This is a genomic window from Pseudomonas sp. X4 (genome assembly GCF_040784925.1).
GTDB classification, from domain to species: Bacteria; Pseudomonadota; Gammaproteobacteria; order Pseudomonadales; family Pseudomonadaceae; genus Aquipseudomonas; species Aquipseudomonas putida_Z.
Genome location: NZ_CP160798.1, coordinates 2,779,414 through 2,894,756 on the forward strand (window position 1 = coordinate 2,779,414; position 115,343 = coordinate 2,894,756).

General features: G+C 64.0%; 94 protein-coding genes and 1 tRNA gene (2 of these 95 only partly in view). 45 read left to right on the forward strand and 50 right to left on the reverse strand.

Annotated elements, in window-relative coordinates; all coding sequences use genetic code 11:
* A protein-coding gene (locus ABX298_RS12270; protein ID WP_075044365.1) for a DUF2780 domain-containing protein crosses the window boundary here: on the forward strand, positions 1-125 show its 3' end. It extends 457 nt beyond the left edge of the window; only the last 125 of its 582 coding nucleotides appear in the window; its start codon lies off the left edge, out of view; its stop codon occupies positions 123-125.
* 191 nt (positions 126-316) lie between these two features.
* Here the strand turns inward: ABX298_RS12270 and ABX298_RS12275 are convergent, their stop codons facing one another.
* Complete coding sequence (locus ABX298_RS12275; RefSeq protein WP_367394438.1) at positions 317-1,666, reverse strand: APC family permease; 1,350 nt, start codon at positions 1,664-1,666, stop codon at positions 317-319.
* A gap of 244 nt (positions 1,667-1,910) precedes the next feature.
* On the reverse strand, positions 1,911-2,798 hold the full coding sequence (locus ABX298_RS12280; RefSeq protein ID WP_367394439.1) for an acyltransferase: 888 nt from the start codon (positions 2,796-2,798) through the stop codon (positions 1,911-1,913).
* A gap of 182 nt (positions 2,799-2,980) precedes the next feature.
* On the opposite strand from ABX298_RS12280, the gene ABX298_RS12285 reads away from it, so the two are divergent.
* The 4 genes from ABX298_RS12285 to creD all read left to right on the forward strand — a co-directional run bounded on the left by ABX298_RS12285 (position 2,981) and on the right by creD (position 7,365).
* Positions 2,981-3,481, forward strand: a complete 501-nt coding sequence (locus tag ABX298_RS12285) for an ATP-dependent zinc protease (protein ID WP_003257529.1) — start codon at positions 2,981-2,983, stop codon at positions 3,479-3,481.
* Positions 3,482-3,721: 240 nt separating this feature from the next.
* Entirely contained in the window at positions 3,722-4,402 is a 681-nt protein-coding gene (gene creB, locus ABX298_RS12290) for a two-component system response regulator CreB (RefSeq protein WP_317409836.1), read from the forward strand.
* Positions 4,402-5,838, forward strand: coding sequence for a two-component system sensor histidine kinase CreC (gene creC, locus ABX298_RS12295; protein ID WP_013970529.1), 1,437 nt, complete (start codon positions 4,402-4,404; stop codon positions 5,836-5,838). Before creB ends, creC begins: the two co-directional genes overlap by 1 nt.
* Positions 5,839-6,036: 198 nt before the next feature.
* On the forward strand, positions 6,037-7,365 hold the full coding sequence (gene creD, locus ABX298_RS12300; RefSeq protein WP_286100877.1) for a cell envelope integrity protein CreD: 1,329 nt from the start codon (positions 6,037-6,039) through the stop codon (positions 7,363-7,365).
* Positions 7,366-7,548: 183 nt separating this feature from the next.
* Here the strand turns inward: creD and ABX298_RS12305 are convergent, their stop codons facing one another.
* The 5 genes from ABX298_RS12305 to aceE form a co-directional block, all read right to left on the reverse strand.
* Positions 7,549-8,172 carry a glutathione S-transferase gene (locus tag ABX298_RS12305; RefSeq protein WP_367394440.1) on the reverse strand — a complete coding sequence of 208 codons (624 nt, stop codon included), beginning with the start codon at positions 8,170-8,172 and terminating at the stop codon, positions 7,549-7,551.
* A gap of 3 nt (positions 8,173-8,175) precedes the next feature.
* Positions 8,176-8,844 carry a peptide-methionine (S)-S-oxide reductase MsrA gene (msrA, locus tag ABX298_RS12310; protein ID WP_085664115.1) on the reverse strand — a complete coding sequence of 223 codons (669 nt, stop codon included), beginning with the start codon at positions 8,842-8,844 and terminating at the stop codon, positions 8,176-8,178.
* A 168-nt stretch (positions 8,845-9,012) separates the two neighbouring features.
* A complete protein-coding gene (locus ABX298_RS12315) occupies positions 9,013-11,703 on the reverse strand; it encodes a putative bifunctional diguanylate cyclase/phosphodiesterase (RefSeq protein ID WP_367394441.1) in 2,691 nt (896 codons plus the stop codon).
* A gap of 340 nt (positions 11,704-12,043) precedes the next feature.
* Positions 12,044-13,687: a dihydrolipoyllysine-residue acetyltransferase gene (gene aceF, locus ABX298_RS12320; RefSeq protein WP_046614466.1), complete on the reverse strand. Its 1,644-nt coding sequence runs from the start codon at positions 13,685-13,687 to the stop codon at positions 12,044-12,046.
* 13 nt (positions 13,688-13,700) lie between these two features.
* Positions 13,701-16,346, reverse strand: coding sequence for a pyruvate dehydrogenase (acetyl-transferring), homodimeric type (gene aceE / locus ABX298_RS12325; protein WP_025337408.1), 2,646 nt, complete (start codon positions 16,344-16,346; stop codon positions 13,701-13,703).
* 383 nt (positions 16,347-16,729) lie between these two features.
* Between aceE and glnE the strand changes: the two genes are divergently transcribed.
* The 8 genes from glnE to ABX298_RS12365 all read left to right on the forward strand — a co-directional run bounded on the left by glnE (position 16,730) and on the right by ABX298_RS12365 (position 26,847).
* Positions 16,730-19,663, forward strand: a complete 2,934-nt coding sequence (gene glnE, locus ABX298_RS12330) for a bifunctional [glutamate--ammonia ligase]-adenylyl-L-tyrosine phosphorylase/[glutamate--ammonia-ligase] adenylyltransferase (protein WP_367394442.1) — start codon at positions 16,730-16,732, stop codon at positions 19,661-19,663.
* A gap of 223 nt (positions 19,664-19,886) precedes the next feature.
* Positions 19,887-20,936: a lipopolysaccharide heptosyltransferase II gene (gene waaF, locus ABX298_RS12335; RefSeq protein ID WP_013970536.1), complete on the forward strand. Its 1,050-nt coding sequence runs from the start codon at positions 19,887-19,889 to the stop codon at positions 20,934-20,936.
* Positions 20,937-21,995 (forward strand): lipopolysaccharide heptosyltransferase I, encoded by a 1,059-nt coding sequence (gene waaC, locus ABX298_RS12340; protein ID WP_286919484.1) that lies wholly within the window; start codon positions 20,937-20,939, stop codon positions 21,993-21,995. It abuts the gene before it with no gap.
* Positions 21,995-23,119, forward strand: coding sequence for a glycosyltransferase family 4 protein (locus ABX298_RS12345; RefSeq protein ID WP_013970538.1), 1,125 nt, complete (start codon positions 21,995-21,997; stop codon positions 23,117-23,119). The genes waaC and ABX298_RS12345 overlap by 1 nt, the downstream gene beginning before the upstream one ends.
* On the forward strand, positions 23,116-23,922 hold the full coding sequence (gene rfaP, locus ABX298_RS12350; protein ID WP_025337411.1) for a lipopolysaccharide core heptose(I) kinase RfaP: 807 nt from the start codon (positions 23,116-23,118) through the stop codon (positions 23,920-23,922). The genes ABX298_RS12345 and rfaP overlap by 4 nt, the downstream gene beginning before the upstream one ends.
* Entirely contained in the window at positions 23,922-24,656 is a 735-nt protein-coding gene (locus ABX298_RS12355) for a lipopolysaccharide kinase InaA family protein (RefSeq protein ID WP_025337412.1), read from the forward strand. Before rfaP ends, ABX298_RS12355 begins: the two co-directional genes overlap by 1 nt.
* Complete coding sequence (locus ABX298_RS12360) at positions 24,653-25,405, forward strand: lipopolysaccharide kinase InaA family protein (RefSeq protein WP_075044375.1); 753 nt, start codon at positions 24,653-24,655, stop codon at positions 25,403-25,405. Before ABX298_RS12355 ends, ABX298_RS12360 begins: the two co-directional genes overlap by 4 nt.
* A complete protein-coding gene (locus tag ABX298_RS12365; RefSeq protein ID WP_013970541.1) occupies positions 25,405-26,847 on the forward strand; it encodes a lipopolysaccharide kinase InaA family protein in 1,443 nt (480 codons plus the stop codon). Before ABX298_RS12360 ends, ABX298_RS12365 begins: the two co-directional genes overlap by 1 nt.
* Here ABX298_RS12365 and ABX298_RS12370 read toward each other — a convergent pair.
* From ABX298_RS12370 to ABX298_RS12405, 8 genes are all read right to left on the reverse strand, one after another.
* Entirely contained in the window at positions 26,808-29,627 is a 2,820-nt protein-coding gene (locus ABX298_RS12370; RefSeq protein WP_367394443.1) for a DUF6543 domain-containing protein, read from the reverse strand. The genes ABX298_RS12365 and ABX298_RS12370 overlap by 40 nt on opposite strands.
* A 66-nt stretch (positions 29,628-29,693) precedes the next feature.
* Positions 29,694-29,879 carry a hypothetical protein gene (locus ABX298_RS12375; protein ID WP_015268683.1) on the reverse strand — a complete coding sequence of 62 codons (186 nt, stop codon included), beginning with the start codon at positions 29,877-29,879 and terminating at the stop codon, positions 29,694-29,696.
* Complete coding sequence (locus ABX298_RS12380) at positions 29,876-30,988, reverse strand: PepSY domain-containing protein (RefSeq protein WP_085618454.1); 1,113 nt, start codon at positions 30,986-30,988, stop codon at positions 29,876-29,878. The genes ABX298_RS12375 and ABX298_RS12380 overlap by 4 nt, the downstream gene beginning before the upstream one ends.
* 141 nt (positions 30,989-31,129) lie before the next feature.
* Complete coding sequence (locus ABX298_RS12385) at positions 31,130-33,565, reverse strand: TonB-dependent siderophore receptor (protein ID WP_367394444.1); 2,436 nt, start codon at positions 33,563-33,565, stop codon at positions 31,130-31,132.
* 219 nt (positions 33,566-33,784) lie between these two features.
* On the reverse strand, positions 33,785-34,741 hold the full coding sequence (locus ABX298_RS12390) for a FecR domain-containing protein (protein WP_025337419.1): 957 nt from the start codon (positions 34,739-34,741) through the stop codon (positions 33,785-33,787).
* Complete coding sequence (locus tag ABX298_RS12395; RefSeq protein ID WP_015268687.1) at positions 34,738-35,256, reverse strand: RNA polymerase sigma factor; 519 nt, start codon at positions 35,254-35,256, stop codon at positions 34,738-34,740. Before ABX298_RS12395 ends, ABX298_RS12390 begins: the two co-directional genes overlap by 4 nt.
* 227 nt (positions 35,257-35,483) lie before the next feature.
* A complete protein-coding gene (locus ABX298_RS12400; RefSeq protein ID WP_075044380.1) occupies positions 35,484-36,194 on the reverse strand; it encodes a PolC-type DNA polymerase III in 711 nt (236 codons plus the stop codon).
* Positions 36,191-38,128, reverse strand: a complete 1,938-nt coding sequence (locus ABX298_RS12405) for a DUF294 nucleotidyltransferase-like domain-containing protein (RefSeq protein ID WP_367394445.1) — start codon at positions 38,126-38,128, stop codon at positions 36,191-36,193. Before ABX298_RS12405 ends, ABX298_RS12400 begins: the two co-directional genes overlap by 4 nt.
* Positions 38,129-38,244: 116 nt before the next feature.
* Here ABX298_RS12405 and ABX298_RS12410 point away from each other — a divergent pair, with 116 nt between their 5' ends.
* Positions 38,245-38,784, forward strand: coding sequence for a response regulator (locus ABX298_RS12410; protein ID WP_084785118.1), 540 nt, complete (start codon positions 38,245-38,247; stop codon positions 38,782-38,784).
* Positions 38,785-38,923: 139 nt separating this feature from the next.
* Here ABX298_RS12410 and ABX298_RS12415 read toward each other — a convergent pair whose 3' ends face one another.
* Complete coding sequence (locus ABX298_RS12415; protein ID WP_051101104.1) at positions 38,924-41,101, reverse strand: malate synthase G; 2,178 nt, start codon at positions 41,099-41,101, stop codon at positions 38,924-38,926.
* 451 nt (positions 41,102-41,552) lie between these two features.
* Between ABX298_RS12415 and ABX298_RS12420 the strand changes: the two genes are divergently transcribed.
* Positions 41,553-42,071, forward strand: a complete 519-nt coding sequence (locus ABX298_RS12420) for a glycine cleavage system protein R (protein ID WP_085591348.1) — start codon at positions 41,553-41,555, stop codon at positions 42,069-42,071.
* Between the two features lie 349 nt (positions 42,072-42,420).
* On the opposite strand, the gene rarD is transcribed toward ABX298_RS12420, so the two are convergent.
* From rarD to ABX298_RS12440, 4 genes are all read right to left on the reverse strand, one after another.
* Positions 42,421-43,308 carry an EamA family transporter RarD gene (gene rarD, locus ABX298_RS12425; RefSeq protein WP_075044385.1) on the reverse strand — a complete coding sequence of 296 codons (888 nt, stop codon included), beginning with the start codon at positions 43,306-43,308 and terminating at the stop codon, positions 42,421-42,423.
* A gap of 64 nt (positions 43,309-43,372) precedes the next feature.
* Complete coding sequence (locus ABX298_RS12430; protein ID WP_075044386.1) at positions 43,373-44,347, reverse strand: serine/threonine protein kinase; 975 nt, start codon at positions 44,345-44,347, stop codon at positions 43,373-43,375.
* Positions 44,348-44,509: 162 nt separating this feature from the next.
* The gene (locus ABX298_RS12435; RefSeq protein WP_367394446.1) at positions 44,510-45,274 is read right to left on the reverse strand and encodes a TOBE domain-containing protein; all 765 of its coding nucleotides are present in this window, start codon (positions 45,272-45,274) and stop codon (positions 44,510-44,512) included.
* Between the two features lie 157 nt (positions 45,275-45,431).
* Positions 45,432-46,163, reverse strand: coding sequence for a ComF family protein (locus tag ABX298_RS12440; RefSeq protein WP_367394447.1), 732 nt, complete (start codon positions 46,161-46,163; stop codon positions 45,432-45,434).
* A gap of 89 nt (positions 46,164-46,252) precedes the next feature.
* On the opposite strand from ABX298_RS12440, the gene bioB reads away from it, so the two are divergent.
* The 9 genes from bioB (at position 46,253) to ABX298_RS12485 (ending at position 56,828) form a co-directional block, all read left to right on the forward strand.
* The gene (gene bioB / locus ABX298_RS12445; RefSeq protein ID WP_013970556.1) at positions 46,253-47,311 is read left to right on the forward strand and encodes a biotin synthase BioB; all 1,059 of its coding nucleotides are present in this window, start codon (positions 46,253-46,255) and stop codon (positions 47,309-47,311) included.
* Position 47,312: 1 nt separating this feature from the next.
* A complete protein-coding gene (gene bioF / locus ABX298_RS12450; protein ID WP_286100897.1) occupies positions 47,313-48,485 on the forward strand; it encodes an 8-amino-7-oxononanoate synthase in 1,173 nt (390 codons plus the stop codon).
* Positions 48,478-49,209 carry an alpha/beta fold hydrolase gene (locus ABX298_RS12455; RefSeq protein ID WP_054573687.1) on the forward strand — a complete coding sequence of 244 codons (732 nt, stop codon included), beginning with the start codon at positions 48,478-48,480 and terminating at the stop codon, positions 49,207-49,209. Before bioF ends, ABX298_RS12455 begins: the two co-directional genes overlap by 8 nt.
* Positions 49,202-50,020, forward strand: coding sequence for a malonyl-ACP O-methyltransferase BioC (bioC, locus tag ABX298_RS12460; RefSeq protein WP_075044392.1), 819 nt, complete (start codon positions 49,202-49,204; stop codon positions 50,018-50,020). Before ABX298_RS12455 ends, bioC begins: the two co-directional genes overlap by 8 nt.
* A gap of 10 nt (positions 50,021-50,030) precedes the next feature.
* A complete protein-coding gene (gene bioD, locus ABX298_RS12465; RefSeq protein ID WP_367394448.1) occupies positions 50,031-50,711 on the forward strand; it encodes a dethiobiotin synthase in 681 nt (226 codons plus the stop codon).
* Positions 50,712-50,941: 230 nt separating this feature from the next.
* Positions 50,942-51,238 (forward strand): hypothetical protein, encoded by a 297-nt coding sequence (locus ABX298_RS12470; protein WP_003258614.1) that lies wholly within the window; start codon positions 50,942-50,944, stop codon positions 51,236-51,238.
* A 283-nt stretch (positions 51,239-51,521) separates the two neighbouring features.
* On the forward strand, positions 51,522-53,327 hold the full coding sequence (locus tag ABX298_RS12475; protein WP_085664092.1) for a phenylacyl-CoA dehydrogenase: 1,806 nt from the start codon (positions 51,522-51,524) through the stop codon (positions 53,325-53,327).
* 315 nt (positions 53,328-53,642) lie between these two features.
* Positions 53,643-54,926 carry a diguanylate cyclase gene (locus ABX298_RS12480; protein WP_025337436.1) on the forward strand — a complete coding sequence of 428 codons (1,284 nt, stop codon included), beginning with the start codon at positions 53,643-53,645 and terminating at the stop codon, positions 54,924-54,926.
* Between the two features lie 123 nt (positions 54,927-55,049).
* Positions 55,050-56,828 (forward strand): acyl-CoA dehydrogenase C-terminal domain-containing protein, encoded by a 1,779-nt coding sequence (locus ABX298_RS12485; protein WP_367394449.1) that lies wholly within the window; start codon positions 55,050-55,052, stop codon positions 56,826-56,828.
* 377 nt (positions 56,829-57,205) lie between these two features.
* Here the strand turns inward: ABX298_RS12485 and ABX298_RS12490 are convergent, their stop codons facing one another.
* On the reverse strand, positions 57,206-58,129 hold the full coding sequence (locus ABX298_RS12490) for a LysR family transcriptional regulator (protein WP_004375209.1): 924 nt from the start codon (positions 58,127-58,129) through the stop codon (positions 57,206-57,208).
* Positions 58,130-58,338: 209 nt separating this feature from the next.
* On the opposite strand from ABX298_RS12490, the gene ABX298_RS12495 reads away from it, so the two are divergent.
* Together ABX298_RS12495 and ABX298_RS12500 are read left to right on the forward strand one after the other, a co-directional pair.
* A complete protein-coding gene (locus ABX298_RS12495) occupies positions 58,339-59,619 on the forward strand; it encodes an aspartate aminotransferase family protein (RefSeq protein WP_075044394.1) in 1,281 nt (426 codons plus the stop codon).
* A gap of 153 nt (positions 59,620-59,772) precedes the next feature.
* The gene (locus tag ABX298_RS12500) at positions 59,773-59,931 is read left to right on the forward strand and encodes a YqaE/Pmp3 family membrane protein (protein WP_009681539.1); all 159 of its coding nucleotides are present in this window, start codon (positions 59,773-59,775) and stop codon (positions 59,929-59,931) included.
* A 123-nt stretch (positions 59,932-60,054) separates the two neighbouring features.
* Here ABX298_RS12500 and ABX298_RS12505 read toward each other — a convergent pair whose 3' ends face one another.
* The 9 genes from ABX298_RS12505 to ABX298_RS12545 all read right to left on the reverse strand — a co-directional run bounded on the left by ABX298_RS12505 (position 60,055) and on the right by ABX298_RS12545 (position 70,328).
* On the reverse strand, positions 60,055-61,878 hold the full coding sequence (locus tag ABX298_RS12505) for a S9 family peptidase (protein WP_075044395.1): 1,824 nt from the start codon (positions 61,876-61,878) through the stop codon (positions 60,055-60,057).
* Positions 61,844-62,965 carry a pyrroloquinoline quinone biosynthesis protein PqqE gene (gene pqqE, locus ABX298_RS12510; RefSeq protein ID WP_162276775.1) on the reverse strand — a complete coding sequence of 374 codons (1,122 nt, stop codon included), beginning with the start codon at positions 62,963-62,965 and terminating at the stop codon, positions 61,844-61,846. The genes ABX298_RS12505 and pqqE overlap by 35 nt, the downstream gene beginning before the upstream one ends.
* Before the next feature lie 10 nt (positions 62,966-62,975).
* Positions 62,976-63,251, reverse strand: coding sequence for a pyrroloquinoline quinone biosynthesis peptide chaperone PqqD (gene pqqD / locus ABX298_RS12515; protein ID WP_004375207.1), 276 nt, complete (start codon positions 63,249-63,251; stop codon positions 62,976-62,978).
* Positions 63,248-64,003: a pyrroloquinoline-quinone synthase PqqC gene (gene pqqC, locus ABX298_RS12520; RefSeq protein ID WP_003255592.1), complete on the reverse strand. Its 756-nt coding sequence runs from the start codon at positions 64,001-64,003 to the stop codon at positions 63,248-63,250. The genes pqqD and pqqC overlap by 4 nt, the downstream gene beginning before the upstream one ends.
* A 153-nt stretch (positions 64,004-64,156) precedes the next feature.
* Complete coding sequence (gene pqqB, locus ABX298_RS12525) at positions 64,157-65,068, reverse strand: pyrroloquinoline quinone biosynthesis protein PqqB (protein WP_075044397.1); 912 nt, start codon at positions 65,066-65,068, stop codon at positions 64,157-64,159.
* Between the two features lie 78 nt (positions 65,069-65,146).
* Entirely contained in the window at positions 65,147-65,218 is a 72-nt protein-coding gene (gene pqqA, locus ABX298_RS12530; RefSeq protein ID WP_003243383.1) for a pyrroloquinoline quinone precursor peptide PqqA, read from the reverse strand.
* 158 nt (positions 65,219-65,376) lie between these two features.
* On the reverse strand, positions 65,377-67,677 hold the full coding sequence (gene pqqF / locus ABX298_RS12535; protein WP_367394450.1) for a pyrroloquinoline quinone biosynthesis protein PqqF: 2,301 nt from the start codon (positions 67,675-67,677) through the stop codon (positions 65,377-65,379).
* A 159-nt stretch (positions 67,678-67,836) separates the two neighbouring features.
* Positions 67,837-68,631, reverse strand: coding sequence for a carbon-nitrogen hydrolase family protein (locus ABX298_RS12540; protein WP_367394451.1), 795 nt, complete (start codon positions 68,629-68,631; stop codon positions 67,837-67,839).
* Positions 68,632-68,645: 14 nt separating this feature from the next.
* Complete coding sequence (locus ABX298_RS12545) at positions 68,646-70,328, reverse strand: NAD(P)/FAD-dependent oxidoreductase (RefSeq protein ID WP_013970572.1); 1,683 nt, start codon at positions 70,326-70,328, stop codon at positions 68,646-68,648.
* A gap of 612 nt (positions 70,329-70,940) precedes the next feature.
* Between ABX298_RS12545 and ABX298_RS12550 the strand changes: the two genes are divergently transcribed.
* Positions 70,941-71,231: a hypothetical protein gene (locus tag ABX298_RS12550; RefSeq protein WP_075044400.1), complete on the forward strand. Its 291-nt coding sequence runs from the start codon at positions 70,941-70,943 to the stop codon at positions 71,229-71,231.
* Positions 71,232-71,244: 13 nt separating this feature from the next.
* Here ABX298_RS12550 and ABX298_RS12555 read toward each other — a convergent pair whose 3' ends face one another.
* Positions 71,245-71,706 (reverse strand): Lrp/AsnC family transcriptional regulator, encoded by a 462-nt coding sequence (locus ABX298_RS12555; RefSeq protein WP_015268712.1) that lies wholly within the window; start codon positions 71,704-71,706, stop codon positions 71,245-71,247.
* Between the two features lie 284 nt (positions 71,707-71,990).
* On the opposite strand from ABX298_RS12555, the gene ABX298_RS12560 reads away from it, so the two are divergent.
* Together ABX298_RS12560 and ABX298_RS12565 are read left to right on the forward strand one after the other, a co-directional pair.
* Positions 71,991-72,233 carry a DUF4160 domain-containing protein gene (locus ABX298_RS12560; RefSeq protein WP_075046929.1) on the forward strand — a complete coding sequence of 81 codons (243 nt, stop codon included), beginning with the start codon at positions 71,991-71,993 and terminating at the stop codon, positions 72,231-72,233.
* Positions 72,230-72,757: a DUF2442 domain-containing protein gene (locus tag ABX298_RS12565; protein ID WP_075044401.1), complete on the forward strand. Its 528-nt coding sequence runs from the start codon at positions 72,230-72,232 to the stop codon at positions 72,755-72,757. The genes ABX298_RS12560 and ABX298_RS12565 overlap by 4 nt, the downstream gene beginning before the upstream one ends.
* 57 nt (positions 72,758-72,814) lie before the next feature.
* Here ABX298_RS12565 and ABX298_RS12570 read toward each other — a convergent pair.
* The 5 genes from ABX298_RS12570 to rpsU form a co-directional block, all read right to left on the reverse strand.
* Positions 72,815-72,891: transfer RNA gene (locus tag ABX298_RS12570), tRNA-Ile, on the reverse strand.
* Positions 72,892-72,907: 16 nt separating this feature from the next.
* The gene (locus tag ABX298_RS12575) at positions 72,908-76,651 is read right to left on the reverse strand and encodes an EAL domain-containing protein (RefSeq protein ID WP_286100910.1); all 3,744 of its coding nucleotides are present in this window, start codon (positions 76,649-76,651) and stop codon (positions 72,908-72,910) included.
* A gap of 209 nt (positions 76,652-76,860) precedes the next feature.
* Positions 76,861-78,711, reverse strand: a complete 1,851-nt coding sequence (gene rpoD, locus ABX298_RS12580) for an RNA polymerase sigma factor RpoD (protein WP_025337450.1) — start codon at positions 78,709-78,711, stop codon at positions 76,861-76,863.
* Positions 78,712-78,778: 67 nt separating this feature from the next.
* Complete coding sequence (dnaG, locus tag ABX298_RS12585) at positions 78,779-80,761, reverse strand: DNA primase (protein ID WP_025337451.1); 1,983 nt, start codon at positions 80,759-80,761, stop codon at positions 78,779-78,781.
* A gap of 303 nt (positions 80,762-81,064) precedes the next feature.
* On the reverse strand, positions 81,065-81,280 hold the full coding sequence (gene rpsU / locus ABX298_RS12590; protein ID WP_003255575.1) for a 30S ribosomal protein S21: 216 nt from the start codon (positions 81,278-81,280) through the stop codon (positions 81,065-81,067).
* Positions 81,281-81,484: 204 nt separating this feature from the next.
* On the opposite strand from rpsU, the gene tsaD reads away from it, so the two are divergent.
* On the forward strand, positions 81,485-82,510 hold the full coding sequence (gene tsaD, locus ABX298_RS12595) for a tRNA (adenosine(37)-N6)-threonylcarbamoyltransferase complex transferase subunit TsaD (protein ID WP_025337452.1): 1,026 nt from the start codon (positions 81,485-81,487) through the stop codon (positions 82,508-82,510).
* A 3-nt stretch (positions 82,511-82,513) separates the two neighbouring features.
* Here tsaD and plsY read toward each other — a convergent pair whose 3' ends face one another.
* Positions 82,514-83,083, reverse strand: coding sequence for a glycerol-3-phosphate 1-O-acyltransferase PlsY (gene plsY, locus ABX298_RS12600; RefSeq protein ID WP_367394452.1), 570 nt, complete (start codon positions 83,081-83,083; stop codon positions 82,514-82,516).
* Positions 83,084-83,157: 74 nt separating this feature from the next.
* On the opposite strand from plsY, the gene folB reads away from it, so the two are divergent.
* Together folB and folK are read left to right on the forward strand one after the other, a co-directional pair.
* A complete protein-coding gene (gene folB, locus ABX298_RS12605; RefSeq protein ID WP_004375185.1) occupies positions 83,158-83,514 on the forward strand; it encodes a dihydroneopterin aldolase in 357 nt (118 codons plus the stop codon).
* Complete coding sequence (gene folK, locus ABX298_RS12610) at positions 83,505-84,014, forward strand: 2-amino-4-hydroxy-6-hydroxymethyldihydropteridine diphosphokinase (RefSeq protein WP_025337453.1); 510 nt, start codon at positions 83,505-83,507, stop codon at positions 84,012-84,014. The genes folB and folK overlap by 10 nt, the downstream gene beginning before the upstream one ends.
* Positions 84,015-84,124: 110 nt before the next feature.
* Here the strand turns inward: folK and ABX298_RS12615 are convergent, their stop codons facing one another.
* The 11 genes from ABX298_RS12615 to ABX298_RS12665 form a co-directional block, all read right to left on the reverse strand.
* Positions 84,125-85,231, reverse strand: coding sequence for a multifunctional CCA addition/repair protein (locus ABX298_RS12615; RefSeq protein ID WP_367394453.1), 1,107 nt, complete (start codon positions 85,229-85,231; stop codon positions 84,125-84,127).
* 55 nt (positions 85,232-85,286) lie between these two features.
* Positions 85,287-86,855: a SpoVR family protein gene (locus tag ABX298_RS12620; protein WP_025337455.1), complete on the reverse strand. Its 1,569-nt coding sequence runs from the start codon at positions 86,853-86,855 to the stop codon at positions 85,287-85,289.
* On the reverse strand, positions 86,852-88,123 hold the full coding sequence (locus tag ABX298_RS12625) for a YeaH/YhbH family protein (protein ID WP_013970586.1): 1,272 nt from the start codon (positions 88,121-88,123) through the stop codon (positions 86,852-86,854). The genes ABX298_RS12620 and ABX298_RS12625 overlap by 4 nt, the downstream gene beginning before the upstream one ends.
* Positions 88,124-88,253: 130 nt before the next feature.
* Complete coding sequence (locus tag ABX298_RS12630) at positions 88,254-90,176, reverse strand: PrkA family serine protein kinase (protein ID WP_015268718.1); 1,923 nt, start codon at positions 90,174-90,176, stop codon at positions 88,254-88,256.
* Between the two features lie 283 nt (positions 90,177-90,459).
* Positions 90,460-90,789 (reverse strand): thiosulfate sulfurtransferase GlpE, encoded by a 330-nt coding sequence (gene glpE / locus ABX298_RS12635; protein ID WP_025337456.1) that lies wholly within the window; start codon positions 90,787-90,789, stop codon positions 90,460-90,462.
* A 14-nt stretch (positions 90,790-90,803) separates the two neighbouring features.
* Complete coding sequence (locus ABX298_RS12640) at positions 90,804-91,670, reverse strand: symmetrical bis(5'-nucleosyl)-tetraphosphatase (RefSeq protein WP_238067186.1); 867 nt, start codon at positions 91,668-91,670, stop codon at positions 90,804-90,806.
* Positions 91,670-92,050, reverse strand: a complete 381-nt coding sequence (gene apaG, locus ABX298_RS12645) for a Co2+/Mg2+ efflux protein ApaG (RefSeq protein WP_012270198.1) — start codon at positions 92,048-92,050, stop codon at positions 91,670-91,672. Before apaG ends, ABX298_RS12640 begins: the two co-directional genes overlap by 1 nt.
* 207 nt (positions 92,051-92,257) lie before the next feature.
* Positions 92,258-93,058, reverse strand: coding sequence for a 16S rRNA (adenine(1518)-N(6)/adenine(1519)-N(6))-dimethyltransferase RsmA (rsmA, locus tag ABX298_RS12650; RefSeq protein WP_075044407.1), 801 nt, complete (start codon positions 93,056-93,058; stop codon positions 92,258-92,260).
* On the reverse strand, positions 93,055-94,044 hold the full coding sequence (gene pdxA / locus ABX298_RS12655) for a 4-hydroxythreonine-4-phosphate dehydrogenase PdxA (protein ID WP_075044408.1): 990 nt from the start codon (positions 94,042-94,044) through the stop codon (positions 93,055-93,057). The genes rsmA and pdxA overlap by 4 nt, the downstream gene beginning before the upstream one ends.
* Positions 94,041-95,360, reverse strand: a complete 1,320-nt coding sequence (locus tag ABX298_RS12660) for a peptidylprolyl isomerase (protein ID WP_015268722.1) — start codon at positions 95,358-95,360, stop codon at positions 94,041-94,043. Before ABX298_RS12660 ends, pdxA begins: the two co-directional genes overlap by 4 nt.
* The gene (locus ABX298_RS12665; protein WP_367394454.1) at positions 95,341-98,148 is read right to left on the reverse strand and encodes an LPS-assembly protein LptD; all 2,808 of its coding nucleotides are present in this window, start codon (positions 98,146-98,148) and stop codon (positions 95,341-95,343) included. The genes ABX298_RS12660 and ABX298_RS12665 overlap by 20 nt, the downstream gene beginning before the upstream one ends.
* Before the next feature lie 130 nt (positions 98,149-98,278).
* On the opposite strand from ABX298_RS12665, the gene ABX298_RS12670 reads away from it, so the two are divergent.
* Genes ABX298_RS12670 through ABX298_RS12680 form a run of 3 tightly spaced genes read left to right on the forward strand, consistent with a single transcriptional unit; the run spans position 98,279 to position 100,735 of the window.
* Complete coding sequence (locus tag ABX298_RS12670) at positions 98,279-99,298, forward strand: aminoglycoside phosphotransferase family protein (RefSeq protein ID WP_286100916.1); 1,020 nt, start codon at positions 98,279-98,281, stop codon at positions 99,296-99,298.
* On the forward strand, positions 99,295-99,966 hold the full coding sequence (gene murU, locus ABX298_RS12675) for an N-acetylmuramate alpha-1-phosphate uridylyltransferase MurU (protein WP_286100917.1): 672 nt from the start codon (positions 99,295-99,297) through the stop codon (positions 99,964-99,966). The genes ABX298_RS12670 and murU overlap by 4 nt, the downstream gene beginning before the upstream one ends.
* A 1-nt stretch (position 99,967) precedes the next feature.
* Positions 99,968-100,735 (forward strand): TerB family tellurite resistance protein, encoded by a 768-nt coding sequence (locus ABX298_RS12680; RefSeq protein WP_025337464.1) that lies wholly within the window; start codon positions 99,968-99,970, stop codon positions 100,733-100,735.
* A gap of 108 nt (positions 100,736-100,843) precedes the next feature.
* Here the strand turns inward: ABX298_RS12680 and ABX298_RS12685 are convergent, their stop codons facing one another.
* A complete protein-coding gene (locus ABX298_RS12685; RefSeq protein ID WP_367394455.1) occupies positions 100,844-101,842 on the reverse strand; it encodes an alpha/beta hydrolase family protein in 999 nt (332 codons plus the stop codon).
* 94 nt (positions 101,843-101,936) lie between these two features.
* Between ABX298_RS12685 and ABX298_RS12690 the strand changes: the two genes are divergently transcribed.
* The 9 genes from ABX298_RS12690 to trpE all read left to right on the forward strand — a co-directional run bounded on the left by ABX298_RS12690 (position 101,937) and on the right by trpE (position 112,939).
* Positions 101,937-104,324, forward strand: a complete 2,388-nt coding sequence (locus ABX298_RS12690) for a transporter substrate-binding domain-containing protein (protein ID WP_286100919.1) — start codon at positions 101,937-101,939, stop codon at positions 104,322-104,324.
* Between the two features lie 7 nt (positions 104,325-104,331).
* Entirely contained in the window at positions 104,332-104,964 is a 633-nt protein-coding gene (locus ABX298_RS12695; RefSeq protein ID WP_170929296.1) for a response regulator transcription factor, read from the forward strand.
* A gap of 296 nt (positions 104,965-105,260) precedes the next feature.
* The gene (locus ABX298_RS12700) at positions 105,261-106,385 is read left to right on the forward strand and encodes an ABC transporter ATP-binding protein (protein WP_012270208.1); all 1,125 of its coding nucleotides are present in this window, start codon (positions 105,261-105,263) and stop codon (positions 106,383-106,385) included.
* A 40-nt stretch (positions 106,386-106,425) separates the two neighbouring features.
* Positions 106,426-107,460, forward strand: coding sequence for an ABC transporter substrate-binding protein (locus tag ABX298_RS12705; protein ID WP_075044415.1), 1,035 nt, complete (start codon positions 106,426-106,428; stop codon positions 107,458-107,460).
* Positions 107,461-107,617: 157 nt separating this feature from the next.
* Complete coding sequence (locus tag ABX298_RS12710; protein ID WP_013970602.1) at positions 107,618-108,865, forward strand: ABC transporter permease; 1,248 nt, start codon at positions 107,618-107,620, stop codon at positions 108,863-108,865.
* A gap of 11 nt (positions 108,866-108,876) precedes the next feature.
* Entirely contained in the window at positions 108,877-109,704 is an 828-nt protein-coding gene (locus ABX298_RS12715; protein ID WP_013970603.1) for an ABC transporter permease, read from the forward strand.
* A gap of 194 nt (positions 109,705-109,898) precedes the next feature.
* Entirely contained in the window at positions 109,899-110,573 is a 675-nt protein-coding gene (rpe, locus tag ABX298_RS12720; protein WP_075044416.1) for a ribulose-phosphate 3-epimerase, read from the forward strand.
* Positions 110,570-111,388, forward strand: coding sequence for a phosphoglycolate phosphatase (locus tag ABX298_RS12725; protein ID WP_075044417.1), 819 nt, complete (start codon positions 110,570-110,572; stop codon positions 111,386-111,388). The genes rpe and ABX298_RS12725 overlap by 4 nt, the downstream gene beginning before the upstream one ends.
* 69 nt (positions 111,389-111,457) lie before the next feature.
* Complete coding sequence (gene trpE / locus ABX298_RS12730) at positions 111,458-112,939, forward strand: anthranilate synthase component I (RefSeq protein ID WP_013970606.1); 1,482 nt, start codon at positions 111,458-111,460, stop codon at positions 112,937-112,939.
* Between the two features lie 131 nt (positions 112,940-113,070).
* Here the strand turns inward: trpE and estP are convergent, their stop codons facing one another.
* The gene (estP, locus tag ABX298_RS12735) at positions 113,071-114,951 is read right to left on the reverse strand and encodes an esterase EstP (protein ID WP_367394456.1); all 1,881 of its coding nucleotides are present in this window, start codon (positions 114,949-114,951) and stop codon (positions 113,071-113,073) included.
* A gap of 368 nt (positions 114,952-115,319) precedes the next feature.
* Between estP and ABX298_RS12740 the strand changes: the two genes are divergently transcribed.
* On the forward strand, positions 115,320-115,343 hold the 5' end (the start) of the coding sequence (locus ABX298_RS12740) for an aminodeoxychorismate/anthranilate synthase component II (protein WP_003259809.1). It continues 570 nt past the right edge of the window; the window shows 24 of its 594 coding nt (coding positions 1-24); it begins with the start codon at positions 115,320-115,322; the stop codon falls past the right edge of the window.

Here is a 115,343-nt window from a genome sequence, read left to right on the forward strand (position 1 = left end):
TGATCGGGCAGTTTGCGCCGTTGCTGCTGCAATACCTGGGGCAGCAGGGGATTGCCGGGTCGCTGTTGCAGAACCTGGGGAGTTTGTGGACCACTCCTGCTCCGTTGACCGGGCCTTCGGTCTGAGGATTTCGCCAGTATCACAGCGTTGAAGGCCGACGCTGTACCTGTTGTGGGAGCGGCCTTGCGTCGCGAAAGGGGCGCGAAGCGGCCCCAGGGTTTCGGCATAACTGCAGAGATTGCTGGGGCCGCTTTGCGGCCCTTTCGCGACGCAAGGCCGCTCCCACAAAAAAGCAGATTTGCGTCGGGTCAGCAGATCAGGTCGCTTCGGTAAAGTCCACCAGCCGCACCGGGCGGCGGAAGCCGGCGGTCAGTACTGCCAGGTACGCAAGACCCAGCGCAAACCAGCACAGGCCAATCACCAAGGTAAGCGCTGACAGGCTGGTCCACAGCCACAAGGTCAACCCCAACCCCACCAGCGGCACCGCGCCATAACACAGCAGCCCTTTGACGCTACGCTGGCTGGCATCGTCCACCAGGTGGGTCTTCACCACCGCCAGGTTCACCGCCGAAAATGCCACCAGCGCACCAAAGCTGATCAGCGACGCAAGGGTCGCCAGGTCGATTACCAACGCCAGCAACGAGAACGCCGAAACCAGCAGAATGGCGAACACTGGCGTGCCAAAGCGCGGTGACAGGTAGCCGAACGTTCGCTGCGGCAGCACCTTGTCACGGCCCATGGTGAACAGAATGCGCGACACCGCCGCCTGCGAGGCCAGCGCCGAGCCCAGGCTGCCAGCCACATAGGCCGCAGTGAAGAAGTTGGCCAGGAACTGCCCGCCCGCCTTGAACATCACCTCGTTGGCCGCCGCATCGGCATTGGCAAAGGTAGTGCCCGGCAGTACCAGTTGGCTGACATAGGCCAGCACGGTGAACAGCACGCCGGCGAACAGGGTGGTGAGGATGATTGCCCGTGGCACATCGCGGCGGGCATCGCGGCATTCTTCGGCCAAGGTCGAGACAGCGTCAAAGCCGAGGAACGACAGGCACAGCACCGCCGCACCAGCCATCAGCGCGCCGAAGCCCGGCTGCGAACCGTCGCCCAGCAGTGGCGAAAGCAGGTCGAGCGGCTGGCCGGTCAGGGACTGGCAGGACAGGGCGACGAACACCACGATGAAGACGATCTGCGCCCCGACGATCAGGTTGCTGGTCTTGGCCACAGAGTGAATGCCGACCACGTTGAGCAGCGTGACCAGGGCGATAGAGGCCAGCGCGATCGACCATGCGGGGATGGCCGGGAAGGCGATGTTGAGGAACAGACCGATCAGCAGGTAGTTGATCATCGGCAGGAACAGGTAGTCGAGCAGCAGCGACCAGCCGGCCAGGAAGCCAACGTTCGGGCCGAAGGCCATGTTGGTGTAGGAGTACGCCGAGCCCGCGACCGGGAAGCGTTTGACCATGAAGCTGTAGGAGGTGGCGGTGAACAGCATGGCCACCAAGGTGACGATATAGGCGCCGGCCGTGCGGCCACCAGTAAGTTCGGTGACGATGCCGTAAGTGGTGAAGATGGTCAGCGGGACCATGTACACCAGGCCGAAGAACACCAGGGCGGGCAGGCCGAGGACACGGCGGAGCTGGACGGGGGTGGAGCTGGGTGTGTTGGCCATCGTTCGATCCAGAGCTTTTTTGTAGTTGTGCTTTGGTCGATTTTTATCCACTTAGGTGGGGTGTGACAAAGAAGTAATCCTAATGCTGATTATTAGCCAGGTTTTTAATCGGATTCTGTAATGCCTGTTCCGGCCTCTTCGCGGGTAAACCCGCTCCCACAGGGGACTCACAGGTCTTGAGTACTGCGCAGTACCTGTGGGAGCGGGTTTACCCGCGAAGAGGCCTGGTCAGGCAATGGAAATCTCAGCCCATCTCCACCCGCAGCTGCTCGATCCGCAAGTCCTTCTCCACCCACAACTGGTTCACCCAGGCCTGCACGGTCTGCCTGAACTCAGCATCATTCTCGTAATCCCCTGCCCACAGCATCGGGTCCAGTTCACGCACACGAATGTCGATAATCACCCGGCTGATGCTGCCATTGAGCAAATCCCAGAAACCCGGCGCCTTGTTGCCGGGGTAGACGATGGTCACGTCCAGCAAGGCATCCAGTTGCTCGCCCAATGCCGCCAGCACGAACGCCACGCCACCAGCCTTGGGCTTGAGCAGGTAGCGATACGGCGATTGCTGCTGCTGACGCTTGGCCTCGGTGAAGCGTGTGCCTTCCAGGTAGTTCACCACGGTCACCGGCTGGCGCTTGAACAGCTCGCAGGCCGCCTTGGTGATCTCCAGGTCCTTGCCCCTCAGCTCGGGATGCTTCTCCAGGAAGGCCTTGCTGTAGCGCTTCATGAACGGGTAATCCAGCCCCCACCAGGCCAGGCCCAGCAGTGGTACCCAGATCAGCTCCTTCTTCAGGAAGAACTTGAAGAACGGTGTACGGCGGTTGAGGCTCTCGATCAGCGCCGGAATATCGACCCAGGTCTGGTGGTTGCTGACGGCCAGGTACGAAGTGTCCTTGCGCAGGTTCTCGACGCCACGGATATCCCACTGGGTAGGAATGCACAGGGCAAAGATGGCCTTGTCGATCTCCGACCAGGTCTCGGCCACCCACATCACCGCCCACGAGGCATAGTCACGCCCACGCCCCGGCAGCACCAGTTTGAGCAGGGCGAAGACCAGCAGCGGGCAGATCAACACCAGGGTGTTGAGCAGCAGCAGGGTGGTAGTGAGGATGCCGGTCAGCAGGCGACGCATAAAGAGACTCTTGTTGTGGGAGATAAACGGTTGGCAATGATAAGCAGGGCAGTGGCCTACGCCAAATTTCCAGTGCCCTGCGGCGAGGACAAATGTTTCACATTATGTTGGTTAGGCTTGTGACAGCGAACCTATCCTGCCAGTGCAGTCTAAGCACTGACCCTCCTCAAGGAAGCTTGCCTGTGAAACCTCTGCTTGCCCTGCTGTCGTTGTTGGCGCTGCCGGTCATGGCCGCCGAGCCCACAATCTATGGCCGTTACGAGAACATAGCCCTGCCCGAACTGGGCGAAACCCTGAAAGCCAAGATGGATACCGGTGCCTTCACCGCGTCGCTGTCGGCCAAGGACATCGAGCTGTTCACCCGTGATGGCGACGAGTGGGTACGCTTCCGCCTGGCCACCAAGGACTCGGACGGCAAGGTGTACGAGCACAAGGTCTCGCGCATCAGCAAGATCAAGGGCCGTGCCGATGAAGAGGAGGAAGGCGATGCGCCGGAAATCTCCAAGCGCCCGGTGGTCGACCTGGAGCTGTGCCTGGGGGACGTGAAGCGCACCGTCGAGGTCAACCTGGTGGACCGCAGCAGCTTCAACTACCCGTTGCTGGTGGGCTCCAAGGCTTTGCGCGAGTTCAAGGCGGCGGTCAACCCGGCCAAGAAGTTCACCGCTGGCAAGCCTGACTGCTGATCGCAAGCCACCTGTGCCGGCCTCTTCGCGGGCACGCCCGCTCCCACAGGGATGGCGCGTGACCTTGTGGGCTGCGCGGTACCTGTGGGAGCTGGCTTGCCTGCGATGGGCCGCATAGCGGCCCCACGATCTCAGCGCTGATGCAGAAATCGCCGGGGCCGCTCTGCGGCCCTTTCGCGACACAAGGCCGCTCCTACACAATAGTGCGTCGCCATAGATATCTGCACAGGCCCGGACGCCATGCCCCACATCCTCATCGTCGAAGACGAAGCCGCCATCGCCGACACCCTGGTCTACGCCCTGCAGGCCGACGGCCATAGCACCGAATGGGTAACCCTGGGCGGCGCCGCCCTCGACCAGCAGCGCCAGCGCCCGGCCGACCTGGTCATCCTCGACATCGGCCTGCCCGATATCAGTGGCTTCGAAACCTGCCGCCAGCTGCGCCGCTTCAGCGAAGTGCCGGTAATGTTCCTCAGCGCCCGCGATGGCGAAATCGACCGGGTGGTAGGCCTGGAAATCGGCGCAGACGACTATGTGGTCAAACCCTTCAGCCCGCGTGAAGTGGCGGCGCGGGTACGGGCGATCCTCAAGCGCATGGGCCCCAGGGTCGAGCCCGCTGTCGAGGCCACGCTGTTCCAGCTCGACACCTTGCGCATGCAGATCACCTACCGCGGCCAGCCACTCCCCCTTACCCGTCACGAATTCCGCCTGCTGCAATGCCTGCTCGAGCAACCGCAGCGGGTATTCAGCCGCGAACAGCTGCTGGACGCCGTGGGCGTGGCCTCTGACGTTGGCTACGAGCGCACCATCGACAGCCATATCAAGAGCCTGCGCGCCAAGCTGCGCCAGGTGGCCAGCGATGCCGAACCGATCCAGACCCACCGTGGCCTCGGCTACAGCTACAGCCCGGACCATGCCTGATGCGCCTGGGCATCCGGATCTTCCTGGTGTACTTCCTGTTCGTCGGGCTGGCGGGCTACTTTCTGCTCAACACGGTGCGCGAACAGATCCGACCGGTGGTGCGCCAGTCCTCGGAAGAAACGCTGGTAGACACCGCCAACCTGCTGGCCGAGATCCTGCACGATGACGTCAAGGCCGGCACCCTGAACCAGAGCCGCTTGCCCGAAGTGCTCAAGGCCTATGGTTCGCGCAGCCCGGGTGCGCAGATCTGGGGCCTGGCCAAGAACCAGGTCAGCCACCGCATCTATGTCACCGATGCCAAGGGCACCGTGCTGCTGGACTCCAGCGGCGAGGACCTGGGCAAGGACTACTCGAAGTGGAATGACGTGTACCTGACCCTGCGTGGCCAGTACGGCGCCCGCTCCACCCGCAGCGACCCCGACGATGAAAGCACTTCGGTGATGCACGTGGGCGCGCCGATCATCGACGATGGCAAGATCATCGGCGTGGTCACCGTGGCCAAGCCCAACAGCTCGCTGCAACCGTACATCGACCGCTCCGAACGGCGCTTGCTTACCCTGGGCCTGGGGCTGATTGGCCTGGGCCTGCTGATCGGTGCCGCGTTGTCGTGGTGGCTGGCGCGCTCGCTGCGCCGGCTGGCCCGCTACGCCCAGGCGGTCAGCGAGGGCGAGCGCGCCGCTCTGCCGCACTACAAGGGTGGCGAACTGGCGCACTTGGCCCAGGCGGTCGAGCGCATGCGCACGCAACTGGAGGGCAAGGCCTATGTCGAGCGGTATGTGCATACCCTGACACACGAGCTGAAAAGCCCGCTGGCGGCCATTCGTGGTGCGTCCGAGCTGTTGCAGGGCGATGATATGCCGGCTGACCAGCGGGCGCGCTTTGCCGGCAACATCGAGCGCGAGAGCGAGCGTTTGCAGCAGATGATCGAACGCCTGCTCAACCTGGCCCGGGTCGAGCAGATGCAGGCGCTGGAGGATGAGCAGCAGGTGGCGCTGGCGGCGTTGGTGGACGAGTTGCTGTTGGCCCATGCGGCGCGTATCGAAGGTGCCGATTTGCAGGTGCGCCAGCGGGTGCCGGCTGGTTTGCGCTTGTTGTGTGACCCATTCCTGATGCGCCAGGCGCTGGCCAACCTGCTCGACAACGCGTTGGACTTCACCCCGGAGGGAGGCGCGCTGTTGTTCGACCTGGAGCGCGATGGCGAGCGGGTGGCGCTGAGTGTGTTCAACCAGGGGCAGGCGATACCGGCCTATGCCATTGGGCGGGTGAGCGAGCGGTTCTACTCGCTGCCGCGGCCGGGGAGTGGGCGCAAGAGCACCGGGTTGGGGCTTAATTTTGTGGCCGAGGTGATGCAGCTGCATGGCGGGGCGTTGGCTGTGGATAACGTCGATGGAGGGGTGCGGGTGAGGTTGTGGCTGCCGGTGCGGCGTATCAGCTGACATTGCCGGGGCTGCTGCGCAGCCCAATCGCCGGCAAGCCAGCTCCCACAGGTTTTCGCAGGCCTCAGGCAATGTGCATAACCTGTGGGAGCTGGCTTGCCGGCGATTGGGCCCTTGAAAAACACACAATCTCCACACCATCTCCCCGAAGCCTCCACGCAAGGCGCAGACACTGCGCCCACTGCCACAGGAGGCCCCATGAACAAGACCCTCGGTTTCAAACTCGGCATGATCGCCGTATTGATCTTGCTGCTGCTCGTCCCGCTACTGCTGATCAGCGGCCTGATCGGTGAACGCCAGGCCCTGCGCGACAATGTGCTCCGCGATATCGCCCAGAGCGCCAGCTTTGACCAGCAACTCAGCGGCCCGCTGCTGGTGGTGCCCTACCGCAAGTACCAGCGCCGCTGGATCGAAAAGGACGGCGAGCGCACCCAGGAAACCAGCACCATTGCCGGCCACCTGTACTTCCTGCCGGAAACCTTCCACGCCGACCTGGGCGTGGACACCGAACTGCGCGCCCGTGGCATCTACCAGGCCCGGCTGTTCCACGCCAAGGGCCGTATCAGTGGCCGCTTCAAGCTCCCGGAACGTTGGGGTATCGAAAAGGACTTCGACGACTACCGCTTCGACAAGCCGTTCCTGGTGGTAGGCATCAGCGATATCCGCGGCATCGAGAACGGCCTGGAGCTGAGCATGGGCGAGCAGAAAGTGCCGTTCGAAGCCGGCACCCGGCTCGACTGGATGCGTGGTGGCGTGCACGCCAGCCTGCCGGGGCTGGACGGCCTGCAGGCGCGTGAATTCAGCTACGGTTTCGATCTTGCACTGCAAGGCACCGGCCAGCTGCACGTGGTGCCGGTGGGCCGCACCAGTGCCGTGGACCTGCGCGCCAACTGGCCGCACCCGAGCTTCGTCGGCAACTACCTGCCCAGTCGTCGCAACATCGACGCCCAGGGCTTCAGTGCCCACTGGCAGACCTCGTTCTTTGCCACCAACCTCGAAGACGCCCTGCGCCAGTGCGCCACCGCCGGGCAGTGTGCGGACTTCAGCGAGCGCAGCTTCGGTGTCAGCTTCGTCGACCCGGTGGACCAGTACCTGAAGAGCGAGCGGGCAATCAAGTACGCCTTGCTGTTCATCGCCCTGACCTTTGCCGGCTTCTTCCTGTTCGAAGTGCTGAAGAACCTCAGCGTGCACCCGGTGCAGTACATCCTGGTGGGGGTGGCGCTGGCGTTCTTCTACCTGCTGTTGCTGTCGTTGTCCGAGCACATCGGCTTTGGTTTGGCGTATGGGCTGTCAGCTTCGGCGTGTGTGCTGCTGATCGGCTTCTACCTGAGCCATGTGTTGCGCAGCCTGGGGCGTGGGGTGGGCTTTGCGGTGGGGTTGGCGGCGTTGTATGCGCTGCTCTACGGGCTGCTGAGTGCCGAGGACTATGCGCTGTTGATGGGCTCGTTGCTGTGCTTCGGCCTGCTGGGGGTATTCATGGTGCTGACCCGGCGGCTGGATTGGGCCCGGGTGGGGAGGGCGGCATGAGGGAGGATAGAGAGATCGGGCGGTGGCTGGCCCTCAGGATCGGGCAGCTGTTTCCTGTGATACCGAAGTGAGGCGGGGCTGCTTTGCAGCCCAATCGCCGGCAAGCCAGCTCCCACAGGTACAGCGCAGGATTCAAGAGCTGTGAGTACCTGTGGGAGCTGGCTTGCCGGCGATAGCGGCCCGTCAGGCTGTCGGTGCTGTTGCCACCATCGACGGCCGCTTGGCCACCTCGGCATACCACGCCGCCAATCCAGGCTGGTGTTCACGCCAGCCAAACTCTGGCTGGCGCAAATCCAGATACCCCAGCGCACAGGCCACGCCGATCGCTGCCAGGTCGAACCCGGACATCAACTCGGGCAAATGCTCCTGCTCCAGATTGGCCAGGCTACGGCGGATCTTGTCGCCCTGTGCCTGCAGCCAACCATTCCAGCGCTTGTCTTCAGGGCGCAGGAAGCTCTCATAGCGGCTCGACACCGCCGCATCCATGATGGCATCGGCCTGCGACACCAGTGTCATGCGCCGCCAGCGCGCCGAGCCTTCGCGCGGCAGCAGCGGCAGGCCGACGTGCTGCAGGTCGAGGTACTCGCAGATCACCCGGCTGTCATGCAGCACGGTGCCGTCTTCCAGGCGCAGGGCCGGGATCTTGCCGATCGGGTTGTCCTGGTTGAGCTGTGGGTCACCGCTGACCGGGCTGATGTTCACCGGCTGCAGCTGCACGCGCTCAAGCTGGCCAGTCTCGTGCAACACCACCATGACCTTGCGCACGAAAGGCGACAACGGCGAGTGGAACAGAGTCATCGTGCTCATGCTTCAGTTACCCTGCAGGCTCGGTGGCAGGCACACGCCGGTACCGCCGATACCGCAGTAGCCGTCCGGGTTCTTGGCCAGATACTGCTGGTGGTAGGCCTCGGCGAAGTACACGGTCGGTGCCTGGTCGATTTCGGTGGTGATCTCGCCGAAGCCGGCCTTGTTCAGTTCGGCCTGGAAGGCGTCGCGGCTGGCCTTGGCCTGTTCCAGCTGTTCAGGGCTGGTGCAGTAGATGGCCGAGCGGTACTGGGTGCCGATGTCGTTGCCCTGGCGCATGCCCTGGGTCGGGTTGTGCAGCTCCCAGAACATTGCCAGCAGCTCGCGGTAGCTGACCTTGTCCTTGTCGAACACCACCAGCACCACTTCGGTGTGGCCGGTCAGTCCCGAGCAGACTTCTTCGTAGGTGGGGTGGGGAGTGAAGCCGCCGGCGTAGCCGACCACTGTGCTGACCACACCTTCACGCTGCCAGAAGCGACGCTCGGCGCCCCAGAAGCAACCCAGGCCGAAGATGGCGAAGTCGATGGCGCCTTCGAAGAAAGGGCCGAGCAGCGGCGTGTCTTTGAACACGTAGTGGAACTCGGGCAGGCTCATTGGCGTTTCGCGGCCAGGCAGGGCCTGTTCCGCGGTTGGCATGACGTTTTTGTTCACCAGGATTTCCGAACGCAGGACCATGGCCGTTCCTCTGTGTTTATTCAGTTGGATAGGTGGTGGGGCCATCGCCGGCAAGCCAGCTCCCACAGGGATATCACAGATTTTGAGATATGAGCGGTCCCTGTGGGAGCTGGCTTGCCGGCGATAGGGCCCGAATGGGCTCTATAGTGCCCGAGGTTTGCGCGGCTGTCAGGCCACCGGGCCACGCGGATAGCGCTTCAGCCGTTCAGCCAGCTCGCGCCCCGGAATCGGCCGGTCGAACAGGTAGCCCTGGCCCACGTCGCAGCGGTGCCGGCGCAGGAACGCCAGCTGCTCCGGCGTCTCGATACCCTCGGCCACCACCTTCAGCTTGAGGTTGTGAGCCATGGCCACCACCGCCGAGGTGATTTCCATGTCGTCCTGGTTGTCCGGGATCTCGTTGATGAAGCTGCGGTCGATCTTGAGGATGTCGATCGGAAACTTCTTCAGGTAGCTCAGCGACGAATAACCGGTGCCGAAATCGTCCATGGCCAGGGTCAGGCCCAGTGCCTTCAGCTCATCCAGCTGGCGGTGGGTGTCTTCGGTGGCCTCCAGCAGCAGGCCTTCGGTCAGCTCCAGCTCCAGCAAGTGCGGGGGCAGGGCCTCTTCCTCGAGGATGGTGCTGATCGACGCCACCAGGTCCGGGTCGGAGAACTGCTTGGGCGACAGGTTGATGGCCACATGCAGGTTGCCCATGCCGGCCTCGCGCAGTTGCTGGCTCATGCGGCACGACTGGCGCACCACCCATTTGCCGATGGGGATGATCAGGCCGGTTTCTTCCGCCACGCTGATGAACTGGTCCGGGCGGATCATGCCGCGTTCGGGGTGGTTCCAGCGCAGCAGTGCTTCCAGCCCCAGCAGGCGGCCGCTGCGCAGGCACAGCTTGGGCTGGTAGAACACCTCCAGCTCGTTCTGGGTCAGGGCGCGACGCAGGTTGTTCTCGACGAACAGCTTGTAGCTGGCTTCGGCATTGAGCACTTCGGTAAACACCTGCACCTGGTGCTTGCCGTTGGCCTTGGCCTTGTGCAGCGCCAGGCCGGCGTTCTTCATCAGGCTGGCCGGGTCGGCGCCATGCAGTGGCGCGCAGGCCAGGCCCACCGAGGCGGTGACGTTGATCAGCTGGTTGTCGACGAACATCGGCTTGTCGAGGGTGCGCAGCAGTTGCTGGGCGACGCCCTGGCCATCTTCCAGGCTGGTGTCATCCAGCAGCACGGCGAACTCGTTACTGGCAAAGCGCGCCAGGATACCGCCGGTGTGCAGGCTGTTGCGCAGGCGCCGGGCCAGGCTGATCAGCAGCTTGTCGCCGGTCTGGTGGCCGAGGCTGTCGTTGATGCGCTTGAAGTTGTCGATGTCCACCAGCAGCAGGCACATCGAGTACTCGCCATCGCGGGCAAAGCGCTCGTCCAGGCTGCGGATGAACGCCGGGCGGTTGCCCAGGTTGGTCAGGTTGTCGGTGTAGGCCAGGCGCTCGATGCGCTGCTGGGCCAGCTTGGTCTGGGTGACGTCTTCGTAGATGCCGATGTAGTGGGTAAGTTCACGGTTGTCGCCGTATACCTTGGAAATCGACAGCTGGCCCCAGTAGGGCTCGAGGTTCTTGCGCCGGCTCTTGAACTCGCCCTGCCAGCTGTTGCCCATGGCCAGGCTCGACGGCGAGTCGAACAGCAGCTCGCTCAGGTTTTCCAGCGCCGGCAGCTCGCCCAGGTGGCGGCCTTGCACTTCCTCGGTGCTGTACTGGGTGATGGCGGTAAAGCTGGGGTTGACGTACTCCACCACACCGTCGCGGTTGACCAGCAGGAAAGCGTTGGCGCTCTGCTCGACCGCACGCTGGAACAGGTGCAGGGCGCTGGCGGCGGTGCGCCGGTTGTGGTTGGTGATGACCTGGGCGAACTGGTCGGCCAGTTCGCCGGCAAAGGCGATTTCGTCCGACTGCCAGGCCCGTGTCTGGCCGGTCTGTTCCAGGCACAGCACGCCGACTACCTGGCCATCGACACGGATGCTGGCATCGAGCATGGCCTTGTTTTCCGGGTACATACTTTGCGCCAGGGCGCGGGTGCGTGGGTCGTGGCCGGCATTGTGGGCGTCGATGGCGCGGCTGGCGTGCAGCGCGTCGAGATAATCGGGGAAGTGGCTGGCATCGATTGCTTCGGGCTGGCGGTGCTCTTGCGCGTCCCGGTACCAGGCGATTATCGGCTCCAGACGCTGGTCTTCCAGGTGCCAGATGCTGGCGCAGTCCACCTTGTAGATCTCGCAGGCGCTCTGGGTAATCAGCTGGGCGGCTTCCCGCAGCGAGTTCCCGGCGCTGTAGCGCTGGCGGGCCAGGCGCAGGATCAGGTCCTGTTGGCCACGTACCCGGTCCAGATGCTCGAGTTGTTCCTGCTGCGCGCGCTGGTTCAGTTGCAGGGCCAGTTGCAGGCGGTTGTTGCGCGATTCCAGGTCGCTGGCACCGGCTTCGCCAGTATCTTCAGCCAGGTCGTCGAGCACGCTCAGGTAACCGCGCAACAGGTGGCGGTTGTGCTGCTTGTAAGCTTCCCCAGCTTCCAGCAGGCGTAGCGATGCAGTTGGCGTGTGCAAGGTGTAGCGCACGCGGTAGTAGCCGCGCTGGGCCAGTTGCAGCTGGATCTCGTCGTGCAGCCGGTAGCGGGCCTCGGGTTCCATCAGGCTGGCATAGGGTGCGTCTACCAGGGCGCACAGGTCGCCGGCGTGCAGGCCGAACTGGCGCTCGCAGGCCGGGTCGAGGTAGAGCATGGTCCAGCTGGCTTCGTTGAGCCTTTCGAAACGCAGCATGCCGAGCCGCGAGGGCACGGGTAACTGCGTGACGACCTCGGCCGCCACACGGCTGGCGGCATCGGGTTGGCTTTTCATCGAAGACTCGCTTGAAGAGGAAACGCGGCCTTGGGGGCGGCAGGTCTGGCAAGGTTGCATCATGTCCCGGGGGCTGGCAAGCAGCCATGCGTGATGCTGTGTACGGGTTATCGGCTGGCGGGTGGGAATCTGTAGTCTGGCTGATAGTTCCGGGGCCGCTTTGCGGCCCATCGCAGGCGATCGCGGTACCTTGTAGGAGCGGCCTTGTGTCGCGATAGGAGGGCAAAGCCCTCCCGGCTTTCTCAAGGCAAAAAAAGCCCCGCCAATCGACGGGGTTGAGGTACGAGCGTGGCAGCTCGAAAAGGGTACTGCCCCTCGCGGGGAGGGGCAGTGGGCTGCCTTACAGCAGCATGGTGCGGATATCGCCCAGCACGTCGCCCAGGCGCTTGGTGAAGCGCGCGGCGGCAGCGCCGTTGATCACACGGTGATCGTAGGACAGCGACAGCGGCAGCATCAGCTTCGGCTGGAATGCCTTGCCATCCCAGACCGGCTGCATGGTCGCCTTGGAGACGCCCAGGATAGCCACTTCCGGCGCGTTGACGATCGGCGTGAAGCCGGTGCCGCCAATGTGGCCGAGGCTGGAGATGGTGAAGCAGGCGCCTTGCATCTCGTCGGCCGACAGCTTCTTGGTGCGGGCTTTTTCGGCCAGCGCAGCCGCTTCGGCAGCCAGTTGCAGCAGGCTCTTCTGGTCGACGTTCTTGATCACAGGGACCAGCAGGCCGTCCGGGGTGTCCACGGCAAAGCCGATGTGCACGTACTTCTTGCGGATGATGGCCTTGCCGCTTGGCGCCAGCGAGCTGTTGAAGTCCGGCAGTTCCTTGAGCAGGAAGGCGCAGGCCTTGAGCAGCAGTGGCAGCACGGTCAGCTTCACGCCAGCCTTCTCGGCCACGGCCTTCTGCGCAACGCGGAAGGCTTCCAGCTCGGTGATGTCGGCGGAGTCGAACTGCGTCACGTGCGGCACGTTCAGCCAGCTGCGGTGCAGGTTGGCAGCACCGACCTGCATCAGGCGGGTCAGGGCAACTTCTTCCACTTCACCGAACTTGCTGAAGTCCACGGCAGGGATCGGCGGGATGCCGGCGCCACCGGTTGCGCCAGCGGCTGCCGGTGCTTCCTTGGCCTTCTGCATCATCGCCTTGACGTAGACCTGCACGTCTTCTTTCAGGATGCGGCCGTGCGGACCGGTCGCGGCAACCGCGCCCAGGTCGACGCCGAATTCACGGGCCAGCTGGCGAACCGCCGGGCCTGCGTGAACCTTGGCGTTGCTGCCGGCAGCCGGTGCGGTAGCAACCGGTGCAGGGGCAGCAGCCGGGGCAGCAGCGGCAGGTGCGGCGGCCGGAGCCGCCTCAGCCTTGGCCGGGGCGGCAGCAGCGGCAGGTGCCGGAGCTGCAGCCGGGGCAGCGCCCGCGACTTTCAGCTTGAAGATCAGGTCGCCAGTGCCGACTTCGTCTTCCAGCTTGCACAGTACTTCTTCGACCACGCCGGCAGCCGGCGAAGGGATTTCCATGGAGGCCTTGTCGGACTCCAGGGTAATCAGCGACTGGTCGGCTTCGACGGTGTCGCCGACCTTGACCAGCACTTCGATGATCTTGGCCTTGCCCGACGAACCGATGTCCGGCACGTGGATGTCCTGCACGCTGGCGGCAGCCGGGGCCGCTGCCGGAGCAGGGGCAGGGGCGGCTTCGGCGGCCGGAGCCGGCGCAGCAGCCTGGGCCGGGGCTGCGGCCGGGGCCTCAGGGGCCGCAGCAGCGGCGCCCTCGGCTTCCAGGACCAGCAGCTCGTCGCCTTCTTTCAGGCGGTCGCCCAGCTTGACCTTCAGTTCCTTGATGACGCCGGCTTTCGGGGCCGGGATCTCCATGGAGGCCTTGTCGGACTCCAGGGTCAGTAGGCTCTGGTCAGCCTCGATACGATCACCGACCTTGACGAACAGCTCGATGATTTCACCTTCACCGCTGCCGATGTCAGGTACGCGAATGAGTTCGCTCACTTAAAAATACTCCTCAGCAGTCCAGTGGGTTGCGCTTGTCCGGGTCGATACCGAACTTGACGATAGCGTCTGCAACAACCTTTGGTTCGATCTCGCCGCGGTCAGCCAGGGCTTCCAGGGCAGCCAGCACCACGAAGTGGCGGTCGACTTCGAAGAAGTGACGCAGCTTCTTGCGGCTGTCGCTGCGACCGTAACCGTCGGTACCCAGGACCTTGAACTCTTTGCTCGGTACCCACTGGCGAATCTGCTCGGCGAACAGCTTCATGTAGTCGGTGGAGGCGATGACCGGGCCCTTGCGACCGTTCAGGCATTGCTCGACGTAGGTCTGCTGTGGCTTCTGGCCAGGCTTCAGGCGGTTGGCGCGTTCCACGGCCAGGCCGTCGCGACGCAGTTCGTTGAAGCTGGTGACGCTCCACACGTCGGCACCGACGTTGAACTCTTCACGCAGGATCTTCGCTGCTTCGCGGACTTCGCGCAGGATGGTGCCGGAGCCCATCAGCTGTACGTGGTGCGCGGCTTCGCGGGTGTCTTCTTCCAGCAGGTACATGCCCTTGATGATGCCTTCCTCGACACCGGCCGGCATGGCTGGCTGCTGGTAGGATTCGTTCATCACGGTGATGTAGTAGAAGATGTCCTGTTGCTCTTCGGTCATCTTCTTCATGCCGTCCTGGATGATCACCGCCAGCTCGTAGCCGTAGGTCGGATCGTAGGTGCGGCAGTTCGGGATGGTGCCCGCCATCATGTGGCTGTGACCGTCTTCGTGCTGCAGGCCTTCACCGTTCAGGGTGGTACGGCCGGCGGTACCGCCGATCAGGAAGCCACGGGTGCGGCTGTCGCCAGCGGCCCAGGCCAGGTCGCCAATACGCTGGAAGCCGAACATCGAGTAGAAGATGTAGAACGGCAGCATCGGCTGGTTGTGGCAGCTGTACGAGGTACCGGCAGCGATGAACGACGACATGGCGCCGGCTTCGTTGATGCCTTCCTCGAGGATCTGGCCCTTCTTGTCTTCGCGGTAGAACATCACCTGGTCTTTATCGACTGGCTCGTAGAGCTGGCCGACCGACGAGTAGATGCCCAGCTGGCGGAACATGCCTTCCATACCGAAGGTACGGGCTTCGTCCGGGATGATCGGGACGATGCGCTGGCCGATTTCCTTGTCCTTGACCAGCTGCGCCAGAATACGCACGAAGGCCATGGTGGTGGAGATTTCGCGGTCGCCCGAGCCGTCCAGGATCGCTTTCAGCGTTTCCAGTGGCGGGGTCGGTACGCTGAAGCTCTTGGCGCGGCGCTGTGGCACGAAACCGCCCAGGGCAGCACGGCGCTCGGCCAGGTACTTGGCTTCGGCAGAACCTTCTTCCGGCTTGAAGAACGGCAGGTTCTCCAGGTCGGCATCCTTGACCGGGATGTCGAAGCGGTCACGGAAGTGACGCAGGCTGTCGACGTCGACCTTCTTGGTGTTGTGCGCGGTGTTCTTGGCTTCGCCGGCACCGGTACCGTAACCCTTGATGGTCTTGGCCAGGATGACGGTAGGCTGGTCCTTGTGGTTGACCGCCTGGTGGTACGCCGCGTAGACCTTGTACGGGTCGTGGCCGCCACGGTTGAGCTTCCAGATCTCTTCGTCGGACAGGTCTTCGACCATGGCCTTGAGCTCTGGGGTGTTGAAGAAGTTCTCACGAACGTACGCGCCGTCTTTGGCTTTGTAGTTCTGGTACTCGCCGTCGATGACTTCGTCCATGCGGCGCTGCAGGGCACCGTTGGTGTCCTTGGCGAACAGTGGGTCCCAGAAACGGCCCCAGACGACCTTGTTGACGTTCCAGCCACCGCCACGGAACACGCCTTCGAGTTCCTGGATGATCTTGCCGTTGCCGCGAACCGGGCCGTCGAGGCGCTGCAGGTTGCAGTTGATGACGAAGATCAGGTTGTCCAGCTTCTCGCGGCCGGCCAGGGCGATTGCACCCAGGGATTCCGGCTCGTCGCACTCGCCGTCGCCCATGAAGCACCAGACCTTCTGCTTGCCGGCCGGGATGAAGCCGCGGGCTTCCAGGTACTTCATGAAGCGTGCCTGGTAGATGGCCTGGATCGGGCCCAGACCCATCGAAACGGTCGGGAACTGCCAGAAGTCAGGCATCAGCCATGGGTGCGGGTACGAAGACAGGCCGTTGCCGTCCACTTCCTGACGGAAGTTGTTCATCTGGTCTTCGTTGATGCGGCCTTCCATGAACGCACGGGCGTAGACGCCTGGCGAAGCGTGGCCCTGGAAGAAGATCAGGTCGCCACCGTGTTCTTCGGTCGGGGCCTGGAAGAAGTAGTTGAAGCCGATGTCGTACAGGGTGGCGCTGGAGGCGAAGCTGGAGATGTGTCCGCCCAGGTCCGAGTCTTTCAGGTTGGTACGCATGACCATGGCCAGGGCGTTCCAACGCACCATCGAGCGAATGCGGCGTTCCATGAACAGGTCGCCAGGCATGCGTGCTTCGTGGGTGACAGGGATGGTGTTGCGGTATGGCGTGGTGATCGCATACGGCAGCTGGGAGCCACTACGGGTGGCCAGCTCGCCCATACGGGTCATCAGGTAATGAGCGCGGTCTTCGCCTTCTTTGTCGAGGACCGACTCCAGGGCATCCAGCCATTCCTGGGTTTCGATTGGATCGAGGTCTTGCATGGCTTGCTCCAGGGCGGAAAGGCAACCAGAATCGATTGCCTGAGATTGCGACTGGCCTTATGGGCAGACGTCGTGAATTCTTGGATTACCGGGGTGTCCTCCGGCGCCGTGTAGTTTTACTACATTTGCTTTCGCATTTCATGCTTTTACACGACACGAGTAGTAGTAAAACTACATTTGTGCGACGTTTCGTCGCATGCTGGCTTGTGAGGAAAAACGTTCATGTTGGTTGGCATCGTGTCGCGAACGGGTAACTCTTGATGTTTGTTGCCAATTTTTCGTTTCTTTCAGCTATTTCCAACTTTTGTACGACAGTCCAACCGTGGTCCGGCTTCCCCTTGGCCGCTTCTTCCCCTCTATTTCACGCCGATCAAGGATAGACCATGCGCCTACCTTTGCCGTCCGATCTGCCCGCTACCCTGCAGCCGCTGGTCGCGCGCAACCAGCAATTCATCAGCGATGCGGTGGCTGCCCACCCGGAACTCGACCTCCAGGCCTGGAGCCCGCTGCACCGGCAACAGTTCGACCAGGTAGCCGCCGCCAGCGACTTCGTGCTCGGCCTGGTCCGGCGCGAGCCGGCCATGCTGTTCGGCCTGCTGGCCAGTGGCGAGCTGGATCGGCGTTACGCCGCGGGTGAACTGCGCGGGCACATCGCTGCAGCCGCCCAGGCGGCGCAGAGCGAGGACGAGCTGGCGCGCAACCTGCGCCGCGAGCGCAACCGCCAACAGCTGCGCATCATCTGGCGCGACATCACCCGCCAGGCCGCGCTGGGCGAAACCTGCCGCGACCTGTCCGACCTGGCCGACGCCGCCATCGACGAAGCCTACCAATGGCTGTACCCGCGCCACTGCCAGCAGTTCGGCACGCCTGTCGGCAACCGCAGCGGCCAGCCGCAGCACATGGTGGTGCTGGGCATGGGCAAGCTGGGCGCGGTGGAGCTGAACCTGTCGTCGGACATCGACCTGATCTTCGCCTTCCCCGAAGGCGGCGAAACCGAAGGGGTGAAGCGCTCGCTGGACAACCAGGAGTTCTTCACCCGCCTGGGCCAGCGCCTGATCAAGGCGCTGGACCCGGTCACCGTCGACGGTTTCGTGTTCCGCGTCGACATGCGTCTGCGCCCTTATGGCTCGGCCGGCGCGCTGGTGCTCAGCTTCAATGCCCTGGAGCAGTACTACCAGGACCAGGGCCGTGACTGGGAACGCTATGCGATGATCAAGGCGCGGGTGGTGGCCGGCGACCAGGCGGCCGGCGCGCAGCTGCAGGAGATGCTGCGGCCGTTCGTGTACCGCCGCTACCTGGACTTTTCCGCGATCGAAGCGCTGCGCACCATGAAGCAGCTGATCCAGCAGGAAGTGCGGCGCAAGGGCATGGCCGACAACATCAAGCTGGGTGCCGGTGGCATTCGCGAGGTGGAATTCATCGCCCAGGCCTTCCAGCTGATCCACGGCGGGCGCGACCTCAGCCTGCAACAGCGGCCGCTGCTGAAAGTGCTGGCCACCCTCGAGGGCCAGGGCTACCTGCCGCCAGCCGTGGTCGTCGAGCTGCGCGAGGGTTATGAGTTCCTGCGCTATACCGAACACGCCATCCAGGCCATCGCCGACCGCCAGACGCAGATGCTGCCGGACAGCGAGACCGATAAGGCGCGGGTGGCCTACATGCTCGGTTATGCCGACTGGCAAAGCTTCCATGACCAGCTGACGCACTGGCGTGGCCGCATTGACTGGCACTTCCGCCAGGTGATCGCCGACCCGGATGATGAAGACGGCGAGGGCGAGCTGGTGGTGGGTGGCGAATGGTCGCCGCTGTGGGAGCAGGCGCAGGATGAAGATGCCGCTGGCCGTCAGCTGCAGGAGGCCGGTTTCCAGCAGCCCGCCGAAGCCCTGCGGCGCCTGGCCGCGCTGCGCTCCAGCCCGCAGCTGCGTTCGATGCAGCGGATTGGCCGTGAGCGCCTGGACGCCTTTATCCCGCGGTTGCTGGCCCAGGCTGTGGAACATGACAACCCCGACCTGGTGCTCGAGCGCGTGCTGCCGCTGGTCGAGGCCGTGGCACGCCGTTCTGCCTACCTGGTGCTGCTCACCGAAAACCCCGGCGCCTTGCGCCGCCTGCTGACCCTGTGCGCCGCCAGCCCGTGGATTGCCGAGCAGATTGCCCGCTACCCGCTGCTGCTCGACGAACTGCTCAATGAAGGCCGCCTGTTCAGCCCGCCATTGGCGCCGGAGCTGGCCAGCGAACTGCGCGAGCGCCTGACGCGCATCCCCGAGGACGACCTGGAACAGCAAATGGAGGCGCTGCGCCACTTCAAGCTGGCCCACAGCCTGCGCGTGGCCGCCTCGGAAATCAGCGGCAACCTGCCGCTGATGAAAGTCAGCGACTACCTGACCTGGCTGGCCGAGGCCATCCTCGACCAGGTGCTGGCCCTGGCCTGGCGCCAGACCGTGGCTCGCCACGGCCAGCCCAAGCGCAGCGACGGCAGCCTGTGCGACCCGGGCTTCATCATCATCGGCTACGGCAAGGTAGGTGGCCTGGAACTGGGCCACGGTTCGGACCTGGACCTGGTATTCATCCATGACGGCGACCCGCAGGCGGAAACCGACGGCGCCAAGCCGATCGACAGTGCGCAGTTCTTCACCCGCCTGGGCCAGCGCATCATTCACCTGCTGACCACCCAGACCAACTCGGGCCAGCTGTATGATGTGGACATGCGCCTGCGCCCCTCGGGGGCCTCGGGCCTGCTGGTGAGTTCGCTGGGAGCGTTCGAGCGCTACCAGCAGAACGAGGCCTGGACCTGGGAGCATCAGGCCCTGGTGCGGGCCCGGGTGCTGGTGGGCTGCAAGCAGGTGGGCACGGCGTTCGAAGGCGTGCGCGCCAAGGTGCTGGGCCAGGCCCGCGACCTGGAAAAACTGCGCAGCGAAGTGAGCGAAATGCGCGCCAAGATGCGCGACAACCTCGGCACCAAGGCCACTGCAGCCGGTACCGCGGCAAACGCCTTCGAGGCCGGTGTGCCGTTCGATATCAAGCAGGATGCCGGCGGTATCGTCGATATCGAATTTATGGTGCAATACGCCGCTTTGGCCTGGTCCCACGACCACCCGGCCATACTCCGATGGACCGATAACATCCGCATTCTGGAAGAGCTGGAGCAGGCGGGTTTGATGCCGGCCAGTGACGCGGTGCTGTTGCGTGAAGTGTACAAGGCGTTCCGCTCGGCCTCGCACCGCCAGGCCCTGCAGAAGCAGGCCGGGGTTATCGATGCGGCGCAGTTTGCCGATGAACGCCGTGAGGTGCGGCGGATCTGGGGTGAATTGGGCCTTACCTGAAGGCCCCGCCAACCCTGTGGGAGCGGGTTCACCCGCGAAGAAGGCCACGCGATGCTTGGCACCGGCTTCGCCGGTGTTCGCGGGTAAACCCGCTCCCACAGGGTCTGCAATCAGCGACGGATATGCCTGAGTGGTACACTGTCCGCCACATAGCCTGAATATAAAGAGGGGAGGCCAGGCTGTACCGCAGCCTGTAGCCTCCCCGAGCGTTTCTGGACTAAGCATGAGAATACTGATCATTGGCCCCAGCTGGGTCGGCGACATGGTGATGGCGCAGACCCTGTTCCAGTGCCTGAAACAGCAGCACCCCGACTGCGTGATCGATGTGCTGGCCCCCGAGTGGAGCCGGCCGATCCTCGAACGCATGCCCGAGGTCCGTCAGGCCCTGAGCTTCCCGCTCGGCCACGGCGCACTGGAACTGGCCACGCGGCGACGCATCGGCAAGTCCCTGGCCGGCCAGTACGACCAGGCCATCCTGCTGCCCAACTCGCTCAAGTCGGCGCTGGTGCCGTTCTTTGCCGGTATCCCCAAGCGCACCGGCTGGCGCGGCGAAATGCGCTTCGGCCTGCTCAACGACGTGCGCAAGCTGGACAAGGCCCGCTACCCGCTGATGATCGAGCGCTTCATGGCCCTGGCCTACGCGCCCGGCGCCGAGCTGCCGCAACCGTACCCGCGCCCCAGCCTGCAGATCGAAGCGCAAAGCCGCGACGCCGCCCTGGCCAAGTTCGGCCTGGAGCTGGACCGCCCGGTGCTGGCGCTGTGCCCCGGTGCCGAGTTCGGCGAGGCCAAGCGCTGGCCGGCCGAGCACTACGCCACCGTGGCCGATGCGATGATCCGCCAGGGCTGGCAGGTGTGGCTGTTCGGCTCGAAGAACGATCACCCGGTCGGTGAGCAGATCCGCGACCGGCTGATCCCGGGCTTGCGTGAAGAATCGTCCAACCTGGCCGGCGAAACCTCGCTGGCCGAGGCCATCGACCTGATGTCCTGCGCCCATGCCGTGGTGTCCAACGACTCGGGCCTGATGCACGTGGCCGCCGCGCTGAACCGCCCGCTGGTGGCGGTGTACGGCTCGACCTCGCCGGGCTTCACCCCGCCGCTGGCCGAGCACGTGGAAGTGGTGCGCACCGGCATCGAGTGCAGCCCGTGCTTCGACCGCACCTGCCGCTTCGGCCACTACAACTGCCTGCGCTTGCTGGAACCGGGCAAAGTCATTGCTGCCCTGCACAGCCTGACCGGGCCGGACCTGATCGATACCGTGGCCGAGGTCGACTAAGTGCGGGTACTGATCATCAAGACTTCGTCGCTGGGTGATGTGATCCACACCTTGCCGGCGCTTACCGATGCCGCCCACGCCATCCCGGGCATCCGCTTCGACTGGGTGGTGGAAGAAGGCTTCGCCGAAATCCCCAGCTGGCACCCGGCGGTCGACCAGGTGATCCCGGTGGCCATTCGCCGCTGGCGCAAGAACGTCTGGCAAACCATCAAGAGCGGCGAGTGGAAGGCGTTCAAGCAACGTGTACGCGAGCGCAAGTACGACCTGGTGATCGACGCCCAGGGCCTGGTCAAATCGGCCTGGCTGACCCGCTACGTGAAGGCGCCGGTGGCTGGCCTGGACCGCTACTCGGCCCGCGAAGGCTGGGCCAGCCGCTTCTATGACCGGCGCCTGTCGGTTGCCACCGGCCAGCACGCGGTGGAGCGGGTGCGCCAGCTGTTCGCCATGGCCCTGGCCTACGACCTGCCGGAAGGCATCGGCAACTATGGCCTCGACCTCGAGCGCCTGCAACTGCCGCCGGCCGCCCCCTATGTGGTGTTCCTGCATGGCACCACCTGGGCGACCAAGCACTGGCCCGAAGCCTACTGGCGCGAACTGGCCGAGCGCATGGGCCGGCGCAAGCTGGAAGTGCGCCTGCCGTGGGGAAACCCGGCCGAGAAGGCGCGGGCCGAGCGCATCGCCCAGGGCTTGAACAACTGCCAGGTGCTCCCCAAATTGAACCTTGCCGGCGTCGCACGCGTGCTGGCGGCGGCAAAAGCCTGCGTGGCGGTCGATACCGGCCTCGGCCACCTGGCGGCGGCACTCGATGTGCCCACCATTTCGCTGTTCGGCCCGACCAACCCGGGCCTGACCGGCGCCTACGGACGGACCCAGATTCACCAGGCCAGTGACTGGCCCTGCGCGCCCTGCCTGCAGAAGAAGTGCACCTACAAACCGAGCGCCGACGACCTGCGCCGGTTCGATCTGAAACGCGAGTGGCCATTGTGCTTCACTCGCCTGAATCCCGAGCATGTGGCGAGCCGCTTGAGCGCGTTGCTGCTGGCTGAGGATGTCCGTTGATGCAACTGGCTTTCGTGCTTTACAAATATTTCCCCTTCGGCGGGCTGCAGCGCGACTTCATGCGCATTGCCCTGGAATGCCAGAAGCGGGGCCACCAGATCCGTGTGTACACGTTGATCTGGGAGGGTGACATTCCGCCGGGCTTCGAAGTGCTGGTGGCGCCGGTGAAGGCGATTTTCAACCACCGCCGCAACGAGAAGCTCAGCGCCTGGATGGCCGCCGACCTGGCCAAGCGCCCGGTCGACCGCCTGATCGGTTTCAACAAGATGCCTGGGCTGGACGTGTACTACGCCGCCGACGGCTGCTTCGAGGACAAGGCGCAGACCCTGCGTGGCGGCCTGTACCGCCGCTGGGGCCGCTACCGGCACTTTGCCGAGTACGAACGTGCGGTGTTCGCCAAGGACGCCCATACCGAAGTGCTAATGATTTCCGAGGTGCAGCAGCCGCTGTTCATCAAGCACTACGGCACCCCGGTGGAGCGTTTCCACCTGCTGCCGCCGGGCATTTCCCAGGACCGCCGCGCGCCGGCCAATGCCGGCGAAATCCGCGCCGAGTTCCGCAAGGAATTCAACCTGGGCGATGACGACCTGCTGCTGGTGCAGATTGGCTCGGGCTTCAAGACCAAGGGCGTTGACCGCAGCCTCAAGGCCCTGGCCGCACTGCCGTCGGCCCTGCGCAAGCGCACCAGGCTGATGGTGATCGGCCAGGATGACCCCAAGGTGTTCCAGCTGCAAAGCGCTACCCTGGGCCTGGGCGAGCAGGTGCAGTTCCTCAAGGGCCGCAGCGACATCCCGCGTTTCCTGCTGGGCGCCGACCTGCTGATCCACCCGGCGTACAACGAAAACACCGGCACGGTGCTGCTCGAGGCGCTGGTGGCCGGCCTGCCGGTGCTGGTCTCCAAGGTGTGCGGCTACGCCCACTACATTGCCGAGGCCGACAGCGGCCTGGTGCTGGACGAGCCATTCGAGCAGGAACAGCTCAATGGCTACCTGCAGCGCATGCTCGAAGACCAACAGGCCCGCGCCAGCTGGTCGCGCAACGGCCTGGCGTTTGCTGAAACCGCCGATCTGTACAGCATGCCGCAGCATGCCGCCGACGTGATCCTGGGGCAGGAGTCCGCATGAAGCTGATACTGGCCGAACCGTTCAAGCGCCTGTGGGCCGGGCGTGATGCCTTCGATGCCGTGGAGGCGCTGCAAGGCGAGGTCTATCGCGAACTGGAAGGGCGCCGCACGCTGCGCACCGAGGTCGCTGGCGAGGGCTTCTTCGTCAAGATCCACCGCGGCATTGGCTGGGGCGAGATCTTCAAGAACCTGCTTACCGCCAAGCTGCCGGTGCTTGGCGCCGGCCAGGAATGGCAGGCCATCCAGCGCCTGCACCAGGTTGGCGTGCCGACCATGACTGCCGTCGCCTATGGCGAGCGTGGCAGCAACCCGGCCGCGCAGCATTCGTTCATCATCACCGAAGAACTGGCGCCGACCATCAGCCTGGAAGACTTCAGCATCGACTGGGTCAGGCAGCCGCCCGAGCCGCGCCTGAAGCGCGCGCTGATCGCCGAAGTGGCGAAGATGACCGGCGGCATGCACCGCGCCGGGGTCAACCACCGCGACTGCTACATCTGCCACTTCCTGCTGCATACCGACCGCCCGGTGACGGCGGACGACTTCAAACTGTCGGTGATCGACCTGCACCGCGCGCAGACCCGGGCGAAAATCAGCCGCCGCTGGCGCGACAAGGACCTGGCCGCGCTGTACTTCTCGGCGCTGGACATCGGCCTGACCCAGCGCGACAAGCTGCGCTTCCTGCGCGGTTACTTCCAGCGCCCGCTGCGGCAGGTCCTGAAGGATGAAGCCGCGCTGCTCGCCTGGCTGGAGCGCAAGGCGCAGAAACTCTACGACCGCAAGCAACGTTATGGGGATGCACTCTGATGGCGGGGTGGACACTGGCGCCGGGCTACGAACACCTGGCGGCGGACTTCGGCAGCCTGGAAGCGGTATTTGCCCTGCAAGGCGAGCGCCTGACCCGCGACCCGATCAGCGAGGTGGTGCGTATCGAGCGTGACGGGGTCAATTACTACGTCAAGCGCTACACCGGGGCCGGCAAGCACATGCGCCGTTACCTGGGCCGGCCGCGGATCAAGGCCGAATGGCAGAACCTCAAGCAGTTCGACAAGTGGGGCATCCCCACTGCCGAAGTGGTGGCCTGGGGCCTGGAGCGCAATGGCCTGGCCTTTGGCCGGGGGGCCATGATCACCCGCGAACTGCCGCGCACCGAAGACCTGTCGGCGCTGGCCGAGCGCAACGATGCACGCTTGGCCGATCGCGCCTGGGTCGGGCATGTCAGCAGCCAGCTGGCGCGCCACACCCGGGTCATGCACCAGCACCACTTCGCCCACAACGACCTGAAATGGCGCAACCTGCTGGTCGACGACCAGGGCACGCTATTCTTCATCGACTGCCCCACCGGCGATTTCTGGCGCGGCTTCATGTGGCGGCACCGGATGATCAAGGACCTGGCGTGCCTGGACAAAGTGGCCAAATACCACCTGTCGGCAACCCAGCGCCTGCGTTTCTACCTGCAATACCGTGGCCGCGACCGGCTGAATGTGCGTGACAAGAAGCGCATTCGCCAGGTGGTGAGCTTTTTCGAGGGAAGGGAATGACCGATTACCTGGCCAGCGCGGACCTCGCGCTGCTCAAACGCCATGGCCTGGACGACTTCGAGGCGCTGTGGGCGCTGCAACTGGATGCCGTGGACGAACCGAACACCGGCCGCGGTGGCTGGAGCAGCGTGTTCCGCCTGGAACTCGAAGGCAAGGGCTACTACCTCAAGCGCCAGAGCGACTACCTGACCCGTACCCTGCACCGGCCATTCGGCGAGCCGACCTTCGCCCGCGAATTCCGCAACATCAGCCGTTACCAGAAGCTGCAGATTCCGGCCTTGCAGGCGGTGTTCTATGGCGAGCGCAAGAAAGGCGGCACGCACCGGGCGATCCTGATGACTCGCGCCCTGGACGAATGGGCCGACCTCGACAGCCTGCTGGCCCGGTGGCCACAACTGAGCGATGCTGAACGCAATGGCGTCCTGCAGGCCTGCGGCCAGCTGGCGCGCACCCTGCACAGCGCCGGCCAGGTGCATGGCTGCTTCTACCCCAAGCACATCTTCCTGCGCCAGCGCCGCGAAGGCTGGGACGCGCAACTGATTGACCTGGAGAAGACCCGCCCCCTGCTGTTCGGCATGCGTGACCGTCTCAAGGACCTGGAGCCGCTGCTGCGTCGTGCCCCGGTCTGGAGCGAGCATGATGTACGTACCTTGCTGGCCAGCTACCTGGCGCAGCCTGCCGATGGCACGCTGGTCGATACCTGGCTGCAACGCCTGACGCAACGCCGTCGTGAAAAAGAGGCCCGCTGATGCGTTTGTCTGAATTGAAAGAGGCCGGGCGCAGCCCCTCGTTGCCCCTGAGCATCACCCTGGCCGATGCTGCCGGCACGGCCGACCTGCAATTGCTCAGCCTGCTGCGCGTGCTGCCGGGCCAGCGCTATGTGGGCGCCGGCGTGTGGCGCGGTACCCCGGTGCTGGCCAAGCTGCTGGTCGGTGGTAACGCTGCACGGCATTTCCAGCGCGAACTGCAAGGCGTGAAGCTGCTGGCCGAGCAGGGCCTGACCACGCCGAAGCTGCTGGCCGACGGCCTCAAGGAAGGCGAGGGCGGCTGGCTGCTGTTCGAATTCCTCGACGGCGCCGAAAGCCTGGCCGATGCCTGGGCGGCAGTGGAGAGCTTGCCGGTACTGGCCGACGAGCAGCACCTGGTGCTGGGCGAGGCGCTCACCGCAGTGGCGCACATGCACGCCCGGGGCCTGTGGCAGGAAGACCTGCACCTGGACAACCTGCTGCGCCACGGCGGCAAGCTGTACCTGATCGACGGCGCCGGCATCAAGGCCGAAACGCCTGGCCAGCAGCTGTCGCGCCCACGTGTGCTGGAAAACCTGGGGGTGTTCTTCGCCCAGCTACCCAAGCGCCTGGAGCCGTTCATCGAAGAACTGCTGGTGCACTACCTGCTGGCCAACGCCGAGCATGCGCTGCCGCTGGAAGCCTTGCAGAAGCAAGTGGACAAGGTGCGCAGCTGGCGCCAGAAGGATTACCTGGAAAAGGCTGGTCGTGAATGCAGCCTGTTCAGTGTCGAGCGCAGCCTTTCGGGCTTGCGGGCAATCCGCCGCGACGAGGTCGAAGCCATGCTGCCGGTACTGGAGCAGGCTGACGCGTTGATCGACCAGGGTCACCTGTACAAGACCGGGGGTGCGGCCAGTGTGGCGCGCATCGAGGTTGGCGGCCGCACGCTGGTGCTCAAGCGCTACAACATCAAGAACACCGCGCACTGGTTCAAGCGCTTCTGGCGCCCGAGCCGAGCCTGGCATTCCTGGATCGAAGGCCATCGCCTGGAATTCCTCGACATTGCCACGCCGCGTCCACTCGCGGTGCTGGAGCAACGGGTGATGGGGCTGCGAAGCCGTGCCTACCTGGTCACCGAGTATATCGATGGCCCGGACCTGGCCGAATGCTTCGCGCCCTACGTGGATAACGGCGATGCGCCCGAGGAGCAGGTGGATGCCCTGGTGCATGTGATGCAGCAGCTGATTCGCGAGCGTATCAGCCACGGCGACTTCAAGGGCCACAACCTGTTCTGGCACAACGGCCAGTGGTCGCTGATCGACCTCGACGCCATGTGCCAGCACGCCACCCAGCTCAGCTTTGCCCCGGCCTACGCCCGTGATCGGGCGCGGCTGCTGCGCAACTGGCCGAGTGGCAGTGCCTTGCATCAGCGGCTGGACCGGCTGCTGCCCAAGCTGGCCGAGTAATCCGCCGGCAGTGCCAGCCAGTCGCTGCTGCGGCCTGGCTGGCGCACGCGAATGCGCCATTGGCCGCCCTGTTGGCGCAATACTGCCCAGGCGTGGACTGCGCCCAGTGCCTTCTCGGGCAGCAGCAGATGGTAATGCCCGGCGAGCAGGTGCCGACGAACCGGCAACTGCTGGTCACCCAGCTGCAGATAGAGTTGGCCCCCGGCGTCGTGCAGGTCGGCTTCCCCTGCCACCGGTTCGCCCTCGAGCGGTGGTTGCAGGCGTATCTCTTCCAACAGCTGGGCTACGTCAGGCAACCCGTCATGCCAAAGCACGATGGAATCGACCACCCAATTGCCATTGCGCAGCCGTTTGATCGGCAGTTGTGCGTAGGCATCCGGCTGCCTGGGGTCGAGCACCCGCCAGCGATAGCCGTCGAAGTGGACGTTGTACAACCGCCCCTGGCTGTCCTTGACGAAGTAACGGTCCGGGCCTGGCACGCTGTTGATCTGTTCGTACACTTCCTCGCCATGGACCCCGTCGATCCGGTAGCGCAGCTTGCTCACGTCCACGGCCGCTTCGTGGGTTTTCGGCAGTGGGCGCGGGGGTTGCGGTGGCAGGCCGCGCATCGCCCTGCGCATGAGGGGCGAGCCAGCGAAACTGGACAACCCGTCGGCGCTGTGGCTCAAAGCGGCCATGGCGTGATGGAAGGTTGCTGCGTAATCCTGTTTTTCCAGGGCTTCGAAGCCGTCCCACAGCGAAATCGACATACGGCCGAAGGCCAGGGCTGACATTGTCGGGGCCGGTAGCACGAGGCTGATCATGTCGAGAACCAGGCGCAGCGTCGACAGCCCGTACTCGCCAAGCAGCTCGCGGTTGCTGCGGCTGTTGGTATCGGCCTCGGCGATCATGGCGTGGACCTGGGCCTTGTAAAGGGCATCGAAGAGGTTGCCGTTGATCATTGGCCTTTGCACATATGGCCCGAGGCGGCCCTTGCGCACCAATTTGTCGAGCCGCTTGCCATCAGCCAGAGGCGCGCGCTGGATCAGGTACTTTCGCAAGGACGGCGTGCTGCGAAGGGTTCTGAGCAGCGCCCGGGTATCGGGGAATTCACGCCATGCGCGCCGGTCGGGTGCGTCCGGCGTATACAGCACCAGCGACGGCTGGTTGTCGCTCTCGGCATTGAGCAGCAGTACCCCTTGCAGCGTGTGCCCGTCGATGATCAGCTGGCGCACCGCGATACGATGCTCGTCTATGGTAGGGCGCCAATTGTTGTCGGGGTGGTCGGTGACGGCTTTGACCCAGCGATAGCCTCGCTCGCGAGTATCGTTCAGAAAGTGCCTGGCATAGCGGGCCTTGGCCGCCTCGGCGCGCATGCGGGCGCGGTTCATGTTGCCGTGGCATTGCATGCGCCAGCGTGCACCTGGAGACTCCAGCAGGTGGGTTCGCAGGTAGCGGATGTAGCCACTGCCGGCGTCAAGCTCGCGCACCAGGCGCTTTACCCCTTCTGCGGATATCGATTCCAGCGTGGAACCGTCTTCGTTGTGTATTCGGGCAGTCAGCCAGTAATCGACGTCGAACCAGCCGATGTTCAGCAGGGCCAGCTCGTCCAGGCGGTAGGTGGTGGTTACCAGTTCGATGGTGCCACCGACATGGCGACGGTTGGCAACGGCCACGTAACCCGAAGGTGCCAGCGGGTTGATCAGCGGGCCGGTGCGGTGTGCAAGCGTGACGGTTATGCAGACTTTTTCGGCAGGCAAGTCGATGGAGAATTCGCGCTGCAGCGCCTTGCCAAGGCGTTCGCGCACCCATGCCAGCAGGTGGTGGCGATTGCCGAACGCCTCCAGGGTCAAAAGGCCGGGTGCAGCAGCCTGGGTGATGGCCCCGGCGAGCTCCTGGATCGTTTGCATGATGTGCGTCAGGCTTTGCGTGGAGCTCTGGCGCAGCCAGGCGGGAAGGTGTTTTTCCAGCAGCAGCGCATAACGGGTGGACAACGCATATTGGCTGCCCATGAGATCGGTCAGTGACTGCTGTTTGGACAGGGTGCTTTTCAGTGCCGGCAGATCCGGGTTCTGGTCAAGCGCCCAGGCGGCGTGCCAGGCGATGGTGAGCCTTTGATGCTGCGCGTCGATCACATCAGTGGTCTGTTGTTCGACCAGGTCGCCGGTAAACCACTCGTAGCGCAGCCGGTCGGCACACCGGACCAGTTGCTGGTCCTGCAGGCGGGGTAGCAGTTGCAGCATTGGCCGGCTTTGCATGGGGTCGTCCAGGCGCTCGCACAGCTCCCTATGCAGTTCGGCCAGGTTGGTGAAGCCTTCAACGCCATGAGAAACGCTGCACAGCAGTGCCTGGCCTGTGGCTGTTGCAGGCTCGGCAACGGCCCCTTCCGGTGCGTCTGCCACCAATACCAGCACGCCGGGTAACGGCAACCGGCCATGGGGGCTTGAACGGTTGAATACCGGCCGATAAACCTGGGCCCGGTGGGTGTCTGGCAGGTGGTTGCGCTGCCAGGGTAGCGGCAGCTCCAGGGAGGTGCGCAGCAGGCTGATGTGGCTGTAGTCCAGGGTCTGGTCGGCGAGGCGCAGTTCCAGTTCGGCCAGAAGTTGCTCATGACGCAGTTCGCGCAGTTGCTGGACGCGGCTGTGGCCTGCTTCGACAGGGTCGTTCCAGAACGCTGCCAGGTCACCAAAAAAACGCTGACGCATGGCGGTCGGTTCCGTTTCGCCCGCCAGTTCGGGTTTGCCTTGCTCAAGGGCGATGAGTTGTTGATCGAGCGCTTCGAGGCGCTGCAAAGGTGTCATGGTATGGCTCCTTGGAAAATGGGAGCCAACCATGTCGTGGCAAAAGAGGGTGCGGGTATTACCCGGTTACTGCCGTGGACGAGGGTAGAAACCTTGCAGGCCGAGAGCCGCCGACACCCCCAGGCCGAGCCAGGCCAGGCTGTCCCAGACCCCGTCCCCCAGCAAGGCGGCAAACAGCCCCACGGCAGTGAGCAGGGCCACGACCATCGGCCAGATGAAGATGCGCCAGGTCGGCTGTGACTTGTGGCTCATGCCCGCGCCTCCCGCTTCGTGCGTTGTTTGCCCCACCACAGGTACAAGCCGCTGCCGAGGACGATGATGGTCAGCACATCGAGTAGCGCCCACAGGATTTGCATTGGCCGGCCGCCGTAGTCGCCGAAGTGCAGTGGTTGCGACAGGCCCATGGCATCCATGTACCAGGGGCGTTCGCCGACGGCGGTCACCGCCAGTGTTCGCGCATCGATCAGCACGGGCGTGAGCAGGTGCGAGGTCAGGTGCGTGGCGCCCTTCATGAACACCGCATAGTGGTGCTCACTGGAAAAGCGTGTGCCGGGGAAGGCGATGAAGTCCGGGCGCATGCCGGGGGCGGCCTGCTCGGCGATGGTCAGCAGGTGGGTGGCCGGGGCGCGTTCGGTGAGCGGTGGGGCATCACGGTACGGGGCAACCATGGCGGCCAGGCTGTCGTTGCGCCAGGCGGCGATGACCAAGTCCGACAGCGCGCTGATGACGCCGGTCACGCCTACCGTCAGTGCCCAGGCCAAGGTGACCACGCCGATCAGGTTGTGCAGGTCGAGCCAGCGCAGGCGACGGGATTTGCCGTGGCGCACCGTGCCGAAGTCCAGGCGGCGCATGAACGGTGCATAGAGTACGGTGCCGGAGATGATCGCCACGACGAACAGCACGCCCATGAAGGCCAGCAGCAGCTTGCCGGGCAGGCCGGCGAACATGTCCACGTGCAGGCGCAGCATGGTCATCATGAAGCCGCCGTTGGCGGCCGGCATGGCCACGGCTTCACCGGTGCGGGCGTCGAGCATGAAGGTGTGCGACGAATTGGGTTCGGTGCCGGCGGTGGCGGCGGTTATGGCCACTACGCCGTTGGCTTCGTCCTCGTCGTAGCCGAAGTACTGCATGACCTCGCCGGGGCGGTGCTGCTCGGCCTTGATCACCAACTGCTGCAGGTCGAGGTGTGGCGTATCGGCCGGCATTTCCCGCAGTTCGGGGGCGTCGCCGAGCAGGTGTTCGAGTTCGTGGTGGAAGATCAGCGGCAGGCCGGTGACTGCCAGCAACAGCAGGAACAGGGTGCAGACCAGGCTGCTCCAGGTGTGGATCACCGACCAGCGGCGGATGGTTGGGCTTTTCATCACGGTACCGATTTTTGCCTGTTGGAAGCTGGGGCTGCTGCGCAGCCCTTTCGCGACACAAGGCCGCTCCTACAGGGGAGCACGTTTTCCTGTAGGAGCGGCCTTGTGTCGCGAAAGGGCCGCAAAGCGGCTCCCGTTCACTCAGAACTTGTAATTGACACTGGCCACCACGTTGCGCTCGTCGCCGTAGTAGCAGTAGTACCCGTCACAGGTAGACAAGTAGTCCTTGTTGAACAGGTTCTTCGCATCCACGGCTACGGTCACTCCCTTGAGGGTGCTGTTCAGGCGGCCCAGGTCGTAGTGCACCGATGCGTCGTAGACGGTGTAGGACCCCACATGGCCCCAATCGGTGTTAGTGGTATTACCGTAGGTATCGCCGACGTAGCGCACGCCAACGCCGACCCCAAACCCATCCAGTGGTCCGCTGTGCCAGGTGTAGTCAGCCCAGGCAGTGGCCTGGTTGCGCGGCACCTGCGCCATGCGCTTGCCTTTCTCGTCACTGGTGCCTTTAATGATCTCGCTGTCGTTGTAGGTGTACGAGCCCACCAGTTTGAGGTTCTCGGTCACATCCGAGGTAGCCTCCAGCTCCAGGCCTTTGACACGCACTTCGCCAACCTGGCGGGTTACACCACCCTCGGTCACCGACATGTTCTCCTGCGTCAGGTCGAACACAGCAGCGGTGAACAGGCTATTGCTGCCTGGAGGCTGGTACTTGATGCCCAGTTCGTATTGCTTGCCTTCGGTCGGTTTGAAGGCATCGGTGCTGTTGACGGTGGAGCCGGTGGCGGCCTGGAACGACTCGGCATAGGAGATGTAAGGCGTCAGGCCGTTATCGAATACATAGCTGAGTGCCGCGTTACCACTGAATTGCTTGTCGCGTTGGGTGTTGGTGGCATCGCCTTTGTTGTGGAAGGTGGTGCCGGTGTGCACCCAGTCCTCACGGCCACCAAGGGTCAGGCGCCAGTTGTCCAGAGCCATCTGATCCTGGATATACAGGCCGGTCTGCTGGGTTTTCTGGTCGTAGTCGTACATGTCGAAGTACTGAACGTTCGAGAAATCCTGACCGTAGATTGGGTTGTGGATATTGCTCGGTGGCACACCAGCCGAGCCCCAGCGCCAGCGTGCATTGCTGTCCGAACGCTGGTGGTCGAGACCCAGCAGCAGGGTATGGGCAACCTGGCCGGTCTGGAAGTCGGCCTGGAAGTTGTTGTCCAGGGCGAACTGGGAGATGTCCTCCTCGACGATACCGGCGGTGCGTTGCACGGTGCCATCGGCGCTGACAGCTTCGTCCGGGCCGTCTGGCCAGATCGAGCCACCGGCGGTAATGCCCTTGAAGTCCAGTTCGTTACGCGCGTAGCGCAGGTTCTGACGGAACTGCCAGGTATCGTTCAGGCGGGTCTCGAACGCATAGCCCAGGTGGTAGTAGGTGCGGTCGTAGGACTCCCAATCCGGGTCGCCCAGGTTCTTGTGGTGCGAAATCTTGCCTGCGGGGCTATCCAGCTTGGTGCCTTGCAGTGGCAGGAACTGGCCGGTGATGCCGGTGTCATCGCGGGTGTACTGGCTGATGAAAGTCAGCTTGGTATCGTCGTTGATGTTCCAGGTCAGGCTGGGCGCGATGTTGTAGCGCTTGTCCGGGATGTGGTCTACCGGCGCACCGCTGTCACGCACGGTGCCGCTCACTCGGTACAGGAACTGGCCTGCATCGTCGAGCTTGCCGGTGCTGTCGAAGTTGATCTGCTTGTGGTTGTTGCTGCCAACCTGGGCTTCGACTTCGTGGCTGCTTTCCAATTGCGGCCGACGGCTGGTCATGTCCAGCAGGCCGCCTGGTGGAGTCTGGCCGTAGACCGAAGAAGCCGGGCCGCGCAGCACGGCGATGCGCTCCAGGTTCCAGGGCTCGATCTTGGGGGTGGCGTAGTTGCCCTTGGGCAATGGCAGGCCATCGAGGAACTGGGTAGGCTCAAAACCACGTACCAGCAACCAGTCGCTGCGCGAGTCGGAGCCATAGCCGCTGCTTTGCACGCCAGCGGTGTAGCGAAGGGCATCGTTCAGGCTGAGCACCGGCCGGTCTTCCATCTGCTGGCGGGTGATCACGCTTACCGAGCGGGGGAGTTCGGCGATGGCGGTGTCGGTCTTGGTGCCAGCTGCTGTCCGGGTCGCGGTGTAACCTTCTACCGGCCCCCAGGCGCTTTCATAGTTGGAAGTCGCATTGATCGCAGTCTCCGGCAACGCCAGTGTCCCTTCCGGCGTAGCCACCAGGCTGTAGCTGCCCACGCTGCTTTGCTGCAGCTGCAGGCCGGTGCCGCGCAGGGCGGCCTGCAGGGCACCAAGGCCATCGTACTGCCCGATCACCGGGGCCGAGGTGCGGCCGCTGACCAGTGCCGGGTCGATGGCCAGGGTGATGCCGGCCTGGCTGGCGATCTGGTTGAGGGTGGTGGCCAGCGGGGCGCTGGGCAGGTCGTAGGCGCGCTGAGCGGATTGCTCGGCGGCGAACAGGGCAGGGCTGGCCAATGGCGCGGCCACGGCGATGGCCAGGGCCATCAGGCTGGGGCGCAGGATACGATCAACAGCACGGGACATGCAGCGGCTCCTCGACGGATAAGTGCTTTCTGCTTCCTTGCCGAGCGAGATTTGAAAAGTGACAGGGCGAATCTGAAAAAAATTGAGAATTATTTGGAATTGGTTTTTGCCTGTACCGGCCCTTTCGCGGGTAAACCCGCTCCCACAGGGATCGCGGGGGCTTTGAGGCTGGTGCAATCCTGTGGGAGCGGGTTTACCCGCGAAGAGGCCGGTACAGGCCTACTTGGGAACGACGGTCACCCACCACGGCGTATGCCGCTCGACCTTCACCGGCAGTGCCGGCACCAGCGACGACAGTGCCAGGTCGGTGTCGGTCAGCGGGAAGCTGCCGGTCACTCGCAGGTCGGCGACTTGGTCGTCCACCCCGAGGTAACCGCTGCGGTACTGGCCGAGCGCGGCCAGCAGGTCAGCCAGGCGCACGTTGTCCACCACCAGCATGCCGCGGGTCCAGGCGTCGGCACCGGCTGGCACCGTGCCGATCCGGCCAAGGCCGTTGGCGTTCATCAGCACCTGCTGGCCTTCGCGCAGCACCTGTTCGTCGCCGCTGTTCAACGGCATGGCGGCGACCGAGGCCTGCAACACCTCCAGGCGCGTGCCGTCGTCCTCGCGGCGTACCAGGAAGCGCGTGCCCAATGGGCGCAGGCGGCCATCGTCGGTGCGCACCAGCAGCGGGCGCGGGTCCTGATGGCCGGTTTCGACCGAAATCTCGCCCTGGTGCAGCACGATCACCCGTTGCTCGCCGGCGTAGTCGATATCCACGGCAGTGTGGCTGTTCAGGCTCAGCAAGGTGCCGTCTTCCAGGCGCAGGGTACGCAGTTCGCCGGTGGCGGTACGCTGGTCGGCCAGCCAGTAGCTCGGTGCCAGCGATGGTGCGCCGACCCAGGCCAGCAGTGAGCCCAAAAGAAACATGCCGGCCAGCCCGCCGCCGACCTTGCCGATGCGTCGGCGCAGGCCGGCGCGCGATTGCAGCAGGGCCTGGCGTGCCGGGCCGGCAGCGGCGCTCACGCGCTGGTCCATGGCGCCGAGCTGGCGCCAGGCGCGGGCGTGCTCCTCGCTGGCGGCATGCCAGCGCATGAATTCGCTGCGCTCGTCGGGTGTGCCGCTGCCGTTGTCGAGGCTGAGTTTCCAGGCAATGGCGGCTTCCAGCACCCGGGACGAAACCGGTGCACTGCTCACGTCGGCTCCCCGTACAGGGCCACGTAGCACTGGCGCATGCCCTGGGCGATGTACTGGCGCACCCGCGACACCGAAACCCCCATGCGCTCGGCGATTTCGGCATGGCTCATACCGTCCAGGCGATTGTGCAGGAATGCTGCGCGGGCCTTGCTCGACAGCTTGCCGAGCAGGCGGTCGATGGCCTTGAGGTCCTCGAGGATCAGGTGCTGCACTTCCGGGGAAGGTTGTTCGGCTTCCGGCATCAGGGCCAGTTCGGCCAGGTAGGCCTGTTCCAGCGCGGCGCGGCGGAAGTGGTCGAACATCAGGCCCTTGGCCACGGCGGCCAGGAACGCGCGGGGTTCGCGGGGCGTATCCAGTTGCGCACGGCCGAGCAGGCGCACGAAGGTGTCCTGGCTCAGGTCTTCGGCACGTTGGCGGCAGGCCATGCTGCGTTGCAGCCAGGCGAGCAGCCAGCCGCGGTGGTCGCGGTACAGCGCACCGACCAGATCGGCGTGTGGGCTCTGTGCAGAAGACAAGCAGCGTCCCCCCGGAACGAATGCATTAACTAACGATAATTATTCGCGATTGTTGCAGAGGGGAGGGGGTGGGTGCAATGGACGCTTATCGGATGGCCATCATGGAAAAGGCAGGTGGCCAATCGCCGGCAAGCCAGCTCCCACAGGAAACGCGTGGATTCTGGAACTTGTGCAGTACCTGTGGGAGCTGGCTTGCCGGCGATTGGCCCTGTCAGGTCAATACAAATCTACAGGCCGTGGTTGTGCACCTTGCGCCTGCGCCACCCGCGCAAGCGCTGCTCCAGCTGCAGCGGGCTGTCCAGCTGCTGGCGCCGGGCCTGGCTGAACAGGATCAGCGCCAGCTCGGCGGTCACCAAGGCATCGGCGCTGGCATGATGGCGCTCTTCGACCTGCAGGCCAAACCGCGCCACCCAGTCATCCAGCCCGGCCTCGCGCAGCACTGTGTCGGGGTTGAGCATCGGTGCCAGTTCGGCAACATCCAGGAAGGGCGAGTGCAAGCGATAGCCCAGGCTTTCCTTCAGCGCACGGGCCAGCATGCGCTGGTCGAACGGCGCGTGGAATGCCAGCACCGGGCTATTGCCAATGAAGTCGAGCAGGTCGAGCAACGCCTCGGCCGGGTCGCAACCGGCAGCCAGGGCACTCGGGCCCAGGCCATGGATCAGCACGCTGGCGTTGGTCTTCTGCAAAGGCCGGTGCAGGGTGCGTTCGAACTGCTGGGCAAAGTCGATGGCGCCATCCTCGATGGCCACGGCGCCAACCGACAGCACCTGGTCACGGTTGGGGTTCAGGCCGCTGGTCTCCAGGTCGAGCACCACCCAGCGCTGCTCGCGCAGGGTACACACCCCCAGGGGCGCGGCCTTGGGCAGCCGGGCCAGGCGCTGGCGCGTGGCATGGTCCAGTTCGGGCGCACTGGGGCGCAGCCAGGCGAACAGGCTCATAGCTGGTACCGCAAGGCCAGGCTGCTTTGCAGGCGCTGGGCCTGGCGCAGGGACTCGCGCAGGATGCGCCGGTCCAGGTGGTTGAGGCTGTCCGGGTCCAGGCGGTTGGAGTAGGGCAGGTTGTCGCGGGTCTGGCGCTGGTGCTGCTGCATGCGGGTTTGCTGGATGAAGTGGTAGGCCTCTTCATACGCTGCGCCGTCCAGTGCCTCGATCACGCCCTTGGCCACCAGCTGGCGCAGGCGTTCCAGGGTATTGCAGGCACCGATGCCGTTGGCCAGGGCCAGCAGCCGGGCACCATCGACGAAGGGCGTCAGGCCCTGGACCTTGAGGTCGAGGGTGGCGGCCTTGTCGTTGCCCTGGCGGGTCAGCACGAACTCGCGCAGGCGGCCCACCGGCGGGCGCTGGCGCAGGGCGTTGTCAGCCATCATGCGCTGGAAGATGCGGTTGTCGGCCACCTGCTCGAGCAGGCCCTGGCGCAGCTGCTCGCAACCTTGCTCGTCGCCCCACACCACGCGCAGGTCGAAATAGATGCTCGAGCCCAGCAGGTTCTCCGGGCTGGCTTCACGGACAAAGCCGGAAAAACGCCGCGCCCACTCACTACGCGACAGGCACAGCTCTGGGTTGCCGGCCATGACGTTGCCCTTGCACAGGGTGAAGCCACACTGGGCCAGGCACTGGTTGATGTATTGCGCCAGCGGCAGCAGGCGTGCGCGGATGGCGTCGGCTTCGGCGCCGTCGGCGGCTTCGAAGAGGATGCCGTTGTCCTGGTCGGTGTGCAGGGTTTGTTCACGTCGCCCTTCGCTGCCAAAGCACAGCCAGCTGAACGGCACGCCCGGGTCACCGCGCTCGGCCAGCGCCAGTTCGATCACCCGGCACACGGTGTGGTCGTTGAGCAGGGTGATGATCTGGGTGATCTGCGTGGAGGACGCGCCATGGGCCAGCATGCGCTCGACCAGCTGGCTGATTTCGCCGCGCAGCGAGACCAGGGTATCCAGGCGTGGCGCATGGCGAATGGTGCGCGCAAGGTGCACCAGGTCGACCCGTTGCAGGGAGAACAGGTCGCGCTCCGAAACCACACCGCACAGGCGTCGGTTTTCCACCAGGCATACGTGGGCGATATGCCGCTCGGTCATGGCCATGGCTGCGTCGAAGGCGCTGGCCTGGGGGCTGAGGTAGAACGGTTGGGCGGTCATGTGCCGCGCGATGGGCGCGCCCAGGTCGGCATCGGCCGCAGCCACCACCTGGCGCAGGTCGCGCAGGGTGAAGATACCGGTGGGGTAGCGCTGCGGGTCGACCACCACGATGCTGCCGACCTGCTGCTCGTGCATCAGCCGCACGGCGTCGCGCAGGGGCGTGTCGGGGCTGCACACCACCGGGTGGCGCATGGCCAGTTCACCCAGTGGCGTGTTCAGCGAATACTGGGTGCCGAGGGTTTCCACCGCGCGCTGGCGTACCTGCTGGTTGACCTGGTCGAGCAGGCTGCTGACCCCGCGCAGGGCAAAATCCCGAAACACTTCCGACATCGAGAACACGCGGATGAACGCGGCCTTGTTCAGCTGCAGGCAGAAGGTGTCCTCACCGGCCAGGTGCTCGGTACGGGTCGCTCGCTCGCCGAGCAGGGCAGCCAGCGGGAAGCATTCGCCGCTGGTGATTTCGAAGGTGGTTTCCACACCAGGCTTGACCAGGTGCTGGCGCTCACCCACCACGCGGCCCTGCTTGACGATGTAGAAGTGCTCGACCGGCCCGTCGGCAGGTTTGACGATGCTTTCGCCGCTGGCATAGAAGCGCAGCTGGCACTGTTCGACCAGGTAGGCCAGGTGGCTGTGTTCCATCTGGTTGAACGGCGGAAAACGCTGCAGGAACTGCAGGGTGCCCTGGATGTTCTGCAGCACTGCTGTCCTGCCCGCCTGGCTGTAGGCGTCCTTTTTGCTCATGAAACTGACCGTATCGCTATGCCGAACTATATATATCTATATATAGGTGCCGGCCATGTTGTTCTCTGCCTCCATGGTCGGCTTGCGGCGGGGTGGTGCCCATTGGACGTAAGTCTATGAGCGCCCCTGTCAAAGACCCGACGAAAGGCCAGCCGGGTTACGCAAGTTCTGCGGTCCTAATGCTGAAGCGGAATTTTTTTGACGAGATGAGCATGCCTGAGCAACACGACATCCTGAGCGACGCCGAGCGCGAGGCATTGGCCGTCGTAAGTGCGCCCGTGGCTGCCAAGCCACTGGTGCTGGTGGTGGATGACAATGCGGTGAACCGTGAGGCGCTGATCCTGTACCTGAAAAGCCGGGGGATCGACTGTGTCGGAGCGGATGGGGCCGAGGAAGCCAGGCTATACCTGCACTACCAGCAACGAATCGGCTTGATGATCACGGATTTGCGCATGCAGCCCGAGGATGGCCTGGACCTGATCCGGCAGATTCGCGAGTCGGAACGGGCGGCGTTGTCGATCATCGTGGTGTCGGGCGACACCGATGTGAAAGAGGCGGTGGACGTGATGCACCTGGGGGTGGTGGATTTTCTGCTGAAGCCGGTCGATCTGGACAGGCTGCTGGAGCTGGTGAAGAAAGAACTGCAGATCGCTTAGCTGAGGAGCCTGTTCCGGCCTCATCGCCGGCAAGCCAGCTCCCACAGGGACCGCACAGCGTTTGAGGCCTGTGCAGTCCCTGTGGGAGCTGGCTTGCCGGCGATTGGGCCGCAAAGCGGCCCCCTGTCGCAGATGTCGCTTACAGCCCGTTACGCGCCTTGAACTCGCGGCGACGGCGGTGCAGTACCGGCTCGGTATAGCCGTTCGGCTGCTTGCCACCTTCCACCACCAGCTCTACCGCAGCCTGGAACGCGACGTTGTCGTCGAAGTTCGGTGCCATCGGGCGATACAGGGCGTCGCCGGCGTTCTGCTGGTCGACCACCACGGCCATGCGCTTGAGGCTTTCCAGCACCTGCTCCTGGCTGACCACGCCATGGCGCAGCCAGTTGGCCAGCAGCTGGGCCGAAATGCGCAGGGTGGCGCGGTCTTCCATCAGGCCGACGTTGTTGATGTCTGGCACCTTCGAGCAACCCACACCCTGGTCGATCCAGCGCACCACGTAGCCGAGGATGCCCTGGGCGTTGTTGTCCAGTTCGTTGCGGATTTCTTCGGCCGACCAGTTGGTGTCGGCGGCCAGCGGGATGGCCAAGATGTCGTCCACCGACGCCGGGGTACGCGAAGCCAGTTCACGCTGACGCGCCTGTACGTCCACCTTGTGGTAGTGCAGGGCATGCAGGGTGGCGGCGGTCGGCGACGGCACCCAGGCGGTGTTGGCACCGGCCAGCGGGTGGGCGATCTTCTGCTCGAGCATGGCCGCCATCAGGTCGGGCATGGCCCACATGCCTTTGCCGATCTGCGCACGGCCTTGCAGGCCGGTGGCCAGGCCGACATCGACGTTGTTGTTCTCGTAGGCACCGATCCACTTCTCGTTCTTCATGGCGCCCTTGCGCACCACGGCGCCGGCTTCCATCGAGGTGTGGATTTCATCGCCGGTGCGGTCGAGGAAGCCGGTGTTGATGAACACCACGCGCTCGGCTGCGGCCTTGATGCACGACTTGAGGTTGACCGTGGTACGGCGCTCCTCGTCCATGATGCCGACCTTGACGGTGTTGCGCTTCATGCCCAGCAGGTCTTCGACCTGGCTGAAGATCTCGGCTGCGAAGGCTACTTCCTCCGGGCCGTGCATCTTCGGCTTGACGATGTACACGCTGCCGCTGCGGGTGTTCTTGCGGCTGGTGTTGCCATTGAGGTTGTGCAGGGCGATCAGGTTGGTGAACAGGCCGTCCTGGATGCCTTCGGGGATTTCGTTGCCTTGGGCGTCGAGGATCGCCGGGTTGGTCATCAGGTGGCCAACGTTGCGCACGAACAGCAGCGAACGGCCGTGCAGGGTCACGCTGCCGCCGTTGGGCGCGGCGTATTCGCGGTCCGGGTTCATGGTGCGGGTGAAGGTCTTGCCACCCTTGCTCACGCTTTCGGCCAGGTCGCCTTTCATCAGGCCCAGCCAGTTGCGGTAGACGATCACCTTGTCGTCGGCGTCGACGGCGGCAACCGAGTCTTCGCAGTCCATGATGGTGGTCAGCGCCGATTCCATCAGGATGTCTTTCACGCCGGCGGCGTCGGTGCTGCCGACCGGGGTGCTGGCATCGACCTGGATTTCGAAGTGCAGGCCGTTGTGCTTGAGCAGCACGGCAGTCGGCGCGGCGGCATCGCCATGGAAGCCGATCAGCTGGGCGTCGTCACGCAGGCCGCTGTTGCTGCCGCCTTTCAGGGCAACTACCAGCTTGCCACCTTCGATGCGGTAGCCGGTGGAGTCGACGTGCGAGCCGGCCGCCAGTGGCGCGGCTTCGTCGAGGAATGCGCGGGCGAAGGCGATGACCTTGTCGCCACGTACCTTGTTGTAGCCTTGGCCTTTCTCGGCGCCGCCTTCATCGCTGATGGCATCGGTGCCATACAGCGCGTCGTACAGCGAACCCCAACGGGCGTTGGCGGCGTTCAGGGCGAAGCGGGCGTTCATCACCGGTACGACCAGCTGCGGGCCGGCCATGTGGGCGATTTCTTCGTCCACGTTCTGGGTGGTGGCCTGGAAATCGTCGGCTTGTGGCAGCAGGTAGCCGATTTCCTGGAGGAATGCTTTGTAGGCTACGGCGTCGTGGGCCTGGCCTTTGCGTGCCTGGTGCCAGGCGTCGATCTTGGCTTGCAGCTCGTCGCGCTTGGCGAGCAGGGCTTTGTTCTTTGGAGCGAGGTCATTGATGATCTTCTCTGCACCCGCCCAGAACTGCTCGGCGACGATGCCGGTCCCTGGGATGGCTTCGTTGTTCACGAAGTCGTACAGGACCTTGGCGACCTGAAGGCCACCGACTTGAACGTATCCAGTCATTGCTTGCCTCACTCTGCTCAGCTATTTCGCTCTTCTGTATTAAGCCTGTAGCGCTTCTCTAAACACGGCACCAGTGCATGCCCCCGAGTAAAGCCCCGAGCGCGGCTGGGTGCGGCCTGCCAGACCGGCTGGCAGACAGTGTGCGTATTTTCACAGGCGCCTTGGCAGACATCCAAACGACGTTTTGTAGTCCGCGCCACGGGATACTACATGAAGCAGTAGGCGGGGCAAAATCAGACTAAAAGCGCCGTTATGCGACCCGTTGGTCGCGTATGGTCACGCTGGGAGTGAGTATGTTCGCAAAAAACAGGTGGATTGTTCCAGATAAATCTTGAAACAGTACACGATTCGTTATGCGGATTGCCCTGCGGCAGGTTGCCGCGCCTTGCCTATACTGAGTCGATCCCCCGATTTTCTGCCGCACGGCGCGGTCCGACACGAGGAAGGGCTTGTGGATCATCTTGTACTGACTGTGATTGCCCCTGACAAGGCCGGCCAGGTCGAGCGCATTGCCCAGTGCATCGCCGACCACAGTGGCAACTGGCTGGAAAGCCGCATGTCGCGCATGGCCGGGCAGTTTGCCGGCATCCTGCGGGTGGCGGTGCCGGCGGAAAACTACGACGAGCTGGTGGCTTCGCTGCAGGGGTTGGTCCGATATGACATTCGCGTGCTGATCGCCGAGAGCGGCATCGAGCCGTCGTGTACCTGGAAGCCGATTGCCATGGAGCTGGTAGGTAATGACCGGCCGGGGATCGTGCGTGATATCACCCGCCTGCTGGCGGACCTGGGGGTGAACCTTGAGCGGTTTACCACTGAGGTGCGGCCGGCGCCCATGAGCAGCGAGCCGCTGTTCCATGCCGATGCCTTGCTGGCATTGCCGTTGACCCTGTCGCTGGAGGATTTGCAGCAGAAGCTGGAGAGCCTGGCGGACGACTTGATGGTGGAGTTGAAGCTGCGGCCGGAGGATTGATCCGAGATTGCCGGGGCCGCGTTGCGGCCTTTTCGCCGGCAAGCCAGCTCCCACCTCGACCGCATTGACCTCAAGCCATGCGCTATCCCTGTGGGAGCTGGCTTGCCGGCGAAAGGGCTGCAAAGCAGCCCCCTGCGGTTATCCCGATATCACGGGGAAGGCCCTGTGGATAACCTGGGGGTTCCCCTCTCCAGCCCAGACGGCGCGCGCCTTACACGGCTTTGATCAAAAAACACCCAAAAATCAGCAGCTTGTGCACAAAGCACGGGGACGAGGGTGTGGATAACCTTTGGAGATGTCTCTGCAGGCCACGAATCACAAGGCCGGCAGAGTTATGGTCATTTTTTGATCAGCTGCGCTTGCGCAAACTGACCCACGCATCGACGCTGTAAATCGCCAAACCTGCCCAGATGAACATGAACGCCATCAAGTTACTCGACGACAAGTGCTCATCGAACAGCAGTACCGCCTGCAGCAGCACCAGGGTCGGCGCCAGGTACTGCAGGAAGCCCAGCGTGGTGTACGGCAAGTGCCGCGCGGCAGCGTTGAAGCACACCAGCGGCACCAGTGTCACCGGCCCCGCAGCCATCAGCCACAACGCTTCGCTGCTGGTGTAGAACGCGCCCTGGGCACTTGTCGCCGCCGGGTGCAGCAACAGCCAGCCAAGGGCCAGCGGTACCAGCATCCAGGTTTCCACCACCAGGCCTGGCAGTGCCGCCACTGGTGCCTGTTTGCGAATCAGCCCATAGAAGCCGAAGCTCAGCGCCAGCACCAGCGATACCCACGGCAGGCTGCCCACCTGCCACACCTGCTGGGCCACACCCACGGCGGCCATGGCCACTGCCAGCCACTGCAGGCGCCGCAGGCGCTCGCCGAGAATCAGCATGCCCAGCAGCACATTGATCAGTGGGTTGATGTAGTAACCAAGGCTGGCCTCGAGCATGCGCCCGTTGTTCACCGACCATACGTAGGTCAGCCAGTTGCCGGCGATCAGCGCCCCGCTCAGGGCCAGGATGCCCAGCCGGCGCGGGTTGTCACGCAGCTCACGCCACCAGCCTGGGTGTTTCCACACCAGTAGCAGCAACGAGCCGAACAAAGCCGACCAGAGCACCCGGTGGACAATGATCTCCACCGCTGGGACGCTCTGGATTGCCTTGAAGTAGAGGGGGAACAGCCCCCAGATGATGTAGGCGCTGAGGCCCAGTAGGTACCCGCGACGCGGGTTTGCGGCGTGCATGCAGAATCCTTGCTTAGGTAGCTAAATAAAGCGACGCCTATTGTAGACAGAGGCGGGCGTGCTTCTAGAACAATTTCAGCGGCGCTTCATCCAGTGCGGCCATTTGCTCGCGCAGGGCGAGAATCTGGTCTCCCCAGTAGCGTGGCTGGCCGAACCAGGGGAAGCTCGGCGGGAATGCCGGGTCGTCCCAGCGCCGCGCCAGCCAGGCGCTGTAGTGCAGCTGGCGCAGGGCGCGCAGGGGTTCGATCAGGGCCAGCTCGCGCGGGTCGAAGTCGTGGAACTCGTTGTAGCCGTCGATCAGTTCGGCCAGTTGCCCCAGGCGTTCCTCGCGGCTGCCGGCCAGCATCATCCACAAGTCCTGCACCGCCGGGCCCATGCGGCAGTCGTCGAGGTCGACCACGTGGTACACCTCGTCGCGGTGCATAAGGTTGCCGGGGTGCAGGTCACCATGCAGGCGGATGAGCTGGTGCGGCGTGCGGGCATAGATGTCCTCCACCCGCTTGAGCAGGTCGCGGGCCACCGATTCGAACGCTGGCAGCAGTTCGCGGGGGACGAAGTCGCCTTCCAGCAGAGTATTCAGCGAGGCATGACCGAAGTTGTCCACAGCCAGCGCCTCACGGTGCTCGAACGGTTTGCTGGCGCCCACGGCGTGCAGGCGGCCGAGCAACTGGCCGAGGCGGTAGAGCTGGTCGAGGTTGCCCGGCTCCGGCGCATGGCCGCCGCGGCGGGGGAACAGGGTGAAGCGGAAGCCCTGGTGTTCGAACAGGGTGCGGCCGTCGTGCTGCAGCGGGGCGACCACCGGCACTTCGCAGTCGGCCAGTTCGGCGGTGAAGCTGTGCTCTTCGAGGATGGCCGCGTCGCTCCAGCGGCCTGGGCGGTAGAACTTGGCGATCAGCGGTTGCGCGCCCTCGATGCCCACCTGGTAGACGCGGTTTTCGTAGCTGTTCAGCGCCAGCACCCGGGCATCGCTGAGAAAGCCCAGGCTTTCCACGGCGTCCAGGACCAGGTCGGGGGTGAGGGTGTCGAAGGGGTGGGACATGGTGGCTCCGGGGGTAGGCGGCGTGGGGGCCATGGTAGCGCGTTATGCCTGTACCGGCCTCTTCGCGGGTAAACCCGCTCCCACAGGTGCATCGTTTCCCTGGCGGCTGCGCGGTCCCTGTGGGAGCGGGCAAGCCCGCGAACCGCGCAAAGCGCGGCCTGGCTATGCAGGAATCCCAAGCAATACATAAGAGGGATGAAATTGAACCCGCACCGAACTGCCTGCTGCCACCCGCTGCCCAGCCAACCAATCCGTCTCGGCAAACGCACACAACGTCTGCCCATTCCCCAACGCCAACCGGAGCTCACCAGGCCCATCAGCCTCCGCCAGCACCTCCTCCACTGTCGCCCGCAGGCAATTGCTACCCGCTTCGGCCTGTTCCTCGTCGGCCAGCAACCTAACCCACCCCGCCTTGAGCAGCGCCACTACCGTCGTCCCCAGCGTCAGCTCCAGCCGTGCGGTGCTGTCGTGGGTGATCAATGCCTCGATCTCCAACCCGCCACCCAACGCCAGGCTGACGCGATCATGCCGTCCCTCGCGGCGCAGGCCACTGACCTGGCCCTGCAACTGGTTGCGCGCGCTGGTACGCAGCATCAGCCGGCCGAGTAGGTCGAGGTCGCTGGACTCCTCGGCCGCTTCAAGGATTTGCGCCTGAAGGGCCTGCAGCCTCTGATACAGGCGCAGAACCCGCTGGCCTTCCGGCGACAGACGGGCACCACCGCCACCACGCCCGCCGGTACTGCGCTCGACGAGGGGCTGGCTGGCCAGGTTGTTGAGTTCGTCGATGGCGTCCCAGGCGGCCTTGTAGCTGATGCCCGCAGCCTTGGCGGCGCGGGTGATCGAACCTTCTTCGGCAATGTGCTGCAGCAGCGCGATGCGCTGGGGGCGGCGGGCGATGTGCTGGGTGAGGTGGGGGGGCAGGGACATGGGCATTCGGTCATTGTAAGTGGCAGCGAAGTGTAGCTTGTGTGGGAGCGGCCTTGTGTCGCGAAAGGGCTGCGTAGCAGCCCCAGCGATTTTGGCCGTGGCAGAGATCCTGGGGCTGCTACGCAGCCCTTTCGCGACACAAGGCCGCTCCCACACGTCATACATACCCCGGCTTGGGCGTACGCGCCAGGCAATACACATCCACCCGCCGCGCACCGGCCTTGCGCAGCACTTGGGCAACCGCCTGCGCGGTCGCACCGGTGGTCAACACGTCATCGACAATGGCGACGTGCTTGCCCGTCAGCTTGCCCGTGACGGTAAACGCCAGGCGCAAGTTGCGTTGCCTGGCCTTGGCGTCCAGTTGTTGCTGCGCAGGTGTCTCCCGTGTGCGCAGCAGCAACCGCTCGTCGCAACGTACCCCCACCTGCGACGACAGCCAGCGCCCGAGCATCCCCGCCTGGTTGAACCCCCGCTCCCGTAATCGACGTTTGGCCAAGGGTACAGGCAACAACAGGTCGGGGCGCGGCAGCCCTTCGGTAAAGCGGTGCAGCAGCCCATGCGCGAGCAATTCGGCCATCAGGCGCCCCAAGGGCCACTGGCGGTTGTGCTTGAAACGGCTGATCAGCGTGTCCACCGGAAAGCCGAAATGCCACAGTGCAAGCACCTGCTCGAAGGCCGGTGCGCGGCGCTGGCACTGGGCGCAAGTCAGGCCGGCCATGGGCAACGGTAGGGCGCAGCGCAGGCAATGATCGCCCAGCCAGGGCAGTTCCTGCTCGCAGGCGACGCACAGCGGGTAGGCCTGCTCGGCAGGTTCATCGCACAGCAAACACGATTGGTTAATAAGTGAGCACTTGTAAACCAGTCGTTTCCAGTGTGGTTGACAGTTCATAGGCCTTCCATGACTATGCGAGCTATCCGTGATGCGCTGGCGGGCTTTCCTGTCCCGGCGCCTGCTTCAGCCTAAACAAGGAAACGCCAATGAGCGCCAGCACAACTGCAACAACACGTCACGACTGGTCCCTGGCCGAGGTCAAGGCGCTGTTCCAGCAACCGTTCAATGACTTGCTGTTCCAGGCGCAGACCGTGCACCGCGCGCATTTCGACCCGAACCGCGTGCAGGTTTCGACCCTGCTGTCGATCAAGACCGGCGCCTGCCCGGAAGATTGCAAATATTGTCCACAGTCCGGCCACTACAACACCGGGCTGGAAAAACAGAAGCTGATGGAAGTGCAGAAGGTGCTGGAAGAAGCCGCCCGCGCCAAAGCCATCGGTTCCACCCGCTTCTGCATGGGCGCGGCGTGGAAGCACCCGTCGGCCAAAGACATGCCCTACGTGCTGGAGATGGTCAAAGGCGTCAAGGCCATGGGCCTGGAAACCTGCATGACCCTCGGCAAGCTCGACCAGGAGCAGACCAAGGCCCTGGCCCAGGCCGGCCTGGACTACTACAACCACAACCTCGACACCTCGCCGGAGTTCTACGGCAGCATCATCACCACCCGCACCTACAGCGAGCGCCTGCAGACCCTGGCCTACGTGCGCGATGCCGGGATGAAGATCTGCTCCGGCGGCATCCTCGGCATGGGCGAGTCGCTGGACGACCGCGCCGGCCTGCTGATCCAGCTGGCCAACCTGCCCGAACACCCGGAGTCGGTGCCGATCAACATGCTGGTCAAGGTGGCCGGCACGCCGCTGGCTGAGGAAGAAGACGTCGACCCGTTCGACTTCATCCGTATGCTGGCCGTGGCCCGTATCCTCATGCCCAAGTCGCACGTGCGCCTGTCCGCCGGCCGCGAGCAGATGAACGAGCAGATGCAGGCCCTGGCCTTCATGGCCGGCGCCAACTCGATCTTCTACGGCGAAAAACTGCTGACTACCGCCAACCCGCAGGCCGACAAGGACATGCAGCTGTTCGCACGCCTGGGCATCAAGCCCGAAGCGCGTGAAGAGCACGCCGACGAAGTGCACCAGGCGGCCATCGAGCAGGCGCTGGTCGAGCAGCGCAGCAGCGAGATGTTCTACAACGCCGCGACAGCCTGAAATGGCCTTTGACCTGGCAGCGCGCCTGGCCGAACGGCGCGCCGCAGACCTGTATCGGCAGCGGCCACTGCTGGAAAGCCCGCAGGGGCCGGAAGTGGTGGTCGATGGCCAGCGCTTGCTGGCCTTCTGCAGCAATGACTACCTGGGCCTGGCCAACCACCCCGAGGTGATTGCCGCCTGGCAGGCCGGCGCCGAGCGCTGGGGTGTCGGTGGCGGTGCCTCGCACCTGGTGATCGGCCACAGTACGCCGCACCACCAGGTGGAAGAGGCCTTGGCCGAACTCACCGGGCGCCCGCGTGCGCTGCTGTTCTCCACCGGCTACATGGCCAACCTGGGCGCCATCACCGCGCTGGTGGGGCAGGGCGACACGGTGCTGCAGGACCGCCTGAACCACGCTTCGCTGCTGGATGGCGGGTTGCTTAGCGGCGCCCGTTTCAACCGCTACCTGCACAACGACCCGGCCAGCCTGGCCAGCCGCCTGGACAAGGCCGTCGGCAATACCCTGGTAGTGACCGATGGCGTGTTCAGCATGGACGGCGACCTGGCCGACCTGCCGGCGCTGGCCGATGTCGCCCGCGCCCGCGGTGCCTGGCTGATGGTCGATGATGCCCATGGCCTGGGCACCCTCGGCACCCAGGGTGGCGGTATCGTCGAGCACTTCGGCCTGGGCGTTGAAGATGTGCCGGTGTTGATCGGTACGCTGGGCAAGGCCTGTGGTACCGCTGGCGCCTTTGTGGCCGGCAGCGAAGAGCTGATCGAGGCGCTGGTGCAGTTCGCCCGCCCGTACATCTACACCACCAGCCAGCCACCGGCGCTGGCCTGCGCCACCCTCAAGAGCCTGGAACTGCTGCGCCGCGAGGCCTGGCGCCGCGAGCACCTGGCCGCGCTGATCCGCCAGTTCCGTGAAGGCGCGCAGCAGATCGGCCTGGAATTGATGGACAGCCCGACGCCGATCCAGCCGATCGTCATCGGCGACAGCGCACAGGCCCTGCGCCTGTCACGCATGCTGCGCGAGCGCGGCTTGCTGGTGACGGCCATCCGCCCGCCCACCGTGCCGGCGGGCAGCGCACGCCTGCGGGTGACATTGAGCGCCGCGCACAGCGAGGCGCAGGTGCAGCTATTGTTGAATGCATTGGCCGAGTGTTATCCACAGTTGGAGAGCGCCGATGCGTAATCGACTTGTTCTGTTGCCTGGTTGGGGCCTGGGCACTGCTTCTCTGGAGCCGCTGGCCGCCAGCCTGCGTGCCCAGGACGCCCGCCTGCAGGTAGAGCTGATGCCCTTGCCGGAACTGGCCCACAGCGATGTGCAGGCCTGGGTCGACCACCTCGACCGCAAGCTGCCGAGCGATGTCTGGCTGGGCGGCTGGTCGTTAGGCGGCATGCTGGCCAGCGCGCTGGCGCACAAACGCGGCGACCATTGCTGTGGCCTGCTGACCCTGGCCAGCAACCCCAGTTTCGTGGCTCGCCCCGACTGGCCCCACGGCATGGCCGAAGACACTTTCGGCACCTTCCTCGACGGCTGCCGCAGCCATACCCAGGTCACCCTGAAGCGCTTCCGTACCTTGTGCAGCGACGGTGCCCTGCAACCGCGCACCCTGCTGCGCCAGCTGGGTGTCGGCGTACCGGACACCGACCCGCTGTACCTGGCCACCGGCCTTGAGGTGCTGGCCAAGCTGGACACCCGCGAAGCATTGCAGGCCTACGGTGGCCCGCAGTTGCACCTGTTCGCCGGCAGCGATGCGCTGGTGCCGGCAGAGGCGGCAAAAGCGCTGAGCGAGCTGCTGCCCGATGTGGAAGTGGGCCTGGTCGAAGACAGTTCCCACGCGTTCCTGCTGGAGTACCCGCAGGAACTGGCGGCGGGCATCAAGAGTTTTCTGCATGAGAGTGGCGATGACTGACCTTTCCCGTCCGACCCTGCCCGGTGCGCTGCCCGACAAGCGCCAGGTAGCGGCCTCGTTCTCCCGCGCCGCAGCCAGTTACGACAGCGTGGCAGCCTTGCAGCGCGCGGTGGGTTCGAGCTTGCTGGAGCAGTTGCCGGAAGGCCTGCAGCCGTCGCGCTGGCTGGACCTGGGCAGCGGCACCGGCCATTTCAGCCGGGCGCTGGCCGAGCGTTTCACCCAGGCCAGCGGTGTGGCGGTGGATATCGCCGAGGGCATGTTGTGCCATGCCCGCAACGAACAGGGCGGGGCGCTCTATCACGTGGCCGGTGACGCCGAGCGTTTGCCGCTGCGTGATGCCAGCGTCGACCTGGTGTTCACCAGCCTGGCCGTGCAGTGGTGCGACCAGTTCGCCAGTGTGCTGGCAGAAGCGCTGCGAGTGCTGCGCCCGGGCGGCGTGCTGGCCTTCAGCAGCCTGTGTGTGGGTACCCTCGATGAACTGCGCGCCAGTTGGCAGGCGGTGGATGGCCTGGTGCATGTGAACCGCTTCCGCCGTTTCGAGGACTATCAGCGCCTGTGCGCAGCCAGCGGCTTCGAACAGCTTGGGCTGCAGCGCTGCCCGCACGTGCTGCACTACCCGGATGTACGCAGCCTGACCCATGAACTCAAGGCCCTCGGTGCCCACAATCTGAACCCTGGCCGGCCTTCCGGGCTTACTGGTCGGGCACGCATGCAGGGCCTGCTGCAGGCTTATGAGGCATTTCGCCAGCCTGAGGGGCTGCCAGCCACCTATCAGGTGGTCTATGGTTTGTTGCGCAAGCCACAGGTGTAAGGGGAGCGAGATGAGCCAGGCCTATTTCATTGCCGGTACCGATACCGATGTTGGCAAGACCACCATCGCTGCCGGGCTGTTGCATGCGGCGCGGTTGCAGGGCATGAGCACGCTGGGGGCCAAGCCGGTGGCCTCCGGTTGCACCATGACACCGAAAGGCTTGCGCAACAGTGACGCTCAGGCGCTGATCGATGAAAGCACGATCAAGCTGCCCTACGAACAGGTCAACCCGTTTGCCTTCGAACCGGCTATCGCACCCCATGTTGCAGCGCGCGAGGCGGGGGTAACGCTTGCCGTGCCGGAGCTGTTGGCGGCGATGCTCAATGTGCTGCAACAAAATGCCGACTTCACCCTGATCGAGGGGGCCGGTGGCTGGCGCGTGCCGTTGTCGGGGCTGGAAAATCTTTCCGACCTTGCGGTGGCCCTGCGGTTGCCGGTGATTCTGGTGGTCGGTGTGCGGCTCGGCTGTATCAGCCATGCCTTGCTAAGTGCTGAGGCAATCGAGCGTGACGGGCTGCAATTGGCGGGATGGGTGGCGAACATCATCGAGCCGCGTACTTCGCGACTGGAAGAGAACCTGGCCAGTCTGGCCGAGCGTTTGCCAGCGCCATGTTTGGGGCGGGTGCCCAAATTGAAGCAGGCCAGTGCCGACATGGTGGCTGAACACCTTCAGCTGGATCTGCTGGATTAGCCGTTTCCAGGCTCGGCCCTTTCGCGGGTAAACCCGCTCCCACAGGATCTCCTCAGTTTTTGAGACTTGTGCAGTACCTGTGGGAGCGGGTTTACCCGCGAAGAGGCCGGTACAGGAATACCCAAGGCCTATCAAATGGCACCAGGCCATTAGGGATTTAAACGGGCCTTTTCACCCCTGGCCTGCTTTAATTGGGCCTGTTCGTCATCCAGCGTCAATGGAGTCCTGACATGGAAATCACCGGTAGCTCCGCCTACTACGCGGGCCTGAGCGCAATCCAGACCGGCCAGAACCGCGTCGATCAGGCCGCCAGCCAGATCGCCAGCACCACCGCCGAACGTAGCGCCACCAGCCAGTCCAGCGATTTTCAGGCCGAACGCCTGCGCGCGGTCGACCGCAGCCAGCAGATGGACCTGGCCACCAGCACCGTGCAGCTGGCCGTGGGCAAACTCGAAGTCGAGCTTGGCGCAAAGGTCGCCAAGGCATCCGACGAAATGCTCGGCCGGATCATCGACACCTACGCCTGATACGGCGGCCTTTCCGAACCTAACGCTATCCCTGTGGGAGCGGGTTTACCCGCGAATGCGTCCGCCCGGACAACTCTTTTCCGGGCTGGTCCATTCGTGGGTAAACCCGCTCCCACAGGGGGACGTCTCATGACTTGGCGCATTTGCCATTTTTCGTGGCGTAAATGGCACCATAGTCCATCCTTGACATAAGGCGGAGCTAAACGTAAGTTTCAAACAACTGTTTGATCGACGGCCGCCAAGTGCGGGTCACCCCACAGAACTCACCTAGAGGTTCATCGCAATGCCTGATTACAAAGCCCCCTTGCGTGATATCCGCTTCGTTCGCGACGAGCTGCTCGGCTATGAGGCGCACTATCAGAGCCTGCCGGGTTGCCAGGACGCCACGCCCGACATGGTCGACGCGATCCTCGAAGAAGGCGCGAAGTTCTGTGAGCAGGTGCTGTCGCCACTGAACCGCGTGGGTGACCAGGAAGGCTGCACCTGGAGCGAGTCGGGCGTGAAAACCCCGACTGGTTTCAAAGAGGCCTACGAACAGTTCGTCGAAGGCGGCTGGCCGAGCCTGGCGCATGACGTCGAGCACGGCGGCCAGGGCCTGCCGGAATCGCTGGGCCTGGCCCTGAGCGAAATGGTCGGTGGTTCGAACTGGTCGTGGGGCATGTACCCGGGCCTGTCGCACGGCGCGATGAACACCATCTCTGCGCACGGCACCGCCGAGCAGCAGCACACCTACCTGACCAAGCTGGTATCCGGCGAGTGGACCGGCACCATGTGCCTGACCGAGCCGCACTGCGGTACCGACCTGGGCATGCTGCGCACCAAGGCCGAGCCACAGGCCGACGGCAGCTACAAGGTGTCGGGCACCAAGATCTTCATTTCGGCCGGTGAGCACGACATGGCCGACAACATCGTCCATATCGTCCTGGCCCGCCTGCCGGACGCACCGGCTGGCACCAAGGGCATCTCGCTGTTCATCGTGCCGAAGTTCCTGCCCAACGCCGAAGGTGGTGTGGGCGAGCGCAACGGCGTGAGCTGCGGCTCGATCGAACACAAGATGGGTATCCACGGCAACGCCACCTGCGTGATGAACTTCGACGGCGCTACCGGCTACCTGATCGGCCCGGCCAACAAAGGCCTGAACTGCATGTTCACCTTCATGAACACCGCTCGCCTGGGTACCGCGCTGCAAGGCCTGGCCCACGCCGAAGTAGCGTTCCAGGGTGGCCTGAAGTACGCCCGTGAGCGCCTGCAGATGCGTTCCCTGACCGGCCCGAAAGCACCGGACAAGGCTGCTGACCCGATCATCGTCCACCCGGACGTGCGTCGCATGCTGCTGACCATGAAGGCCTTCGCCGAAGGCAACCGCGCGATGGTGTACTTCACTGCCAAGCAGGTGGACATCGTCAAGTACAGCCAGGATGAAGAAGAGCGCAAGAAGGCCGATGCCCTGCTGGCGTTCCTGACCCCGATCGCCAAGGCGTTCATGACCGAGGTCGGCTTCGAAGCCGCCAACCACGGCGTGCAGATCTACGGTGGCCACGGCTTCATCGCCGAGTGGGGCATGGAGCAGAACGTGCGCGACAGCCGCATTTCCATGCTGTACGAAGGCACCACCGGCATTCAGGCCCTGGACCTGCTCGGCCGCAAGGTGCTGATGACCCAGGGCGAAGCGCTGAAGGGCTTCACCAAGATCGTGCACAAGTTCTGCCAGGCGCAGGAAGGCAACGAAGCGGTCAAGGAGTTCGTCGAACCGCTGGCGGCGCTGAACAAGGAATGGGGCGAGCTGACCATGAAAGTGGGTATGGCCGCCATGAAGGACCGCGAAGAAGTGGGTGCGGCCTCGGTCGATTACCTGATGTATTCCGGCTACGCCTGCCTGGCCTACTTCTGGGCCGACATCGCCCGCCTGGCGGCCGAGAAACTGGCTGCCGGCACCAGCGAAGAAGCGTTCTACACCGCCAAGCTGCAGACCGCGCGCTTCTACTTCCAGCGCATCCTGCCGCGTACCCGTACCCACGTGGCGACCATGCTGTCGGGTGCCAACAACCTGATGGCGATGGACGAAGAGCACTTCGGCCTGTCGTACTGATCCTGCCGCTGTAAACCAAACCCGCCTGCCCTCACCGGCAGGCGGGTTTTTACATTCTGGAAAGCTGAACGCTATCCCCTGTGGGAGCGGCCTTGCGTCGCGAAAGGGTTGCGTAGCAACCCCGGCAATTTCGGCAGTGATACAAAAAGCTGGGGCCGCTTCGCGCCCCTTTCGCGACGCAAGGCCGCTCCCACAATGATCGCGTGCACGCCGGAATTTCCTGTTCATTCCATCCGCATATTCAACTGTTCATGTGCACTGCCGATGAAGTAAGGGCACAATGCCACCATTGATCTGCCGGGTTGGAGATTACCCTTGTTTCGTTTTAACGCTGTTCGCGCGAGCCACTTCCTGCCTTCGCTGATTCTTTTGCTGGCAGGCCTCGCCGCGGCCTATGTGAGAGACCTCAGTGTCTTTTTCACATCGCTGTTCAACGTCCTGCCCACCTTGGTCCTGCTGCTGGGCGGAGCCTACTGTGCGGTGTACCGTCGTCAGCGCGAGCTGTTCCTGATGCTCACGGTGTACATCGCCTACTACCTGCTCGACACCCAGACCGACTTCTACCGTGACCATGGCCGCGTGCGCGAGGACGCGGCGGTGATCTTCCACCTGGTGTGCCTGCTGCTGCCCACCCTGTTCGGGCTGTATGGTGCCTGGCAGGAGCGCACCCACCTGCTGCAGGACCTGGTCGCCCGTGGCGCCGTGCTGTTTGCCGTGGGCAGCGTGGCAGTGGCCCTGGAGCAAAGCTACCCCGAAGCGCTGCTGACCTGGTTGGCGGAAATCCGCTGGCCAACTTTGCATGGCCAGTGGATGAGCCTGATCCAGATGGTCTACCCGCTGTTCCTCGGCGTATTCATCCTGCTGGTGGTGCAATACCTGCGTGCGCCACGGCCGCTGCATGCTGCGCAGGTGATGGGCCTGCTGGGCATTTTCTGGATGCTGCCGCAAACCTTCATTCTGCCGTTCACCCTGAACATCATGTGCAGCCAGGTGATGCTGATGATCGCCGCAGCGGTGGCGCACGAGGCCTACCAGATGGCCTTCCGCGACGAGCTGACCGGCCTGCCGGGGCGCCGTGCGCTGAACGAGCGCATGCAGCGCCTGGGGCGCAACTATGTGATCGCCATGACCGATGTCGACCACTTCAAGAAATTCAACGACACCCACGGCCACGACGTCGGCGACCAGGTGCTGCGCCTGGTTGCCAGCCGCCTGTCCAAGGTCACCGGGGGTGGCCGCGCATACCGCTATGGCGGCGAGGAATTCGCCTTGGTGTTTGCTGGCAAGACCGCCGAGGAATGCGTGCCGCACGTGGAGGCCGTGCGCGAAGTGATCGCCAACTACGTGATGCACCTGCGCGACCAGCACAACCGCCCGCAGGACGATACCACCGGGCGCCAACGGCGGGCGGGCAGCAGTGGCGGCACGGTGTCGGTCACCATCAGCATCGGCGTGGCCGAGCGCCAGGCCGATCATCGTAACCCCGAAGCCGTGCTGAAATCCGCCGACCAGGCGCTGTACAGCGCCAAGGGCGCGGGGCGCAATTGTGTCATGGTGCATGGGCAACAATCGCAGCGAGGGGCAGTACGCACGGCGTGACCGAAATAGACTGTACGGTCTAGTGATGACCCTATGTCTCGTAAAAGTTGTTCGGTTACACTGCCTGCAACCCAGTGTCGCGGTTCCCCGAGACCGCCCCGACCCGACTAGCGAGAGGTTGTCATGGCTGAATATAAAGCGCCCCTGCGCGACATGCGCTTCGTACTGAATGAAGTGTTCAACGTGGCCGAGCAGTGGGCGCAGTTGCCCGGGCTGGCCGAGGTTGTCGATGCCGACACGGCCATGGCGGTGCTGGAAGAAGCCGGCAAGGTCACTGCCAGATCCATTGCGCCGCTCAGCCGCGCTGCGGATGAAGAGGGTTGCCACTGGGACAACGGCGCGGTGCGCACACCGGCCGGTTTCATCGACGCCTACAACACCTATGCCGAAGGCGGTTGGGTGGGCGTGGGCGGCGACCCGCTGTTCGGCGGCATGGGCATGCCCAAGGTCATCTCGGCCCAGGTCGAGGAAATGGTCAACGCCTCCAGCCTGTCCTTCGGCCTGTACCCGATGCTCACTGCCGGCGCCTGCCTGTCGATCAATGCCCACGCCAGTGAAGCGCTGAAGGAAAAGTACCTGCCGAACATGTACGCCGGCGTGTGGGCCGGTTCCATGTGCCTGACCGAGCCGCACGCCGGTACCGACCTGGGCATCATCCGCACCAAGGCCGAGCCCCAGGCCGACGGCAGCTACAAGGTCAGCGGCACCAAGATTTTCATCACCGGCGGCGAGCACGACCTGACCGAGAACATCATCCACCTGGTGCTGGCCAAGCTGCCGGACGCACCGGCGGGGCCGAAAGGCATTTCGCTGTTCCTGGTGCCGAAGTTCCTGGTCAATGAAGACGGCAGCCTGGGGGCGCGCAACCCGGCCACCTGTGGCTCGATCGAGCACAAGATGGGCATCCAGGCCTCGGCCACTTGCGTGATGAACTTCGACGAAGCGGTCGGCTATATCGTCGGTGAGCCGAACAAGGGCCTGGCGGCCATGTTCACCATGATGAACTACGAGCGCCTGGGTGTTGGTATCCAGGGCCTGGCTTCGGCCGAGCGCTCCTACCAGAATGCCGTGGAGTACGCCCGCGATCGCCTGCAAAGCCGCGCCCCGACCGGGCCGCAAGCCAAGGACAAGGCCGCTGACCCGATCATCGTCCACCCGGACGTGCGCCGCATGCTGCTGACCATGAAGGCGCTGATCGAGGGTGGCCGTGCCTTCTCCAGCTACGTGGCCATGCAGCTGGACAGTGCCAAGTACAGCGAAGACCCCGCCGTGCGCAAGCGCAGCGAAGAGCTGGTGGCACTGCTGACGCCGGTGGCCAAGGCCTTCCTCACCGACCTGGGCCTGGAGTGCGCGGTGCACGGCCAGCAGGTGTTCGGCGGGCATGGCTACATTCGCGAATGGGGGCAGGAGCAATTGGTGCGCGATGTGCGTATCACGCAGATCTACGAAGGCACCAACGGCATCCAGGCCCTCGACCTGATGGGGCGCAAGGTGGTGGCCAGTGGTGGGGCGTACTACCGGCTGTTCTCCGACGAGATTCGCCAGTTCATTGCCAGCGCGGGTAGCGAGCTGGATGAATTTGCCAAGCCGTTGGCTGCCTATCTCGATCAGCTCGACGGGCTGACCGAGTGGGTGCTGGAACACGCCAAGGGTAACCCGAACGAGATTGGCGCGGCTTCGGTCGAGTACCTGCATGCCTTTGGTTATGTCGCCTATGCCTACATGTGGGCATTGATGGCGCGGGCGGCGCAGGCGGGTGAGGGGGATGAAGCGTTCTATGCGGGCAAGCTGGGTACGGCGCGGTTCTACTTTGCGCGGTTGCTGCCGCGGGTGGATTCGCTGGTGGCTTCGGTGAAGGCGGGGAGTGAGTCGTTGTACCTGCTGGATGCCGAGCAGTTCTGACATTTTTGGGGCTGCTACGCAGCCCTTTCGCCGGCAAGCCAGCTCCCACCTCGACCGCATTGGCTTCAAGTCATGTGCAGTACCTGTGGGAGCTGGCTTGCCGGCGAAAGGGCCGGTACAGGCGACAGATTTGCCAAATTTGGGAATGAATCCCCTTTGTAAGCTTTTTCCTACACGACGCGGTGACTTTTCACCACTGTTCTCAGATTGGATCCACGGCTATTCTTTACCACATGGACGTTGCGCAGGAAGCGCAAAGGACAGATCACGGATGACGACGAAGGACCACCTGCCAGGATGGCGGGGCGATACGGATGTCACAGGGAAACAGTCTGGAAAACCCCGCTTCGGCGGGGTTTTCTTTGTGCGCGTGTTTTTCAGCCCAGCACATCCAGCGGTGATGCACCCAACAGGCGGGCGTCCGTCTCTTCCTCCAGCAGCGTGCGCAGCAGCTCCACAGAGGCCTGCTGGCGCTGGGCATCGCGGAACACCAAGCCAACCTTCAGCGGTACCCGCGGCTCGCTCAACGGCTTCCACAGCAGCCCCTGGTCATCCTCGGCGGCCTCCTTGGCCCGCCCCGGCAGGATGGTGGCCAGCGCGGTATGGGCCAGGCTGTCGAGAATCCCCGCCATGTTGTTCATCTCTGCCTGCACCTGCGGCCGACGCCCCTGGCTGGCCAGCTGCGCCTGCCAGATCTGGCGGATCTGGAACTCCTCGCCCAGCATCAGCATGGGCAGCTCGGCGGCCTGGCGGATGGACACCTTCTTGAAGTCCTTCAGCGGGTGGGTAGCGGGGATGACCAGTTGCAGCTCATCTTCGTACAGCAACAGACCATGCAGCCCCGGCTGGCGTGGCGGCAGGTAGCTGATACCGATGTCCAGGCTGCCATTGAGCAAGCGCCGTTCGATCTCCAGCCCCGACAGTTCGTAGATCTGCACCACAAGGTGCGGCTGTGCCCTGCGCAGGCGTTCGAGCAGCTGCGGCACCAGGCTCGGTCGCACGGTCTGCAGTACGCCGATGGCCAAAGTACGCAGCGACTGGCCCTTGAAGTTGCGCATGGCCTCGTGGGCTCGCTGCAGGCCGTCGAGCAGCGGCAGGGCGTGGTTGTACAGGGTGTGGGCGGCCAGAGTCGGCAGCAGCCGCTTGTTGCTGCGTTCGAACAGGCTCAGGTCGAGGCTGTGCTCCAGCTGGCGGATCTGCTGGGAAAGCGCTGGCTGGGACAGCGACAGGCGCTCGGCGGCGCGGCCCACGTGGCCTTCTTCATACACCGCGACGAAATAACGCAGTTGGCGGAAATCCATAAGTGACACTTATCAAAAATGCTGGAAAAACGAAATGGTCGAAAACCCTCGCGAGGCCTAGTCTATCGCCGTATTCCAACGGGTTACAGCGATGAATCGGTCGATTGTTACCCCGGATGAAAAACACTTTTGATAGGCAAGGCAAAATATCGAGTGCCGGCACCCAGACCGCACCGTGGCCGCCCCTGTCGTGATTGGTTGGAGCCCTGATGAACCTGTTCAACCTGCGCCGCCCGGCCCCTGCCGCCGTCGCCGAGCCCAAGCGTGCGCCGGTGATCGTGCCGGAAGCGCCGCAGCTGTCGCGTGAGCGCCTGATGCCCAGCACCGAACGCGCAGCGCAGGTGTTCGTGCGTGGCCAAGGCTCCTGGTTGTGGGACAACGAAGGGCATGCCTACCTGGACTTCACCCAGGGTGGTGCAGTCAACAGCCTGGGCCACAGCCCCAGTGTGCTGGTGAAGGCGCTAGGCAACCAGGCCCAGGCGCTGATCAACCCGGGCTCGGGCTTCCACAGCCGTGGCCTGCTGGGGCTGGTCAACCGCCTGTGCCAGAGCACCGGCAGCGACCAGGCCTACCTGCTCAACAGCGGTGCCGAAGCCTGCGAAGGTGCGATCAAGCTGGCGCGCAAGTGGGGCCAACTGCACCGCAACGGCGCCTATCACATCATTACCGCCAGCCAGGCCTGCCATGGCCGCAGCCTGGGCGCGTTGTCGGCGTCCGACCCGCTGCCATGCAACCGCTGCGAGCCGGGCCTGCCGGGCTTCAGCAAGGTGCCGTTCAACGACTTGGCGGCGCTGCACGCCGAGGTGGACTCGCGCACCGTGGCGATCATGCTCGAGCCGATCCAGGGCGAGGCAGGTGTCATCCCGGCCACGCAGGAATACCTCAAGGGTGTGGAAACGCTGTGCCGCGAACTGGGCATCCTGCTGATCCTCGACGAGGTGCAGACCGGCATTGGCCGCTGTGGTGCGCTGCTGGCCGAGGAAACCTACGGCGTGCGCGCCGACATCATCACCCTGGGCAAGGGCCTGGGCGGTGGCGTGCCGCTGGCGGCCTTGCTGGCCCGGGGCACGGCGTGCTGCGCCGAGCCTGGCGAACTGGAAGGCAGCCACCATGGCAACGCGCTGATGTGCGCCGCCGGCCTGGCCGTGCTGGATACCGTGCTGGAGCCTGGCTTCTTCGCCCTGGTGCAGGACAACGGCCGCCACCTGCGTGAAGGCCTGAGCCGGCTGGCCGGGCGCTATGGCCAGGGCGAAGTGCGCGGGCAAGGCCTGCTGTGGGCCCTGCAGATGAAAGAAAACCTGGCCCGCGAGCTGGTGGCGGCAGCCCTGCACGAAGGCCTGTTGCTCAACGCACCGCAGGCGGATGTGGTGCGTTTTTCGCCAGCGCTGACCGTGAGCAAGGGCAACATCGACGAAATGCTGCTGCGCCTGGCCCGTGCCTTTGCCCGCCTGCACGCCCAGCAGCAGGCCCGCCGCGAAATGCCAGCCTAGCGGCCTGGTGACATCGAGAATTCTACGAACCGTCTGGCGTTCCTGCGCATCGCCCTTGGCCTGTTTCATTCGGCCCGGGGCGTTTTTTTTTGCCTGTTGAACCTCTGTGGCGGGCGGCTAGTCTCTGATGTAACCCCTTCAGGAGAGACTCGCATGGACTTTATACGCATCATCATCGCCATCATCCTGCCACCGCTGGGCGTGTTCCTGCAGGTGGGGTTTGGCGGGGCGTTCTGGCTGAATATCTTGCTGACCTTGCTGGGGTACATTCCGGGGATCGTGCATGCGGTGTATATCATCGCCAAGCGTTAGCCTAAACAGGGCCTCATCGCCGGCAAGCCGGGCTCCCACAGGACTGCGTAGCGCTCAAGGCCTGTGTAATACCTGTGGGAGCTGGCTTGCCGGCGATTGGGCTGCAAAGCAGCCCCAAGATGCTCAGCCCCCCAACACCCGGCAATAGAATTTCCATTCTTCTTCCAGCGCATGCGCCAGGTTCTCCGCCTTGCGGAACCCATGACGCTCCCCCGCATAGAAGTGCCCTTCGGCCTCTATCCCGTTAGCCTGCAGCGCCGCCAGCATCGACCGCGTCTGCTCCGGCACCACCACCGCATCCAGTTCGCCCTGGAAGAAAATCACCGGCACCTTGATCTGCCCCGCATGCAGCAGCGGTGTACGCTGGCGATAGCGCTCGGCATCCTGCAGCGGGTCGCCGATCAGCCAGTCGAGGTAATCCCCTTCGAACTTGTGGGTGGCCCGGCCCAGGGCAACCGGGTCGCTGACCCCGTACAGGCTGGCGCCGGCGCGGAACACATCATGGAACGCCAGGGCGCACAGGGTGGTGTAGCCGCCCGCGCTACCGCCGCGGATGAACGCCTTGCGGCTGTCGATCAGCCCACGTCCGGCCAGGTATTCCACCGCCGCGCAAGCATCGGCCACATCGCTTTCGCCCCAGCGCAGATGCAAGGCCTGGCGGTATTCACGGCCATAGCCGGTGCTGCCCCGGTAGTTCAGGTCGGCGACGGCGAAGCCGCGTTGGGTCCAGTACTGGATGCGCGGGTCGAGCACGGGATAACAGGCCGAAGTCGGCCCGCCGTGGATGAACACCACCAGCGGTGCGGCCCCTTGCGACCGGGCTGCTGGGTAGAAGAAGCCATGGGCGCGCTGGCCGTCACTGCCGTAGTGGATCGACTGCGGCAGGCTGATATGCCTTGCCGGCAGCACTTCGGCGCCACCAGCCAATACGCTGACCTCGTGGTTGCTGCGGGCGATGGCGATGACCGCCGGCGGGCTGATCGGCGAGGCGGCAATCGCGTACAGGTGTTCGGCATCCATGGCCAGGCTGCGAAAGCGCGTGTAGGCGCTGGCGAAACGCTCCAGGCGGCCATCGGCAGTACGCAGCCCCAGTTGCCCGAAGCCGTCTTCGAACCAGCTGGCCAGATAGCTTTGTGGCCCCAGCGCCAACCAGGTACTGACGCCCAGTTGCCAGGGTGCCGCGGCGTGGTCCGCGGGCTCGGCAGGCAGGGCCTGCCAGCAGCCATCGACCTCGCCCCAGGGCTGCCAGAAGCCATTGCGGTCAGACAGGCAGTAGAGTCGGCCTTCGCTATCGAAGCGCGGCTGCTGCAGCGATTCGTCAGCGCCGGCCACACATTGCGCGGGCCCCCAGTGGCCACTTGCATCACATGTGCGGCACATCAGCCTGGTGACGGTCCAGGGTTGTGCCGGGCGGTCCCATTCGACCCACGCCAGGCGCTGGCCGTCGGTACTCACCGTAGGCGAGGCATAGAAGTCGGCACCCTCGGCGAGCACTTCGCGGGCTTGTTCACCCAGGGCGACCAAGCGATGCTCGACCCGTTCGCCATGCTGCTCCTCGACCGCCAGCACCATGCCACCATGCCACTGCACATCGCCGTAGCGGCAGCTGGCATCATCGGTCAGTGCGCGCGGTGCTGTGCCTTCCAGGGCCTGGGTATAGACCTGCTGGTCCTTTTCGTTGACGAACAGCAGGCCGTCACCACCCAGGCAAAAACTGCCACCGCCGTATTCGTACACCCGGCTACGCACACTGAAGCCATCGGGGGTCAGGCAGCGGGCCTGCTGGTGCTGCCAGTGCCAGATGCGACAGGCACCATCGGCCGGGCGAAACTCGTTCCAGAACAGCCCCGCGGCGCTGACCTTGAGTTCGGCGAAGTCGGTGCCGGCGGCAACTGCCTGGGCCGCGCTGAACTCAGCCGCGGACGATGACACGGGAGTTTCGTTCATTGCGGAAGGTCATCTCTTCAATGGTGAGCTGGGCGCTTTCCGCCTCCTCGCGGGCCTTGAGGATGATGCCGTGGTCGGCCGACTTGGCGCACACCGGGTCGGCGTTGCTGGCATCGCCGGTGAGCATGAAGGCCTGGCAGCGGCAGCCGCCGAAGTCCTTTTCCTTCTCGTCGCAGGAACGGCAGGGTTCGGGCATCCACTCATAGCCGCGGAAGCGGTTGAAGCCGAACGAGTCGTACCAGATGTGGTGCAGGTCGTGGTCGCGCACGTTGGGGAACTGCACCGGCAGCTGGCGCGCGCCGTGGCAGGGCAGGGCGGTACCGTCCGGGGTGATGGTGAGGAAAAGGCTGCCCCAGCCATTCATGCAGGCCTTGGGGCGCTCCTCGTAGTAGTCCGGGGTGACGAAGATCAGCTTGCACGGGTTGCCCTCGGCCTTGAGCTTGTCCCGGTACTCGTTGGTGATGCGTTCGGCCCGTTCCAGCTGCGCGCGGGTCGGCAGCAGGCCCAGCCGGTTGAGGTGGGCCCAGCCGTAGAACTGGCAGGTGGCAAGCTCGACGAAGTCGGCTTCCAGGGCGATGCACAGCTCGATGATGCGGTCGATCTTGTCGATGTTGTGCCGGTGGGTGACGAAGTTGAGCACCATCGGGTAGCCATGGGCCTTTACCGCACGGGCCATTTCCAGCTTTTGCGCAAAGGCCTTCTTCGAGCCGGCCAGCAGGTTGTTGACCTGCTCGTCGCTGGCCTGGAAGCTGATCTGGATATGGTCCAGGCCGGCCTTCTTGAAGTCGGCGATGCGCGCCTCGGTCAGGCCGATGCCCGAGGTGATCAGGTTGGTGTAGTAGCCCAGCCGGCGGGCCTCGCCGATCAGTTCGGCGAGGTCCTGGCGTACCAGCGGTTCTCCGCCGGAAAAGCCGATTTGCGCGGCACCCATTTCCCGGGCTTCGGCCATCACCTTGAACCACTGCGCGGTGCTCAGCTCCTGGCCCTGGGCGGCGAAGTCCAGCGGGTTGGAGCAGTACGGGCACTGCAGCGGGCAGCGGTAGGTCAGCTCGGCCAGCAGCCACAGCGGCAGGCCGACTGCGGGCATGGGCGGTAACTCAGGCGAGGACGATCCAGTGTTCGGCACGGGCCACCTCCATGAACTGCTCGATGTCATCGGCCACTTCCGGGACACCGGGGAACTGTTGTTCGAGTTCGCTGATGATCGCGGCAACGTCGCGTTGGCCGTCGATCAGGCCACCGATCAGGGCCGCGCTGTCGTTGAGCTTGATCATGCCCTCTGGGTACAGCAGCACATGGCCCTTTTGCGCCGGCTCGTACTGGAAGCGGTAGCCGGGGCGCCAGGCTGGCACTTGATTACGGTCGAAACTCATAGGGTGATCCCTTTGTGCCACACCCGTTCCTGGGTGACGGAGTGATAGGGCGGGCGGTTCAGCTCGTAGGCCATGCTCATGGCGTCGAGCATGCTCCAGAGAATATCCAGCTTGAACTGCAGTATCTCCAGCATACGCTCCTGGCCCGCGCGGGTGGTGTAGTGCTGCAAGGTAATCGCCAGGCCGTGCTCCACGTCACGCCGGGCCTGGCCCAGGCGGGTGCGGAAGTATTCGTAGCCGGCGGGGTCGATCCACGGGTAATGCTGCGGCCAGCTGTCCAGGCGCGACTGGTGGATCTGCGGTGCGAACAGCTCGGTCAGCGAGCTGCTGGCTGCTTCCTGCCAACTGGCCCGGCGGGCGAAGTTGACGTAGGCGTCCACGGCAAAGCGCACACCGGGCAGTACCAGCTCTTGGGAGCGCAGCTGGTCCGGGTCCAGGCCCACGGCCTGGCCCAGGCGCAGCCAGGCTTCGATACCACCGTCCTCGCCGGGCGCGCCATCGTGGTCGAGCAGGCGCTGGATCCACTCGCGGCGCACTTCACGGTCCGGGCAGTTGGCCAGGATCGCGGCATCCTTCATCGGGATGTTGACCTGGTAGTAGAAGCGGTTGGCTACCCAGCCCTGGATCTGTTCGCGGGTGGCGCGACCCTGGTACATCGCCACGTGGTACGGGTGATGAATGTGATAGTAGGCGCCCTTGGCGCGCAGGGCCTGCTCGAATTCGGCAGGGGACATTGGCAGTGCGTCGCTCATTCGGCTGGCTCCTGTATAGCTGAGTCTCGGCGCGATCCCTGTGGGAGCGGGTTTACCCGCGAACACCGGCGAAGCCGGTGCCATACACTGTGTGGGATTCTTCGCGGGTGAACCCGCTCCCACAGGGCCTGTGTTGCTTGTGCAATCTGGCTGTTACAACTCGATACTCATGCCATCAAAGGCCACTTCCACACCCCGGCGCAGCACTTCGGCACGCTCGGGCGAGTCTTCGTCGAGAATCGGGTTGGTGTTGTTGATGTGGATAAGTACCTTGCGCTGGCGCGGGAAGCCGTCCAGCACCTCCAGCATGCCGCCGGGGCCGTTCTGCGCCAGGTGGCCCATCTCGCGGCCGGTGCGGGTGCCCACGCCACGGCGCTGCATTTCATCATCTTCCCACAGGGTGCCGTCGACCAGCAGGCAGTCGGCGTCGTGCATCATCGTCAGCAGCTTGTCGTCCACCTGGCCCAGGCCCGGGGCGTAGAACAGCTTGCCGCCGGTGCGGGTGTCCTCGACCAGCAGGCCAAGGTTGTCGCCCGGGTGCGGGTCGAAGCGGTGCGGCGAGTAGGGCGGCGCGGCGCTGCGCAGGGGGAACGGGGTGAAGCGCAGGTTGGGGCAGGCGTCGATGACGAAGCTGCCTTCCAGCTCGATGCGGTTCCACTGCAGGCCGCCGTTCCAGTGGCTGAGCATGTTGAACAGCGGGAAGCCGGTGGTCAGGTCCTGGTGGACCATGTCGGTGCACCACACCTGGTGCGGGCAGCCTTCGCGCAGGCTGAGCAGGCCGGTGGTGTGGTCGATCTGGCTGTCCAGCAGGATGATGGCGTTGATGCCGGTGTCGCGCAGGGCGCGGGCCGGCTGCATCGGCGCAAAGGCCTGAAGCTGGGCGCGAATGTCGGGCGAGGCATTGCACAGCACCCAGTGCACGCCGTCGTCGGACAGGGCGATGGACGACTGGGTGCGTGGCGTGGCCCGCAGGGTGCCGTCACGCAAGCCCTTGCAGTTGACGCAGTTGCAGTTCCACTGTGGGAACCCGCCGCCGGCGGCGGAACCGAGAACCTGGATGTACATGGCCACTCTCTCTGCAGAAACCGTAGCGAAAAAACGAAAACGCCCCGGCAGGCCGAGGCGTTGAACCGTAAGCCGGGCTTAGCGGTTGGCGAAGTACATGGTGACTTCGAAGCCGATGCGCAGATCAGTGTATGCAGGTTTGGTCCACATGGAATTACTCCTTCCGGATGAGGGGGTGGGTTTGTCAGCTACTACTTGGGTACCGCCATTGGCTGGAGGTTCCCATGGCTGGGATTGCGCTATCTTACAAGAAAAATTTGTACCGAAAGGTTAATTATTCGAAAACTCCGTTGCGGTTTTCGTAACAATCATGGGGTTGAACCCAGCCAGGAAGCATCTGGTGCGGCAGCGTTGGCAAGGCATAGCCAAGTGGAGCCCTTATCGAGCAAGTGGCTCAGCAGCTGGTCCAGATCCGTCTGCCGCGTTTTCAGGATAGACCTGCGCAGCGCATCCAGCCTGCCGGGTTGTGTGGCCAGGAATGTCTGCCACGCCCATTCGGCGACTTCGGCGTTGCCCATCGCCGGTTCATCGAATTGCCCGGCCAGGGCCTGACCAGCGGCAGGGGCCAGGGTGACGCCCTGGCGCAGCAAGGTGAGCAGGTGGTCGAGGATCTGTACCTGGCTGGCATGAGGCGACTGGACCCCGAACAGCAGGCCGCCGACCCCCTCGACCTGACGAAAGGTACTGAATACCGCATAGCCGAGTTGCAATTCTACCCGCAGCCGTTGGTAAACCGGCCCTTGCAGCAATTGGGCGAGCAGGCGGCCAGCGGCTTCCATGGCCGCCGGCAGTGGGCAGAACAGCAGCAGGGCATGCTCACTGCCAGGTACTTCGGCATGTTGCCAACGGTGGCTGGCCCAGGCGGGCAGAGGGCCAGGCGCCGAGCCTTGGCCAGGGCAGTGCTGCAGCACGGTGCCCAATGCGTTCAGGGCGGCATCGTCGAAGCCGGCAGCCAGGCCGTGCCAGCGTGCTTGCTGCCACAGGCTGTCGAGATGCGTCTGTGCCAAGGTGCAGGCCGGAGCAGGTGCAGGCGCGGCGCCCAGAACTGCGTCGGGCAGCTGCTTGAGCAGGGCCCGGATGGGGATCAGTGCCGGAGGCTGCGTCGAACTCGGCAGCCAGCTTCCTGCCGGGGGCTTGAGCATCAGTGCCAAGGCCTGTTCCACAGTGCGCAATACCGCTGCCGGCAGCCCTGCGCAGCGCAGTTGCCAGTATTCGCCAGCGGCACTGAACTGCAACTGCACCGATACGCGCTCGCAGCGCTCTTGCATGGGGTGCAGGGCACGTTCGAGCAGCGCGTGCAGGCGCTGGCGCAACGGTGAAGGGACATGCCAGCGCAGGTACAGCGCCGCGTACTGACGAGCGCCAGGCAGCTGGTCGCTGACCTTCAGTGCCGCTGGCAACGGGTGCGGCCTGGCATCAGGCAAGTCGACCAGGAGCAAGGGGTCAACGGCGGGCAGTTGCCAATGCCCATGTGCGCGGCCCGGCAAGCCTTCCAGCAGGGCACGAAGGGCCTGCAAGCCTTGTGTGTCCAGGCCGGCGAACGGCTGGCCGGCGCTGTCCCGGCGGGCCAGCTCAAGCGCGCTGGCGCTGCGTTCGCGACTTTGCTGCAGCAGCTCGAATTCGGCACTCAATTGCTCAGGGGCGGCCTGACGGATGAAGCCGAACCAGCCCTGCAACAGGGCATCGGCTTCCTCTGGGCAGGCGTCCTCGCTCAGCTTCAGATCAATGTGCCACAGCAACTGCCCGGCGAAGGCATACAGCGCCTCGGCCTTGAAGCCTTGCAGCCAGCCACGCTGGCGAAGCGCATCCAGCCAGGTGCCCGGGCGGCTATCGCCGAGGCAGGCGATCAGCAACTCAAGGGCCTGCTCGGCACCTGCCGGCAGGTTTTCGTGGCTGAACAGCAGGTGCGTGTCGGTCGCCGATAAAGGCGGTGGCAGAGCTTGTGGCACCCGTTCATCCGTTGCGAACAGCTTGGCATGCTGCCGGCCGAGCAATTCCAGTTCATCCAGCGATTGCGGGCCGCACAGGCTCAGGGTGACCTGGCCGCCTTGGTAGAAGCGCTGGTGAAAGCCACCGAGCGCTTGCTGGAAGGCAGGATCCTGCAAGGCCAGGGTGTGCCGGTTACCGGCATGAAAAGCGCCCAATGGATGGCCGGGCGCTGCCGATTGCAGCAAGGCGAACTGCTGCTGGGCCTGAGGGTTGCGCGACCAGGCAATGAACTCGGCATGGATTACTTCGCGTTCGCGGCGTTGGCGCTCGATGCCCAGGTCTGGCTCGGCCAACATCTGGCACAGGCGCTCCAGCCCCCCGGCCAGGGCGCTGGGCGGGACCTCGAAGAAGAAGTCGGTGGTGCGTTCGCGAGTGCTGGCATTGACCTGGCCGCCGAGGGCCTGCACGTAGCGCATCAGGCCGTCGTCCAGAGGGAAGCGCGAGGTGCCGAGGAAGAACAGGTGCTCCAGAAAGTGGGCCAGGCCGGGCCATCTGGTCGGCGCGTCGTGACTGCCCGCGTGCACCCGCAGGGCGGCGGCCGAGCGCTTCAGGCGCGGGGCGTGGCGCAGGGTCAGCTGCAGACCGTTGGCGAGGGTGAGGTGGCGGGTGGCGTCGGGCATGGAAACTCCGGGGCAGGTGTTCATGCTAACCCATTTGTGTTGGCAGGCCTGGCCCTATCGCCGGCAAGCCGGCTCCCACAGGGACTGCACATGCCTTGAAACCGGTGCGGTCGAGGTGGGAGCTGGCTTGCCGGCGAATGGGCCGCACAGCGGCCCCTGTCAGCCTTTACGCAGGTGCAGCTCCTGGCGCAGATCGCTCAGGTAAGGAAACGCCCCCCGCCCCTGCACCACCCGCTCATGCTCCAGCTCCGCCAGCAACTGGCATTCGTCCCGCCCGGCCATGGCCAGGAGGCTGCCATCCGGGCCGATGATGCTGCTCTGCCCGCAATACTGGATCTCGCCTTCCGAGCCGCAGTAGTTGGCATACACCAGGTAGCACTGGTTCTCCTGCGCCCGCGCCCTCACGGTCACCTGGCAGATGAAGTCGTACGGCGACATGTTCGCCGTCGGCACCAGGATCAGCTCGGCGCCGTCCAGCGCCAGGCGCCGGGCATTCTCCGGGAACTCGATGTCGTAGCAGATCAGCAGGCCGACCTTCCAGCCATCCAGGTCCACCACCGGGAAGTGATCGGAACCTGCGCTGAACATCGAGCGGTCCAGCTCGCCGAACAGGTGGGTCTTGCGATAGTTGCTCAGGCTGCGGCCGTGCGCATCGATCAACTGCACGCTGTTGTAGATCGCGCCATCATCGCCACGCTCCGGGTAGCCATAGACGATTGCGATGCGGTGCGCCTGGGCGATCTCCACCACCTCCATGGCCGCCGGGCCATCGACGGCCTCGGCCAGGCGCTCGACCTGGTCCAGGCCGATGTTGTAGCCGGTCAGGAACATCTCCGGGCACACCAGCAAACTGGCGCCGCGTTCGGCCGCCAGTTGCGCCTGGTGGCGCAACCGTTGCAGGTTGCCGGGCACGTCCCGTGGCTTGGGTGCGCCCTGGAACAGAGCGATGCGCATGCTGCCTCCTTGTCTCAGTCCGGCAGGGCGATCGGGCCGATTTCGTCGAACACGTCGCCTGGGCCGGGGTTGTCCGGGTGGGTGCGGCCACCGAAGTGATTCATGATACCCCACACCGCATTCAGCGATGTCTGTACCGCGCCTTCCACCCAGGCCGGCGTCCACGACACATCGTCACCGGCGATGAACATGCCGCGCTGCTCGGCAGGCATGTCCTGCTGCATGAAGTGCGCGTACATGCGCTGGTTGTAGCGGTAGTGCCCAGGCAGCGCGCCCTTGAAGGCGCCGAGGAAGTGCGGGTCGGCTTCCCAGGAAACGGTGATCGGGTCGCCGATGATGTGCCCGGCGATGTCGGTCTTCGGGTAGATCTTCTTCAGTGCATCCAGGGCCAGTTGCACGCGTTTTTCCACCGGGTGCGGCAGCATCTTCAGCGCGTCGCTCATCCACGAGTAGGACAGGCAGATCACCCCCGGCTTGTCGTCACCGTTGTCGAACAAGTAGGTGCCACGGGTGAGGCGATCGGTGAGGGTCATGCTCATCAGGTCGCGGCCGGTTTCCGGGTCCTTGTCCTTCCAGAACGGCCGATCGACCATGACGAAGGTCTTCGACGACTGCATGTAGCGGGTGCGGTCCAGGGCCATCCACATCTTTTGCGAGAACAGCGATTCCTCGCAGTCGATCTGGGTGGTCAGCAGCCAGGTCTGGCAGGTGGCGAGCACGGCACTGTAGTGACGGGTGTCGCCCCAGTTGTCGGTGACCGCCAGGCGGCCATCGGCGGCGCGGGCGATGCGCTTGACCCCGGTACGCGGTGCGCCGCCATGCAGCCCGCTCAGGCTTGTGCCTTCCGGCCAATGCACGCAACGCTCCGGTACATGGCGCCAGATGCCTTGCGGTACCTGCTCCACACCGCCGACTACCAGGTGTTGGTGGTCGTCGCAGTTGGTCATCACCACGCGGAAGATTTCCAGCATCGAGTTGGGGAAGTCCGAGTCCCAGCCGCCGGTGCCGAAGCCGACCTGGCCGAACACTTCGCGGTGCTGGAAGCTCAGCTGGGCGAACGAGCGCGAGGTGGCGACGAAGTCGTAGAAGGTGCGGTCGTCCCACAGCGGTACCAGCTTGTTCCACAGCTCTTTCAGGCGCGGTACGTCACGGTCGCGGATGGCCTGCTGGATGTCGGCGAACCGGGCACCGCTTTCCAGCGCGTCGGCCCAGGCATCGGCCACTTCGTGGAACAGCTTGGGCAGGTCGGTGGGTTTTTCGGCGTAGTAGGTCTGGCCTTCCAGGTCGATCACCGTGCTGCCCGAGGCCGGGGTCAGCGGGTTGGGGAACGGTTTGGTCTCCAGGCCCAGCTTGTCCACGTAGTGGTAAAAGGCAGTGGACGACACCGGGAAGCGCATGCCACCCAGTTCGGCGATGATCCCGTCGGTGCCGTTGAAGGTTTGCGAGCGCAGCCGGCCACCCAGCTTGGATGCTTCGTATACCACCGGCTTGAGGCCCAGCTTCATCAGCTCGTAGGCTGCCACCAGGCCGGCGATACCGGCGCCCACGATTGCCACTTCCTCACCATGGCGCTCGGCCGGGATGCTGCCCAGCCCTGCGGGGTGTTCCAGCCAGTCGTCGAAGGCGAAGGGGAAGTCCGGGCCGAAGATGGTGACGGGTTTTTTACCATCGGCGGGGTGGCGGTTTTTCTTGTTCATGAAGTGACCTTGCCAGAGAGGCTGCGCAGCGGGCGGAGCCTGAGTATAGGAGATGCCTGGGGGCCATTTTAGGGAGTGGGGTGTTCGTTATTAAGGTGCAGATTGTTGTCTGAATGTAGCTTGTATCGTCGAAATAGTACTATTTAGGCGCATTACGACGAAGCAGGCGATTGACTAATCCAAGAGTGGAACCGGTCTATGTGGGAGCGGGTTTACCCGCGAATGCTGCAGTGAATCTACCGACGCATTCGCGGGTAAACCCGCTCCCACAGGGGGCTGTGTTGCCCTTGCCATGCGGTCGATCAGACATTGCCTACACCCATGCCATGAAATAGGGAATTACCCTACGCCCTCTACCGCCTCGGTCTGGCATCGCGGGAATCGCTTCATCGTTAACTTCACTGGGTCGCCGGAAATTCGGCGATCGGGCGTGAGAACCCGCGGACCATTCTGGAGGCGCACTGCTATGGCAGCTGTGCGCGGGCAGGCTTTGCCTGGCCGGGTACGCGCCTCCAAGTTCGCCGGTTCTCACCTCGTGCATGGCTGCCACCCAATTCCCGTGAGAAGGATGCGATTGGCCGCCGATCACCCTTGTGATTTGGAGGCTATACCATGACCAAACGCTTACCCGACCAACCCGAAAAACTGAAACCCACCGCAGAAAAAACCTTCTGCAACTGCGAATCCAGCCACCCGCCATTATTCGCCATACGCTCCGGCATCGACGCCGCAGACGCCTTGGTCCACGCCTGCCTGCTGGCCCGTGGTCTCAATCAGATCGCCACCGACTACGCCCAGCATCACGCCCCCGAGCGCAGCCGTGACATCGTCTGGTCGATGCAGCATTCCGCCGAAAGCCTTTCGGCGATTCTGGAAGGCCTGCTCGACGGCCAGGAGGCCTGACCGCCAGCCAGGTTCAGAGCGGCTGCCCGCGGTCCACCTTGCTGCTGAGAATGATCGACGTGGTGGTCTTCTCCACCCCGTCGACACTGCCGATCTGATCAAGCAACTGGTCCAGTTGCTCGGGCGAATCCGTACGCAGCCAGGCCACATAATCGAATTCCCCGCTCACTGCGCACAGCTGCTGCACCTGGCCCATGGCACTCAGGCGCCGCACCACCTCCTTGCCCGAGCGCGGCTGCACCTTGATCCCCACATACGCCTGCAGCCCCCCACCCATCACCCGCTGGCCCAGGCGTACGCCATAGCCGGAGATGACCTTGTTCTTCTCCAACCGCTCCAGGCGCGAGTTGACGGTGGTGCGGGCGATGCCCAGCTGGCGGGCGAGGGTGGCGACGCTTTCGCGGGCGTTTATCTGCAGCAGGGCGATCAGCTGGCGATCGATTTCATCCAGCGTGATGGAGCGGGAATCCGACATGGCGAGTCTCTACGGTTGACCCGCTAGCCTAGCCAGCCAGTGCTGGCCAGAGCAAGGGCAGTCACGGCTGGCTGCGCTGACGCGGTCCAATCTGGGGCGACCTGATGATCGGGGCGATGTCGCTGGGCACGCAGGACTTTACGGCGGGTATGACCTTCTGCAATCGGCGGCAGGCTGAGACGCGGTCGAGAGGGGAATAACCAAAAGAGTTACATTTTTGGGGCTGTGAACAGATTGGTCGGATGGTACTGTTTGGTGCAACCATTGCACTATATGATGAGCTCATGCCCACGATCCATCGATTATCCAATTGCGTAATCTATCTCTACGCAAACGACCATCTACCACCGCATTTCCATCTGCGTTTCAGTGATGGCCGTCAGGCACTGATTGGGATCAATGACCTGTCCCCGCTGGCCGGTTTCGGTGGTTCACGGGTTTCCTTGCGCGAGATGAGCGAGGCGCTTGAATGGGCTTCGCGGAACAGGGCTCGACTACTAGCAATGTGGGAGGAGCTGAATCCATGACCAACAAACATTTTCAACTCACAGAGGTGGCCGTCACTGCCCCTTGCACCTTGCTACTGACTTTTGCGGATGGGCAGCAATTCACCGTGGCGCTGGATGAAATCATTGAGAAGCACGCGACTCTGGGCCCGCTTGCGGATCCCAAGGTATTTGCAACGGCTGCGATTGGTGAGTGGCAAGACACAGTCATCTGGGCCAATGACGACAGTCTTGAACTTGCTGCGGACAACCTGCGCGCACGGGCGGTGGAGCAGGCAGGGGAGTGTTCACATGAGCTCATCTGGAACTGGATGGCTAAGCATGAGCTGACATTGGATCGCGCAGCTCGGGAATTGGGCTTGAGCAGGCGCATGTTGGCTTACTATCGTAGTGGAGAAAAGCCTGTGCCGAGGACGGTCGCTTTGGCGATGAAGGGATGGGAAGCACTTCGAATGGCTGACATGGAAGTGAGCCGTGCGCCCTATCACCTGCCTGGAAGCTTCGCAAATGAGGCGGCCGGGCATGCCCCGAAGAAGCGAGCGTGATTCACCGCCTGAACACAGACAAAAAAAGCCGCGCAATCGCGCGGCTTTTTTCGCATCTGGTGGGCCCACACGGACTCGAACCGTGGACCAAAGGATTATGAGTCCTCTGCTCTAACCGACTGAGCTATAGGCCCTCAGTAAGTGGCCGGATTATAACGAGGGTTTCGCACCTGTGCCATCTGAAAGATCCGATAGTGCTATGCGAAGAAACGTCGCCGCGAAGTCGTCCGGGGGCAGGGGCAGGCTGACGATGTAGCCCTGGATCTGCTCACAGCCTTCAGCCGCCAGGAAGCGTTGCTGGGCCTGGTTTTCCACGCCCTCGGCAATGATGGTCAGCTGCATGCTGCGGCCCAGGGCGATGATCGCGCGGGCGATGGCGGCGTCGTGGGGGTCGTCGGGCAGGCCGCGGATGAACGACTTGTCGATCTTGAGGATGTCCAGCGGCAGGCGCTTGAGGTAGCTCAGCGATGAATAACCGGTGCCGAAGTCGTCGATGGCCAGCTGCACGCCCAGCTTCTTCAGCTGGTACAGCACGGCCAGGGCTTCCTCTGCCTGGCTCATGATGAAGTTTTCGGTGATTTCCAGCTGCAGGTCGCCGGCCTTGAGCTGGTAGTGCTTCAGCAACTGTTCGATGCGCCGGGCAAGGTGGGGGTGGCGCAGTTGGGCGCCGGCGAGGTTTATCGACAGCGGGCCGAAGGGGTCGTAGTGCATCTTCCAGGCCTGCATCTGCCGGCAGGCCTGTTCCAGCACCCAGTCGCCGATCTGGAGGATGGTGCCGTTCTCTTCCGCCAGGTGGATGAAGTGCTCTGGCGGCACTTCACCAAAGGTCGGGTGGCTCCAGCGGATCAGCGCTTCGGCGCCGACCAGGCTCTGGGTCTTGAGGCTGAGCTTGGGCTGGAAGCACAGGCTCAGTTCGTTGCGCTCGATGGCGCGGCGCAGTTCGTGCTCCAGGGCGATGCGTTCGCTGGCCTGGGCGGTGAGGTCGAGGGTGTAGGCTTCGACGCGGTTGCGGCCCTTGGCCTTGGAGCGGTACATGGCTGCGTCGGCGTTGCGAATCAGTGTGGAAACGTCGGTGCCGTCCTGTGGATAAAGGCTGATGCCGATGCTGGCGCTGGTGAAGAACTCGTGCTCGCCGGCTTGGAACGGCGCGTTGAAGCAGGCCAGCAGCTTGTTGGCGATGGCGCTGGCGTCACTGGGTTTGTGCAAGCCGGGCAGCAGGATGATGAACTCGTCGCCGCCCAGGCGGGCCACGGTGTCGACATCACGCACCTGCTCCTTCAGGCGTTGGGCAATGCCCTTGAGCAGCAGGTCGCCGACCGGGTGGCCGAGGCTGTCGTTGATGTGCTTGAAACGGTCGAGGTCAAGGAACAGCACCGCGCCCTTGCGGTTGGACACTTGCGAGCAGGTGAGTGCGGCCTGCAGGCGGTTCTCGAACAGGGCACGATTGGGCAGGCCGGTCAGCGGGTCGTGGTGGGCCTGGTAGTCGAGCTTGGCCTGGGCGTGCTTGAGGCTGGAGATGTCGGCAAACACGGCGACGAAGTGGGTGATCTCGCGCTCTCTGTTGCGCACGGCGCTGATGGTCAGCCAGCCGGGGTACAGCTCGCCGTTCTTGCGCTTGTTGTAGATCTCGCCTTGCCAGTGGCCTTCGTCGGTCAGCTGGTGCCACATGGCGACATAGAACGCGCTGTCGTGCTGGCCGGAGGCAAGCAGGCGCGGGGTCTGGCCGAGGGCTTCGATCTCGCTGTAGCCGGTGATTTCGCTGAAGGCGCGGTTGACGGCACTGATGCGCTGGTCGATGTCGGTGATCAGCACGCCTTCGGCGGTGTTCTCGAACACGGTTGCGGCCAGCTGCAGTTTTTCCTGCATCAGGTGGCGTTCGGTGATGTCGCGGGCGATGGTCAGCATGCAGTCGTCGCCAGCAATCGGCAGCGGCCGTGCAGAGAGCTCGCAGAGGCGAATCTGCCCATCACTGCGGCGCAGGTGGCATGTGAAGTCGCGTACGAAACCGTCGCGGTTGAGCTGTTCGACCAGGCGCTTGCGTTCGTTGAGGTCGACCCAGATGCCCAGGTCCAGCGAGGTCTGGTCGAGGGTCGGGCTGAGATCGTAGCCGGTCAGGCGGCAGAAGCCCTCGTTCACTTCAAGCAGCAAGCCGTCGCTCTGGCGCGACAGCAGCAGGCCATCGGGCGAGGCATGGAAGGCCTTGGCGAATTTCTCTTCCGAGGTTTGCAGCTGCTCCTGGGTTTCCTTGAGCTGGCTGATGTCGCGTACCGCCACCACCAGCGCGAGGTTGCCGTCGAGTTCGAAGGTTTCGGCCGAGGTCAGGCCGGTGAACAGTTGGCCGTTACTGCGGCGGAAGCTCATTTCCAGGTTGCGGATACCGCCCCGGTGCAGGCGTTCGAGCAGCCGCGGGCCGGTGCCTTCGACGCCCCACAGGTTGAGCTCGGTGGCGGTGCGGCCGATTACCTGGCCCGGGGTGAGGCCGATCTGCTCTTCGAAGGCTTCGTTCACCTCCAGCAGGCAGCCGTCGCTGTGGCGGGCGATCAGCAGGATGTCGGGGCACTGCTGGAACACCGAGGCGAACTTCTGCTCGGACAGGCGCAGGGCGTCCTCGGTGCGCTTGGTCTCGCTGATGTCGATCATCAGGCCACGCATCACCGGCTGGTGGCCATGCTCGATCATGCTGACGATGTTGCGTACCCACAATGGCTGGCCATCGGCCCGGATTACCCGGTAGTCGAGGCTGTGGTCGCGCCCGGCGGCGGTTTCGCTGTCGCAGTAGGCCTGGGCCCAGAGGGCATCCTCCGGGTGCAGGATGCTGCGCCAGAAACCGGGCTTGAGCCAGTCGGCCAATGGGTAGCCGAGCAGGCCTTCGGCGTGGGGTGAGACGTAGCTGTAGGTGAAGTCGTTGGCGTCGGCCTCCCAGGCGATGGCGGACAGGCTCTCTACCAGGCTGCGATAGTGGTACTCGCTGCTGCGCAGTTCCTGTTCCAGGGCGATGCGTCGGGAAATTTCCGAACTGAGCCGGCGGTTGATGCGGATGACCACTGCCAGCACAGCCATCAATACCAGCACCGCGGGCAGGCCGTATACCAGCAGGTCGGACCAGAACATCCGTTGGTCGACCACATTGCCCACCCAGCGTTGCTGGATCTGGCTGACTTCGCCGCTGCTCATGTCGGCCATCACTTTGTCGAGAATGCCGACCAGCACCTTCTTGTCGCGCGGGGCGGCCATGGCCAGCTGGTAGCGGTAGGGCGTTTCACCGCTGACGTAGAGGCCGTCGAGCTTGAGCTGGCGCAGGCTCCAGATGCTTGAAGCGAGGTCACCGACCACCGCGTCCACTTCGTCGGTGGCCAGGGCCTGTAGGGTGGAACTGACGTTGGGCAGGGCCACCAGGTTGAGGTCCGGGTGGTGGGTGCGCAGCAGTTCGTGTGGTGCGTAGTTTTCGACCACGGCAATCTTCAGGCCGTACAGGTCCTCCAGGTTGCGCGGCTGTGCGCCGCCTTTGTGGGCGAGGATGACGATGGGGAAGTCGAGGTACGGCCGGGTGAAGGCCAGGTAGCCTTGGCGTTCGGGGGTGGACATGATGCCGGGCAGCAGGTCGATGCGGCTTTCGCGTGCTTGCGCCAGTACCTCGGTCCAGCTGCTGGGTTCGACCGGTTTGAGCGTCACACCCAGGCGTTGCTGGATCGTGGCGATGTAATCGGCGGCCAATCCCTGGTATCGGCCCTCCTGGTCGCGAAACTCGAACGGTGGCCAAGAGGCGTCTACACCCAGGCTCAGCTGCGGGTGGGCAGCCAACCAGGCTTTCTCCTCGTCTGTCAGGGTCAGGGCGCCGGCCGTTGTGTTCCACAAAATCAGGAGCAGCAACAGGATGGCCGGCATCAGCGGCATAGCGGCCTCACATTCAAGTGGTATGAAGTCGAGTGTAGACGGGCATTGCTGCAGGTGTGCGGTGGAAGGGCGGGCTTTGTGTTCTGGCTGTCGGAAGGGGGGTAATGAGGAAATGGGGCTGCTGCGCAGCCCATCGCCGGCAAGCCGGCTCCCACAGGGATCGCGCAGGGCCGGAAAAGAAAAACCCCGGCCTGGGCCGGGGTTTGTCATCACTCGTCGAGGAAGGAGCGCAGATGCTCGCTGCGAGTCGGGTGGCGCAGTTTGCGCAACGCCTTCGCTTCGATCTGACGGATCCGCTCGCGGGTCACGTCGAACTGCTTGCCCACCTCTTCGAGGGTGTGGTCGGTGTTCATGTCGATACCGAAACGCATGCGCAGCACCTTGGCTTCGCGTGCGGTCAGGCCCGAGAGCACGTCACGGGTGGCTTCCTTGAGGCTTTCGACCGTGGCCACGTCGATCGGGGACTGCATGGTCGAGTCCTCGATGAAGTCGCCCAGGTGCGAATCTTCGTCGTCACCGATCGGGGTTTCCATGGAGATCGGCTCTTTGGCGATCTTCAGTACCTTGCGGATCTTGTCCTCAGGCATTTCCATGCGCTCGCCCAGCTCTTCCGGGGTCGGTTCGCGACCCATTTCCTGCAGCATCTGGCGGGAAATACGGTTGAGCTTGTTGATCGTCTCGATCATGTGCACCGGAATACGGATGGTGCGCGCCTGGTCGGCGATCGAACGGGTGATCGCCTGGCGGATCCACCAGGTGGCGTAGGTCGAGAACTTGTAGCCGCGACGGTATTCGAACTTGTCCACCGCTTTCATCAAGCCGATGTTGCCTTCCTGGATCAGGTCGAGGAACTGCAGGCCACGGTTGGTGTACTTCTTGGCGATGGAGATCACCAGACGCAGGTTCGCCTCGACCATTTCTTTCTTGGCGCGGCGGGCCTTGGCTTCACCGATCGACATGCGACGGTTGATTTCCTTGATCTCGGCTACGGTCAGGCCGGTTTCGGTCTCAAGGTCGATCAGCTTCTGCTGGCAAGCGACGATGGCAGCGTCCTTTTCACCCAGGGCGGCAGCCCATTTGGTGTTGCGCTTGGCCAGGTCACCGCTCCAGGTCTGGTCGGTTTCGTTGCTCGGGAACATGCGCAGGAAGTCGGCACGCGGCATGCGGGCGTCACGCACGCACAGCTGCATGATGGCGCGTTCCTGCTGGCGCAGGCGGTTCAGGGCGTCACGAACACGCTCTACCAGTACCTCGAACTGCTTCGGCACCAGCTTGATCGGCATGAACAGGTCGGCCAGGGCCTGCAGGGCGTCGATGCTTTCCTTGTGGGCGCGACCGTTCTTCTTCAGGACCTTGTTGGTGGCCTGAAGCTGGTCGTTGACTGCACCGAAACGCTGGCGGGCGACTTCCGGGTCCGGGCCGCTCTCGGCCTCTTCCTCGTCGTCACCGCTTTCGGACTCTTCCTCGTCGTCGTCGGACTCTTCCTTCGCGGCGGCGGCCTTGGTGCCAGGGATCGGCACTTCTTCGGTCGGCGCGGCGATATTGTCATCAGGGTCGATGTAACCGCTGAGAACGTCGGACAGACGGCCACCTTCGGTGGTGACACGGTCATATTCGCCGAGAATGTAGTCGACAGTGCCCGGGAAGTGGGCGATGGCGCCCATGACTTCACGGATGCCTTCCTCGATACGCTTGGCGATTTCGATCTCGCCTTCGCGGGTCAGCAGCTCGACGGTACCCATTTCGCGCATGTACATGCGCACCGGGTCGGTCGTGCGGCCGATATCGGTTTCAACTGCCGCCAACGCAGCAGCGGCTTCTTCGGCCGCGGCTTCGTCGGTGTCGGCTTCCGCCAACAGAAGGGCATCCGCATCCGGAGCACTCTCGAATACGTTGATCCCCATGTCGTTGATCATGCGGATGATGTCTTCCACCTGTTCCGGATCTGAAATATCCTCAGGCAGGTGGTCGTTGACCTCCGCGTAAGTCAGGTAGCCCTGCTCACGACCGCGGGTGATCAACTCTTTGATACGAGACTGCTGTTGCGCTTTTCCGGACATAACACCCTATCCACTGAAGGTCTTGGCGGGCAAAAAACAAGCCGAGGATTATACCCGAGCATGGGCCTCACGCGCCAGATGAGGTCGGCGTTTGTGCGGGAACATTCCGGCTCAGCAGGGCGAGGAGCTGGGTTTTTTCCTCGCTGGTCAATTCGCTTTGACGTGATTTCCTGAGCAGTTGTTCCAGGCTGCGCTCGCGTTGGCGGGCGGACAAGCTAGTTATAGTGTCGAAAAACTGTTGTTCAAGGTTGTCGGCCACGATCAGCCATTCCTTTTCCGCCAGGGCCCGCAGCAGGCGCCCCTGTTCGGTGCCGTGCCAACGTGCGATCAACTGCATTGAGCTTAGCCCAGGATTTTTCTGCGCGGCTTCGATCAGTGCCACCAGAAGCTGGCTGTACAGGTGTTCTTCGTCGGCGAAGTGGCTGGCATCCTCCACCTTGCCGGCCAGCAGCGGGTGGTGCAGCAGGGTGCGCAGGGCGGCCAGGGTGGGCGGCTCGACCGGGGCTGGTACGCGTGGTGGCGCTTCGTCACGTTGCTGCCATGGCTTGCCACCTTTGCGGTTCTTGTCCCAGGGTTTGTCGCTCCACTGCTTCTTGCCCGCGCCCTTGTTCGGCTTCCACTCCTGTTCCTGATGAACGGGGGCGAAGTCGTGCTGCGGCATGTCGCCGTAGTCGGGGGTGTAGCTGGCCATGGCGTCGTAGTCGTAGCCAGGGTCGTAGTCCGGCACGCTGCTGGCGGCCGGTGCGTGTTGCGCCAGTTGCTCGACCTGCTGCGGGTCGAGGCCGGTGATTTCCTTCAGGCGGTTGCGCATCAGCTGGCGCAGGTTGGCGCCGGGGATCTTTTCGATCAGCGGTGCGGCCAGGGTCGCCATGTGCGCCTTGCCTTCCAGCGAGCGCGGGTCGGCTTCGACGCCCAGTTGCTCGAAGAAGTAATCGGCCAGCGGTTGGGCGTGCTGGTTGATGCGGGCCATGAAGGCATCGGTACCTTCGGCGCGCACCAGGCTGTCCGGGTCTTCGCCTTCGGGCAGGAACAGGAAGCGCGCGCGGCGGCCGTCCTGCAGGTTCGACAGGGTCGACTCCAGGGCGCGCCAGGCGGCCTTGCGCCCGGCCTGGTCACCGTCGAAGCAGAACAGCACGCTGGGTACCACGCGGAACAGGCGCTTGAGGTGCTCTTCGCTGGTGGCGGTGCCGAGGGTGGCCACGGCGTTGCGCAGGCCCTGCTGGGCCAGGGCAATCACGTCCATGTAGCCCTCGACAACGATGATTTCGTCGAGGTTGCGGTTGTGCTTGCGTGCCTCGTACAGGCCGTAGAGTTCCTGGCCCTTGTGGAACACTGGGGTTTCCGGGGAGTTCAGGTACTTGGGTTTGTCGTCGCCGAGCACCCGGCCACCGAAGGCGATGATGCGCCCGCGGCTGTCGCGGATCGGGAACATCACCCGGTCGCGGAAGCGGTCATAGCGCTTGCCGCTTTCGGCGTTCTCGATCAGCAGACCGGCATCGATCATCACCTTCTGCTGCAGGGTGTCGGCACCCAGGTGCTTGAGCAGGTTGTCCCAGCCTGGCGGGGCGAAGCCCAGGCCGAAGTCGCGGGCGATTTCCCCGGACAGGCCGCGGCCCTTGAGGTAATCCACCGCCGCCTTGCGGGTCGGGTGGCTGCGCAGGGCCTGGCGGTAGAACTCGGAGGCAGCGTCCAGCAGCGGGTACAGTGGCGAGTCGGTTGGCTGGCGCGGCTTGTGGTCGCGGCGGCCTTGCTCGCGGGGCACTTCCATGCCGGCGGCGCGGGCCAGCTCCTCGACGGCCTGGGGGAAGTCCAGGTTGTCGTGGTCCATGACGAAGCCCAGGGCGTTGCCGCCGGCACCGCAGCCGAAGCAGTAGTAGAACTGCTTGTCGGGGCTGACCGTGAAGGAAGGGGTCTTTTCCTTGTGGAACGGGCAGCAGGCGGAGTAGTTCTTGCCGGTTTTTTTCAGCTGGACGCGCGAACTCACCACGTCGACGATGTCGAGGCGGTTGATAAGGTCGTCGATGAAACTCTGGGGAATCAGCCCGGCCATGGCAGTCTCGTCATCTGGCAACTGGCAAGTCTAATCGCTCACGCGCCGGATGGGGCGAGTGCCGCTTGGGAAAGTGCGAGGGAATGTGTGCTCGTCGCCGGCCCCTGAGGGCCCGTCAGTCGGACGTGCACGTCTGGTCATACAACAAGGAGGACCAGCTCTGACGTTTCAGGCAGGTTGCCCATGTGCAGTTCGCATGAAGCTTGTGCGGGGCCTTGAGCTAGCTGCTCAAGTTTTAAGCGACCACTGCCATCGCCCGGCGGTTAGCCGGGCAGGGCAGAAGCTTTGCGTAGAACGTCTGTATTAGTACAGACGAACGGCGCGGCGCTGTTCGCGCTGAACTTTCTTGGCGTGACGCTTAACAGCAGCAGCTGCTTTGCGCTTACGCTCGGCGGTCGGCTTCTCGTAAAACTCGCGGCTACGAACTTCAGCCAGTACACCGGCTTTTTCGCAGGAGCGCTTGAAACGACGCAGAGCTACGTCGAAGGGTTCGTTCTCTTTAACTTTGACGGCTGGCATCCAGGGCTACCTTAATTCATTACCGGGGTAGACGTGCTCCTGGCAAAACAAAGGTGTGCTGGAGAACGTCGGTTTTCAAGGGTTGCGGATGTTAACCCTTAGCAAGCCGGAATGCAAAGCCTCTGATCGAAAACCGCTGGTCGGCATCCGACACGGGGACTATCATGCGCGGCTTCGAATTCAGCCCCCACAAGGGACGAACCCATGCTAGTACTGGGATTGGAAACATCCTGCGACGAAACTGGCGTCGCATTATACGACAGCGAACGCGGTTTGTTGGCCGACGCGCTGTTCAGCCAGATCGACCTGCACCGCGTGTTCGGCGGTGTGGTGCCAGAGCTTGCCTCGCGTGACCACGTCAAGCGCATGCTGCCACTCATCCGCCAGGTGCTGGATGAGGCCGGCTGCGTCGCCACCGAGATCGACGCCATCGCCTACACCGCGGGCCCTGGCCTGGTCGGTGCCCTGCTGGTGGGGGCCTCCTGCGCCCAGGCGCTGGCTTTTGCCTGGGACATCCCGGCGATTGGCGTACACCACATGGAAGGCCACCTGCTGGCACCCATGCTTGAAGAAAACCCGCCGGAGTTTCCGTTCGTCGCTTTGTTGGTTTCCGGTGGCCACACGCAGTTGGTGCGGGTCGATGGCATCGGCCAGTACGAGCTGCTGGGCGAGAGCCTGGACGACGCCGCTGGCGAAGCGTTCGACAAGACCGCCAAGCTGATCGGCCTGAACTACCCCGGTGGCCCGGAAATCGCCCGCCTGGCCGAGCGCGGCGTGCCTGGCCGCTTCGTGTTCCCGCGGCCGATGACCGACCGCCCGGGCCTGGAGTTCAGCTTCAGCGGCCTGAAAACCTTTGCCCTGAACACCTGGCAGCAGTGCCGCGATGCCGGCGACGACAGTGAGCAAACCCGTTGCGACCTGTCCCTGGCATTCCAGCAGGCGGTGGTGGAGACTTTGACCATCAAGTGCAAGCGGGCGTTGAAGCAGACTGGCCTCAAGCGCCTGGTCATTGCTGGTGGCGTCAGCGCCAACAAGGCCTTGCGTGCGTCCCTCGAGGACATGCTCGGCAGCATCAAGGGCAACGTGTACTACGCGCGCCCGCAGTTCTGCACTGACAACGGCGCGATGATCGCCTATGCCGGCTGCCAGCGGTTGTTGGCCGGGCAAAAGCAGGACCTGGCAATCAGCGTGCAGGCACGCTGGCCGATGGAGCAGTTGCCGCCGGTTTAAGCGTTAGAAGTGCCGTTCGCGGCCTGTGAACAGGTCGCGCAGGTTGCTGCGGTGGCGCCATACGATCATCGCTGTCAGCACAGTGATCGGCAGCAGGGCCTCTGGCTCGCGCCAGGCCAGCAATGGCAAGGTCAGCGGTGTGGCTATCAGCGCCGCCAGCGAGCTGGTGCGGGTGAGGTAGAAGGTCAGCAACCAGGCACCGATGGCCAGCAGCGCGGCCGGGAAGTACAGGGCCATGAGCATGCCGGCGGCGGTTGCCACGCCCTTGCCGCCCTGGAAGCGGAAGTACAGCGGGAACAGGTGGCCCAGCACTGCGCACACGCCAACCCAGGCCTGCGCGTGCAGGTCCAGCCCGGCACCGCGGGCGAGCAATACCGGCAACAGGCCCTTGCACAGGTCGCCAAGCAGGGTCAGGATCGCCAGTTTGCGGCCTGCCAGGCGTAGCATGTTGGTGGCGCCGGCATTGCCTGAACCGCTGGAACGCGGGTCCGGGCTGCCCGTAAGGCGGCTGAGGACGATGGCGAAGGACAGCGAGCCGAGCAGGTAGGCGAGCAACGCCAGTAACCAAAACATGCTAACTATTCCGGGCGAGGACGCCCTGATTCTAACGGCGCCAGTCGCCCTTGTCGTGCTGTGGAGAGAAGTGCTTGGACAGAGTGTTCATCGAAGGCCTGGAAGTCGATACCGTCATCGGTGCCTATGACTGGGAGCGGGATATTCGCCAGTGCTTGCGCCTGGACCTGAGCTTTGCCTGGGACAACCGCCCGGCTGCGGCCGGTGACGACCTGAACCTGGCACTGGACTATGCCAGTGTGTCGGCGCGCATCCAGGCATTTGCCGAACAGGCCCGTTTCGAGTTGGTGGAAACCTTCGCCGAGCGCCTGGTGGCGACGTTGATGGAAGAGTTCCACATCCCGTGGGTGCGGTTGAAACTGACCAAGCCGGGTGCGGTGCCGGCGGCCCGTGGTGGTGTTGGCGTGGAGATCGAGCGCGGATGTCTCTGAGCACGGTTTACCTGGGCCTTGGCAGCAACATCGACCGGGAGGTGCATTTGTGCGCCGGGCTCGATGCGTTGGCGGGCATCCTGACCGACATGCGCTGTTCGCCGGCGTTCGAAAGCCAGGCGGTGGGGATCAAGAGCGGGCCGTTCATAAACTTCGTGGTGACCGGGCAGACTGCGTTGCCGTTGATCGAGCTGGACCGCCGGTTGAAGTTCATCGAGGCCGACAATGGCCGCTATGCGCCGGACCGCAAGGGCCTTCCGCTGGATATCGACGTGCTGATGTATGACGGCCTGCACGGCACGTTCGATGGGCTGGTGTTGCCTCGGGCCGAGATCCTGAAAAACGCCTTTGTGCTGTGGCCGCTGTCGTTGCTGGCGCCGGAGCTGGTGCATCCGGGGGTAGGCAAGACAATGGCGCAGTTGTGGCAGGAGGCGCGGATTGATCAGGTGTTGGCCCCGGTTGCCTTTGAGTGGCGTGGGTTGCAGCTGACTCCCGCGTAAGCCTGTACCGGCCCTTTCGCGGCTAAAGCCGCTCCCACAGGTACAGCGACAACCTCGAGAGCAACGCTGTACCTGTGGGAGCGGCTTTAGCCGCGAAGGGGCCGGTATGTTCAGCCTAGCTTGTAAGCCTCGAGCGCTTTCAGCCGCTCACCTTTGAGCGCTTCACCCAAGGCCTGGCCAGTCAGCCCAGCCTGCACCAACGGCTTGACATCCACTGCCCGCGCCGCCGCCGCTGCTCCTCGCAGGTAGTCTGCCTGTGGATAACCCGCTTTGCCCTCGCCCAGCGCTGTCATCTCGCAAGCGATCAGGAAGTCTTCGAACCGCTGTGGCCGCCGGTACACATCGAACTTCTGCAACAGCTCCAGCAGTGCCGTGGCAGGCAGCTCCTGCGCCTGGTTGCCCAGCTTCAGGCACTCACCCGTCAGCAGCGTCAGCTCCTGGCACTCTCGCGGCGCCTTCAGGCGCTGGTTGATGGCTTTGATCGCGGCTGATGCCAGCGACTGCAGCAGGCAGGCCCAGCGTACATGCAGGGGCTGTTCGTGCATTGCCGCCTGTTCCAGCGCCGCCAGGGCCTGGGGGGCGTCATCAAGCTCTGGCAGCAGCTCCTGCAGGGCTCCACAAGCATGCAGCACCTGGAAGAACACCTGCGGCTGCGCCTCCATCAGCGCCCGCTCGATTTCCTTCCAGCTACGCTCGGCAGTCAGCGCCTGCAGTTCGCCCGAGGCGCTGATCTGGCGCATCAGCTCAAGCGTCTCATCGGCAACCCGGAAACCCAGCGGCGCATAACGGGCAGCAAAGCGCGCAACACGCAGCACACGCAATGGATCTTCGGCGAATGCCGGGGAAACATGGCGTAAAAGGCGCTGGTCGAGATCACTCTGGCCGTGATAGGGGTCGTACACCGTACCCGTCTCGTCCTCGGCCATCGCATTGATGGTCAGGTCACGGCGGATCAGGTCTTCTTCCAGGGTCACATCGGGGCTGGCGTGGAAGGTGAAGCCGCCGTAGCCGCGCCCGCTCTTGCGCTCGGTGCGGGCCAGGGCATATTCCTCGCCGGTTTTCGGGTGCAGGAACACCGGGAAATCAGCGCCGACCGGGCGAAAGCCCTTGGCGTGCATTTCCTCGACCGTGGCGCCGACCACCAGCCAGTCGATATCGCTGACAGGGCGGCCGAGCAGGCGGTCGCGCACGGCGCCGCCAACTTTGTAGATGTGCATGTGCAGCTCTCCATAACTGCCGACAGGATACCCTGTCGGCACTCATGGCGTGGCACTAGAGGTGGTGGATGACGGCCAGGTCCATGCGGCCGTAGTCGGCACTTTCGCCGTGCTCGCCGCGTGGTGGCATGTGGTGGGTCTTCATCACCTGCTCGCCCTGGACGGTCTCTAGGTGGATGTCGAAGCCCCACAGGCGGTGCAGGTGCTTGAGCACTTCATCAGTAGAGTCGCCCAGCGGTTTGCGGTTGTGTTGCTGGTGACGCAAGGTCAGCGAGCGGTCGCCGCGGCGGTCGACGCTCCAGATCTGCACGTTCGGTTCGCGGTTGCCCAGGTTGTACTGCGCCGCCAGTAGTTCGCGAATGGTCCGGTAGCCGGCCTCGTCGTGGATGGCAGGTACATAAAGGTCGTCGCGCTGGTCGTCATCGAGGATGCTGAACAGCTTCAGATCGCGCATGACCTTCGGCGACAGGTACTGCAGGATGAAGCTCTCGTCCTTGAAGCTGCTCATGGCGAACTTGATGGTAGAAAGCCAGTCACTGCCGGCAATGTCGGGGAACCAGCGGCGATCTTCTTCAGTCGGGTTTTCGCACATGCGGCGGATGTCGGTGTACATCGCAAAACCCAGTGCGTAAGGGTTGATGCCGTTGTAGTAGGGGCTGTCGAAGCCGGGCTGGAACACCACGCTGGTGTGCGACTGCAGGAACTCCATCATGAAGCCTTCGGTGATCAGCCCCTCGTCATACAGGTCGTTCATCAGTGTGTAGTGCCAGAACGTCGCCCAGCCTTCGTTCATCACCTGGGTCTGGCGCTGCGGGTAGAAATACTGGGCGATCTTGCGCACGATGCGCACCACTTCACGTTGCCAGGGCTCCAGCAGCGGGGCGTTCTTCTCGATGAAATACAGGATGTTTTCCTGCGGTTCGGCGGGGAAGCGCGCATCATCGCGCTCGTTACCCTTGTCGGCACTCTTCGGAATGGTCCGCCACAGGTCATTGATCTGCCGCTGCAGGTGCTCCTCGCGCTCCTTCTGCCGCCGCCGCTCCTCTTCGGCGGAAATCGGATAAGGCCGCTTGTAACGGTCGACGCCGTAGTTCATCAGGGCGTGGCAGGAGTCGATCAGGTCTTCCACGGCATCGATGCCATGGCGCTCTTCACACTGGGCGATGTACTGCTTGGCGAACACCAGGTAGTCGATGATCGAACTGGCGTCGGTCCAGGTGCGGAACAGGTAGTTGCCCTTGAAGAAACTGTTATGGCCGTAGCAGGCATGGGCGATCACCAGTGCCTGCATGCACATGGTGTTTTCTTCCATTAGATAGGCGATGCACGGGTCGGAGTTGATCACGATCTCGTAGGCCAGGCCCATCTGGCCACGGCTGTAGGACTTCTCCGTGCTGAGGAACTGCTTGCCGTAGGACCAGTGGTGATAACCCAGCGGCATGCCGACCGAGGCGTAGGCGTCCATCATCTGCTCGGCGGTAATCACCTCGATCTGGTTGGGGTAGGTGTCCAAGGCGTAACGCTCGGCCAGGCGGCTGATTTCCCGGTCGTAGGTCTGGATCAGTTCGAACGTCCACTCGGACCCGGTGGAAATAGGTTGGCGTCTCTGTGCTCTGGCGGTCATGTGGCTAACCTGCGCTGGAAGAGTTCACGGAAGACCGGGTAGATATCGCCGGCCGATACCAACTGCTGCTGGGCGAACGTGTCGGGGAAGGCTTCGCCGATGCGCTCGTATTCGTACCACAGCGCCTGGTGTTCACGCGGGGTGATTTCAACGTAAGTGTAGTACTGCACATGCGGCATGATCTGCTTGGCCAGGATGTCGCGGCAGATCGGCGAGTCGTCGTTCCAGTTGTCGCCGTCGGAGGCCTGGGCGGCGTAGATGTTCCAGTCGCTGGCCGGGTAGCGTTCGGCCATGACCTCCTGCATCAGCTTTAGCGCGCTGGAAACGATGGTGCCGCCGGTTTCCCGCGAATAGAAGAATTCTTCCTCGTCGACTTCACGGGCGCTGGTGTGGTGGCGGATGAACACCACTTCGATGCGGTCGTAGTTACGCTTGAGGAACAGGTACAGCAGGATGAAGAAGCGCTTGGCGATGTCCTTGGTGGCCTGGGTCATCGAGCCGGACACGTCCATCAGGCAGAACATCACCGCTTTGGAGCTGGGGTTGGGCTGCTTGACCAGCAGGTTGTACTTGAGGTCGAAGGTGTCGAGGAAGGGCAGGCGGTTGATGCGTGCCTTCAGGCGTTCGATCTCGTGTTCGACTTCCTGGATATCGGTGAAGTTGTCGGGTTCCTCGACCTTCAGGCGGGCGAGTTCCTTCTGCGCTTCGCGCAGCAGTGCGCGGCTGCTGCCGGTCAGGGCGATGCGCCGGGCATGGGCCGAACGCAGGGTGCGCACGATGTTGATGCGGGACGGGTTGCCTTCGTTGGCGATACCGGCGCGCACGGTCTTGAAGGTGTCTGCCCCGGTCAGGTGACGTTTGACCAGGTTGGGTAGCTCGAGGTCCTCGAACATGAACTCGAGGAATTCTTCCTGGGTGATCTGGAAGACGAAGTCGTCCATGCCTTCGCCGGAGTTGCCGGCCTTGCCTCGGCCGCTGCCACCGCCACCGCCTTGTGGCCTGGGGATGTGTTCACCGGCGGTGAATTCCTTGTTGCCTGGGTGCACGATGGTCTGCTTGCCCCCGCGACCATGGTGCAGCACCGGTTCGTCGATGTCGCGCCCCGGAATGCTGATCTGCTCGCCATGTTCCATGTCCATGATGGAACGGCGGCTTACCGCCTCTTCGACGGCTTTCTTGATGTGTTCGCGGTACCGCCGCAGGAAGCGCTGGCGGTTCACCGTGCTCTTGTTCTTGCCGTTCAGGCGTCGATCTATAACGTAGCTCATGGTCCCTCCGGTAGCTGGGAACAGCTGCACGCTTCAAGCTACGAGCCGCTGCACGTAAAGGCAGCAAAGCAGCTGCCGCCGCCCAGGGCTGGCATAGCAGCCCTGGGCGCGCGGTGGGTAGCTTGTCGCTTTATTGCGATTTCCTGACCCGCAGGTACCATTCCGACAGCAGACGAACCTGTTTGTCGGTGTAGCCACGCTCCACCATGCGCGTGACGAAGTCGTTGTGTTTCTGTTGGTCCTCCTTGCTTGCCTTGGCGTTGAAGCTGATGACCGGCAGCAGGTCCTCGGTGTTGGAGAACATTTTCTTCTCGATCACCACCCGCAGCTTTTCGTAGCTCAGCCAGCTCGGGTTCTTGCCGTTGTTGTTGGCACGGGCACGCAGCACGAAGTTGACGATTTCGTTGCGGAAATCTTTCGGGTTGCTGATGCCGGCCGGCTTCTCGATCTTCTCCAGTTCTTCGTTGAGGGCGATACGGTTGAGGATTTCGCCGGTTTCCGGGTCGCGGTATTCCTGGTCCTGGATCCAGAAATCTGCGTACAGCACGTAGCGGTCGAAGATGTTCTGGCCGTATTCGCTGTAGGACTCCAGGTAGGCGGTCTGGATTTCCTTGCCGATGAACTCGATGTAGCGCGGGGCCAGGTACTCCTTCAGGTAGCGCAGGTAGCGTTCGCGCACCTCGGCCGGGAACTGTTCCTGCTCGATCTGCTGCTCCAGCACATACAGCAGGTGCACCGGGTTGGCGGCCACTTCATGCGGGTCGAAGTTGAACACCTTGGACAGGATCTTGAAGGCGAAGCGGGTCGACAGGCCGTTCATGCCTTCGTCGACGCCGGCGGCATCGCGGTACTCCTGGATCGACTTGGCCTTCGGATCGGTGTCCTTGAGGTTTTCCCCATCGTACACCCGCATCTTCGAATAGATGTTGGAGTTTTCCGGCTCTTTCAGGCGCGACAGTACGGTGAACTGGGCGAGCATCTTCAGCGTGTCTGGCGCGCAGTGGGCCTTGGCCAGCGAACTGTTGATCAGCAGCTTGTCGTAGATCTTGATTTCGTCGCTGACGCGCAGGCAGTACGGCACCTTGACGATGTAGATCCGGTCGATGAACGCCTCGTTGTTCTTGTTGTTGCGAAAGGTGTGCCACTCCGATTCGTTGGAGTGGGCCAGCAGAATCCCGGAGTAGGGGATGGCGCCGAGGCCTTCGGTACTGTTGTAGTTGCCTTCCTGGGTGGCGGTGAGCAACGGGTGCAGGACCTTGATCGGGGCCTTGAACATCTCGACGAATTCCATCAGGCCCTGGTTGGCCCGGCACAGCGCGCCCGAATAGGCATAGGCGTCGGCGTCGTTCTGCGGGAATTCCTCGAGCTTGCGGATATCCACCTTGCCGACCAGCGCCGAAATGTCCTGGTTGTTTTCGTCACCGGGTTCGGTCTTGGCGATGGCGATCTGGTTGAGGATCGACGGGTACAGCTTCACCACCTTGAACTTGCTGATGTCGCCGCCGAACTCCTGCAGGCGCTTGGTAGCCCAGGGCGACATGATGGTGTTCAGGTAGCGCCGCGGGATGCCGAACTCTTCCTCGAGGATGGCACCGTCTTCGGTGGCGTTGAACAAGCCCAGGGGCGACTCGAATACCGGCGAGCCCTTGATGGCGTAGAACGGCACCTTTTCCATCAGCTGCTTGAGTTTCTCGGCCAGCGACGACTTACCGCCGCCCACCGGGCCCAGCAGATAGAGGATCTGTTTCTTTTCCTCCAGGCCTTGGGCGGCGTGGCGGAAGTAGGACACGATCTGGTCGATGCACTCTTCCATGCCATGGAAGTCGGCAAAGGCCGGATAGCGGCGGATAACCTTGTTGGAGAAGATTCGCGACAGTCTGGAGTTGGTTGAGGTGTCGATCAGCTCCGGCTCACCGATGGCCAGCAACAGCCGTTCGGCCGCCGATGCGTAGGCACTGCGATCCTCTTTGCACAGCTCGAGGTACTCCTGCAGCGAGAGTTCTTCCTGGCGCGTAGACTCGAAACGTTGTTGGAAGTGGCTAAAAATACTCATGACGTCACCTCGCTCGATACGTGGAGACGACGCCGGATCAGTCAGCTGATGCTGGCATGCAACCGGGTTTGCCGATTGCTGTATACCCCCCAGAACACCCTGTAACGCTACCGATGACCCGCACGCCGGTGTACCGGCTCTCCCCTTTTTCTGGATGGCCTGCGCTTAAGAATAGTTGGTTATCCGCAAGGTCAAGGGCGAGGGGCGGAGAAGTTGCGAACGACCGTTCGTCAGATAAGCCGCAAGCCCGCATGGGGCGCGGGCTGCAGTAAAAATGAAAAAATTATTCGGCAGTGCCCTGGGCGGTTTCGGCCGGGTAGGTGGCGCGCCACAGCTCAAAGCCGCCGTCGACGCTGTATACGTCCGAGAAGCCTTGTCCCACCAGATAGGCCGCAGCGCTCTGGCTGGAATTGCCGTGGTAGCACACCACCAGGGTTGGAGCATCGAGGTCAGCATTGCGGATGAACTCGGCGACCGAATGGTTATCCAGATGCTTGGCACCGGTGATGTGGCCGGCGGCAAAGGCCTGCGGGTCGCGAATGTCGACGACTACCGCACCTTGCGCGCGCAGGGCCAGGGCCTGTTCGGGAGGGATGCGCTTGAATTCGCTCATGGGTACGGCTTCCTTCAGGATTGATCGTTCAGTGTAGGCGTTTGGGTGGGGAGGCGTAAGTTGCCGTCGTCGCTGCAGTCACAACGGTGGTATTCGCCGCTGTCGACGTTGTACAGGGTCATGGCACCGCCCCACACACAACCGGTGTCCAGGGCGATGATGCCGGGCTCGTCGACCTGCCCCTGCAGGGCGGCCCAGTGGCCGAAGATGATCTTCACGTGGCGTGAGCGGCGGCCTTTGTGTGCGTACCAGGGCTTGTAGCCCTTGGGGGCGGTATCCAGGCCTTCCTTGCTCTTGAGGTCGAGCTTGCCCTCGGCGGTGCAGAAGCGCATGCGCGTGAGGCAGTTGGTGATGACCCGCAGGCGTTCGATGCCGCTGAGGTTCTTGCTCCACTTGTTCGGCTCGTTGCCGTACATGCCGTCCAGGTACAGTTTCAGGCGCTCGTCGTCGCGCAGCACTTCCTCGACCTCGGCGGCCAGCTCCAGGGCTTTGCCCAAGGTCCATTGCGGTGGAATGCCGGCGTGAACCAGGGCGATGCCACGGGGCTCGTCGTAATGCAGCAGCTTTTGCTGGCGCAGCCAGTCGAACAGCTGGTCGGCGTCCGGCGCTTCGATGATCTCGCGCAGGGTGTCGCTTTTCTTCAGGCGTTCGACGTTGTGCCAGGCGGCCAGCAGGTGCAGGTCATGGTTGCCCAGCACGCACACCAGCGACTGGCGGATCGAATAAAGGAAGCGCAGGGTTTCCAGTGACTCGGGGCCGCGGTTGACCAGGTCACCGACCAGCCACAGGCGGTCGACGGCGGGGTTGAAGTTGACCCGTTCGAGCAGGCACTTGAGTGGCTGCAGGCAGCCCTGCAGGTCACCGACGGCGTAGGTAGCCATCAGTGCAGTGCCCCGGGCACCGCCAGGCGGAAGGGGGCGATCTCGGCATCGAAGCGTTTGCCGTCTTCGGCGAACATCTGGTAGCTGCCCTGCATGGTGCCCACGCGGGTGCTGATGACCGCGCCGCTGCTGTAGGTATGGCTCTGGCCCGGGTCGATATTGGGCTGCTGGCCGACCACGCCGGCGCCACGCACCTCCTCGACCTCGCCGTCACCGTTGGTGATCAGCCAGTGGCGCGACAGCAGCTTGGCCTTGAGCGAGCCATTGTTTTGCACGGTGATGGTGTAGGCGAAAGCGAAACGACTGTTTTCGGGGTCGGATTGTTCTTTGAGGTAGCGGGTCACGACGCTGACGTCGATCTGATAGCGGGGGTCGGACATGCAAGGGCCTTGGGCGAACTGACGCAATAATGCAGTCTAGGCCATTGGGAGGGGGGAGGGCCAGCGGTGGAAGGGCTTGGGGATCTGTGCTGTCAGTGCTGGCCCTATCGCCGGCAAGCCGGCTCCCACAGGTGAAGCACAGGCCTCGAGTGCTGTGGAGTACCTGTGGGAGCCGGCTTGCCGGCGATAGGGCCGGTACAGGAGATATCAGGCTTGTAGGTCAGCCAACTGGTCAGCCAGGCGCACGAAGGCGGCCAGATCCAGCTGTTCAGGGCGCAGGCTGCCGTCCACGCCGGCAGCTTCGATGGCGGCGCTGTCGAGCAGGCCTTTCATGGTGTTGCGCAGGGTCTTGCGGCGCTGGTTGAAGGCTTCGCGTACCACCTGCTCCAGCAGCTTTGCGTCCTTGGCCGGATACGGCAGCACTTCGTGCGGCACCAGGCGGACGATGGCCGAGTCCACTTTCGGCGGCGGGTTGAAGGCGCCAGGGCCAACGTTGAACAGGTGCTCGACCCGGCAGTGGTACTGCACCATGATCGACAAACGCCCCCAGTCACCACCGCCAGGGCCGGCGGCCATGCGCTCGACCACTTCCTTCTGCAGCATGAAGTGCATGTCGCGTATCAGCCCGGCATGGCTGAGCAGGTGGAAGATCAGTGGAGTGGAGATGTTGTAGGGCAGGTTGCCCACCACCTTGAGGCTGCGCGGTGGCACGCCCAGCTGGTTGAAGTCGAACTTCAGGGCGTCGCCTTGGTGCAGGCGGAAATTGTTGCGACCGGCGAACTTGTGCTGCAGGATCGGCACCAGGTCCTTGTCCAGTTCCACCACGTCCAGCTGTGCCCCGCTGCCCAGCAGGCCTTCGGTCAGGGCGCCCTGGCCGGGGCCGATTTCCAGCAGATGTTCGCCGGCCTTGGCGTTGATGGCACGCAGGATGCGGTCGATGATGCCGGCGTCGTGCAGGAAGTTCTGGCCGAAGCGCTTGCGCGCCCGGTGTTGGTATTGCTCGTTCATGGTCGGTTCTCGGCCATCTGGTAGGCGGTTTCCAGCGCGACGCGCAGGCTGCCGGTGTCGACCTTGCCGGTGCCGGCCAGGTCCAGGGCGGTGCCGTGGTCGACCGATGTGCGGATGATCGGCAGGCCCAGGGTCACGTTGACTGCAGCGCCGAAGCCTTTGTACTTGAGTACAGGCAGGCCCTGGTCGTGGTACATCGCCAGCACCGCATCGCAGTGCTCCAGATATTTGGGGGTAAACAGGGTATCGGCCGGCAGCGGCCCGCGCAGGTCCATGCCTTCGGTGCGCAGGCGGGCCAGGGTCGGCTCGATGATGTCGATTTCCTCGCGGCCCAGGTGGCCGCCCTCGCCCGCGTGCGGGTTGAGGCCGCACACCAGGATACGCGGGTTGGCAATGCCGAACTTGTCGCGCATGTCGGCATGCAGGATACGGGTTACACGCTCGACGCGCTCGGCAGTGATGGCGTCGGCAATGTCGCGCAGCGGCAGGTGTGTGGTCACCAGGGCCACGCGCAGGCCACGGGTGGCCAGCATCATCACCACTTGCGCGGTGTGGGTCAGCTCGGCAAGGAATTCGGTATGCCCGGAGAAGGCGATACCGCTTTCGTTGATCACGCCCTTGTGTACAGGAGCGGTGATCATCCCGGCGAAGTGCCCGTCCAGGCAGCCTTGCCCGGCACGGGTCAGGGTTTCCAGCACGAACGCGGCATTCGCCTTGTCGAGCTGGCCCGGTACTACCGGGGCCGCCAGGGGGGTATCCCAGACGTACAGGCTACCCGCTGGCGCCGGCTGCTCGGGCCATAGGCCCGGGGCTACCGGCAGCAGGTTGACGGCCAGCCCCAGCTGCGTGGCCCGCTCGGCGAGCAGGTCACGGCTGGTGATGGCGATCAGGGGGTGGGGCTGGGCGTCTGCGGCGAGCAGCAGGCACAGGTCGGGGCCTATGCCGGCTGGCTCGCCGGGAGTGACGGCGAAGCGCAGGGGCTTCACTGGGCGGCCTGGTCAGCGCCAGGCAGCTTGATTTCAACGTAGGCCTCGTCGCGGATCTGGCGCAGCCAGGTCTGCAGCTCTTCGTCGTACTTGCGGTTGCGCAGTACGTTCATGGCCTGCTGCTCACGAGCCTGCTCGGTGCTGTCGGTGGCGCGACGGCCCAGCACTTCCAGGACATGCCAGCCGTACTGGGTCTTGAACGGACGGGTGACTTCGCCTTGGGCGGCGTTGGCCATCTGCTCGCGGAACTCCGGTACCAGGCTGTTCGGGTCAACCCAGTTGAGGTCGCCGCCGTTAAGCGCCGAACCCGGGTCTTCCGAGAAGCTCTTGGCCAGCTCGCCGAAGTCTTCGCCGTTCTTGATGCGCTCGTACAGGCGCTCGGCCAGTTGCTCGGTAGCAGCCTCGCTGCGGATCTCGCTAGGCTTGATCAGGATGTGGCGAACGTGCACTTCGTCACGCAGCACGTTCTCGCTGCCACCGCGCTTCTCCTCGAGCTTGAGAATGATGAAGCCGTTGGGGATGCGGATAGGCTGGGTAATTTCGCCAACCGGCATGCTGCTGAGCATCTTGGCGAAATCTGGTGGCAGCTGGCCGGCTTTACGCCAGCCCATCTCGCCGCCTTCCAGGGCGTTTTCGCTGGCGGAGCGGGCAATGGCCATCTGGCCGAAGTCCGCGCCCTGCTTGAGCTGCTGGTACACATCGCCAACCTGGCGCGCGGCGGCCTGGATGGCTTCCGAGTTGGCCGCTTCCGGGGTCGGGATCAGGATGTTGGCCAGGCGGTACTCTTCCGACATCTGCATCTTGCCAAGGTCGGAGTTGAGGAAGTTCTTCACTTCCTGCTCGGACACCTGGATGCGCTCGGCCACGCGGCGCTGGCGCACGCGGCTGATGATCATCTCGCGCTTGACCTGCTCGCGGGCGTCGTCGAACGACATGCCGTCACGGGCCAGAGCGGCGCGGAACTGGTCAAGCGACATGCCGTTGCGCTGGGCAATGGTGCCCATGGCCTGGTTCAGCTCTTCGTCGGTGATGCGGATGCCGGAGCGTTCGCCGATCTGCAGTTGCAGGTTCTCGACGATCAGGCGTTCCAGTACCTGCTGGTCCAGAGCACCGGCAGGCGGCATGCCGCCGCCGCGCTTGGCGATGGTTTGCTGGACCTCGCGGACACGCTGGTCCAGTTGGCTTTGCATGACCACGTCGTTGTCGACGATGGCGACCACGCGATCAAGAGGTTGCACCGCGGCATGCACCGCGCCACTCAGCAATGCAACGCCCAGCAACGCCGGGCGCAGTCGATCAATAAGCTTGGTCTTCACGTTCACGGTAACCTTGAATGCCTTGGTCGAGGAAAGACTCGACCTTGTTGCCGACTACACCACCGAGGCCTTTCAGGACGATCTGAAGGAAGATGCCGTGGTCGCCTTTTTCGTTCGTCGGGAGTGCTTGGCTGAAGTCGTCGTAATCGATCCAGTAGCGGTTGATCAGGCGCAGCTTCCAGCAGCAGTTGTCGTACTCGAAACCGCCCATGGCTTCCAGGGTGCGGTTGCGGTTGTAGTCATGCTGCCAGCGAGCGATGACGCTCCACTGCGGAACGATCGGCCAGATGACCGAGAAGTCATGCTGCTGGATCTTGTAGTAGTCCTTCACGTAGTTAGGACTGCCCGGGGTGCCATAGTCGCCGCCGCCCACTTTCCAGGTACCGGTCGTGGAGTCGTAGGCGATGGTGTCGTTACGGTAGCGATAACCGAGGTTGACCACCTTGTTCGGGTTGTCTTCAGGCTGGTAGTGGAACATCGCGCTGCCCGAGCGTGGGCTGCTGGTGTCCGGGTCCCAGTTGTAGGTTGAGTTGAAGCGCCAGTCGCGGTTGAAGTAGTAGTTGTACAGCAGCGCGTATGGCGATACGTCGGACTGCGAGTCGGCGCGGTCGCGGTAGTCGATACCCGGCAGCTGGACTTTGCGATCCTTGAAGTAGTACGCCTGGCCGATGCTGAAGTTCTGGCGCTCGAAGCCGTTCTCTTCGATCCAGCGGGTGGTTACGCCCAGCGACAGTTTGTTCTCGTCACCGATGCGGTCGATGCCGCTGAAGCGGTTGTCGCGGAACAGCGAGTCATAGCTGAACACCGTTTCACCCGTGCTGAATAGCGGGATATCGGTCTGGTCCTTGTATGGAACGTAGAGGTAGAACAGACGCGGCTCGAGAGTCTGGCGGTAGTTGGTGCCGAACATCGAGGTGTCACGGTCGAAATACAGGCCGCTGTCGACGCTGAAGATCGGAACATCGCGGTTCTGATTACTTTTGAAGTCGCCGTACAGGGGGATCCTATCTGGGCGGGTGACAAGATCGTTCTTGCCCTTGCTGTCCAGGTCGAGATCATAGTGGGTATACATGTACTTCAGCTTCGGCGTGATGTAGCCGTAGCTGGCCTCCATAGGCAGGCTAATGGAAGGCGCGACGTTCAGACGGGTACCGTTGGATCGAGCGTTACCGAAGATATTTTCGTCGAGTCGTTTGCCTGGCACGCCACCAACGCTGGTATCTGGGTTGCCATCCTCGTTGAAAACGAAGTCGTCTTTCAGGTCACGTTCAAAGCGTACGGCTTCTGTCTCATAAGCCAGGTTCAGCCCACCTGGTTCGTACGGCAGCTTACCATTGAAGGTAATCTGCGGCAGACGATCATACGGCGTGATCTTCGAGATGGTCGCCATCTCGTAGGCATGCACATTAAGGCGCGCCGTATAGCTGTCACCACGGTAGGTCAATGCACCTTGCTGATTGAGCAGGTCCTTGGACTCAACACCAATCTGGTCGGACTCGAGATCCTGGAAGTAGAACGGATCGCTGATGTCGGTGTAGTCCACTTCAGCCATCAGGCGCTCGTCCAAGCCACCCTTGTGCTGCCAGTTGACCATCCAGCGCTGTTCTTTGTAGTCAGTCTGGTCTTTGCGGTCGTCGTTCTTGTCGTTGAGGTACGCACCACCGAACTGGCCTTCGCTGGAAGGCGTCAGGTAGCGGAACTCGCCTTCCATCAGCAGGCCGCGCTTGGTCATGTAGCGCGGGTACAACGTGGCGTCGTAGTTCGGCGCCAGGTTGAAGTAGTACGGCGTGACCAGCATGAAGCCGGTGTCGCTGGTGCTGCTGAACGATGGCGGCAGGAAGCCGGACTGGCGACGGTCGTCGATCGGGAAGTAGATGTACGGTGTGTAGAACACCGGGAAATCCTTGACCCGCAGCGTAACGTTGGTCGCGGTACCGAAACCGGTGGCCGGGTTCAGGGTGATGTTGTTGCCCTTCAGCTGCCAGGCGTTGCTGCCCGGTTCGCAGGTGGTGTACGTACCGTCCTTTAGACGGATGATGGCGTTCTCGCCACGCTTGGCGTACAGGGCACTGCCGCGGATGTGCGACTTGTGCATCACGTATTCGGCGTTGTCGACCTGGGCTTCGCCCGTGTCGAGCTGGATCTGTGCCTCGTCACCGACCACCAGCGAACCGTTGTCACGGATCTTGACGTTGCCCTTGAGCTCGCCACGGTTTTCGGTCTGGTAGAGGTTGGCCTCGTCGGCCTCGGCCTGCATGCTGCCCTGGCGCATCACCACGTCACCGGCGAGGGTAGCGATCTGCTGCTCCTGCTGGTACTTGGATACCTTGGCGTTGATGTAGGTCGGCGACTCGTCCTTCGGCGTGGTGTCGGCCATGCCCGGGCGGGTTGGCTCGATGTAGGCGCCACCGCAGTACGGGCCGGTTTCGGCCAGCTGTGCGGCAGTGAGCTTTTCACGCGGAACCCAGTCCAGGTGGCTGTAGTCTTCGCTACGCGACTTCAGGCCACGGCCCTTGGCCTCGGTGACCAGCATCGGCCGGTCCGCGGTTTCGCCTTCGCTCGCGGCTTCGGTGCCGGTGCTGACGGCAGCACCCTCGTGCACCGGGCGCGGCGGCAGGTTGTTGGCTGGGGTCTTGGGCTTGCAGTCCCAACCACCGGAGGCGGACACTTGGCAGTCGAACTGTTCGGCTGCCACCACGTAAGACGTGGCCAGAGGTTGCAGGGCCAGCAAACCGCCGGTTACCAGCAACGGAAACTTTCTACGAAACGCGGGGGATTTCAATGCCATCTTATTAGTCCGGGCTTCCTGCGTGCCATCTGCCCGCGTGTGGGGCCGCACGCCTCTCGATGGTCTGAAAAAGATGCTGGATAATAAAGCATGACCCGCTTGACGGCTAGGGCCGTCGGAGACCCTTGTAATGCCTGAACACGATGTACGCCTGCAACAACTGACGGTCTGGCTCGATGAGCAGCTCAATGATCTTTTCCGGAAAAACGCCTGGGGCGAAGTGCCCGCAGGCAGCCTGACCGCGGCCAGCAGCGATGCCAGCTTCCGTCGTTATTTCCGCTGGCAGGGCGCCGGCCACAGCTTCGTGATCATGGATGCACCACCTCCGCAGGAAAACTGCCGACCGTTCGTCGCCATCGACCACTTGTTGGCCAGCGCCGGCGTGCACGTGCCGCTGATCCATGCCCAGGACCTGGAGCGTGGCTTCCTGCTGCTGGGTGACCTGGGCCACCAGACATACCTTGATATCATTGATGCGGACAACGCCGACGGCCTGTTCGCTGATGCCATCGACGCGTTGCTGGCGTTCCAGCGCCTGCCGATGGACGCGCCGTTGCCCAGCTACGACGATGCGCTGCTGCGCCGTGAAGTCGAGTTGTTCCCGGAGTGGTACGTGGGCCGTGAGCTTGGCCTGGCCTTCAGCGATGCCCAGAAAGCCGCCTGGCAACGAATCAGCCAGTTGCTGATCGACAGCGCACTCACCCAGCCCAAGGTACTGGTGCACCGCGACTACATGCCGCGCAACCTGATGCAGAGCACGCCCAACCCCGGCGTGCTGGACTTCCAGGATGCCGTGTACGGCCCGGTCACCTACGACATCACCTGCCTGTTCAAGGACGCCTTCCTCAGTTGGCCGCAGGCGCGGGTCGAAGGCTGGCTGCGCGACTACTGGCAGAAGGCACAGGCTGCCGGCATCCCGGTGCAGGCCGACTTCGAGGCGTTCCAGCGTGCCAGCGACCTGATGGGTGTTCAGCGCCACCTGAAGGTGATCGGTATCTTCGCCCGTATCTGCCACCGCGACGGCAAACCCCGTTACCTGGGCGACGTGCCGCGCTTCTTCGCCTATATAGAAGAAGTGATCAGTCGCCGGCCCGAATTGGCGGAGCTGGGTGAGCTGATTGCCGAGCTGCAGGCCGGAGCGCGTGCATGAAGGCAATGATATTGGCAGCGGGCAAAGGCGAGCGCATGCGCCCGCTGACCCTGCACACCCCCAAGCCGCTGGTCCCGGTCGCCGGCCAGCCACTGATCGAGTATCACCTGCGGGCCCTGGCTGCGGCGGGCGTCACCGAGGTGGTGATCAACCATGCCTGGCTCGGCCAGCAGATCGAGGACCACCTGGGTGACGGCAGCCGTTTCGGCCTGAGCATCCGCTATTCGCCCGAAGGAGAGCCGCTGGAAACCGGCGGTGGCATCTTCAAGGCCCTGCCATTGCTGGGTGACGCGCCGTTCCTGTTGGTGAACGGCGATGTCTGGACCGACTACGACTTCGCGCGCCTGCAGGCTCCCCTGCAAGGCCTGGCCCATTTGGTGCTGGTCGATAACCCAGGCCATCACGGCCGCGGCGACTTCCGCCTGGTGGGCGAGCGGGTGGTCGATGGTGATGATGCCCCTGGCACGCTGACCTTCAGCGGCCTTTCGGTGCTGCACCCGGCGCTGTTCGAAGGCTGCCAGCCTGGCGCCTTCAAGCTGGCGCCGTTGCTGCGCCAGGCCATGGCTGCGGGCCAGGTCAGTGGCGAGCACTACCGTGGGCACTGGGTTGATGTCGGTACTATCGAGCGCCTGGCCGAGGCCGAGCGCCTGATCGGCGAGCGCGCCTGACATGTGGTGGCCAAGCACGGTGATTGGTGCCGGTGCCGGCTTTGCCGTTGCCAGCATCCCCGGGGCCTTGCTCGGCGCGTTGCTCGGCCAGGCCATGGACCGCCGCCTGCGATTGCAGGGCTGGGAGGACATGCGTGAGCGCCTGGGCGGGCGCCCGGCCTTGCAGGACGACGAGTTACTGTTCGTGATGCTCGGGCGCCTGGCCAAGTGCGATGGCCGGGTGGGCGAGCAGCATATCCAGCAGGCGCGCCAGGAGATGGTGCGCCTGGACCTGGCCGAAGCGGCCCGGCTGCGCGCGATTGCCGCGTTCAACCGTGGCAAGGCGGGCAAGGACAGGCTGAGTGGGCACCTGCGGCGCATTCGCCAGCAGCCGCATGCGGCCGAAGGCACCCTGCGTGCCTGTTGGCGCATGGTCTGGGCCGACGGCAAGATGGGCAACAAGGAGCGTGAACTGCTGCTGGACTGGGGGCAGAAACTGGGCCTGAGCCGGCGGCAGGTGCAAGCCATGTCGCTGGAGTACGAACCACGCAAGGCGGCGGGGCCGGAAGGGGTCGCCATGACCTATGCGGCGGCGTTGCGCTTGCTGGCGGTCGAGGCGGATACCGATGCCGACAAGGTCAAGCAGGCGTATCGTCGGCTGGTCAGCCGGCACCACCCGGACAAGCTGGCGGGCACTGGTGCCAGTGAGGCGCAGGTGCGTGAAGCGACCGAGCGGACCCGGGAGTTGCATCAGGCCTATGCAATGATCCGCAAGCGGCGCGGCCTTTGATGGCCCTATCGCCGGCAAGCCAGCTCCCACAGGTATTGCACTGACCCTGAACACTGTGGGGTACCTGTGGGAGCTGGCTTGCCGGCGATGGGGCCATCATGGCAAACCTTACCCCTGCGGGTTCATCCACCCCCGCACCCGGCGGAACAGTTGCTCCTGCTCGGCCACCTTGTTCCCCGGCATGGCAATCAGCGACAACTGCCGGTACTGGCTGTCCTTCTGCCGCTTGCTGGCCTGCAGGCGCTGCGCGGCTGCATTGCGGTCACTGCTGCGGGTGGCGTAGTAGATGTCGGCAGTCGGCACTTTCAAGGTCGGCGCCAGGCTTTCCAGGTCATGCTCCACCCGCGCCGGTGTCTGCGCGGCAACCATCACCAGTTTCTGCACCTGCGGTGGCTGTTTCTCGCTCAGGTAGCGGGCCGCCCAATACGCGCCGCTGCCATGGCCGATCAGCACGATGCTGCGGGCGTTGTGCTGCTGGGCAAAGGCCACCGCAGCATCCAGGCGGGCGAAAATGCGCTCGGCATCGGCCGGGTCGGTTTGCTCGCTGGCCTGTTTGGCGTCAGTGCTCTCTGCGGTGTCGGCATCGGCTGCGGTAGCCTGGGCGACGTTGGCATTGGCATCGGCCGGCATGTCCTTGGCCGGGGCGCTTTCGCCCTTGTCTGGCTGCGGCTCGGCAGCCGGCTTGGCCTCGACCCGCGCCTGTGGGCTGTCGGCGAGCAGGTCGGGCAGGCTGATGCTCAGGCTGTGCCAGCCGATATCGGGGAACTTCTGCCGCAGCGGGCCGACCGCATTTGGCCAGTCAGCCGTTTCGCCAGCCCCCGGGACGATGATGACCGCCCCCTGCGGGTCGCTGTCGTTGGCCGGTTTCCATAGGGCCAGGAAGCTGTCGGCACCGGCCTGCAGGGTCTGCTGTTCGGCCTTGGGCACCAGCCGCTCCAGCGCCTGGGCGTCCTCCTGGCTGCGCTCCAGCAGCGGCGGGCGAGGGGCTTGGGCAGCGGGTGCCTCGGTGGTGGTGGATGGTTTTTCGGCATCGGCGGCCAGGGCGCCGAGTGGAAGGATCGAGGCCAGGCAGCACATTGCCAGCGTCGTGCGATAAAGTGTGGACATGAGTCAACCCAGGGCCAGAATGATACCGGCAGCCTAATAGTATTTGCCCGTGACGGCCATGCTGCATGGCCGCCTTGCCAAGACGAGCGTGTAGATGAAGCGAGTGCGTCGCCTGTTGGTTATCGGCTGCTTTTGGCTGCCCTTGATTGCATTGGCCAGTCCCGAAGCGGTGCCCACGGTTGCCCTGGAACCGGCCCAGCAGCAATGGCTGGATACGCACCGCAGCCTACGTGTCGGCCTGGTGTTGCAGGCGCCCTACGCTCAGTTCGACCGGCGCCTGCAGCAGCTGTACGGGGCCAACGTGGAACTGGTGAGCAGCCTGGCGCAGGCGCTGCGGCTGGACCTTACCTGGCGCAACTTCGCCGACCAGGCCAGCCTCGAACATGCCCTGCAGGCCGGCGAAATCGACTTTGCCCCGGGGCTTACCCAGACCCCTGCCAGCCTGCGTCTGTGGCTGTTCAGCGACCCTTACATGCGCGTGCCGCAACTGGTGGTTGGGCCGCGCACCGGGACCATGGCCGTGGAACTGGAAACGCTCGAGGCCGAGCAGCGGGTGGCGGTACGCATGCCCAGCCAGCTGGCGGACTACCTGCGTGGCAACTACAGCAACCTCAACCTGCAAGGGGTGCCCAACGAGCGCGAGGCCCTGCAACTGGTGGTGGGCGGCCAGGCCAGTTTCGCAGTGCTGGATGAAGCCCAGCTCAGCCGCCTGTCGCGCGAGAGCGAGTTCGGCGAACTGGCGGTGGTCGGCGATATCGGCCTGCCGCAACTGTTGCGCATCGGTTCGCGGCGCGACTGGCCGCTGCTGGCCGATGTGCTCGAGCGTGGCCTGCAGGCACTGCCGGCCAAGGAACTGGAGCAACTGCACCAGCGTTGGCTGCAGCCAAAGTACCCACGCCTGAGCGAGTCGACGGGGTTCTGGCAGAACCTGGCCCTGCTGTTCGGCATGCTGCTGTTGTGCGCGCTGGCCACCCTGGTGTGGCAGCGTCGGCAGCAGCGCCAGCTGGAGCGCAGCCTGCTGGCCACGCGCGAAAGCCTGGTGGAGCGGCAGGTGCGCGAAGAAGCGTTGCGCCTGAGCCAGTTCGCCATCGACCAGAGCACGGTGGGCATCCTCTGGGTCAACTGGGACAGCCACGTACGCTACGCCAACCATGCCGCCGAGCGCATGCTGGGCTACGGCGAAGGCGCGCTGCTGGAGCGGCCGCTGAGCGACTTTGAACCCAGCCTGACCATGGACCGCTGGCTGGAACTGTGGAAGGGCGCGCGCACCGGGGCGGGCGGTGTCGGCCAGTTCGAGACGCAGTGCCGCCGGGCTGACCACAGCCTGCTGCCGGTCGAGCTGTCGCTGAGTTTTCTGCGCTTTCGTGACTCCGAGTACCTGGTGGTTTACCTCGCCGATGTTACCGAGCGCCACCGCGCCCTTGCGGCCCTGCGCGAAAGCGAGGCGCGGCTCAAGGGCATTGCCGGCAACGTGCCGGGGTTGGTGTTCCGCCTGGAGCGCGACCCGGCCGAGGGCGACCTGGAATTCCCCTACATCAGCGAGGGCAGCGAGGCCTTGGTGGGCTATTCGCCCAGCGAGATCCAGCACCCGCAGATGGGCCTGCGCAACCTGGTACATCCCGAGGACCGCGCCGATTACCACCGAGTGCAGGACCTGGCCCTGGCCAGCGACCAGGACTGGTCCTGGCAGGGGCGCATCCTCACCCGCCAGGGTGAACAGCGCTGGGCCGACATCAAGGCCAGCACCCGGCGCCTGGGCAACGGCCAGGTGGTGTGGGACGGCGTGGTGTGGGACATCACCCAGGGCAAGCGGGCCGAGTTGGCGCTGGCCAGGTCCCAGGAGCAGCTGCGCGAACTGTCGGCCCACCTGGAGAGCGTGCGTGAGGAAGAAAAGGCCCGCATCGCCCGGGAAGTGCACGATGAACTGGGGCAGATGCTGACCGTGCTCAAGCTGGAGGTGTCGATGTGCGAGCTGGCCTTCGCCGAGCTGGACCCGGGCCTGAATGAGCGCCTGACCAGCATGAAGCGCCTGATCGCCCAACTGTTCCAGCTGGTGCGCGACGTGGCCACCGCCTTGCGCCCGCCGATTCTCGATGCCGGCATCGCCTCGGCCATCGAATGGCAGGCGCGGCGTTTTGAAGCACGCACGCAAATCCCCTGCCTGGTGCAAGTACCGGATAATCTGCCAGCATTGAGCGACGCCAAGGCCACCGGGCTGTTCCGTATCCTCCAGGAGGCGCTGACCAACGTAATGCGCCACGCCCAGGCGCACAGCGTGGAGATCGAACTGGTACGGGAGCACGGGCAATTGCGCATGACTGTCAGCGATGACGGCCAGGGCTTTTGCCGCGACCAGCCCCGGCCCACCTCGTTCGGCCTGGTCGGGGTGCGTGAGCGGGTGCTGATGCTGGGCGGCAGCATGGCGCTGGACAGTGAACCGGGCGAAGGCACCAGCCTGAGCGTGGCCATACCGTTGGAGTAGGAGAGCGATCGTGATTCGAGTGCTGGTGGCCGAAGACCACACCATTGTCCGTGAGGGCATCAAGCAGTTGATTGGCCTGGCCAAGGACATGCAGGTGGCGGGAGAGGCCGGTAACGGTGAGCAGCTGCTGGAAACCCTGCGCCACACGCCGTGCGAGGTGGTACTGCTGGATATCTCGATGCCGGGTGTGAATGGCCTGGAGGCGATCCCGCGGATCCGCGCGTTGCACGACGCCCCGGCGATCCTGATGCTGTCGATGCACGATGAAGCGCAGATGGCGGCGCGGGCGCTGAAGGCCGGGGCGGCGGGCTATGCCACCAAGGACAGCGACCCGGCGCTGTTGCTGACCGCGATTCGCCGGGTTGCCGCTGGCGGGCGTTATATCGACCCGGCGCTGGCCGACCGCATGGTCTTCGAAGTGGGCCTGACGGAGTCGCGGCCGTTGCACACGCTGCTGTCCGAGCGGGAGTTTTCGGTGTTCGAACGCCTGGCCCAGGGCGCCAACGTCAACGACATCGCCCAACAGCTGGCGCTGTCGAGCAAGACCATCAGCACCCACAAGGCGCGCCTGATGCAGAAGCTGAAAGTGAACTCGCTGGCTGAGCTGGTGAAGTACGCGATGGAGCACAAGCTGGTCTGAATGCGACATGCGCTTCCTGCGTCCTGTAGCGAATCCCTGTGGGAGCGGGTTTACCCGCGAAAGGGCCTGACCTGCCATCTGCGGTGCCTGGGCTGGCCTCTTCGCGGGTGAACCCGCTCCCACAGGGGCGCGCCGGAGGGCTGAGGGAAATATTCCAAACCCGCCATCTTTGTAGGGGAATCCCTACAACAAATCTTCCATCCGGATGATGGCATTCTCTCAGCACCCCCGATTTTCCGGCGCTTGCCGCTTGTCTAGTCTTTGCCTACGCAGTCATCCAACAAGAAGGTGCAGGCATGAGCGAGGCGAAGTCGAACGCTGCAACCAGCGAAACGCTGGTCAGCTTCCGTGGTGTGCAGAAGAGCTACGACGGCGAGTCGCTGATCGTCAAAGACCTCAACCTGGATATTCGCAAGGGCGAGTTCCTCACCCTGCTTGGCCCGTCCGGCTCGGGCAAGACCACCAGCCTGATGATGCTGGCCGGCTTCGAAACCCCCACCGCCGGTGAAATCCAGCTGGCCGGGCGTTCGATCAACAATGTGCCGCCGCACAAGCGTGACATCGGCATGGTGTTCCAGAACTACGCGCTGTTCCCGCACATGACCGTGGCCGAGAACCTGGCCTTCCCGCTGACCGTGCGCAACCTGAGCAAGACCGACATCAGCGAGCGGGTCAAGCGGGTGCTGAACATGGTCCAGCTCGATGCCTTCGCCAAGCGTTACCCCGGCCAGCTGTCCGGCGGCCAGCAGCAGCGTGTAGCCCTGGCCCGGGCACTGGTGTTCGAGCCGCAGCTGGTACTGATGGACGAACCGCTGGGCGCGCTGGACAAGCAGCTGCGCGAGCACATGCAGATGGAGATCAAGCACATCCACCAGCGCCTGGGCGTGACCGTGGTGTACGTGACCCACGACCAGGGCGAAGCGCTGACCATGTCCGACCGGGTGGCCGTGTTCCACCAGGGTGAAATCCAGCAGATCGCCGACCCGCGCACGCTGTACGAAGAACCCTGCAACACCTTCGTCGCCAACTTCATCGGCGAGAACAACCGCATCAACGGCACCTTGCTGGCCAGTGATGGCAAGCGCTGCCAGGTGCAGTTGCCGCGTGGCGAGCGGGTCGAGGCGCTGGCGGTGAATGTCGGCCAGGCCGGCGAGCCGGTGACCCTGTCGATCCGCCCGGAGCGCGTGCGCCTGAACGGCCACAGCGAAAGCTGCGTGAACCGCTTCTCGGGCCGGGTGGCCGAATTCATTTACCTGGGCGACCACGTGCGGGTGCGCCTGGAAGTTTGCGGCAAGGGCGACTTCTTCGTGAAACAGCCGATTGCCGAGCTCGACCCGGCCTTGGCCGTGGGCGATGTGGTACCGCTGGGCTGGGAGGTGGAGCACGCCCGCGCGCTCGATCCGATTGCCGAAGCCCATTGATGGATTGCTTCACCAACCCTGTACTGTGGAGAGAATAATAATGCGCAAGCAGTTGAAACTGACCGCCCTGGCCCTGGGGCTGTTCGCCGCTGGCCAGGCCATGGCCGCAGACCTCACCGTGGTCTCGTTCGGCGGTGCCAACAAGGCGGCCCAGGTCAAGGCGTTCTACGAACCGTGGGAGAAGGCCGGCAAGGGCAAGATCGTTGCAGGCGAGTACAACGGCGAGATGGCCAAGGTCAAAGCCATGGTCGACACCAAGAGCGTGTCATGGAACCTGGTGGAAGTTGAGTCGCCAGAACTGGCCCGCGGCTGTGACGAGGGCATGTTCGAAGAACTCGACCCGGCCCTGTTCGGTAATGAGGCCGACTATGTGCCGGGTGCCATCCAGCCATGTGGCGTGGGCTTCTTCGTATGGTCCACGGTGCTGGCCTACAACGCCGACAAGCTGAAGACCGCACCCACCAGCTGGGCCGATTTCTGGGATACCAAGAAATTCCCGGGCAAGCGCGGCCTGCGCAAGGGCGCCAAGTACACCCTGGAATTCGCCCTGATGGCCGACGGCGTGGCGCCGAAGGACGTGTACCAGGTGCTGGGCACCAAAGAGGGCGTGGACCGCGCCTTCAAGAAACTCGACGAACTCAAGCCAAGCATCCAGTGGTGGGAAGCTGGCGCCCAGCCGCCGCAGTACCTGGCCTCGGGTGACGTGGTCATGAGCTCTGCCTACAACGGCCGCATCGCTGCGGTGCAGAAAGAGAGCAACCTGAAGGTGGTGTGGAACGGCGGCATCTACGACTTCGACGCCTGGGCCATCCCGAAAGGCGCCAAGGATGCCGAGGAAGCGAAGAAATTCATCGCCTTCAGCGTGCAGCCCGAGCAGCAGAAGACCTACTCCGAGAACATCGCCTACGGCCCGGCCAATTCCAAGGCCGTGAGCCTGCTGTCGGACGCGGTGAAGAAGGACATGCCGACCACGCCTGAAAACATCGCCAACCAGGTGCAGATCGACGTGGCCTTCTGGGCTGACAACAGCGAGCAGCTGGAGCAACGCTTCAACGCCTGGGCGGCGAAGAAGTAAACGACCAGCGTAGGGGGCCGCGTTGCGGCCCATCGCCGGCAAGCCAGCTCCCACAGGGGGCCGCTGCCCTGGAGCCAGCGGAGTATCTGTAGGAGCTGGCTTGCCTGCGATGGGCTGCGCAGCAGCCCCATTTTCAGTTCGTATCGCGGAGTTCGCCATGGCCATTGCAGTGCCCCTCAAAGAAGGCGCAGGTCCAAGTCTCAAGCAGCGCCTCAAGCACGCCGAGCGGGTCAACCGCTGGAAGGCGCAGGCGTTGATCGCGCCGCTGGCGCTGTTTCTCCTGCTGGTGTTCCTGGTGCCGATCGCGGCGCTGCTGTACAAGAGCGTCGGCAACCCGGAAGTGGTTGGCGGCCTGCCGCGCACCGTGGGCGTCATCACCCAGTGGGATGGCAAGAGCCTGCCGGGCGAGGACGTGTACAAGGCGTTGAGCCAGGACCTGGCCGAGTCGCGCAAGAACCAGACCCTGGGCGACCTTTCCAAGCGCCTGAACATGGAGCTGGCCGGTTACCGCAGCCTGTTGGCCAAGACCGCGCGGGCGCTGCCGTTCAAGAGCGAACCCGCTTCCTATAAAGATGCCTTGCAGGCCCTCGACGAGCGTTGGGGCGACCCGGCCTACTGGCAGGCGATCCGCCGCAACACCAGTACGGTCACCTCGTTCTACCTGCTGGCTTCGCTCGACCACCGCATCGATGACCTTGGCGAACTGGCCAAGGCCACCCCGGACCAGGCCATCTACCTGGATATCTTCGCCCGCACCCTGTGGATGGGTGTGGTGATTACCGCCATCTGCCTGGTGCTGGCCTACCCGCTGGCCTACCTGCTGGCCAACCTGCCGACCCGGCAGAGCAACCTGCTGATGATCCTGGTGCTGCTGCCGTTCTGGACCTCGATCCTGGTGCGGGTGGCGGCGTGGATCGTGCTGCTGCAGTCGGGTGGCCTGATCAACAGCGCGCTGATGGCCATGGGCATCATCGACCAGCCGCTGGAACTGGTGTTCAACCGCACCGGCGTGTACATCTCGATGGTGCACATCCTGTTGCCGTTCATGATCCTGCCGCTGTACAGCGTGATGAAGGGTATTTCGCCAAGTTACATGCGTGCGGCGATCTCGCTGGGCTGCCACCCGTTCGCCAGTTTCTGGCGGGTCTACTTCCCGCAGACCTACGCCGGGGTTGGCGCTGGTTGCCTGCTGGTGTTCATCCTGGCCATCGGCTACTACATCACCCCGGCACTGCTGGGCAGCCCGAATGACCAGATGGTCAGCTACTTCGTGGCCTTCTACACCAACACCAGCATCAACTGGGGCATGGCCACCGCACTGGGCGGGCTGTTGCTGCTGGCGACCGTGCTGTTGTACCTGATCTATAGCTGGCTGGTCGGCGCCAGCCGCCTGCGCCTGAGCTGAGGAGCCTTGTCATGCTGAGCCCTTACATGTCGCCCGTGGAGCGGGTGTGGTTCTACAGCCTGCGCATTCTTTGCGGCTTGATCCTGCTGTTCCTCATATTGCCGGTGCTGGTGATCGTGCCGCTGTCGTTCAACAGTGGCAGTTTCCTGGTGTACCCGCTGCAGGGCTTCTCGCTGCAGTGGTACCAGGACTTCTTCGGCTCGGCCGAGTGGATGCGGGCCTTGAAGAACAGCATCATCGTCGCCCCGGCAGCCACAGTGCTGGCCATGGTGTTCGGCACCCTGGCGGCCATCGGCCTGACCCGTGGGGACTTCCCGGGCAAGTCGCTGGTGATGGCGCTGGTGATTTCGCCGATGGTGGTGCCGGTGGTGATCATCGGTGTGGCCAGCTACCTGTTCTTTGCCCCGCTGGGCATGGGCAACAGCTTCACCTCGCTGATTCTGGTGCATGCGGTACTGGGCGTGCCGTTCGTCATCATTACCGTGTCGGCGACCTTGCAGGGCTTCAACTACAACCTGGTGCGCGCGGCAGCCAGCCTGGGCGCCTCGCCGCTGCTGACTTTCCGCCGGGTGACCCTGCCGCTGATCGCGCCCGGGGTGATTTCGGGGGCATTGTTCGCCTTTGCCACGTCGTTCGACGAAGTAGTGGTGACCCTGTTCCTGGCCGGGCCGGAGCAGGCGACCCTGCCGCGGCAGATGTTCAGTGGTATTCGAGAGAACCTGAGCCCGACCATTGCCGCGGCGGCGACCTTGCTGATTGCCTTCTCGGTGGTATTGCTGCTGACCCTGGAGTGGTTGCGTGGGCGTAGCGAGAAGCTGAGGACCCAGCAGCCTGGTTGAAGGTATGTTGCCTGTGCTGGCCTCTTCGCGGCTAAAGCCGCTCCCACAGGATTTGTGCAGCTTTTGATGTCTGCGCGGTCCCTGTGGGAGCGGCTTTAGCCGCGAAGAGGCCGGTACAGGTTGATGCTAATCAGCCTTCATCCGCTTCCCTGGGTTACAATGCGCGCCACCGTGATTCTGCCAACAGGTGCGCCATGCAGCCCTACGCTATTGCCCCCTCCATTCTCTCCGCCGATTTCGCCCGACTGGGCGAGGACGTCGACAAGGTATTGGCCGCGGGTGCCGACATCGTCCACTTCGATGTCATGGACAACCACTACGTCCCCAACCTGACCATCGGCCCGATGGTCTGCACCGCCCTGCGCAAGTATGGCGTCACCGCCCCGATCGACGTGCACCTGATGGTCAGCCCGGTCGACCGCATCATCGGCGACTTCATCGAAGCTGGTGCCACCTACATCACCTTCCACCCGGAAGCCTCGCAGCACATCGACCGTTCGCTGCAGTTGATCAAGGACGGTGGCTGCAAGGCCGGCCTGGTGTTCAACCCGGCCACCAGCCTGGACGCGCTGAAGTACGTGATGGACAAGGTCGACATGGTGCTGCTGATGAGCGTCAACCCGGGCTTCGGCGGGCAGAAGTTCATCCCTGGCACCCTCGACAAGCTGCGCGAGGCGCGTGCGCTGATCGACGCCAGCGGCCGTGATATCCGCCTGGAAATCGACGGTGGCGTCAACGTCAACAACATCCGCGAGATCGCTGCCGCTGGCGCCGACACCTTCGTGGCCGGCTCGGCAATCTTCAACGCCCCGGACTACCAGGAAGTCATCGCCAGGATGCGTTCCGAACTGGCTCAGGCCCGCCCATGAGCGGCTTCGAGCAGCTGTTCCCGGGGACGCTGCCCAGGCTGGTGATGTTCGATCTGGACGGTACCCTGATCGATTCCGTGCCAGACCTGGCCGCCGCCGTGGACCGCATGCTGCTCGAACTGGGGCGCCCGCCTGCCGGCCTGGAGGCGGTGCGCCACTGGGTGGGCAACGGTGCCCAGGTGCTGGTGCGCCGGGCGCTGGCCGGTGGCATCGACCACGCTGCCGTGGACGATGCGCTGGCCGAGCAGGCGTTGGCGCTATTCATGGACGCCTATGCCGAAAGCCACGAACTGACCGTGGTCTACCCCGGTGTGCAGGACACCCTGCGCTGGCTGCGCAAGCAGGGCGTGGAAATGGCGCTGATCACCAACAAGCCCGAGCGCTTCGTTGGCCCGCTGCTGGACCAGATGAAGATCGGCAACTACTTCCGCTGGATCATCGGCGGTGACACCCTGCCGCAGAAAAAGCCCGACCCTGCGGCTCTGCTGTTCGTCATGCAGATGGCCGGTGTCACCCCGCAGCAGTCGCTGTTTGTCGGCGATTCACGCAGTGACGTGCTGGCGGCCAAGGCGGCTGGCGTGCAGTGCGTGGGCCTGACCTACGGCTACAACCACGGCCGACCGATCCACGACGAAGCCCCCAGTCTGGTGATCGACGACCTGCGCGCATTGCTGCCCGGTTGCGCAGACCCGGCCACTGGGATAACGTTGGCGGACCTTCAAGCCTCACAAGACAGAGAGTCCACCGTGGCGGTTACCGGCAAATTCTGGATGAAAGTCATCAAGGCCCTGGCCCGTTGGCGTTGGCGCGCCTGACTTCAGCCTGCCGGCGCGTGCCGGCCCGTCCGTTTGCCTGACCTATTGCTGCTTGCCACGAGGCTACCCATGACCCGCGAAGAATTCCTGCGCCTGGCCGCTGCCGGCTACAACCGTATTCCCCTGGCCTGCGAAACCCTGGCCGACTTCGACACGCCGCTGTCGATCTACCTGAAACTGGCCGACCAGCCCAACTCGTACCTGCTCGAATCGGTGCAGGGCGGCGAGAAATGGGGCCGTTACTCGATGATCGGCCTGCCGTCGCGCACCGTGATGCGTGTGCACGGTTACCACGTCAGCATCCTGCAGGATGGCGTGGAGGTGGAAAGCCACGATGTCGAAGACCCGCTGGCCTTCGTCGAAACCTTCAAGGACCGTTACAAGGTCGCCGATATCCCTGGCCTGCCGCGCTTCAACGGCGGCCTGGTCGGCTACTTCGGCTACGACTGCGTGCGCTATGTGGAAAAGCGCCTGGGCGCCAGCCCCAACCCGGATCCGCTGGGTGTGCCGGATATCCTGCTGATGGTGTCCGATGCGGTGGTGGTGTTCGACAACCTGGCGGGCAAGATGCACGCGATCGTGCTGGTCGACCCGGCTGAAGAGCAGGCTTTCGAACAGGGCCAGGCACGCCTGCAAGGCCTGCTGGAAACCCTGCGTCAGCCGATCACCCCACGCCGTGGCCTGGACCTGAGTGGCCCGCAGGCTGCCGAGCCGGAATTCCGCTCCAGCTATACCCGCGAGGATTACGAGAACGCCGTCGGCCGTATCAAGGAATACATCCTGGCCGGTGACTGCATGCAGGTGGTGCCGTCGCAGCGCATGTCGATCGACTTCAAGGCTGCGCCAATCGACCTGTACCGCGCGCTGCGCTGCTTCAACCCGACGCCGTACATGTACTTCTTCAACTTTGGCGACTTCCATGTGGTCGGCAGCTCGCCCGAGGTGCTGGTGCGCGTCGAGGACAACCTGGTCACCGTGCGCCCGATTGCCGGCACCCGCCCGCGTGGCGCTACCGAAGAGGCCGACCGCGCGCTGGAAGACGACCTGCTGTCGGACGACAAGGAAATTGCCGAGCACCTGATGCTGATCGACCTGGGCCGTAACGACGTCGGTCGCGTGTCCTCGACCGGCAGCGTGCGCCTGACCGAGAAGATGGTGATCGAGCGTTACTCCAACGTGATGCACATTGTGTCCAACGTCACTGGCCAGCTGCGCGAAGGGCTGACGGCGATGGACGCACTGCGGGCGATCCTGCCGGCCGGTACGCTTTCGGGTGCGCCGAAGATTCGCGCGATGGAGATCATCGATGAGCTGGAGCCGGTCAAGCGTGGGGTTTACGGTGGTGCCGTCGGTTACTTCGCGTGGAACGGCAACATGGATACCGCCATTGCCATCCGTACCGCGGTAATCAAGGACGGTGAGCTGCATGTGCAGGCCGGGGGCGGCATCGTTGCCGACTCGGTGCCGGCGCTGGAGTGGGAAGAAACCATCAACAAGCGCCGGGCAATGTTCCGCGCGGTGGCGTTGGCCGAGCAGACTTCGGCCAAGTAAGTTGATCGGGGCTGCGTTGCAGCCCTTCGCGGGCATGCCCGCTCCCACAGGGAAATCACATGCTGCAAGGCCTGTGCAATACCTGTGGGAGCGGGCGAGCCCGCGAAGGGCCGCAAAGCGGCCCCACCAATTCAAAAGTCGACGCTGACGCCCAAACTGACCCCCTGCTGCGTCAATTCATCACTCTTGCGCCAGTTATAGTTACCGCGCAAATGCACCCCCGCCACCACCTCATGGCTCACCCCCAGGCTCGCCCGGGTCAGGTCGCTGTGCGGCGTATACCCTGTCAGGGTGAAGTCATTCGCCGGCAGGCTGGTCAGGTGCATCGTCACATCCTGCTGGTCATCCTCGAACTCATGCTCCTGCGCCACCTCGGCGAACAGCCGGGTACTCGGCAGCACCTGCACACTGCCCAGCAACCCCACGCCCAAACGGCGTGATGTACGTTCCTGGTCATCGAAGCCCAGCGCCGTCGAGCGCCCGCTTTTCTCGTCATAGCCATCCACCTTCACCCGCGCATAGTCGGCGCTGATGAACGGAGCCAGCTGCCAGCTGCTGCTCTCGGCCGCCAGGTTGTAGCCCAGCCGCCCCGACATAGCCCAGGCCTCGCCATCGGTATCGCCCTTTTCGCTGCGGTCGTTCACGCCAAGGGCGAAGGTGCGCTTGAGGTCGCTGTAGTCCAGGTGCCCGGCGGTCAGCGCCGCGTCGGCCCACCAGCGGTCCTGGCGGTATTGGGCGAAGGCGCTGGCAAGGTAGCTGTCCAGCTTGTAGTCCGAATCCTGTGCGCCGGCTTCCAGCTTCTGCCGGTACACGCCGCCGGCCAGGCCCAGGCGCCATGCATCGTTCAGGCGGTAGCTGCCGCCCAGGGTCAGGTTATAGCCGCGGCCATCGCCGCTGGCCGCGCTGCGCTGGCCGTCGAAGTCCAGGTCCTGGGCGCCGGTGGCAACGAAGGCTTGCCACTGGCCAACTGTCTGCCAGGGTGTCTGCCACTGGTTGCGCAATTCGTCCTGGTGAGCGCGCAGGCTGGCGTGGGCCATTTCCGGGAGCAAGGTCAGTTCCCAGGGGGCGGCGATAATCGAATAGGCGTAGTCGGCAATCAGTTGCTGGCCGGCGATGGTCGGGTGCACCGAGTCGTTGAACAGCAGCTTGGTCGGGTCTGGCGTGGCGCCGTTGATGCCATACACCGGGTTTTCCACGCAGCCTTCGCCGCTGTAGCAGGTGCCGACCAGGTTCTGGCCGCTGGCCAGGCCGAACTGCTCGGGGCTGGCCAGCGCTTCGCTCAGCAGCACGGGAATGTTCAGCGGAATAATTTCGGCATCGATCTGCCCCAGCTGGCTGAGCAAGGACTGGTTGAACGCGCCGGATAGCAGCGACAGCGGGTTTTGTTGCGGCGTACCGCTGAAGTTCGGTGTCTGCCCGAGGTCGGGCAGCAGCCAGACCATGATGTAGCGGGCGCCGCCTTGCTGCAGGGCCTGGGCGCTGGCAGCAAGCCGGGCGCCAGCGGCCACGGCATCGGCCGGGCTGTTGACCAGGCCTTGCAGGAAGTCATTGCCGCCGCCAGTCAGGTAATACAACGCGTTGGGGTCGGCGCGCAGGCCATTGGCCAGGTAGCCCGGTTTATCACGCAGTACCAGCCCGGCGCCGGGGCGCCCTGGTGGGATGACGGTCTCGGAGGTAGTGGTGATCGAATCCAGGATCTGCTGGGTGGTGTAGCCACCGACTGCCCAGTTGTTGCCGTCGGGAAGGCCCAGCACCGGATTGACCGGGGAGGTGGAAGGGCCAAGCTCGGTCGGGCTCACACCGAGCCGCCCGCCCAGGATCATCGGTGACACTGGCGCATAATTGCCATTGGCATCGCGGTTGGTGAAGCGCACCCCGCCAAACTGCCCGGCGTCGCTGAGGCTGTCACCAAACACGATCATGCTGGAGTAGGGCGAGGGTGCCGCGAAGGCCTGGCTGCAGGCTAACGTCAATGAGGCGAGGGTAAAGCGCAATAACGGTGCTTTTCGCATCAGGGAACATCCTTTTCTTTGTTTTTATCAGGACAACCCCATCGACCTTAGCAAATCGCAGTGCATCCCTCCCAAGTCCATTCGTTTCCCCGTGTTTACAGGCATATTGCGCCCGCCGCCCCGGTAGGCTACTGTGCCGGGACGTATGAGCGAGACCTATCCCGTGTTGATCGTCAGCAAACTCTTGATGCGCGTAATCAAGGCCCACGCCCGTTGGCGTTGGCGCGCCTGACTTTATCCCCTGCCGGCCCGTCCGGCCCGCCCCCGTTTGCCTTCCTGTCTACCGCCCCTTGGGGCAAAGCCGCGCCTGTTGGCTGGTGCAGAAAGGTTCGAATTCTGAAGTCAGTAGATTCAAGAGGTTTAACCCGATGTTACTGATGATCGACAATTAC

Bases quoted from the DNA above. Each gene is read 5' to 3' on its own strand.
- ABX298_RS12400 (WP_075044380.1), bottom strand. From the start codon at position 36,194: ATGAGCCTGTTCGCCTGGCTGCGCCCCAGTGCGCCCGAACTGGACCAT.
- ABX298_RS12690 (WP_286100919.1), top strand. From the start codon at position 101,937: ATGAAGCGAGTGCGTCGCCTGTTGGTTATCGGCTGCTTTTGGCTGCCC.
- apaG (WP_012270198.1), bottom strand. From the start codon at position 92,050: ATGTCCGACCCCCGCTATCAGATCGACGTCAGCGTCGTGACCCGCTAC.
- ABX298_RS12485 (WP_367394449.1), top strand. From the start codon at position 55,050: ATGGCTGAATATAAAGCGCCCCTGCGCGACATGCGCTTCGTACTGAAT.
- ABX298_RS12560 (WP_075046929.1), top strand. From the start codon at position 71,991: ATGCCCACGATCCATCGATTATCCAATTGCGTAATCTATCTCTACGCA.
- ABX298_RS12710 (WP_013970602.1), top strand. From the start codon at position 107,618: ATGGCCATTGCAGTGCCCCTCAAAGAAGGCGCAGGTCCAAGTCTCAAG.
- ABX298_RS12505 (WP_075044395.1), bottom strand. From the start codon at position 61,878: ATGAACGAAACTCCCGTGTCATCGTCCGCGGCTGAGTTCAGCGCGGCC.
- ABX298_RS12640 (WP_238067186.1), bottom strand. From the start codon at position 91,670: ATGGCTACCTACGCCGTCGGTGACCTGCAGGGCTGCCTGCAGCCACTC.
- ABX298_RS12715 (WP_013970603.1), top strand. From the start codon at position 108,877: ATGCTGAGCCCTTACATGTCGCCCGTGGAGCGGGTGTGGTTCTACAGC.
- ABX298_RS12405 (WP_367394445.1), bottom strand. From the start codon at position 38,128: ATGAGCAAAAAGGACGCCTACAGCCAGGCGGGCAGGACAGCAGTGCTG.
- ABX298_RS12725 (WP_075044417.1), top strand. From the start codon at position 110,570: ATGAGCGGCTTCGAGCAGCTGTTCCCGGGGACGCTGCCCAGGCTGGTG.
- murU (WP_286100917.1), top strand. From the start codon at position 99,295: ATGAAGGCAATGATATTGGCAGCGGGCAAAGGCGAGCGCATGCGCCCG.
- bioC (WP_075044392.1), top strand. From the start codon at position 49,202: ATGACTGACCTTTCCCGTCCGACCCTGCCCGGTGCGCTGCCCGACAAG.
- rpsU (WP_003255575.1), bottom strand. From the start codon at position 81,280: ATGCCAGCCGTCAAAGTTAAAGAGAACGAACCCTTCGACGTAGCTCTG.
- ABX298_RS12620 (WP_025337455.1), bottom strand. From the start codon at position 86,855: ATGACCGCCAGAGCACAGAGACGCCAACCTATTTCCACCGGGTCCGAG.
- ABX298_RS12625 (WP_013970586.1), bottom strand. From the start codon at position 88,123: ATGAGCTACGTTATAGATCGACGCCTGAACGGCAAGAACAAGAGCACG.
- ABX298_RS12440 (WP_367394447.1), bottom strand. From the start codon at position 46,163: ATGAACTGTCAACCACACTGGAAACGACTGGTTTACAAGTGCTCACTT.
- pqqE (WP_162276775.1), bottom strand. From the start codon at position 62,965: ATGCCCGCAGTCGGCCTGCCGCTGTGGCTGCTGGCCGAGCTGACCTAC.
- ABX298_RS12410 (WP_084785118.1), top strand. From the start codon at position 38,245: ATGAGCGCCCCTGTCAAAGACCCGACGAAAGGCCAGCCGGGTTACGCA.
- msrA (WP_085664115.1), bottom strand. From the start codon at position 8,844: ATGGTCCTGCGTTCGGAAATCCTGGTGAACAAAAACGTCATGCCAACC.
- rfaP (WP_025337411.1), top strand. From the start codon at position 23,116: ATGAAGCTGATACTGGCCGAACCGTTCAAGCGCCTGTGGGCCGGGCGT.
- glnE (WP_367394442.1), top strand. From the start codon at position 16,730: ATGCGCCTACCTTTGCCGTCCGATCTGCCCGCTACCCTGCAGCCGCTG.
- ABX298_RS12345 (WP_013970538.1), top strand. From the start codon at position 21,995: ATGCAACTGGCTTTCGTGCTTTACAAATATTTCCCCTTCGGCGGGCTG.
- creC (WP_013970529.1), top strand. From the start codon at position 4,402: ATGCGCCTGGGCATCCGGATCTTCCTGGTGTACTTCCTGTTCGTCGGG.
- ABX298_RS12500 (WP_009681539.1), top strand. From the start codon at position 59,773: ATGGACTTTATACGCATCATCATCGCCATCATCCTGCCACCGCTGGGC.
- ABX298_RS12280 (WP_367394439.1), bottom strand. From the start codon at position 2,798: ATGCGTCGCCTGCTGACCGGCATCCTCACTACCACCCTGCTGCTGCTC.
- pqqF (WP_367394450.1), bottom strand. From the start codon at position 67,677: ATGCCCGACGCCACCCGCCACCTCACCCTCGCCAACGGTCTGCAGCTG.
- ABX298_RS12495 (WP_075044394.1), top strand. From the start codon at position 58,339: ATGAACCTGTTCAACCTGCGCCGCCCGGCCCCTGCCGCCGTCGCCGAG.
- ABX298_RS12360 (WP_075044375.1), top strand. From the start codon at position 24,653: ATGACCGATTACCTGGCCAGCGCGGACCTCGCGCTGCTCAAACGCCAT.
- ABX298_RS12315 (WP_367394441.1), bottom strand. From the start codon at position 11,703: ATGAAAAGCCAACCCGATGCCGCCAGCCGTGTGGCGGCCGAGGTCGTC.
- ABX298_RS12555 (WP_015268712.1), bottom strand. From the start codon at position 71,706: ATGTCGGATTCCCGCTCCATCACGCTGGATGAAATCGATCGCCAGCTG.
- ABX298_RS12380 (WP_085618454.1), bottom strand. From the start codon at position 30,988: ATGAAAAGCCCAACCATCCGCCGCTGGTCGGTGATCCACACCTGGAGC.
- plsY (WP_367394452.1), bottom strand. From the start codon at position 83,083: ATGTTTTGGTTACTGGCGTTGCTCGCCTACCTGCTCGGCTCGCTGTCC.
- bioB (WP_013970556.1), top strand. From the start codon at position 46,253: ATGAGCGCCAGCACAACTGCAACAACACGTCACGACTGGTCCCTGGCC.
- dnaG (WP_025337451.1), bottom strand. From the start codon at position 80,761: ATGGCCGGGCTGATTCCCCAGAGTTTCATCGACGACCTTATCAACCGC.
- glpE (WP_025337456.1), bottom strand. From the start codon at position 90,789: ATGAGCGAATTCAAGCGCATCCCTCCCGAACAGGCCCTGGCCCTGCGC.
- ABX298_RS12415 (WP_051101104.1), bottom strand. From the start codon at position 41,101: ATGACTGGATACGTTCAAGTCGGTGGCCTTCAGGTCGCCAAGGTCCTG.
- rsmA (WP_075044407.1), bottom strand. From the start codon at position 93,058: ATGAACGAGCAATACCAACACCGGGCGCGCAAGCGCTTCGGCCAGAAC.
- bioF (WP_286100897.1), top strand. From the start codon at position 47,313: ATGGCCTTTGACCTGGCAGCGCGCCTGGCCGAACGGCGCGCCGCAGAC.
- ABX298_RS12665 (WP_367394454.1), bottom strand. From the start codon at position 98,148: ATGGCATTGAAATCCCCCGCGTTTCGTAGAAAGTTTCCGTTGCTGGTA.
- creD (WP_286100877.1), top strand. From the start codon at position 6,037: ATGAACAAGACCCTCGGTTTCAAACTCGGCATGATCGCCGTATTGATC.
- ABX298_RS12630 (WP_015268718.1), bottom strand. From the start codon at position 90,176: ATGAGTATTTTTAGCCACTTCCAACAACGTTTCGAGTCTACGCGCCAG.
- trpE (WP_013970606.1), top strand. From the start codon at position 111,458: ATGACCCGCGAAGAATTCCTGCGCCTGGCCGCTGCCGGCTACAACCGT.
- ABX298_RS12545 (WP_013970572.1), bottom strand. From the start codon at position 70,328: ATGAACAAGAAAAACCGCCACCCCGCCGATGGTAAAAAACCCGTCACC.
- ABX298_RS12475 (WP_085664092.1), top strand. From the start codon at position 51,522: ATGCCTGATTACAAAGCCCCCTTGCGTGATATCCGCTTCGTTCGCGAC.
- tsaD (WP_025337452.1), top strand. From the start codon at position 81,485: ATGCTAGTACTGGGATTGGAAACATCCTGCGACGAAACTGGCGTCGCA.
- ABX298_RS12680 (WP_025337464.1), top strand. From the start codon at position 99,968: ATGTGGTGGCCAAGCACGGTGATTGGTGCCGGTGCCGGCTTTGCCGTT.
- pqqC (WP_003255592.1), bottom strand. From the start codon at position 64,003: ATGAGCGACGCACTGCCAATGTCCCCTGCCGAATTCGAGCAGGCCCTG.
- bioD (WP_367394448.1), top strand. From the start codon at position 50,031: ATGAGCCAGGCCTATTTCATTGCCGGTACCGATACCGATGTTGGCAAG.
- estP (WP_367394456.1), bottom strand. From the start codon at position 114,951: ATGCGAAAAGCACCGTTATTGCGCTTTACCCTCGCCTCATTGACGTTA.
- creB (WP_317409836.1), top strand. From the start codon at position 3,722: ATGCCCCACATCCTCATCGTCGAAGACGAAGCCGCCATCGCCGACACC.
- rpoD (WP_025337450.1), bottom strand. From the start codon at position 78,711: ATGTCCGGAAAAGCGCAACAGCAGTCTCGTATCAAAGAGTTGATCACC.
- ABX298_RS12365 (WP_013970541.1), top strand. From the start codon at position 25,405: ATGCGTTTGTCTGAATTGAAAGAGGCCGGGCGCAGCCCCTCGTTGCCC.
- ABX298_RS12490 (WP_004375209.1), bottom strand. From the start codon at position 58,129: ATGGATTTCCGCCAACTGCGTTATTTCGTCGCGGTGTATGAAGAAGGC.
- ABX298_RS12670 (WP_286100916.1), top strand. From the start codon at position 98,279: ATGCCTGAACACGATGTACGCCTGCAACAACTGACGGTCTGGCTCGAT.
- rarD (WP_075044385.1), bottom strand. From the start codon at position 43,308: ATGCACGCCGCAAACCCGCGTCGCGGGTACCTACTGGGCCTCAGCGCC.
- ABX298_RS12470 (WP_003258614.1), top strand. From the start codon at position 50,942: ATGGAAATCACCGGTAGCTCCGCCTACTACGCGGGCCTGAGCGCAATC.
- pqqD (WP_004375207.1), bottom strand. From the start codon at position 63,251: ATGAGTTTCGACCGTAATCAAGTGCCAGCCTGGCGCCCCGGCTACCGC.
- ABX298_RS12565 (WP_075044401.1), top strand. From the start codon at position 72,230: ATGACCAACAAACATTTTCAACTCACAGAGGTGGCCGTCACTGCCCCT.
- ABX298_RS12385 (WP_367394444.1), bottom strand. From the start codon at position 33,565: ATGTCCCGTGCTGTTGATCGTATCCTGCGCCCCAGCCTGATGGCCCTG.
- ABX298_RS12540 (WP_367394451.1), bottom strand. From the start codon at position 68,631: ATGCGCATCGCTCTGTTCCAGGGCGCACCCAAGCCACGGGACGTGCCC.
- waaF (WP_013970536.1), top strand. From the start codon at position 19,887: ATGAGAATACTGATCATTGGCCCCAGCTGGGTCGGCGACATGGTGATG.
- ABX298_RS12550 (WP_075044400.1), top strand. From the start codon at position 70,941: ATGACCAAACGCTTACCCGACCAACCCGAAAAACTGAAACCCACCGCA.
- ABX298_RS12305 (WP_367394440.1), bottom strand. From the start codon at position 8,172: ATGAGCACGATGACTCTGTTCCACTCGCCGTTGTCGCCTTTCGTGCGC.
- ABX298_RS12355 (WP_025337412.1), top strand. From the start codon at position 23,922: ATGGCGGGGTGGACACTGGCGCCGGGCTACGAACACCTGGCGGCGGAC.
- ABX298_RS12455 (WP_054573687.1), top strand. From the start codon at position 48,478: ATGCGTAATCGACTTGTTCTGTTGCCTGGTTGGGGCCTGGGCACTGCT.
- aceE (WP_025337408.1), bottom strand. From the start codon at position 16,346: ATGCAAGACCTCGATCCAATCGAAACCCAGGAATGGCTGGATGCCCTG.
- ABX298_RS12435 (WP_367394446.1), bottom strand. From the start codon at position 45,274: ATGTCCCTGCCCCCCCACCTCACCCAGCACATCGCCCGCCGCCCCCAG.
- rpe (WP_075044416.1), top strand. From the start codon at position 109,899: ATGCAGCCCTACGCTATTGCCCCCTCCATTCTCTCCGCCGATTTCGCC.
- ABX298_RS12375 (WP_015268683.1), bottom strand. From the start codon at position 29,879: ATGAGCCACAAGTCACAGCCGACCTGGCGCATCTTCATCTGGCCGATG.
- ABX298_RS12700 (WP_012270208.1), top strand. From the start codon at position 105,261: ATGAGCGAGGCGAAGTCGAACGCTGCAACCAGCGAAACGCTGGTCAGC.
- ABX298_RS12615 (WP_367394453.1), bottom strand. From the start codon at position 85,231: ATGCACATCTACAAAGTTGGCGGCGCCGTGCGCGACCGCCTGCTCGGC.
- folK (WP_025337453.1), top strand. From the start codon at position 83,505: ATGTCTCTGAGCACGGTTTACCTGGGCCTTGGCAGCAACATCGACCGG.
- ABX298_RS12575 (WP_286100910.1), bottom strand. From the start codon at position 76,651: ATGCCGCTGATGCCGGCCATCCTGTTGCTGCTCCTGATTTTGTGGAAC.
- ABX298_RS12370 (WP_367394443.1), bottom strand. From the start codon at position 29,627: ATGACACCTTTGCAGCGCCTCGAAGCGCTCGATCAACAACTCATCGCC.
- ABX298_RS12685 (WP_367394455.1), bottom strand. From the start codon at position 101,842: ATGTCCACACTTTATCGCACGACGCTGGCAATGTGCTGCCTGGCCTCG.
- ABX298_RS12430 (WP_075044386.1), bottom strand. From the start codon at position 44,347: ATGTCCCACCCCTTCGACACCCTCACCCCCGACCTGGTCCTGGACGCC.
- ABX298_RS12705 (WP_075044415.1), top strand. From the start codon at position 106,426: ATGCGCAAGCAGTTGAAACTGACCGCCCTGGCCCTGGGGCTGTTCGCC.
- pqqB (WP_075044397.1), bottom strand. From the start codon at position 65,068: ATGTACATCCAGGTTCTCGGTTCCGCCGCCGGCGGCGGGTTCCCACAG.
- ABX298_RS12275 (WP_367394438.1), bottom strand. From the start codon at position 1,666: ATGGCCAACACACCCAGCTCCACCCCCGTCCAGCTCCGCCGTGTCCTC.